This window comes from Lacrimispora sphenoides, from assembly GCF_900105215.1.
GTDB classification, from domain to species: Bacteria; Bacillota; Clostridia; order Lachnospirales; family Lachnospiraceae; genus Lacrimispora; species Lacrimispora sphenoides_A.
In genome coordinates, this window is the sequence record NZ_FOIP01000001.1 from 57,672 (window position 1) to 173,014 (window position 115,343).

The 115,343-nt window shown below is 44.4% G+C and carries 101 protein-coding genes, 2 pseudogenes and 2 riboswitches (2 of these 105 cut by a window edge); of the genes and pseudogenes, 31 read left to right on the forward strand and 72 right to left on the reverse strand.

Going from position 1 to position 115,343, the window contains the following annotated elements; translation table 11 throughout:
- On the forward strand, positions 1–122 hold the final stretch of the coding sequence (locus BMW45_RS00285) for an NAD-dependent epimerase/dehydratase family protein (RefSeq protein ID WP_092240046.1). It extends 730 nt beyond the left edge of the window; 122 of the gene's 852 nt are visible here — the last part of the coding sequence; its start codon lies off the left edge, out of view; it ends in the stop codon at positions 120–122.
- A 160-nt stretch (positions 123–282) separates the two neighbouring features.
- Here BMW45_RS00285 and BMW45_RS00290 read toward each other — a convergent pair whose 3' ends face one another.
- The gene (locus BMW45_RS00290; protein WP_092240047.1) at positions 283–834 is read right to left on the reverse strand and encodes a VanZ family protein; all 552 of its coding nucleotides are present in this window, start codon (positions 832–834) and stop codon (positions 283–285) included.
- Positions 835–927: 93 nt separating this feature from the next.
- Positions 928–1,797 (reverse strand): NAD-dependent epimerase/dehydratase family protein, encoded by an 870-nt coding sequence (locus BMW45_RS00295; RefSeq protein ID WP_092240048.1) that lies wholly within the window; start codon positions 1,795–1,797, stop codon positions 928–930.
- Between the two features lie 322 nt (positions 1,798–2,119).
- Positions 2,120–2,278, forward strand: a riboswitch (M-box (ykoK) riboswitch).
- Between the two features lie 530 nt (positions 2,279–2,808).
- Between BMW45_RS00295 and mgtA the strand changes: the two genes are divergently transcribed.
- Positions 2,809–5,526, forward strand: coding sequence for a magnesium-translocating P-type ATPase (gene mgtA, locus BMW45_RS00300; protein ID WP_092240049.1), 2,718 nt, complete (start codon positions 2,809–2,811; stop codon positions 5,524–5,526).
- Between the two features lie 121 nt (positions 5,527–5,647).
- Here mgtA and BMW45_RS00305 read toward each other — a convergent pair whose 3' ends face one another.
- The 4 genes from BMW45_RS00305 to BMW45_RS00315 form a co-directional block, all read right to left on the reverse strand.
- Entirely contained in the window at positions 5,648–7,780 is a 2,133-nt protein-coding gene (locus BMW45_RS00305; protein ID WP_166433252.1) for an EAL domain-containing protein, read from the reverse strand.
- Between the two features lie 176 nt (positions 7,781–7,956).
- Complete coding sequence (locus tag BMW45_RS28310) at positions 7,957–8,916, reverse strand: sensor histidine kinase (protein WP_242882846.1); 960 nt, start codon at positions 8,914–8,916, stop codon at positions 7,957–7,959.
- Complete coding sequence (locus tag BMW45_RS28315; protein ID WP_242882848.1) at positions 8,862–9,800, reverse strand: hypothetical protein; 939 nt, start codon at positions 9,798–9,800, stop codon at positions 8,862–8,864. The genes BMW45_RS28310 and BMW45_RS28315 overlap by 55 nt, the downstream gene beginning before the upstream one ends.
- A complete protein-coding gene (locus BMW45_RS00315; protein WP_092240051.1) occupies positions 9,797–11,359 on the reverse strand; it encodes a helix-turn-helix domain-containing protein in 1,563 nt (520 codons plus the stop codon). Before BMW45_RS00315 ends, BMW45_RS28315 begins: the two co-directional genes overlap by 4 nt.
- Before the next feature lie 193 nt (positions 11,360–11,552).
- Between BMW45_RS00315 and BMW45_RS00320 the strand changes: the two genes are divergently transcribed.
- The 4 genes from BMW45_RS00320 (at position 11,553) to BMW45_RS00335 (ending at position 16,196) form a co-directional block, all read left to right on the forward strand.
- On the forward strand, positions 11,553–13,046 hold the full coding sequence (locus BMW45_RS00320) for a sugar ABC transporter ATP-binding protein (RefSeq protein ID WP_092240052.1): 1,494 nt from the start codon (positions 11,553–11,555) through the stop codon (positions 13,044–13,046).
- The gene (locus BMW45_RS00325) at positions 13,046–14,041 is read left to right on the forward strand and encodes an ABC transporter permease (protein WP_092240053.1); all 996 of its coding nucleotides are present in this window, start codon (positions 13,046–13,048) and stop codon (positions 14,039–14,041) included. Before BMW45_RS00320 ends, BMW45_RS00325 begins: the two co-directional genes overlap by 1 nt.
- Before the next feature lie 3 nt (positions 14,042–14,044).
- Positions 14,045–15,040: an ABC transporter permease gene (locus tag BMW45_RS00330; protein WP_092240054.1), complete on the forward strand. Its 996-nt coding sequence runs from the start codon at positions 14,045–14,047 to the stop codon at positions 15,038–15,040.
- Between the two features lie 64 nt (positions 15,041–15,104).
- Positions 15,105–16,196 (forward strand): rhamnose ABC transporter substrate-binding protein, encoded by a 1,092-nt coding sequence (locus tag BMW45_RS00335; protein WP_092240055.1) that lies wholly within the window; start codon positions 15,105–15,107, stop codon positions 16,194–16,196.
- A 136-nt stretch (positions 16,197–16,332) separates the two neighbouring features.
- Here the strand turns inward: BMW45_RS00335 and BMW45_RS00340 are convergent, their stop codons facing one another.
- From BMW45_RS00340 to BMW45_RS00395, 12 genes are all read right to left on the reverse strand, one after another.
- The gene (locus tag BMW45_RS00340; RefSeq protein ID WP_092240056.1) at positions 16,333–17,382 is read right to left on the reverse strand and encodes a sensor histidine kinase; all 1,050 of its coding nucleotides are present in this window, start codon (positions 17,380–17,382) and stop codon (positions 16,333–16,335) included.
- On the reverse strand, positions 17,379–18,050 hold the full coding sequence (locus BMW45_RS00345) for a response regulator transcription factor (protein ID WP_092240057.1): 672 nt from the start codon (positions 18,048–18,050) through the stop codon (positions 17,379–17,381). Before BMW45_RS00345 ends, BMW45_RS00340 begins: the two co-directional genes overlap by 4 nt.
- A 166-nt stretch (positions 18,051–18,216) precedes the next feature.
- The gene (locus BMW45_RS00350; protein ID WP_092240058.1) at positions 18,217–19,470 is read right to left on the reverse strand and encodes an ABC transporter permease; all 1,254 of its coding nucleotides are present in this window, start codon (positions 19,468–19,470) and stop codon (positions 18,217–18,219) included.
- A gap of 4 nt (positions 19,471–19,474) precedes the next feature.
- Positions 19,475–20,191 (reverse strand): ABC transporter ATP-binding protein, encoded by a 717-nt coding sequence (locus BMW45_RS00355; protein WP_092240059.1) that lies wholly within the window; start codon positions 20,189–20,191, stop codon positions 19,475–19,477.
- Complete coding sequence (locus BMW45_RS00360) at positions 20,188–21,417, reverse strand: efflux RND transporter periplasmic adaptor subunit (protein ID WP_092240060.1); 1,230 nt, start codon at positions 21,415–21,417, stop codon at positions 20,188–20,190. Before BMW45_RS00360 ends, BMW45_RS00355 begins: the two co-directional genes overlap by 4 nt.
- A 112-nt stretch (positions 21,418–21,529) precedes the next feature.
- The gene (locus BMW45_RS00365) at positions 21,530–21,868 is read right to left on the reverse strand and encodes a hypothetical protein (RefSeq protein ID WP_092240061.1); all 339 of its coding nucleotides are present in this window, start codon (positions 21,866–21,868) and stop codon (positions 21,530–21,532) included.
- 17 nt (positions 21,869–21,885) lie between these two features.
- Complete coding sequence (locus tag BMW45_RS00370) at positions 21,886–22,230, reverse strand: DMT family transporter (protein WP_330390627.1); 345 nt, start codon at positions 22,228–22,230, stop codon at positions 21,886–21,888.
- Between the two features lie 385 nt (positions 22,231–22,615).
- The gene (locus BMW45_RS00375; protein ID WP_092240063.1) at positions 22,616–24,010 is read right to left on the reverse strand and encodes an L-cystine transporter; all 1,395 of its coding nucleotides are present in this window, start codon (positions 24,008–24,010) and stop codon (positions 22,616–22,618) included.
- A 544-nt stretch (positions 24,011–24,554) separates the two neighbouring features.
- Complete coding sequence (locus BMW45_RS27670) at positions 24,555–24,719, reverse strand: hypothetical protein (RefSeq protein ID WP_166433253.1); 165 nt, start codon at positions 24,717–24,719, stop codon at positions 24,555–24,557.
- A 47-nt stretch (positions 24,720–24,766) separates the two neighbouring features.
- On the reverse strand, positions 24,767–25,273 hold the full coding sequence (locus tag BMW45_RS00380; protein ID WP_092240064.1) for a hypothetical protein: 507 nt from the start codon (positions 25,271–25,273) through the stop codon (positions 24,767–24,769).
- Positions 25,274–25,479: 206 nt separating this feature from the next.
- Positions 25,480–25,860: an isochorismatase family protein gene (locus BMW45_RS00385; protein ID WP_092240065.1), complete on the reverse strand. Its 381-nt coding sequence runs from the start codon at positions 25,858–25,860 to the stop codon at positions 25,480–25,482.
- 288 nt (positions 25,861–26,148) lie between these two features.
- Positions 26,149–26,499: a polymer-forming cytoskeletal protein gene (locus tag BMW45_RS00395; protein WP_092240067.1), complete on the reverse strand. Its 351-nt coding sequence runs from the start codon at positions 26,497–26,499 to the stop codon at positions 26,149–26,151.
- Between the two features lie 362 nt (positions 26,500–26,861).
- Between BMW45_RS00395 and BMW45_RS00400 the strand changes: the two genes are divergently transcribed.
- The 3 genes from BMW45_RS00400 to BMW45_RS00410 are packed head-to-tail and all read left to right on the forward strand — an operon-like array spanning position 26,862 to position 29,206.
- On the forward strand, positions 26,862–28,139 hold the full coding sequence (locus tag BMW45_RS00400) for a DUF3440 domain-containing protein (protein ID WP_242882850.1): 1,278 nt from the start codon (positions 26,862–26,864) through the stop codon (positions 28,137–28,139).
- The gene (locus BMW45_RS00405; RefSeq protein ID WP_092240068.1) at positions 28,117–28,584 is read left to right on the forward strand and encodes a GNAT family N-acetyltransferase; all 468 of its coding nucleotides are present in this window, start codon (positions 28,117–28,119) and stop codon (positions 28,582–28,584) included. The genes BMW45_RS00400 and BMW45_RS00405 overlap by 23 nt, the downstream gene beginning before the upstream one ends.
- Positions 28,535–29,206, forward strand: coding sequence for an IbrB-like domain-containing protein (locus tag BMW45_RS00410; protein ID WP_092240069.1), 672 nt, complete (start codon positions 28,535–28,537; stop codon positions 29,204–29,206). The genes BMW45_RS00405 and BMW45_RS00410 overlap by 50 nt, the downstream gene beginning before the upstream one ends.
- 38 nt (positions 29,207–29,244) lie before the next feature.
- Here BMW45_RS00410 and BMW45_RS00415 read toward each other — a convergent pair whose 3' ends face one another.
- The 17 genes and pseudogenes from BMW45_RS00415 to BMW45_RS00490 all read right to left on the reverse strand — a co-directional run bounded on the left by BMW45_RS00415 (position 29,245) and on the right by BMW45_RS00490 (position 46,528).
- Positions 29,245–30,579, reverse strand: coding sequence for a sensor histidine kinase (locus tag BMW45_RS00415; RefSeq protein WP_092240070.1), 1,335 nt, complete (start codon positions 30,577–30,579; stop codon positions 29,245–29,247).
- Positions 30,580–30,588: 9 nt separating this feature from the next.
- Positions 30,589–31,332, reverse strand: coding sequence for a LytR/AlgR family response regulator transcription factor (locus BMW45_RS00420; RefSeq protein ID WP_092240071.1), 744 nt, complete (start codon positions 31,330–31,332; stop codon positions 30,589–30,591).
- Positions 31,333–31,750: 418 nt separating this feature from the next.
- On the reverse strand, positions 31,751–32,266 hold the full coding sequence (locus tag BMW45_RS00425) for a hypothetical protein (RefSeq protein WP_092240072.1): 516 nt from the start codon (positions 32,264–32,266) through the stop codon (positions 31,751–31,753).
- 26 nt (positions 32,267–32,292) lie between these two features.
- Positions 32,293–32,418, reverse strand: a complete 126-nt coding sequence (locus tag BMW45_RS28685; RefSeq protein ID WP_278320758.1) for a hypothetical protein — start codon at positions 32,416–32,418, stop codon at positions 32,293–32,295.
- A gap of 55 nt (positions 32,419–32,473) precedes the next feature.
- Complete coding sequence (locus BMW45_RS00430) at positions 32,474–33,385, reverse strand: ICP22 family protein (RefSeq protein ID WP_092240073.1); 912 nt, start codon at positions 33,383–33,385, stop codon at positions 32,474–32,476.
- 13 nt (positions 33,386–33,398) lie between these two features.
- Positions 33,399–33,821, reverse strand: a complete 423-nt coding sequence (locus tag BMW45_RS00435; protein ID WP_092240074.1) for a DivIVA domain-containing protein — start codon at positions 33,819–33,821, stop codon at positions 33,399–33,401.
- Positions 33,818–34,621, reverse strand: a complete 804-nt coding sequence (locus tag BMW45_RS00440) for a class B sortase (RefSeq protein ID WP_092240075.1) — start codon at positions 34,619–34,621, stop codon at positions 33,818–33,820. Before BMW45_RS00440 ends, BMW45_RS00435 begins: the two co-directional genes overlap by 4 nt.
- Before the next feature lie 10 nt (positions 34,622–34,631).
- Positions 34,632–35,876: a Spy0128 family protein gene (locus BMW45_RS00445; protein ID WP_092240076.1), complete on the reverse strand. Its 1,245-nt coding sequence runs from the start codon at positions 35,874–35,876 to the stop codon at positions 34,632–34,634.
- Positions 35,877–35,883: 7 nt separating this feature from the next.
- Positions 35,884–36,825, reverse strand: a complete 942-nt coding sequence (srtB, locus tag BMW45_RS00450) for a class B sortase (protein ID WP_092240077.1) — start codon at positions 36,823–36,825, stop codon at positions 35,884–35,886.
- Between the two features lie 49 nt (positions 36,826–36,874).
- Positions 36,875–38,158, reverse strand: a complete 1,284-nt coding sequence (locus BMW45_RS00455) for a DUF7601 domain-containing protein (protein WP_092240078.1) — start codon at positions 38,156–38,158, stop codon at positions 36,875–36,877.
- 132 nt (positions 38,159–38,290) lie between these two features.
- A complete protein-coding gene (lepB, locus tag BMW45_RS00460) occupies positions 38,291–38,848 on the reverse strand; it encodes a signal peptidase I (protein ID WP_092240079.1) in 558 nt (185 codons plus the stop codon).
- 1 nt (position 38,849) lies between these two features.
- Positions 38,850–42,062, reverse strand: a complete 3,213-nt coding sequence (locus tag BMW45_RS00465) for a right-handed parallel beta-helix repeat-containing protein (RefSeq protein ID WP_092240080.1) — start codon at positions 42,060–42,062, stop codon at positions 38,850–38,852.
- Positions 42,063–42,091: 29 nt separating this feature from the next.
- A complete protein-coding gene (gene lepB / locus BMW45_RS00470; RefSeq protein WP_092240081.1) occupies positions 42,092–42,634 on the reverse strand; it encodes a signal peptidase I in 543 nt (180 codons plus the stop codon).
- Between the two features lie 466 nt (positions 42,635–43,100).
- Positions 43,101–43,577: an LURP-one-related/scramblase family protein gene (locus tag BMW45_RS00475; RefSeq protein WP_092240082.1), complete on the reverse strand. Its 477-nt coding sequence runs from the start codon at positions 43,575–43,577 to the stop codon at positions 43,101–43,103.
- Positions 43,574–44,230, reverse strand: coding sequence for an endonuclease III (gene nth, locus BMW45_RS00480; RefSeq protein ID WP_092246040.1), 657 nt, complete (start codon positions 44,228–44,230; stop codon positions 43,574–43,576). The genes BMW45_RS00475 and nth overlap by 4 nt, the downstream gene beginning before the upstream one ends.
- A 76-nt stretch (positions 44,231–44,306) precedes the next feature.
- Positions 44,307–45,542 (reverse strand): annotated as a pseudogene (locus tag BMW45_RS00485) (endonuclease Q family protein); the annotation flags it as partial.
- 23 nt (positions 45,543–45,565) lie between these two features.
- Positions 45,566–46,528: a helix-turn-helix transcriptional regulator gene (locus BMW45_RS00490; RefSeq protein ID WP_092246043.1), complete on the reverse strand. Its 963-nt coding sequence runs from the start codon at positions 46,526–46,528 to the stop codon at positions 45,566–45,568.
- A gap of 141 nt (positions 46,529–46,669) precedes the next feature.
- Between BMW45_RS00490 and BMW45_RS00495 the strand changes: the two genes are divergently transcribed.
- Positions 46,670–46,897 (forward strand): hypothetical protein, encoded by a 228-nt coding sequence (locus tag BMW45_RS00495; protein ID WP_025231775.1) that lies wholly within the window; start codon positions 46,670–46,672, stop codon positions 46,895–46,897.
- 115 nt (positions 46,898–47,012) lie between these two features.
- Here BMW45_RS00495 and BMW45_RS00500 read toward each other — a convergent pair whose 3' ends face one another.
- Positions 47,013–47,669 (reverse strand): DUF1266 domain-containing protein, encoded by a 657-nt coding sequence (locus BMW45_RS00500; protein ID WP_166433254.1) that lies wholly within the window; start codon positions 47,667–47,669, stop codon positions 47,013–47,015.
- Between the two features lie 104 nt (positions 47,670–47,773).
- The gene (locus BMW45_RS00505; RefSeq protein WP_207649040.1) at positions 47,774–48,202 is read right to left on the reverse strand and encodes a DUF5684 domain-containing protein; all 429 of its coding nucleotides are present in this window, start codon (positions 48,200–48,202) and stop codon (positions 47,774–47,776) included.
- 350 nt (positions 48,203–48,552) lie between these two features.
- Here BMW45_RS00505 and BMW45_RS00510 point away from each other — a divergent pair, with 350 nt between their 5' ends.
- Positions 48,553–49,563, forward strand: coding sequence for a hypothetical protein (locus BMW45_RS00510; protein WP_092240085.1), 1,011 nt, complete (start codon positions 48,553–48,555; stop codon positions 49,561–49,563).
- Positions 49,564–49,611: 48 nt separating this feature from the next.
- On the opposite strand, the gene BMW45_RS00515 is transcribed toward BMW45_RS00510, so the two are convergent.
- The gene (locus BMW45_RS00515) at positions 49,612–50,070 is read right to left on the reverse strand and encodes a GyrI-like domain-containing protein (protein ID WP_092240086.1); all 459 of its coding nucleotides are present in this window, start codon (positions 50,068–50,070) and stop codon (positions 49,612–49,614) included.
- A 106-nt stretch (positions 50,071–50,176) separates the two neighbouring features.
- Positions 50,177–51,403: an MFS transporter gene (locus BMW45_RS00520; protein WP_092240087.1), complete on the reverse strand. Its 1,227-nt coding sequence runs from the start codon at positions 51,401–51,403 to the stop codon at positions 50,177–50,179.
- A gap of 125 nt (positions 51,404–51,528) precedes the next feature.
- Between BMW45_RS00520 and BMW45_RS00525 the strand changes: the two genes are divergently transcribed.
- From BMW45_RS00525 to BMW45_RS00540, 3 genes are all read left to right on the forward strand, one after another.
- Positions 51,529–52,422: an AraC family transcriptional regulator gene (locus BMW45_RS00525; protein ID WP_092240088.1), complete on the forward strand. Its 894-nt coding sequence runs from the start codon at positions 51,529–51,531 to the stop codon at positions 52,420–52,422.
- Between the two features lie 81 nt (positions 52,423–52,503).
- Positions 52,504–52,761: a TfoX/Sxy family protein gene (locus BMW45_RS00530; RefSeq protein ID WP_092240089.1), complete on the forward strand. Its 258-nt coding sequence runs from the start codon at positions 52,504–52,506 to the stop codon at positions 52,759–52,761.
- Positions 52,762–53,346: 585 nt separating this feature from the next.
- A complete protein-coding gene (locus BMW45_RS00540) occupies positions 53,347–54,168 on the forward strand; it encodes a class I SAM-dependent methyltransferase (protein WP_092240091.1) in 822 nt (273 codons plus the stop codon).
- 82 nt (positions 54,169–54,250) lie between these two features.
- On the opposite strand, the gene BMW45_RS00545 is transcribed toward BMW45_RS00540, so the two are convergent.
- The 18 genes from BMW45_RS00545 to ssnA form a co-directional block, all read right to left on the reverse strand.
- Positions 54,251–55,705 (reverse strand): NADP-dependent glyceraldehyde-3-phosphate dehydrogenase, encoded by a 1,455-nt coding sequence (locus BMW45_RS00545; RefSeq protein ID WP_092240092.1) that lies wholly within the window; start codon positions 55,703–55,705, stop codon positions 54,251–54,253.
- Positions 55,706–55,794: 89 nt separating this feature from the next.
- A complete protein-coding gene (locus BMW45_RS00550) occupies positions 55,795–56,700 on the reverse strand; it encodes a TDT family transporter (RefSeq protein WP_092240093.1) in 906 nt (301 codons plus the stop codon).
- On the reverse strand, positions 56,693–57,193 hold the full coding sequence (locus BMW45_RS00555; protein ID WP_092240094.1) for a C-GCAxxG-C-C family protein: 501 nt from the start codon (positions 57,191–57,193) through the stop codon (positions 56,693–56,695). Before BMW45_RS00555 ends, BMW45_RS00550 begins: the two co-directional genes overlap by 8 nt.
- A 101-nt stretch (positions 57,194–57,294) precedes the next feature.
- Positions 57,295–58,224, reverse strand: coding sequence for a tocopherol cyclase family protein (locus BMW45_RS00560; protein ID WP_092240095.1), 930 nt, complete (start codon positions 58,222–58,224; stop codon positions 57,295–57,297).
- Between the two features lie 160 nt (positions 58,225–58,384).
- Positions 58,385–60,064: an HD domain-containing phosphohydrolase gene (locus BMW45_RS00565; RefSeq protein ID WP_092240096.1), complete on the reverse strand. Its 1,680-nt coding sequence runs from the start codon at positions 60,062–60,064 to the stop codon at positions 58,385–58,387.
- 159 nt (positions 60,065–60,223) lie between these two features.
- Entirely contained in the window at positions 60,224–60,730 is a 507-nt protein-coding gene (locus tag BMW45_RS00570) for a flavin reductase family protein (protein WP_092240097.1), read from the reverse strand.
- A gap of 69 nt (positions 60,731–60,799) precedes the next feature.
- Positions 60,800–61,375: a nucleotidyltransferase family protein gene (locus BMW45_RS00575; protein WP_092240098.1), complete on the reverse strand. Its 576-nt coding sequence runs from the start codon at positions 61,373–61,375 to the stop codon at positions 60,800–60,802.
- A 22-nt stretch (positions 61,376–61,397) separates the two neighbouring features.
- On the reverse strand, positions 61,398–62,210 hold the full coding sequence (gene yqeB, locus BMW45_RS00580; RefSeq protein ID WP_092240099.1) for a selenium-dependent molybdenum cofactor biosynthesis protein YqeB: 813 nt from the start codon (positions 62,208–62,210) through the stop codon (positions 61,398–61,400).
- 22 nt (positions 62,211–62,232) lie between these two features.
- Positions 62,233–62,724 (reverse strand): MogA/MoaB family molybdenum cofactor biosynthesis protein, encoded by a 492-nt coding sequence (locus BMW45_RS00585; protein WP_092240100.1) that lies wholly within the window; start codon positions 62,722–62,724, stop codon positions 62,233–62,235.
- Positions 62,703–63,146: an MOSC domain-containing protein gene (locus BMW45_RS00590; protein ID WP_092240101.1), complete on the reverse strand. Its 444-nt coding sequence runs from the start codon at positions 63,144–63,146 to the stop codon at positions 62,703–62,705. Before BMW45_RS00590 ends, BMW45_RS00585 begins: the two co-directional genes overlap by 22 nt.
- A 4-nt stretch (positions 63,147–63,150) precedes the next feature.
- Positions 63,151–64,119 carry a GTP 3',8-cyclase MoaA gene (gene moaA, locus BMW45_RS00595; RefSeq protein ID WP_092240102.1) on the reverse strand — a complete coding sequence of 323 codons (969 nt, stop codon included), beginning with the start codon at positions 64,117–64,119 and terminating at the stop codon, positions 63,151–63,153.
- Positions 64,116–64,616 (reverse strand): cyclic pyranopterin monophosphate synthase MoaC, encoded by a 501-nt coding sequence (moaC, locus tag BMW45_RS00600; protein ID WP_092240103.1) that lies wholly within the window; start codon positions 64,614–64,616, stop codon positions 64,116–64,118. Before moaC ends, moaA begins: the two co-directional genes overlap by 4 nt.
- A gap of 31 nt (positions 64,617–64,647) precedes the next feature.
- A complete protein-coding gene (locus BMW45_RS00605) occupies positions 64,648–65,682 on the reverse strand; it encodes a molybdopterin-binding protein (RefSeq protein ID WP_092240104.1) in 1,035 nt (344 codons plus the stop codon).
- A 134-nt stretch (positions 65,683–65,816) separates the two neighbouring features.
- Entirely contained in the window at positions 65,817–66,176 is a 360-nt protein-coding gene (locus BMW45_RS00610; protein WP_092240105.1) for a winged helix-turn-helix domain-containing protein, read from the reverse strand.
- Positions 66,177–66,188: 12 nt separating this feature from the next.
- On the reverse strand, positions 66,189–66,986 hold the full coding sequence (gene yqeC / locus BMW45_RS00615) for a selenium cofactor biosynthesis protein YqeC (RefSeq protein ID WP_092240106.1): 798 nt from the start codon (positions 66,984–66,986) through the stop codon (positions 66,189–66,191).
- Complete coding sequence (gene hydA / locus BMW45_RS00620; protein WP_092240107.1) at positions 66,986–68,362, reverse strand: dihydropyrimidinase; 1,377 nt, start codon at positions 68,360–68,362, stop codon at positions 66,986–66,988. The genes yqeC and hydA overlap by 1 nt, the downstream gene beginning before the upstream one ends.
- 180 nt (positions 68,363–68,542) lie before the next feature.
- Entirely contained in the window at positions 68,543–71,533 is a 2,991-nt protein-coding gene (gene ygfK / locus BMW45_RS00625; RefSeq protein ID WP_092240108.1) for a putative selenate reductase subunit YgfK, read from the reverse strand.
- A 108-nt stretch (positions 71,534–71,641) separates the two neighbouring features.
- Positions 71,642–72,976, reverse strand: coding sequence for a putative aminohydrolase SsnA (gene ssnA / locus BMW45_RS00630; RefSeq protein WP_054791408.1), 1,335 nt, complete (start codon positions 72,974–72,976; stop codon positions 71,642–71,644).
- A 329-nt stretch (positions 72,977–73,305) separates the two neighbouring features.
- Between ssnA and BMW45_RS00635 the strand changes: the two genes are divergently transcribed.
- The 6 genes from BMW45_RS00635 to BMW45_RS00660 all read left to right on the forward strand — a co-directional run bounded on the left by BMW45_RS00635 (position 73,306) and on the right by BMW45_RS00660 (position 80,702).
- Positions 73,306–73,950: a helix-turn-helix transcriptional regulator gene (locus BMW45_RS00635; protein ID WP_029701504.1), complete on the forward strand. Its 645-nt coding sequence runs from the start codon at positions 73,306–73,308 to the stop codon at positions 73,948–73,950.
- A 34-nt stretch (positions 73,951–73,984) separates the two neighbouring features.
- A complete protein-coding gene (dpaL, locus tag BMW45_RS00640) occupies positions 73,985–75,190 on the forward strand; it encodes a diaminopropionate ammonia-lyase (protein WP_092240109.1) in 1,206 nt (401 codons plus the stop codon).
- 118 nt (positions 75,191–75,308) lie between these two features.
- Positions 75,309–76,619, forward strand: a complete 1,311-nt coding sequence (locus BMW45_RS00645; RefSeq protein WP_092240110.1) for a YgeY family selenium metabolism-linked hydrolase — start codon at positions 75,309–75,311, stop codon at positions 76,617–76,619.
- Between the two features lie 183 nt (positions 76,620–76,802).
- A complete protein-coding gene (gene ygeW / locus BMW45_RS00650) occupies positions 76,803–77,996 on the forward strand; it encodes a knotted carbamoyltransferase YgeW (RefSeq protein WP_025231746.1) in 1,194 nt (397 codons plus the stop codon).
- Between the two features lie 109 nt (positions 77,997–78,105).
- Positions 78,106–79,047, forward strand: coding sequence for a carbamate kinase (arcC, locus tag BMW45_RS00655; protein WP_092240111.1), 942 nt, complete (start codon positions 78,106–78,108; stop codon positions 79,045–79,047).
- Positions 79,048–79,241: 194 nt separating this feature from the next.
- A complete protein-coding gene (locus BMW45_RS00660; protein WP_092240112.1) occupies positions 79,242–80,702 on the forward strand; it encodes a uracil-xanthine permease family protein in 1,461 nt (486 codons plus the stop codon).
- 70 nt (positions 80,703–80,772) lie between these two features.
- Here BMW45_RS00660 and BMW45_RS00665 read toward each other — a convergent pair whose 3' ends face one another.
- Positions 80,773–83,022 carry a glycogen/starch/alpha-glucan phosphorylase gene (locus BMW45_RS00665; RefSeq protein WP_092240113.1) on the reverse strand — a complete coding sequence of 750 codons (2,250 nt, stop codon included), beginning with the start codon at positions 83,020–83,022 and terminating at the stop codon, positions 80,773–80,775.
- A gap of 140 nt (positions 83,023–83,162) precedes the next feature.
- On the opposite strand from BMW45_RS00665, the gene BMW45_RS00670 reads away from it, so the two are divergent.
- Together BMW45_RS00670 and BMW45_RS00675 are read left to right on the forward strand one after the other, a co-directional pair.
- On the forward strand, positions 83,163–84,056 hold the full coding sequence (locus BMW45_RS00670; protein ID WP_092240114.1) for an AraC family transcriptional regulator: 894 nt from the start codon (positions 83,163–83,165) through the stop codon (positions 84,054–84,056).
- Positions 84,057–84,092: 36 nt separating this feature from the next.
- Positions 84,093–84,557 (forward strand): TspO/MBR family protein, encoded by a 465-nt coding sequence (locus BMW45_RS00675; protein WP_092240115.1) that lies wholly within the window; start codon positions 84,093–84,095, stop codon positions 84,555–84,557.
- A gap of 80 nt (positions 84,558–84,637) precedes the next feature.
- Here BMW45_RS00675 and xdhC read toward each other — a convergent pair whose 3' ends face one another.
- The 11 genes and pseudogenes from xdhC to addB form a co-directional block, all read right to left on the reverse strand.
- Entirely contained in the window at positions 84,638–85,132 is a 495-nt protein-coding gene (xdhC, locus tag BMW45_RS00680) for a xanthine dehydrogenase subunit XdhC (protein ID WP_092240116.1), read from the reverse strand.
- A complete protein-coding gene (gene xdhB, locus BMW45_RS00685; RefSeq protein WP_092240117.1) occupies positions 85,132–86,013 on the reverse strand; it encodes a xanthine dehydrogenase subunit XdhB in 882 nt (293 codons plus the stop codon). The genes xdhC and xdhB overlap by 1 nt, the downstream gene beginning before the upstream one ends.
- A 34-nt stretch (positions 86,014–86,047) precedes the next feature.
- Positions 86,048–88,332, reverse strand: a pseudogene (gene xdhA, locus BMW45_RS28910) (xanthine dehydrogenase subunit XdhA).
- 188 nt (positions 88,333–88,520) lie between these two features.
- Entirely contained in the window at positions 88,521–89,915 is a 1,395-nt protein-coding gene (locus tag BMW45_RS00695) for an NCS2 family permease (RefSeq protein ID WP_092240118.1), read from the reverse strand.
- An 80-nt stretch (positions 89,916–89,995) separates the two neighbouring features.
- Positions 89,996–91,276, reverse strand: a complete 1,281-nt coding sequence (locus BMW45_RS00700; protein WP_092240119.1) for an amidohydrolase family protein — start codon at positions 91,274–91,276, stop codon at positions 89,996–89,998.
- A gap of 150 nt (positions 91,277–91,426) precedes the next feature.
- Positions 91,427–91,522, reverse strand: a riboswitch (purine riboswitch).
- A 268-nt stretch (positions 91,523–91,790) separates the two neighbouring features.
- The gene (locus BMW45_RS00705; protein ID WP_025231735.1) at positions 91,791–92,027 is read right to left on the reverse strand and encodes a putative Se/S carrier protein; all 237 of its coding nucleotides are present in this window, start codon (positions 92,025–92,027) and stop codon (positions 91,791–91,793) included.
- Between the two features lie 66 nt (positions 92,028–92,093).
- The gene (locus BMW45_RS00710; protein ID WP_092240120.1) at positions 92,094–92,999 is read right to left on the reverse strand and encodes a selenium metabolism-associated LysR family transcriptional regulator; all 906 of its coding nucleotides are present in this window, start codon (positions 92,997–92,999) and stop codon (positions 92,094–92,096) included.
- Positions 92,996–94,138: an aminotransferase class V-fold PLP-dependent enzyme gene (locus BMW45_RS00715; protein WP_092240121.1), complete on the reverse strand. Its 1,143-nt coding sequence runs from the start codon at positions 94,136–94,138 to the stop codon at positions 92,996–92,998. Before BMW45_RS00715 ends, BMW45_RS00710 begins: the two co-directional genes overlap by 4 nt.
- A 4-nt stretch (positions 94,139–94,142) precedes the next feature.
- Positions 94,143–95,189 carry a selenide, water dikinase SelD gene (gene selD / locus BMW45_RS00720; protein ID WP_092240122.1) on the reverse strand — a complete coding sequence of 349 codons (1,047 nt, stop codon included), beginning with the start codon at positions 95,187–95,189 and terminating at the stop codon, positions 94,143–94,145.
- A gap of 82 nt (positions 95,190–95,271) precedes the next feature.
- Positions 95,272–98,961: a helicase-exonuclease AddAB subunit AddA gene (gene addA, locus BMW45_RS00725; protein WP_092240123.1), complete on the reverse strand. Its 3,690-nt coding sequence runs from the start codon at positions 98,959–98,961 to the stop codon at positions 95,272–95,274.
- Positions 98,951–102,412: a helicase-exonuclease AddAB subunit AddB gene (addB, locus tag BMW45_RS00730; protein ID WP_092240124.1), complete on the reverse strand. Its 3,462-nt coding sequence runs from the start codon at positions 102,410–102,412 to the stop codon at positions 98,951–98,953. The genes addA and addB overlap by 11 nt, the downstream gene beginning before the upstream one ends.
- Positions 102,413–102,618: 206 nt before the next feature.
- Between addB and BMW45_RS00735 the strand changes: the two genes are divergently transcribed.
- Both BMW45_RS00735 and BMW45_RS00740 read left to right on the forward strand, forming a co-directional pair.
- On the forward strand, positions 102,619–103,059 hold the full coding sequence (locus BMW45_RS00735; protein WP_025231729.1) for an FMN-binding protein: 441 nt from the start codon (positions 102,619–102,621) through the stop codon (positions 103,057–103,059).
- Between the two features lie 130 nt (positions 103,060–103,189).
- Positions 103,190–104,578, forward strand: coding sequence for an MATE family efflux transporter (locus BMW45_RS00740; protein WP_092246048.1), 1,389 nt, complete (start codon positions 103,190–103,192; stop codon positions 104,576–104,578).
- 83 nt (positions 104,579–104,661) lie between these two features.
- Here the strand turns inward: BMW45_RS00740 and BMW45_RS00745 are convergent, their stop codons facing one another.
- The gene (locus tag BMW45_RS00745; protein WP_092240125.1) at positions 104,662–105,534 is read right to left on the reverse strand and encodes a YitT family protein; all 873 of its coding nucleotides are present in this window, start codon (positions 105,532–105,534) and stop codon (positions 104,662–104,664) included.
- A 427-nt stretch (positions 105,535–105,961) separates the two neighbouring features.
- Between BMW45_RS00745 and BMW45_RS00750 the strand changes: the two genes are divergently transcribed.
- The 3 genes from BMW45_RS00750 to BMW45_RS00760 all read left to right on the forward strand — a co-directional run bounded on the left by BMW45_RS00750 (position 105,962) and on the right by BMW45_RS00760 (position 109,474).
- A complete protein-coding gene (locus BMW45_RS00750; protein WP_092240126.1) occupies positions 105,962–107,371 on the forward strand; it encodes a spore germination protein in 1,410 nt (469 codons plus the stop codon).
- 340 nt (positions 107,372–107,711) lie between these two features.
- Positions 107,712–108,917 carry a PAAR-like protein gene (locus BMW45_RS00755; RefSeq protein ID WP_092240127.1) on the forward strand — a complete coding sequence of 402 codons (1,206 nt, stop codon included), beginning with the start codon at positions 107,712–107,714 and terminating at the stop codon, positions 108,915–108,917.
- Positions 108,917–109,474 (forward strand): hypothetical protein, encoded by a 558-nt coding sequence (locus BMW45_RS00760; RefSeq protein WP_092240128.1) that lies wholly within the window; start codon positions 108,917–108,919, stop codon positions 109,472–109,474. Before BMW45_RS00755 ends, BMW45_RS00760 begins: the two co-directional genes overlap by 1 nt.
- A gap of 362 nt (positions 109,475–109,836) precedes the next feature.
- Here BMW45_RS00760 and BMW45_RS00765 read toward each other — a convergent pair whose 3' ends face one another.
- A complete protein-coding gene (locus BMW45_RS00765; RefSeq protein WP_166433255.1) occupies positions 109,837–110,709 on the reverse strand; it encodes a PHP domain-containing protein in 873 nt (290 codons plus the stop codon).
- A 209-nt stretch (positions 110,710–110,918) separates the two neighbouring features.
- On the opposite strand from BMW45_RS00765, the gene BMW45_RS00770 reads away from it, so the two are divergent.
- The 4 genes from BMW45_RS00770 to BMW45_RS00785 all read left to right on the forward strand — a co-directional run bounded on the left by BMW45_RS00770 (position 110,919) and on the right by BMW45_RS00785 (position 114,698).
- Positions 110,919–111,827 (forward strand): MurR/RpiR family transcriptional regulator, encoded by a 909-nt coding sequence (locus tag BMW45_RS00770; RefSeq protein WP_092240130.1) that lies wholly within the window; start codon positions 110,919–110,921, stop codon positions 111,825–111,827.
- On the forward strand, positions 111,811–112,716 hold the full coding sequence (murQ, locus tag BMW45_RS00775; protein WP_092240131.1) for an N-acetylmuramic acid 6-phosphate etherase: 906 nt from the start codon (positions 111,811–111,813) through the stop codon (positions 112,714–112,716). The genes BMW45_RS00770 and murQ overlap by 17 nt, the downstream gene beginning before the upstream one ends.
- Before the next feature lie 38 nt (positions 112,717–112,754).
- Positions 112,755–114,191, forward strand: coding sequence for a PTS transporter subunit EIIC (locus BMW45_RS00780; RefSeq protein ID WP_092240132.1), 1,437 nt, complete (start codon positions 112,755–112,757; stop codon positions 114,189–114,191).
- A 102-nt stretch (positions 114,192–114,293) separates the two neighbouring features.
- Positions 114,294–114,698 carry a DUF3842 family protein gene (locus BMW45_RS00785; protein WP_025231721.1) on the forward strand — a complete coding sequence of 135 codons (405 nt, stop codon included), beginning with the start codon at positions 114,294–114,296 and terminating at the stop codon, positions 114,696–114,698.
- Between the two features lie 57 nt (positions 114,699–114,755).
- On the opposite strand, the gene guaB is transcribed toward BMW45_RS00785, so the two are convergent.
- Positions 114,756–115,343, reverse strand: the 3' portion of a protein-coding gene (guaB, locus tag BMW45_RS00790) for an IMP dehydrogenase (protein WP_092240133.1). 867 nt of this gene lie beyond the right edge of the window; only the last 588 of its 1,455 coding nucleotides appear in the window; its start codon lies beyond the right edge, outside the window — the gene reads right to left on this strand; it ends in the stop codon at positions 114,756–114,758.

Genomic DNA, 115,343 nt, shown 5'->3' on the forward strand with positions numbered 1-115,343 from the left:
ACGTGACTGACATTCGTACTCCAATTGATGAATATCAGACCTTATATTCCAATGAAAAAGCAAAAAAGATCCTGGGTTGGAAGCCTGTTCATTTCTGGAGAGAAAATATACCTCAAGAATAATACGTAAGCAATGGCAAAAAAAAATTTTATGGTACTATATTTATAATAAGTAAAGCTTACAAATGCTAATCTTTTTAGTATTTGCAAGCTTTCAGACTTATAACCCGTCATTCCAGACTGTTATGAAATTAGGAATTTAACCGCTTGTATTATGCTTTATTCAGAATCTCATTTTAATTACAAATAAAAAAAATAATATAACAGGTAATCCTATAATCGTAGATAGTATTGTGATTGTAGTACGTACTTTTTTCTCATCTCGTACTAGGAGTATTGAAAACTTATAGCCTAAAATACCTATCCAGCCACCCAGACAGTTTAGAATTACATCGTCAATGTCTGATGCTCCGATGCCAAAAAGCCCCTGAATGATCTCAACCAATAAACTCACTAAAAATATAAACAGCAAATTGTTCATTACTCTTTTATCATTTTTAAATAATGGTAAATATATACCAAAGGGAACAAAAATAGCTACATTGCCAACCACATTACCAAAAGCAAATCTTTTTAGATTCTCAGAACCACCAGATATATATTCCATTATACTATGAAAAGGAATGAGGTTAATTGACCTGCCTATAGTCCTTTGACTATGAAATAACTCCAAAAGCGAAACTCTTGATAGGAACAGTATTTTAATTAACAAAAGTATATAACAAATGAAAACACCATATAAAAAGACTGTTTCAATTCGCTCTCGCTTATTCATAAGACCTCCATTTTCATTTTATCCAACTCTGCTTACTCTCTGACATTCCGTTTATTAATAATCCGCAGTTTAAGTTCCCACCTTGCTCATTATCTATGCCATTGCTTCCTCAATATATTTGTCAATCAAATCATAAATCCACGATTTTAACGGAGAAAAATCGAATTCCCATTCTGATGCGAGTCTGGTATTTAAGCTGTAATCCGGTGCACCGTTGTAAGGACCGTTATCTCCCGCTTTCGATAAAGCAGCTCGTCTGCCGGTCTTTCCTTCAACATATGCAATTATCTCTCGGAGAGATATTGTTCCCGTACTGCTGCCGTTGACTGGGCCTGTACATTCTTGCTCCGCCAGGAAAGCCAGAAACCGGCCCGCTTCATTTGAACTGACAAATTCCATCTGTGCGTCAATATTGTCAATAAACATGGGAATCCCCTTAACAACATGTTCGATATAGAAATACAATCGTTTTGTATAGTCATCGGTACCAATGACAAAAGGAAATCTGACGGCTGCGCTGTTTTGTGATGGATAAGCTTGAAATAAAGCGCACTCTGCGAGCCTTTTCACCTCACCATATGGATAATCCGTTCTATTGCACCATTTTAACGGCTTTTCATGAGGATTGAAGTCGCTTTCCATTGTGTTGACATGGAGATCATCATATACAGACATGGAGGAGGTCATTACATAGCGCTTGCATTTTATAGAGTCCAGCGCATATTTTACGTCATTGGGACAATAGGCAATATTGTCGCATACCACATCAAACGTCTTGTTGCTAAATACTTCCTCCATATTTTTGGCAGAGCTGCGTTCAACAACTAATCTTCGTACGCTGTTCCCGTAAGTATCTTTTGTCATTCCCCTTGTTGCAATCGTAACATTATGTCCTTTTTTGATGAGTTCTTCAACCATATGTATGCCAAAGTATTTTGTCCCGCCCAAAACTAAAATTTCCATTTTGCTCTCCGATCCGCCATATTTTATAAATGGTCTGTACTTCAAATTCCGATTTAATAAAGTATACCATACATCGGTATAGAAATATAGCGGCGAATTCCCTTTCACTGCTTATTCATCTGTCGGATCAGGATTTCCTCCAAAGCCTGAATTTCCTAATTATAAACGTTTCTAGATAAGAATATTAAATATTATATTTTTCCGGAATTATATTGTTCTCAAACTAATTTTTCTTGTACTCAATTGAATTTATATGGATTGTAAAGAAATGGTTGACAAATTGATACCGGGGACATATACTAGAACAGGTTAATGAATAATTTGACCGTTTCGGTAGGTGAGGCTACCGCAGGGATACGGGTTGCTGCCGCAAAATAGTGGAAACACTATGAGAAGGTGAACAGTCCATGTCGAAAACAAGGCATGGAATAATGCAATTACATTGCCCTGCGAAGCTAAAGCTTGAACGATGGCGGGAAACGCTTTACATACTACAGTCAGGCGTTTTTATAGGGATGTTATCCTCTGTCGTCGTTTTAATATGACGGCAGGGGATTTTTATATTTGGAGGTGAGGACATGGACGACGGAAGTAGTAAGCGTATATACGATGGACAGGATGATACCGCTTGTGACATAAGTGCGCTTTTTTTGTGTGCTCATGCCCAAAACCAGTGCTTTAGGCAAAGGCTTTTATAGGCCACAACTCCTATTGCTGCTTTGCGTGTTGTCCATCGTTAGGTTTGAAAAAACAGACGATGGTTTTTTTATGCCCTTTTTTAACAAAAAAACTCTCCCTAATGGGGTTTATATAAATACTACTAAAACAAGCGAGGTGAACGAAATGGAAACCGGAAGTAAATGCGGCCCTGATCCTGACGGGCGAAACCGAAGGCCTGAGCCGGAATGGAACCCTTTTTCCATTTCGGCGGCCTGAATATAGACGAGGCTCATCAGTGTATGGGCTGTGCTTCCTCACATCTTACAAAAACTAAAATGGAGGTGCAGACCAATGCAAAAAGTAAAAAACAATTTAGAAACGTTAAAAGTAACCCAGGACATGGTACGCCGCGACGAGATCGCGACCAGGTTAAAATCTGCCGCCGCTGCTAAAACGGATGTACTGTTTAACAATCTCAACACGACTCCGGAAGGACTCAGTGAGGATCTTGTGGATGCTTCCCGTGAACAGTTCGGCGACAATAAAGTTACCCACGGAAAAAAAGTATCCCTGCCCAAGCGCATCGCCGAGGCGTTCATCAATCCTTTTACCGCCATCCTCATCGGGCTGACGGCGGTGTCAGCATTCACCGACATCATTCTCGCAGATCCGGGAGAAGCAGATCCGCTGACTGTTGTGATTATCATGACAATGGTGCTGATTTCCGGGATTCTGCGCTTCGTGCAGGAAACAAGAAGCGGCAACGCCGCTGATAAACTTTTAAAAATGATCAAGACGACCACAAACGTCCGGAGGTTGGAGACTGGCAACGCGGAAATACCGCTGGAAGAAGTCGTTGTGGGCGATATTGTCCACCTGGCTGCGGGAGACATGATTCCCGCCGACATGCGGATTATCCAGGCCAAAGATTTGTTTGTCAGCCAGTCGGCACTGACTGGCGAAAGTGCGGCAGTAGAAAAAATTCCAGGGGCCGTGAGTGTGGAACACGATACATTGGCAGAGTATCCGAACCTGGCCTTTATGGGAACAAACGTCATCAGCGGTAGCGCGGCAGGTGTGGTTGTTGCAACGGGTGATGACACGATATTCGGAGATATGGCAAAGAATGTCAGTGATAAACCTGTGCAGACCAACTTTGAAAAAGGCGTTAACTCTGTATCATGGCTGCTCATCCGCTTCATGCTGGTCATGGTGCCCATCGTGTTGTTCATCAACGGTTTCACCAAAGGTGACTGGATGCAGGCAACCCTGTTTGCCCTGTCAATAGCGGTAGGCCTGACGCCGGAGATGCTGCCGATGATTGTTACCACCTGCCTTGCCAAAGGCGCAGTGGCTATGTCAAAGGAAAAGACAATCATCAAGAACTTAAATTCGATCCAGAATCTTGGCTCCATCGACATTCTTTGTACTGACAAGACCGGAACCCTGACCCAGGATAAAGTGGCACTGCAATACCACTTGAATATCCACGGGGAGGAAGATGCCCGCGTATTGCGCCATGCCTTTTTAAACAGCTACTACCAGACAGGACTGAAAAATCTCATGGATGTCGCCGTCATTGAGCGCACCCTGGAAGAGCAGAAAACGGTAGCGGAACTTCGCGGCCTTACCGATCAGTTTACCAAGGTTGATGAAATCCCCTTCGACTTTGAGCGCCGCCGCATGAGCGTAGTGGTGAAAAACGGCAAGACACAGATGATCACCAAGGGCGCGGTGGAGGAAATGCTGTCGGTTTGCAGTTATGCCGAGTATGAGGGAAAGGTGATGCCGCTGACCGACGACATCAAGACATATATCCTTAAAAAGGTAAATGATTTAAATGAGGATGGAATGCGGGTTATCGCCGTTGCGCAAAAGACCAATCCCTCTCCCGTAGGCACGTTTTCCGTGGCCGACGAATCGGATATGGTGCTGATGGGATATCTTGCTTTCCTTGACCCGCCAAAGGAATCCACGGCGGAAGCACTCGCCGCCTTAAAAGAGCATGGCGTAGACGTGAAAATTCTGACCGGCGATAACGACAAGGTGACCCGCTGCGTTTGCCGGCAGGTAGGCCTCTCCGTGGACCGCATCCTATTGGGCTCTGATCTTGACAACATGTCCGATGAAGAACTTGGCAGCGCCGCCGAAAGAGTCAGCGTTTTTGCCAAGCTGTCTCCGCAGCAGAAAGCCCGTGTTATTACAATCTTACGGAATAACGGACACAGTGTAGGCTATATGGGTGACGGCATCAACGACGCGGCAGCTATGAAGGCTTCCGACGTGGGCATTTCCGTTGACACAGCGGTAGACATTGCCAAAGAGTCTGCTGATGTTATTCTTCTGGAAAAAGACTTAATGGTACTAGAAAAAGGCATTATCGAGGGCCGCAAGACTTACGCCAACATGATCAAATATATCAAGATGACAGCAAGCTCCAACTTCGGCAATATGTTCTCAGTACTTGCAGCCAGTGCTTTCCTGCCTTTCATTCCCATGCTGCCCATCCATCTGATTCTGTTGAATCTGATTTACGATTTAAGCTGTACAGCAATTCCGTGGGATAATGTAGATAAAGAGTACCTTGCTGTACCGAGGAAATGGGACGCTTCCTCCATCGGAAAATTCATGATATGGATCGGACCTACCAGCTCGGTGTTTGACATCACCACCTACCTGCTGATGTATTTCATCATCTGCCCGGCCATGACCGGCGGACTTATGTTCCATCAGCTTACTGACCCGGCTATGCAGGTATACTTTATCGCACTGTTTCAGGCCGGCTGGTTTGTAGAATCCATGTGGAGCCAGACGCTTGTCATTCATATGATTAGAACGCCTAAGATTCCTTTTATCCAGAGCCATGCTTCCCTGTCGGTGACACTGCTCACCTTCACAGGCATTGCAGCCCTGACCATCATTCCATTTACCAAACTTGGAGCATCCATCGGCCTGGCCGCCCTGCCGCCTGTATATTTCGCATGGCTGGCGCTGACCATTTTCCTATATATGGTGCTCGCTACGGTGTTCAAGAAGATTTTTATTAGAAGGTATGGTGAGTTATTATAAGAACTTTTTACCATGATCCATGCAAAAGCCTGCAGGTATTATCACAATTGTGAGATAATACCTGCAGGCTTTTATAATTGATTTCAGTTAAGTGATTATCCGTTCCCAAAGGCTCACCTTCCTAACACTCCCCGGCCTTAACTTTTTGTTTCTCCTCCTCCGCCGTACCATGCCGGCTTATATATTCCAGAAAACTATGATAATTCAAAGACCTGCTGTAATAAAAGCCCTGATAACACTCACAGCCAAGTTCATGAAGCATTTCGACCTGTTCCCTGGTTTCCACACCTTCCGCCACAGCCTTGACATGCAGCTGTTCGCAAAGAGTAAGAATTGATTTTATAATCTGCCGGCGCTGTTCGTCGCTGGTTACCAATCCTACCAGGGATGCATCTAATTTTATGACATTCGCGTAAAAATCACATATATAGAGTAGCGAACTGTGACCCATGCCAAAATCGTCAATAGAAAGATTAAGTCCCATGGCCGTAATCTGCCCTAATTTATTGCATATCGCGTCAGTCGCATCAATTGTAGCGTTTTCGGTAAGCTCCAGCTCCATATACTGAGGCTCGATGCCCAACTGATTGATGCAATCCTGCACAGATCGAACCAAGGATCCATCCTCTTTCAGCTGCCGCGGACTAAGATTTACGGAAAGGGGTACCTTAAACCCCTGTTCATGCCAGCATTTCATATCGCTGAATGACCGGTTCATAATCCATTGACCCAGTTCATTCGTCAAATTGGCCTCATCACATATATTTAATATAACAATAGGGGATACATAACCAAATACGGGATGATTCCATCGCAGAAGAGCTTCTGCTCCCACGACCTGGCCTTTATAGTTTACTTTCGGCTGATATTCCATATGAAGGGTTTGTGCCTGGCTCTTAAAGCCTTCCCTGATCTCTTCCGCCAAAGCACGGGCAAGAGAGCCTGTTTCATCGTGACGGTTGAGGATAGTTTTAGTCTGCCGTTCCTGAATATATTGAATTTCATCAGCCAGTCCTTTAAACACTTCAATGCGTGCGCACTGCTGGTGCTTTTCCTGCAGCCTGATGAAGGGAATATAAATCAGCACAGCCAACACCAGATTAACAGCTTGCATCACGGCTCCGACAAAGGATCCCGTACTGAGATAACCGGATAAGAAAATGGGAGTAGTCCATTTTACCGCCTGCGTAACCGGAGGAACCCAGCCCACGCTCACGTATATCCAGGCGTTAAGGCATAAAAAAACAGGTGCTAACACAAATGGAGCAAAAAAATACGGATTGAATATTATGGGCAAACCAAATATCATGACTTCATTGATATTAAATATACCGGGCAGTACCGAAATCTTTGCCAACCGGGTTTCGCTGCTGTTTTTTCCAACTAGGAGCAAGGCAATCAGCAGTCCAAAGGTTGCTCCTGCACCTCCTAAATAAACATAGGTGTCAAAAAATTCTTTGTTAAAAATGACCGCATCCATTGCTGACGATACTGACGAAGCAGCAACAGGCATGGCATCCATAATGACATTTCCTCCATGGATACCGAAAAACCATAAGATGTGAGTGATGAGAATAATAATTACTGCTGAATAGAAATTTTGTCCCGATAACCACATATCATGGATCTTATGTAAAAACTGGTAATTGCCAAATCCTATTAAATCAAGTATCAATTTTCCCATACTAAAGGTGAATACAGTGAGCAAAGCAGGCACTACCGTCCGAAAGGCTTCCCGTGTCAGGGGGCTGCCATGATAACTGATAAGATTTTTATGCCGGATGCAATCCTGTATTTTATAGAAGAAACAATACAAACCACATGCAAGAAATGATATGATAATGGCTCCGAACATCCCTGAAGAGCCGGCATTTTCTGTGCTTATAACAATACCATCTGAAGTCTTCATCCATATAATGAAAACGATCATTGCTACTGCCTGTAAGACAGTTGTACTGACCTCCCCGGACTTAATGAGCTCTTTTTCGCTCGCAATCGCATGGCTTACAGTAATCAACGTAATAATCGCCATAATTTGGAGTGTACCTTCATATATGAGCAAACCAATTTCCAACCAGCCTTCTCCAAAAATATAAGACATAAATGACTGGTACGCCGGTATGGGCAAATTTAGCAGCGCAAGCACAATGGAACCGATTAAAACAAACGGCATTAAGTATAGTAATCCTCTGCGGAGTACGCGGACCATCTGCTGATTTGCCAGCTTAGATATAAATATATCAAATTCTTGCATTACTTTTATGAATACCTCCATTCGTTATATGGGAACTAACGGCTGCGATATCTTAACTATAGTTTCCCACACCTTATGACAAAATTTTACACTTTATTATAGATTTTTTAATTAATTTCTTGTTGCTACGTGTAATCAATCTATATAATTTTGTTCTCAATTTCATTTTGTACCAACTAACGGACGAATGTGTCGAATGTAAAACGAGATTCCTGTTTTGTAAAAATCCTGATCTCCACCTCTGTCCCCTTTCCCTGCAGGCTGTTATAGGTCAGGCCATATCCTGGACCGTATAGGATCTCCAGGCGTCGGTGGGTATTGAATACGGCAATGTTTGTCCCATTTTTACTGGTCCCGTTTCCGGAGAGAATGCCAGAAAGCTTTCCGGTGTCCATTCCCACCCCGTCATCGGAAATCAGTATGACGGCTGTGTTGTCCTCCAGCCAGCCGGTAATGACAATGGTACCTCCCTTTGGTACCTTTTCCAAAAGCCCATGGAGGATAGAATTTTCCACCACTGGCTGAAAGGTCAGTTTTGGTATTGGCAAGTCCATCATATGATCCGGTATATCATCCACAAAGTCAATGATCTGATGGTAACGCATATTTTGAAGCCGGACATAGGTTTTTACATGTTCCAGCTCATCGGCAATGGTGCTTAAGATTCCCTTATGGCTTAAAGTCAGCTTGTAAAAACGGGAAAGATCCACGACTGCCTCCGAAACCTCTTCCGTCCGGCCCTGCTGCGCCAGCCAGTTGATCATGTCCATGGTGTTGTATAGAAAATGGGGATTGATCTGGGCCTGAAGAGAATTAAATTCAGCGGCTCGTAAGTCCTCTGCCGCTTTTGCCTGCTCCCCGATGAGCCTGTTCATCATCCTGGTCATATAATTGTAGGTGTCGATCAGGCCTCCGATCTCATCATGGTAAAGAGATGCGGGCAGAGGGGTGGGCGGCTCTGTGCGCACCTTTGCCATTTGCCCGATGACAGAGGAAATCCGGTTGGTAATGGAATGGGACAGCCGGTTTGCAATTAAAAATGAAATCAAAATGCAAAGTAAATATATGAAGAAAAAGCCGATCATAAGGAGGAAGCTTTTTTGAATGATGGCTCTGGTCGGAATGACAGCCACCATAAACCAGTCCGCTTTCCTGATATAATAGAAGCCGGCATAAACATCATGATCCAGAATATTCTTGAGGACAAAATTATTGGACGACTAAAAAAATCCCGGACCTTGTCATAGCTGAAATGGTAGATTCCCGCCAGTCCGCCATCAGAGGTGGCAACGGTGCTGTCCCGGTCATTGATGATATAGGCCACGCTGGTATCCTCTGTTAAATTGTTCTTTAAAAGTCTTGTAAACGGTGCTTTGGAGTAATAGATAGCCGTATAGCCGGTGCGATACTCACTGTTATATAAAATGGTGGTTTTGGTAATATAGGCCATATCCCCTGATTCCCTTACCTCTATAGGACTTAAATAGAATTCCGGACAAAAGAGAGAATTTAAAGACCGGTCCCCCTGGAAAATTCCGTGCCAGTAAGACCCTCTAGCCTCTCTCATTGGGCGGAAGATCCGGCTGGAAGTTTCATTGTGAAAGATTTCCTGAAATTCAGGAATATCCAGATAAATAAGAATATTCGTTATGTATTCGCCATCAATGATGGATTCTGCTGCCCCGTAAAAATCTGCTGCCTCTGAAGAATCATCAATCCAGTTGGAAGGCTGGTATCCGATCAGACGGAACAGCTTTTTATAGTATGGATGGGCTTCCAGGCTTTTCTGAGCCTCCAGACATGTTTCAATCAGCTGATCAATCTGCGGCATGGTCATGGCAGATGCGGTTTGTTCCGTCCGGATGGTATCCGCCAAAACCATGTCATAAAGCTTTCCATGGAAAAAGAAGAACATGACCAGCATGGGTATGGTGGTGATGACCAGATGGGTGATGGTAAACTTTGTCTGAAGCATCATGTTGTTGTAGAAGAACTTTCCTCTTTGTATCATATTTTTCATTTCAACATTTTCTCCCGGTAATCAGACGGCGACAAGCCAGTCATTTTTTTAAAGCTCTTGCTGAAATAATTTCCGTTGCTGTATCCTACCTTGTTTGAAATATCGGCAATCTGATAACGGGAATCAGCCAGAAGCTCTTTGGCTTTTTTCATCCGGTAATCCGTAAGGTATTGGTTAATGGTTTGTCCTGTTTCATTTTTAAAATACGTGCACACATAAGAAGCGGATAAGTAAACCTGGCCGCCAATATCCCGTACCGAAAGGGCATCGTCGTGATAATGATTGTGGATGTACTCTTTAATTAGGAAAATAGTGGTATCTTCCGACATATGGGACCGCGCTGCTTCAAAAAGCAGTTCGGTTTTTTGCGTCAGCTTTTGGTGCAGCTCCCGAAAGCTAAAGCAGCTTTCAAGAAGCTTCATGGCATTTTCCGGCTCCATGACAGGTGCCAGCCTAAGAGTCTGGCGGCAGTCCTCCAAAACCATAAAAAGCTTATAATAAAGATCCTTTGCCTCATGGGGAGAGACCTCTCTCCTCTGGTAAAAATCCACATAAAGGTGCAAAAGCAGTTCCTTTCCTTTTTTCTGATCCTTATTTAAAACTGCCTCCGATAAAAGGGTGATATAAGCAGCCTCGGCGGACTTATTCCTGCCCTGTTTATCCGTATGTACCGTCTGATTCTCTTCAGGAGTAAATAATGTTCCCGGATTAAAGAAAAAGCTGCTCTGCATGAGAGTAACCGCAGATGCATAGGAATCATAGGCCCTTGCAATGCCAGTAGAAGTTTCTCCTCTGCTGATATAGAAGGTACAGGCCGGATCAAAGCAATTCTTTAAGAAAACGCCAATCCGGTTTAAAGCTCCATAGGAAGGCAACACAGGGGATAGGATATGGAACACATGGTACTGGATATATTTTGATACATAGTAAACCTGCATATGGGAATGGGAAAGAAATACTTCCAGATCCGTAAGTACCTGATCCATAAGGTTCTGGTCTGTCTGGCTCTGTTCCAGCTTGACAACAAAAGAGGTGAAGCCTGCATGGGGGGTGAGCTTAAGGCCCAGCTCTTTTGCAAGGGCTGCGACGGTTTCCTTATTGTCCCTGTAAGGTTGGGTAAGGGCTGCTGCAAAGGAAGAGGCGGTTCCCCTGGAATAAAACAGCTCATTTTTTACAGTCCTCATATTCTGACGAACGCAGTTGTAGGCTTCCTTGATTGAGTTTTTCACCTCTGCAGGGTCCAAGGGCTTTTCCACATAGTTGATGGCCTTTAAGCGAATGGCTGCTTTTAAATATTCTTTATCCGAATAACCGCTCATAAAGATAAAGGCCGAATGAGGAAGCAGCTTCTCCAGCCGTTCCACCATCTCAATTCCATCCATTCTAGGCATCCTTACATCGCATAAAACGATTTCAGGCTTCACATCCTTTGCAATGCGAAGCCCGCTTATGCCGTCCTCAGCCTGGAACAACTGAAAGACGCCCAGAGACTCCCAGTCAATGGAATCAATCAGCCCGGTACGTGTGAGCTCTTCATCATCAACGATCAGCAATTTCATAACGGTCTCCTTCCTGCTTTTAATCCATTATTATTCTAGCAAAATAACCAAAAAACACAATATAGAAGCCTTATTATTGCTGTTATCAACGAAAAACTCAAAAATATATTACCCGTTATCAAAAGATTATACTGTTTCTTCCATATCCCGCCGATGGTAAAATGATCCCAGCTTAAGAAGGGAGGAAGCAGCCGTGTCCGAATATGTTCTGGAATTAAAGGGCGTTACAAAAATATTTCCCGGCGTGAAAGCCTTAGACCAGGTTCATTTCAGTCTGAAAAAGGGCGAGGTTCATGCACTGATGGGGGAAAACGGAGCGGGAAAATCCACATTTATCAAAGTGATAACAGGAGTTCACAGGGCCGACGAAGGAGAAATCTTTCTGGACGGGAGTAAGACAGAATTTAAAGGGCCAAAGGATGTCCAGACAGCAGGAATAGCTGCTGTTTACCAACATCCCACCTCCTACCCGGACCTTACGGTGACGGAGAATATATTTATGGGCCATGAGATCGTGAAAAACGGCATGATTCAGTGGAAGCGGATGAATCTGGAGGCGGAAAAGCTTTTAATGGAGCTGAATGCGGATTTTAAGGCCGCCGATGAAATGGGAACGCTGAGTGTGGCCCAGCAGCAGATGGTGGAAATTGCAAAGGCACTATCCACCCGGGCCAGAATCATCATTCTTGATGAACCCACAGCAGCTCTGACAAAAAATGAATCCGAAGACTTGTACCGGATCGTGGATCAGTTAAAGGCCACCGGTGTTTCTATTATCTTTATTTCCCACCGGTTTGAGGATATGTTCCGGCTGGCGGACCGGGTAACCGTTTTCCGGGATTCCCGGTACATCGGAACTTATGAATCGGGGGGAATCACCGATGGGGATCTTATTAAGGCCATGGTAGGCCGTGAGATCAAGGACCTTTACCCAAAGCCGGAGGTAAAGACCGGCCCGGAGGTCCTTAAGGTGGAAAACATGTCAAGGACCGGATATTTTAAAGACATAAACTTTACTCTGCATCAGGGGGAGATTCTGGGACTTACGGGACTTGTAGGGGCAGGGAGAACAGAGGTTGCGGAAAGTATCTGCGGCATTACAAGGCCTGATACCGGAAATGTTTATATTGAGGGAGGGCACGTCTCCATAAAACACCCGGCTGATGCCATGAGAGAAGGGCTTGTCCTTCTTCCGGAGGACCGCCAGAGAGCAGGTCTTATCCTCACCTGGGGCCTTGGACGCAATGTGACCTTGCCCATCATGGGAAAATATGCGAAATGCGGCATCACAAATGAAAAAATGGAATGTGAGACCGCAAAACAGCTTTTAGAAGAAGTGGATACAAAGGCAGTTTCCATCTTTGATCCTGCCAGCTCTTTATCCGGCGGAAACCAGCAGAAAGTGGTGGTGGCTAAGGCTTTAAGCCAGGATATGAAAGTCGTCATTATGGATGAGCCCACCAAGGGCGTGGATGTAGGAGCAAAAGCCGAGATCTATCAGATCATGGGGGATTTAGCGAAAAAAGGATACGGAATTCTTCTCATATCCTCGGAAATGCCGGAGATTTTGGGCATGAGCGACCGCATCCTGGTCATGTGCAATGGCAGACTGTCCGGTGAGTTAAACCGCGGGGAGGCGACTCAGGAAACCATTCTCCAGCATGCCATGGAAAGGAGTTCCCAATAATGGAGAAAAAATTGCTCAAGAAAATCACAAGCTCCAGAGAAGCCAGCCTATTCCTTGTTCTAGTGATCCTCTGCATGGTGATCCAGATATTCAGCCCATCATTTCTGACAGCAAAATCCATTCTGGATATGCTGAAAAACAATGCGGTCATCATGATTATGGCCCTGGGAATGCTTTGCGTCCTGCTGGTGGGAGGAATCGATATTTCCATTACCTCCACCCTGGCTCTATCCGGAATGACCGTAGGAATGCTTCTTAAATACAACATCATTCATAATACGCTCCTGCTGTTTCTCATCGCCATTTTAGTAGGCGCTTTATGTGGGGCAATCATTGGTTTTGTGGTAGCAAAAGGAAAGGTGCTTCCGATTATTGCCACCATGGGATTCATGTACATATACAGGGGACTTGCCTATCTGATTGCCAAAAGCCAGTGGGCCAGCGCAGAAAATCTGGGAGGCTTTAAGAATTTTGCGTTGGAAAAGGAACTGGGGCTTGGTATATTAAATAATGTTATTGTCATTGTCCTGGTGTGCTATATCATCTTTTTTGCAGTCATGAAATGGACCAGAACAGGGAGAAAGATTTATGCGGTAGGCAGCAACCCGGAAGCAGCTGCCGTATCCGGCATCAATACCAGGAGGATCAAGCTGTTAGTCTATACCCTTATGGGAATGCTGGCCGGTTTGTGCGGCGCCCTTGCAGTTGCTGTCTATTCCTCCGCCCAGCCTAACATGCTTTACGGAAAGGAAATGGATGTGATCGCGGCCTGTGTCATCGGGGGTGTGAGCATGTCGGGAGGCCGGGGAACGGTGGCAGGCGCTTTGTTAGGCTCTCTGATCCTGGCAGTCATCGCCAAGGCTCTTCCTCTCGTAGGGATCGATTCCATCGTACAAAACACGGTTAAGGGCTGTATTATTCTGGCTGTCATCATTTTCAACGTAGTGGCGCAGCGCATGATGCAAAAGGAAAATTTAAAAGGAAGGGAGATGTAATTCATGGCGGGAAAATCGGGAAGAACAATATCTGCGCAGGCAGAGCAAAGCTGGAAAAAAAGCCTTCTCAGCTGGGAAGGGATGCTGGTATTTCTGTTTTTTGCTGTAAACCTGTTATGCATGATCATCTCTCCAAGCTATAAGCTTACCAATGTGCTGCGGGAAATGCCAAAATATTTAACTGAGGTGTTTCTTCTGCTTCCCATGGCTTATGTCCTTATTATAGGGGAGATCGATTTATCAGTGGGCGCTACAGTCTGCTTATCGGCAACCACCGCCTGCCTGGCGGGAAATGCAGGTATTCCATTTCCGGTTGTCATTTTAACCGGCATTCTTGTTGGAACCGCCTGCGGGCTTTTTAACGGGATTGCAGTCACCCTGTTTACAGAGCTGCCATCCATGATCGTCACACTGGCTACAATGATCATATTCCGGGGAATTGCAGAAATTGCACTGGGAAGCGGAGGCTCTGTGTCCTTAAAGCATAATGAAGGCTTTCGGGCACTGGCAGGGAAAATCGGACCTATACCTTATGTCTTTTTTGCAGTCCTGTTTGCGGCAGTTATCTTCATTTTTATTTTAAACAGGACCTCCTTTGGGCGAAGGCTCTATGCCATTGGAAGCAACCGGACCACATCTTTCTATTCCGGCATCCATGTGCAGAAAATACGTCTGGCGGTTTACTCTGTTACCGGCATGATGGCAGGCATCAGCGCTATGTTTCTGGTTTCGGTCCTTTACGGTGCAAATACCACTACTGGAACAGGTTTTGAACTGGATGCCATTGCCATGGCTGTGTTCGGCGGGATTTCCACGGCAGGCGGTAAGGGGAAATTAACCGGAGCCATGATATCAGCATTTATCATTATCTGTCTCCGGATCGGCTTAGGCCAGATAAACATGAATCCCCAGGTCATTCTGGTGATTCTTGGTACCCTGTTAATTCTGGCAGTTATGATACCGGAACTATTAAAAAATATAAAACGGAAGCATGTGTGATACGTAACACCAGAAGGTGTTCAGTATAAAAAACTAAGAAATGGAAAAGGGAGGTAATTGTAACATGAGAAAACAATTGGTTTATGCAGTCCTGTGTACCGCTGCGATTTCAGGAATCCTAGCAGGCTGCAGCAGTAAAAGCAGTACGACGGAAAGTACGGCGTCCCCACAGAAAACCGAGGCTGCATCCAAAGACGGGACGGGAACCGGAGGAACTGCCGGAAAGACCTTTGCCATCGTCACAAAGGCGGCAGGCAATCCGTATAATGAAAAAATGGCACAGGGTTTTCAGAAGGTCATTGAGGCGGAGGGAGGAACCTGCATTATCAAGCATCCGGAATCTGCTACGGCAGACGCCCAGGTTTCCGTTATCCAGTCCCTGATCTCCCAGGGCGTGGATGCTCTCTGCATCGCGGGAAATGATGAAAACGCCCTTCAGGCAGCTTTGGAGGAGGCCATGACAGCCGGGATCAAGGTTTCCTGTCTGGATTCCAAGGTGAATAAAGACAGCCGACAGACCTTTGTCAACCAGGCCGGAACTACGGAAATCGGCCAGGCTTTAATGGATGCCGTCTATGATATTTCAGGCGGTGAGGGAGACTGGGCCATTCTTTCTGCCACCTCCCAGGCTACCAACCAGAATGCCTGGATCGAAGCCATGAAAGAGGTCATGAAGGAAGGTAAGTATTCAAAGCTCAATCTGGTAGAAGTTGCCTATGGAGATGATGAACCCCAGAAATCCACGGACCAGACTCAGGCGCTTTTATCCAAATACCCTGATTTAAAGGTTATCTGCGCGCCAACCACCGTTGGAATCAATGCAGCCGCAAAGGTTCTTCAGGATGAAAAATCCAAAGTCAAGCTGACAGGCCTTGGACTTCCCTCTGAAATGGCGGAATACATCGGCAATGATGACGCTCACTCCTGTCCTTATATGTACTTATGGAATCCTATTGACGTAGGTTCCTTAGGGGCTTATACTTCCATCGCCCTGGTAGACGGGTCTATCACAGGGAAAGCCGGTGACAAGTTCGCTGCCGGGGAAATGGGCGATTACGAAGTGATTGGGGCATCGGATGGCGGAACGGAGATTATTCTTGGGCCTCCATTTAAATTTGAAAGCTCCAATATTGACGAGTGGAAATCTGTTTATTAATAAAATAGGGGAAAGAAGTGGCTGTTGCAATGATGCGACAGCCACTTTTTTAAACTTATTTGTTATACAGAACAAAACTCTGGCCCGGACCTTATTTCTCCGCAAAGAATCCCTGCCTTACACGTCGCCCGTATGATTAAATCACCACCTTAACAATAAAGCATGTTCCTTCGTTTGGTCTGCTTTTTACTGATATGCTACCTCCGAAAATATCTACTACTTTTTTAGCAAGCGCCAATCCCAATCCATTTCCTTCGGTGGAGTGCGAACTGTCGCCCTGATAGAATTTATCAAAAACATGAGCCACCGTCTCCTCGCCCATGCCACAACCAGTATCGCTGATCGTCACCACTGCTAATCCATCTTCGTTCTTAAGCGAAATGACGATTTGCCCACCTTCGTTTGTGAATTTAATGGCATTGGAGATCAGATTATTCCAAACAAGCTCAAGCAGGGATCTATCGTAACGCACGGTAACCTCGTTAATATCATCACCAATCAGCGTAATATTCTTCTTACTCCAAAGCTCTTCATATGACAAAGCGCATTCACGAAGCTGTTCATCAAGCGAATACGGCTCAGATGCGGGAAAAATCTCCTGGTTTTCTAATTTATTCAGCTTCAAGATATTGGTGATTAAATCTGACAACCGCTTTGAAGCCTTGACAATGGTCTTACCGTAATCGTACCGTTCCTCTGGTGATAGGGAATCATCTTGCATAGCTGTGGCATAGCTTTGAATCACGGCCAGCGGCGATCTGATTTCATGAGATACATTGGCAATAAAATCCGTCTTTAAGGTTTCAATCGTGGCAAGTTCCTCTATCATCGTATTGAAGTCTTCCACAAGAACTTCAATCTCGTCCTTTTTCCCATCTTTCCGAAATGGCTGCAGCCTGATAGTGAAATCACCGCCAGCTACCTGCCTCGCTGCTTCGGCTATCTTCCTCATCGGTCTGCCATACATAGATCTTCTTGCAAAACCAAGCAATGCAGCAACAACAACGGTCGAAAACAGCACGTTTCCCAGCAGCATATATCCAATAGCTGCATCTTCAATATTACTTCTATGCATCGAATAGACGGTATTATAGCTTGCGTTTATACTCATTACAATAAAAAGAAGAATAAAAAACTGCTTTGCTGAGAAGAATCCGACATTGATACGTTTGTCTTTCTTCTTCATTTGATCACCACCTTGTATCCAAAGCCACGCAGGGTTACGATTTCAAAATCCTTACAACCGGAAAATTTTTCACGTAGCTTTGTAATGTAAACATCTACCGTCCGTAACCCGGATTCGCTTTCCAGTCCCCAAAACTCATCAATGAGCTGACTGCGGGTAAAGGTCTTTTTCGGATAGGAAAGCATCTTGTAGAGAATATTAAACTCCCTGACGGACAGAGGTATTTCTTCGCCATTCAATGTAGCAGACATCTCATCTTCGTTCATAACAAGACTTCCTACTGTTACCTTTCTCTCATTGGCGATATTCGCCCGACGCAGAAGAGCACCAACACGCAGGATGATCTCATCCATATCAATTGGCTTAACCATATAATCATCAATTCCTATGCGAAACCCTTTTTGCTTTGAAGAAATATCATCCAGCGAGGTCATAAACAGTATAGGAATAATCCTATTTTGACAGCGTATTGTTTCGACAAATTCAAACCCATCAATTCCCGGCATCATAATGTCGGAGATAATCATATCAAACCTTGAAGTGTAAAGCAGATCGTAGGCTTCGGTAGGATTATTACAGCCAATAGCATGGTAATTATTTTTATTCAAATACGAACAGACTATTTGATTCAGTTTCAAATCATCTTCTACAACCAGTATATTTATCATAGTATTAACTCCTGATTCGACCATTAAGGCATAGTGTTTTAATTATAAGTCACCATTGTTAAAGTAATGTTAAAGTCAACAACAATTTTTGTAGACGACGATATTATACCTCGTTGGGCCTGCTTTATCAAGAATCCGAGTATTAGTGATTTATCTACTCATAACGTTACTCATAACGTAATGCATCAATAGGATCAAGCGAAGATGCTTTGTTTGCGGGATAATATCCAAAAAAAACACCAATCAACATCGAAAACATAAAAGCTACAATGATGATAAATGGAGAAGGGAATGTCGGAAATCCAAGAATAACCGAACCTAAGTAACCCAGGCCTGTTCCGATTGCAATCCCGAGAAATCCTCCTAAACAGCAAATAATGATGGCCTCCACAATAAACTGTATCCGTATGGCGGAGCTTCTGGCTCCCAGTGCTTTCCTGGTTCCGATTTCTCTTGTTCTTTCCGTTACAGATACCAGCATGATATTCATTACGCCAACACCGCCGACAATTAAGGAAATGGCGGCTATGACCGCTACAGCCAATGAAAGGACGCTCATAATGGAGGTGGCGGATGACATTACACTTTCCATGCTTCTAGCGTTGACTTCATAAATAGGGTTCTTCACATAGTAAACATTGAAGAAATCCCCCGTTTGTTTTGACATTTTCTCTGTATCTACGCCTTTTTTAGCCATAACAGTAAGGCTTTGATAGCCTTGGCCGGATGAAGTTAGCACAGAACAGGTGGAGAGAGGGATATATAAATTGGTTCTGACGTCTTGCTCAGATACTCCGCCTCCCAAAGCCATGAGGCCGGATTCTTCATATTTGTATACGCCTATAATTGTAAAAACTTGAAAACTATCGCCAAAAGATACTCTTATTTCTTTGCCAATTGGATTTGATCCTTTATCAAACATATTTTCTACGAGTTTATCCGAAACCACAGCCGTATATCGGTTGGACTTAACATCCGCTTCCCTGATAAAACGCCCGGATATCATTTCCAGATTGTTGGCCTGGCTATATCCGTCGTTGACTCCCTGCAAAGAAATATTAGCATATTTCCGGCCTTTCTGTGCTTTTCCAGAACCTCCAGACTTGGATAAGCTGATGGTCTGAACTTGATTTGCATACATCTTTGTGTATTTATCCAACATTTCATCGGTGATTAAATCAGATTCAGAAAGAGCTGCATTCTTTGAGTCGGAATCTTTGCTCTGGAGCCGCACGGTTATGTTATTCGCACCCATGCCCTGCATGGAGTCTGAAACAAACGCTGTCAGGGAATCGCCCACCGTCATAATTGCGATAACCGAGCTTATGCCGATGATTATGCCCAGCATAGTAAGGAGCGCTCGCATTTTATTTGCTTTGAGCCCTTCAAGAGCCAGTTGTATATTTTCCTTTAAGTACACTAAATCACGCTCCCTTTGACTTACTTGGAATCTTTTCGGCTACAATCCGCCCGTCAATGATGGTCAACACCCTGTCTGTTTCTTCTGCAAGTTCATCGTTGTGGGTAATCAAGATAATCGTTTTGCCTTCCTGCTTGTGGAGCTTATGAAACAAGTCCATTACGGTACGGCCTGTTTGGGAATCCAATGCGCCGGTTGGCTCATCCGCCAAAATTATCGCTGGATCGTTTGCCATAGCTCTGGCAATCGCCACTCTTTGTTTCTGCCCGCCTGAGAGTTCGTTGGGCTGATGATTTAAACGTTCGCCCATTCCTACGAGTTCTAAAAGTTCCTTGGCCCGCTTGGTTCTTTCTAAGGCAGGGAAGCCAGCGTACAACATGGGTAATTCGACGTTCCGAAGTGCCGAGCTTCTTGGAATAAGATTAAATGTCTGAAACACAAACCCTATCTTTGCGTTACGAATATCGGAAAGGATATTATCAGTCATAGTACTCGTATCATTATTATCCAGGTAATATGTTCCAACTGTGGGTCGGTCAAGCGCTCCTATTATATTCATCAAAGTGGATTTGCCGGAACCAGATTGCCCCACGATGGATACAAATTCTCCTTTGTTTACGGTGATATTAATGCCGTTCAATATCCGAAGTTCGTTTGGCGTACCGATGTAAAAACTTTTCTCAATGCCTTTCATTTCAATAACGTTTTGACTGCTGTTCATATCTGTTCCTCCTGCCCCAATTTGATTGACATACCGTTTTGTAAGGCGGACGCTTCTTTCAAAATCTTCATACCATCCACTAACTCTTCGCCTGTAATTTCCACATAAAAATCCGTTTCCATCCCTGTGCTTACGGTTATGGCATGAGCCAGATATTTACCGCCTTTCTCTTGGGCCGCATAAATTACAGTCTCCCCATTTTCTGCAGTAGCGAGAGCATCGTACGATACGCAATATACATTTTCTATTTTATCCGTGATCACGCTCAAATTTGCGTTTGCACCAATTCTCAGATTTGAGATTTCACTTGTTACGGCCACTTTAGCGGAGAATTCCACATCAGTAGAGGCGAGAGTATCGCCATTTGTGTTTTTCACAGCGGTAGGATCGACTTCTGCGATGATACCACTATACTCACTATCTCCTGTATAATCTGTTTTGATGACAACGCTAATCCCAGGAGACACTCTCCCAATATCGTATTCTCTGAATTTTGTAGTAATTTCCAGTCGATCCGTATCTTCTATGATAAATAACAATCCAGAACCTGCTGCCCCCTCCCTGGCGTAGACGGCTGTTATTGTGCCAGAAATGGGGGCTATGATGGAGGCATCCTGAATCTGCTTCTCCAACTTTTGAATATCAATGTTTTTCCGTTCCAACTCTTTGCCAGCAGCTGTTTTCGCCTCCTCCAGTGCTCTCAGTGCATCTTGGTATTTATTTTGAGCTTGCGTATAAGCCGTTTTCGCCTGATCCAGTTCACTTTTGGACATACCCCCAGCTTCATACAGGACCTTGGTATTGTTATAGTCCGTAGTCTTTGTGTCCAAATCCAGTTTAGCGCTGTTAATATTGCTTTGGTTGTCCTGCTGCCCTTTGAGACCGCTTTGCTGTGCGGCGGTAAATTCTACGTTTTGCTGTGCGAGGTTCAGTCTTAAATCTTCCGTGTCAAGCTGACATAAAAGATCACCAGCAGATACTTTGTCGCCAACCTTTATATATACAGTTTCTATCGTTGCAGTTGCAGTGGAATATACATTCCTTTTATCTTGGCTTTCCACAATGCCTTTAGCACTGATACTATTGATTAAATCGGTTCTATAAAGCTCCGTGTAATCCATGGCAACAGACTTATCCCCCCTTACCAAAAAAAATATGGCAACTATGACCACAATCAAAACAACGCTTGTAATTCCGGCAATGATATGTACCTTTTTCTTATTCATTCTATCCACTCCATTTTTTTAGTTTTACTACTGTCTTATCGAACCTATTATTACATGTAAATATATTTTGAATATTAAACGACTGTTAAAGTAATGTTAAAGCGATAACCTGTTATGCAAGTGGAGTATACATGGCTGCAAGCAGAGATTCCGGGCGGACTTGATGCATTCTAAATACATCAACAAGGAGGTGAAAAACACCCCTGTAGATCACTACATTCAGTGCTTCATCAACTTTGCCTGCTGTTGTGATGGTTTCCGAAATATCCTTTAGCGCAAATTCATGCATGATGGACTCAAGATTATATTTTCCGCTCTCCATCATTGACATGACAACCCGGACATCCTCCAGCATATATCCGAAATTAATGATATAAAATCTACAGGCATGAAAAAGGTCGCAGTTTAAAACTGCGGCCTTTGCTTTGCTGATTGGTGCCTTTCTCCTCATTAATGATCCTCAAGGTTCTAAGCTGCTTTCTTTTGAATGCTTATTATAAACGTTGCAAAAACTACAAGTACACAACCTGCAGCTTGATACATGCTGATTGATTCTTTTAATATGGTGACAGAAAACAATGTTGAACTAATTGGAATAATACCTGAAAAGGCCGCAATGGTATAACCGCTACACCTTTTTGCCCCTGCGAACATAAACGCAAAGGCAACGATTGTAACAATACTGCCATACCATACGAAGGCAATCCAGTCGCTGATCGGCAGCGCTGCGATTGCTGCCCAGGGATGTTCCAGCAAGGCAGGAATAAGGCATAGTACCATAGCGCTAATACTTACAAATCCAGCGTGGACCAATGGGGGCTATGCAATAGCCGATAGTGGCGTAAGTATCTATCGAGCAGGGAGTTTTTATCTGAAAGAAAATAAGGAGCGTAATAATAAAATCATTTTTGGATATTCCCATTTGTCCTCTGAAGAGATCGCAGAGGGGGTTAAAATTATCAGTGACATTATTTCATAGGCGGCAGAGATATGGGTTACCGGAAACTATAAAACTTTAAATGAATAGGACAAGAGAGGGCACCCCTAAGTCATTTCATGACTTTTGGGATACCCTCTCAATTTTTCTTTTTTCAAAAAATTATATGATGGAAAGCAAAACCCCTTCCGATACTCGGCAGGACGGGCGAAAAAACAGCCCTTTTATCCTCACTTGCGTTTCAGATTCAGATAAACCATATTATAATGACATTGCCGAATACTCATCCACTGGTGTATTATACAAATCCACGTCAAGCTCTGATGTCAGCCTTGCTGTTACAAGGCCGGCCAACATAGCATCATTCACATTCAAAGCGGTCCGTCCCATGTCAATTAAAGGTTCCACTGATATTAACAGTCCGGCCAGGCCAACAGGCAGATTCATGGCGGATAAAACCATCAACGCGGCAAATGTCGCACCGCCGCCAACCCCGGCTATACCAAAGGAGCTGATTGCAACGATAATAGACAGTTTTGCAATGAAACCAATACTCATAGGGTTAATACCAACCGCAGGGGCGATCATTACAGCAAGCATTGCGGGATAAACGCCTGCGCAGCCATTCTGGCCAATAGTTGTTCCGAAAGATGCGGCAAAGTTGGCAATACTTTCAGGAATACCAAGCTTCTTAGTTTGTGTTTCAATCGTTAAGGGCAGCGTACCCGCACTGGATCTTGACGTAAACGCAATGGTAAGCGTTGGGAAGGCCTTCTTGATGTATATTGCCGGATTCAATTTCATCAACAGGATAATTAAAAAATGTATGGCAAACATGACAATTAATGCGACATAGTTTGCAATGACAAACTTAGACAGGGCAATAATGCCTGCTATGTTCGTTGTCGCAATTGTCTTTGTCATAAGTCCCAGAATACCATAAGGCGTTAATCTCAGTATAAAAGTTACCATCCGCATCACTACAGCATAAAGGGAATTAATGATTTTCTGGAAAGTTTCAGCTTCTTCCGGTTTTTTCTTTTGTATTCCCAATGCTGATATGCCAAGAAATGCAGAAAAAATAACCACTGCTATGGTAGAAGTAGCCCTGTCACCTGTCATATCCTGGAATGGATTTTGGGGGATAAAACTCAAAATCTGCTGCGGTATCGTCTGATCCTGGACGGTTGAAACTTTTCCTTCAAGATACTCGGCCCGGTCTGACTCCGCCTGGCCAACGGTTATTTCTTCCGCTGTAAGATGAAAGGTATTTGCGGTTGCTATTCCCACCAAAGCGGAAATGAACACAGTCAGCAGTAATGTTGCCAGCACATATGTACTGATTTTCCCCAAGCTTGTGTGGGACTTCAGATTAACGATGGCCGATATAATGGAGACCATAATTAGTGGAATAACAATCATTTTTAAAAGATTCACATAACCAGTACCGATAATGGATATCCAATCCAACGAAGTTTTTAGTACTGGGCTGTCAGATGCAAAAGCAAGCTGCATGATACTGCCTATAACAATTCCCATAAGCAGAGCAGAAAATACTCTCTTAGCAAACGATATATGCTTCTTCTGCATATAGTAGAGAATTCCAATAAGTACAAGAATTACAGCGATTATAACCAAAGTCCATAACAAATCCATACATTTTCCTCCTTAAAAATCACACATATTGAACACTGCAGTATCAGAAATTTGTTTGCAAAGTGACGGGGAGTTTGTGAAACTACTGAAATCTTTCATGGTACGATGATTCTACGGCGGCTTTGGAACTGTTACGGCATCAGATGTTCCTTTACCCATACGCCCCCGGATTGATAAAGTATATTCACAAGGAATAACCTTAATGATACGGTTTATTAATGATTTCAACCGATCTTTATCTATATAACATATATGTTTAGTATGTTAGCATTATGTGGTAAATTTGTCAATTTATTTTTACTTGATTTTAAACCATCGCGGAGGCGCAAAAAACTGAGTGCATCTTGCATATGCACTCAGTTCTCCTGTCAGATACCGGTATAACTTCTGCCGGGCTATCTGACATATGCTTCTAAAACCTTAACTCCTTCATGTTCACTTTTCGCAGATGGAACCATTGTGACTGAGGATATACCTGCCGGAATTAAAAAACTAAAAAAAGACGGACTACTGCCCGCCGTTCCTTCAAAGCTTTTCTTCTGCATCATAATTCTCTTGCAACAACTCCATATACACGGCGCCCGATCCGAATGATTCTTCCGGTTTCTAATTCCTCTTTAAAAAGCACCAGTGCGAAAATAAAGTATGTTAATAAGGCCATCAGTCCAATAATTGATAAAAAGTAAACCATTCCTTTATAAATGCGCATTATTCCTCCTTTTTAAAAAGTTGAGACTTACCATTCTTCATAACTTTTTATATTGTTTTTGCAGCCATTTCTTCCAACATGCGCATCAGTTCTAAAGCGCTTCGAAAACTCACATATTTTTTCTTCGTCAGCCTTCCAATCACTCTTCCCTGTATGCTGGCATTCTGGCGATACTCTATCTTGACTATCAAAGTTTCTTTAGCCAGATGCGCCCTGGAACCTAAGGTCTTACTATCCTGCAGCTGGACCTTTGCCTTTGCTGGCAGTCTGTTTTTCCCTTGGGTCCTGTATGCATATTCTTCCGCCATCTTTCTATTAAGAAACCTTGGATTCGTGGATGGTTGGGGGGTCCCAATCCAGTTGCATATTTCATCCAATTTAAGAATCAAATCGCCTGCGCTGGAAAACCAGACAGGTTCATCGATGTAGCAGTTAAGAATTTCACCATTTAAATTTCCATCTTTTTCTTCATGAAAACAAATAAGCATTGTACTGACGCGGTCTGTTTCAATCAAGCCTTGACAGACGTTTAGTATTTCTTCGCTATATATCATTCGAATCTTATCCTCTTTTATATCATAGTTTATCAAGTTTCAGACTACTATATTCTTTATATTAAAATAATAGAGGACTTTTTTGCTTTAATCTGTCCTTAACCTGCATTTTTTTGTTCCTAATTTAAAAATAATATATGCAGGCATGACAAAAGCCGCAGATTAAAACTGCGGCCTTTACTTCGTTGCTATATTATCTTTATTTATCAGTTGATAAATTCATCCGTCTTAATCACACGTGCAAAAAGACCATCTAATGAAGCCATGAAAACATTATGAACGGTTTCGGCGGATATCGTTTGCTTCTTATATATCAGGTCTTTCGTGGCACAGGCATCTTCCAGCAAAGTAACCTTTAATCCAAAGTCCATACAAGCTCTTGTAGTTGTATCAATGCACATATGACTCATCATTCCGCATATGACCAGCTCTGATATTCCCTTTTTCTGTAAAACAGAAGAAAGATTTGTATTCAGAAAGCTGTTTGGAGCATGTTTTATACTTCTTCGCCTCTTGAGATAACTTCCACAGCAAAGCCCATAATTACGGATAGAACGGCGTGTATCAATTGCTTCTTTTAATTCCATTGGTACACTCCTCTCCTGACTTTTATGATTCTTAATATAAATAATACTGTATCCAGCAATAATTGGAGCGATAATGTTATGAATGGAATAAATGTCGTAATGTATGTGGCGTTATTCTATAAATATGGCCGGTTGGTTGGGTTTTCTATTCTGTCTTCAGAACTTTATAGAAAAACGCTACTTACAATTAACAAAAATAAAAGTAAGTTTATCTTTTACAATCTGGCGCAGTCCTTTGCCATATATTACTTTTTTATTTGAATCAGGCATAAATAATAATAGCATGGCTCATATCAGATTGAAAGATAAAAAAGAGGTTCCTATGATCGTGATTTCTCCGCCGACACGGCAGCTTACCAATCCGCTTTCCGCAATAATAAAACCTTGTACATCGCTTACATCATCTGTTATGATTTTTCTGCATGTAATATCTCCTGCGACATGGGAGTGGTATAGCTGCACTTGATTTGCCCGGATATTTCCGGTAACGGTACCGCTGCAGTAAACTGTCCCTCTGCAAAAAACATCACCATTCACCTCACCTTTGATGAGCAGATCATCGCTGCTTTCAAGATATCCATATATTTCATCATTTTGCATTCCATTAAACTTTTCGGATTGAAAGTATTTATTATCCATTCCATCAATCACCTCCTTTTCACACAGAACTGATCAGGTACCTGATTTGATCAATATTATATGGTTTTTTTATCTTACCTAAGTAAATATTGTTCCTAACTGGCTTTATGTTGTACCAAACGATAATTGATAAATATTGATAACCATATTAATTAATTTGGAATATTTTGTAATTAAGAACATTATTCCGGCATTTTGGAACAAATTGTCCTATAAATATTTTAAAAGTAGTATATTTTAAGCGTGAAATTAGGCAACATGTGGTGCTCCCGCCGCTCATCCAGCCAAGCTTACCAGAACATAAAACGGAGGTGATCTGTATTCCCAAGATATATTCATCGGAAAACGTTTTAACTGCAGCAATGGAACGAATTAACATCGCATTCTCACATTTCTCCCATCTATACCTCTGCGTATCCGGCGGCAAAGATTCATCTGTTATGCTTCAGCTCTGTGCGCACGTAGCCCGGCAAAGGGGCAGGAAATTCAGCATTCAGTATATTGACCTGGAAGCACAATATCAGGCAACCATTCAGCATATTGAGGAACTACGCAGGATGACGGCAGACGTGGTAGACAGGTTTTACTGGTGCTGCCTGCCTCTGTCACTTCGTAATGCGGTTTCCGTCATACAGCCTAAATGGACTTGCTGGGACCGTAATGATCAGGATAAATGGGTACGGGATATGCCTGATTACGATTGCGTAATAAATGAAAACAACCTGCCAGAAGATTGGACATGGTTTTACAAAGGCATGGAGTTTGAGGAATATACATACCGGTTCAGTCAATGGTTTCAAAAAACCCATGGCAATACTGTTGGCGTGGGCATCGCCATCCGGAGCAATGAGAGCCTTAACCGTTTTAATACCATCATCAGTAAAAAGAAGGAGCGGTTTCAGGATTATGGCTGGACTACAAAGCTTCGTGTTTCTGATCCCGATTGCGAGATTTATCATTTCTATCCGTTATACGATTGGCGGACCGAAGACATATGGGGCGCAGTAAGCCAGCTGGATCTTGCCTTTAATGAAATTTATGAACTGATGTACAAGAACGGGCTGAGCATCCATCAGCAGCGGCTTTGCCAGCCTTATGGAGATGACCAACGCAACGGGCTGAACCAGTTCCGGGCATTGGAACCGGAAACCTGGGAGCGGGTGGTCAATCGAGTTCATGGCGTGAATTTTGGAAATATCTATGCAAGATCATCACTGCTCGGAAACATAAAATCAGAAAAGCCCGCGGAAATGACCTGGCAGCAGTATACTGTATTATTGCTTGAAAGTCTCGGTCTATATTCACCTGAGCTGAGGGATCACTACTATCGTAAAATCAATACGTATATAGAGTGGTGGGTCACACGCGGATTCCCGTTAGAGAAGATACCAGACGAAGCAGACCGGAAGCTGGAGACCAAAAAAAAGGTTCCATCCTGGCGGCGGATAGCCAGAGCTATCGAAAAGAACGATTTCTGGCTGCGCCGGCTCAGCTTTGCGCCATCGAAGTCAGACGTAAAGCTTTTGATGCAGCTTAGAAAGCAATATCAGAATTTTATTAATTTTGACGACGCCCAGGATAAGCAGATGCGTAAGATCATTACCGAGGAGGAAGACGATGGAAAAGATACAATGCTTTGAAGGGAACTATGATAAAGCGCTTTTTTATTCAAAGATGGGGCGCTTTTTCGCAGAGGAGCGATACATTCGTCAGATGCCCTACCTGCGCAATGAGCCTGACCGGGTCTGGTTCCTGATTGAAAAAGAAGGGCAGGTCGCCGCTTTTTCCTCTCTGGTAATTAAGGATGAATACATTTTATTTTCTACAGAATATGTGGAAATAAGATACCGCAGACAAGGCCTGTTCAGAGCCTTAACAGATGCCCGGTTCGAATATTGCCAGGGAATCAAAATGCCTGTGCGGACCTCTACCAGCATCGAATTGGTCAAAGATTTCTATATGCGGCGGGGATTTTCAGTATATAGAAAAACGAAAAATTACTGGTTTTTATCCGGAAGGATTCAGGAGGTTACTTATGATATACAAGAAAGAGAAAACAACAGAAACCTGCTATTCGGAGCTTGAGGCTTGTGTTGAAAAAATGACACAGCTCCTTAAAACAATGAGATTGCATGAAAAAGTGCAGGCACTAAATAAAATTCGCCGCGCGTTAAGTGAATGTTCTCCGTTTCAAGATCCCGTAGATCTCGTGGAGTGGATTCCTGCCCAAAAGGTACAGGCAAACGATTATAATCCCAATAAGGTTGCTCCGGATGAGATGGAACTGCTTTACACATCGATTCGTTTGGATGATTTTACCCAACCTATCGTATCCTACCGTATCGACAATGATCACTATGAGATCACAGATGGATTTCACCGTAACAAAATTGGCAGATATCCCGAAATTGCGAAAAAGCGCCATGGCTACCTGCCCTTAACCATCATTGATAAGCCTCTGGACGAACGCATTGGCTCTACAATCCGCCACAACCGGGCAAGAGGAACCCACCAGATCCGTTCGATGAGTGAGATTGTTGCCGGCCTGGCATCAATGGGGTGGTCAGATGCTAAAATAGAAAAAAATCTGGGCATGGAATTGGATGAAGTCATTCGGCTGAAGCAAATCAGCGGATTGAAAGAAGCCTTCCAAAACCACGAGTTTTCCAAATCCTGGATCGATTTTGAATATAAATATTACAAATAAAAAGGCATCTTCCATCTCAATGAAACCGCCGCCTCATTCTATTTTGTTTCGATTGCTTTCGAGCGGGGATTTATAGGTATGCAGCTCTTTATTTTAAATATCCCCTTTTCACTGTCCGGTTCAATAAATACCAGTCCACCCATTCCCTCAATCGTTTCTCTTATGATTTGCAACCCAAAACCATGATAATCCTTGTCTTTCTTTGTAGTCTTCGGTTCACCGCCCGCAATTAACAGCTCTCCGTCAAAGGAATTGGTTACCTCAATGATTGTCCAATCCTGAGTGCTGTTGCTTGTTACCTCAATAAAACGTTCGGAGCCGGATACCTTACTACAGGCTTCTATGGCATTGTTAATGATATTGGAAAAAACACGGACAATATCCAGCTCTGTCATTGACACGGATTCAGGAAGATGTGCATGTGCCTGGAAACGGATATTCTTTTCTTCACAGACACCAGCAGCATCCTGCAATATGGCATCCAGGACAATATTGTCGGAATAGTCTTTGTGAATCTGCACGCTCCGCTGCATCGTATCGTGAATATCATCCAGCAATTTGATTGCCTTTTTATATTCCTGGCGGCGCATTAAGGTTTTTAAAGAAGCCATCAACTTTTCATAATCATGACGAAAGGCTCGATAGCTTTCTGTATATTTACGATAGGATTGATAGTGACGCATTTGACGGGATAGCTGTTCTTGTAATTGATGAGTAAATAATTCGTATTCAAACAATTCTGATATCCTTGATGCATGATTCAGGATAACCAACAGCCACAGATTACTTATGATGCAGGAGCCCATATAGAGAGAAGAATACCAATATTGCCTGACATCATCATAGTAACGTCCATCATTAATAAGCGTGAGAAATAACCATTGAAAAAACAGATAAATGACTACAAATTTCAGCTGGCCTTGATTGTTCATTAAATACCTGGCCTTTTGTCTGGGAACGATGATATCGCGGATCATCAAAAAGTATAAAATTGCAAGAAGTACTGCTAACACAGAAATTATATCATAATACTGTTGAAGAACATTTTTAATGCTAATATGCAAAACAATAGAATAGATTGAAAAGATAATTCCCCGGCTGGAATACAAGGAAAACGTATAAATACTGCCTGCATAAAGAGTTTGAGTTGTGGTTCCACTGAATAATAATCGGAAAGATATCATAAATGATACAAACACCAAATATACAGCGAACCTTGAATCCAACAGTGTATAGGCAGCTGCTGTTGTAATAGCATTTATAGCAATTGCAATAATATAATAAATCCAATGATCCCTTTTCACCTGAAACAGCTTTTTAAAACGCAGAAGAGTAAATGTATCATATGTAATCAGCGAAACAAGACTTATCATGATATTCTCCTATCCACAATCGTGAATGTTGGTACGGCTGATATAATCGACAAAAACCTGTTTCATCTGCTTGATATAAGTTGCACCGATCGGAATCTTTTCACCTGTTTTCAAAATCAAGATATTCTGTTCAAATTGCAGAATGTAGGACATGTTTACAATATATGAACGGTGAATGCGAACGAACCCTCTATGGAGTAACTGATTCTCTATCTGCTCCATTGTTGCATAAAATTGAAAGACTTCCCCTCCATTATAGTGAACAGCTATAATTCGTTTCCAGATCTCGAAGAAGGAGATTTCCCTGAACGGAATTACTTTTCTAATATTCTTCCCGGTCTCACAAAGGAACATATCATTTTCTTTTTTTGAGGCCAAAGTAATCGCCCTGTTAAATACTTCCTCAAATTTAGCAGTAGTAATTTTTGATTTTATTAAATATTGGACAGGAGAAATATCATAAGCATCGAAGACATAATCTTCACTTGTAGTCAAAAAGATAATTTCTGAACTGCAGCCAAGTTCCCGAAGCCTCTTCGCTGTGTCCAGACCATTCAGCTTGTTCATCAATATATCCAGGTAGATGATGTCTGCCTGGTTTGGTGAATCTGCTAAAAAAAACAAAAGTTCTTCTCCGCTTTTGAAATAGGAAATGGTGATTTCCACCTTGTTTTTCTTTGCAGCCTTTTTAATCAACCCGGCATATTGAGCTCGGGCTTCCAGATCATCATCACACAAAAATATCTTCAACATGACTGTTCACCAACCTTTCTACAAGGTAATCTATCTCATCAAAGCCTTAATCCTATGTATTGGCTCTGCACCTTACTCTTCCTCCAGTTTCATGAAAATGCATTAATAGTATAACACTCTGTAACTATTTTTTCAATTATATAATATACTCCTTTGTTGGTATTATATAAGGAATTTCATTGTTGGTATTATCTAATATTTTCCTTAAAAACACGTAAAAGAAACGAATAAATGATTGACTGGTCAGATTATGAAGGCGAGCTGATACAAGTAATAGCAGAAGATGGAACAGTATATCTTACCAGTTCTTTTAGATGTGATTTAATAAAGAGTATTAAATAAAAAAGCGGCCTCAGAAATAAAATTTTTCTGGGGCCTTATTCAGCCATGAAGCACATACTGCAAAAGCTACGATTTCTTATCCTTCGTTAATTGTTTCAATTGGGAGGAGCATCAGTCCTCTTATATCTCTACATAGCACGCTTTCAATGAAATCCCTCCGTCCTACTATATGAAATCCTTGAACGCCTGCCAGAGAAAACACCTTTTTATCTCCGATTTTGGAAACATCTATGACTGCCTTTTTAATCATATTGCGATCCGTATTGAACTTGCTTTGTTCGGACAGGCAATCCACTTTATGTAACTCTGGACAGAAGTACAATTCTGCAAGTTCATTGAACGTATCCATCAAAACAATTTCCGTAAAGATGGTGTCAGGTTCATATAATGCAATAACACTTTGAATTTTCTCCGATACCAGCAAGAAAGGCTGGAATAGAATATCATTAAAAGTCGTATATGAGTTTCCATGGAAAAACAGTAATTCACGCCCCGGTAGTTTATGCGCCCGCTCCTGTTTTATATCCCAGATATCAAACCGGCTTTCTGCAATATGTATATCTGTGTCAGCCATAATTAAATAATATTCCATCCTATTCACCGCCTACTATTATGTATTTATGGTTCAGGTACATAATCTTTTCTGTTATATAAGTTGTTCTCAAATATTTCCGCAAGAGCTTTTGTTGAAAGTTCATTACCATCATTAGAAGCTATCTGATTTTGAGTAATAATATCAGACATTTTAGTCGCCTCCAAAATGTATCGTATTATAGCTTAAATAGGCAAACCCGGGTTGTCAGTCCAAAAGCAGTGCATTGATTTTATCTCTGTTTTCGTTAGAAATGAGTATTTTAAACACCTTTTTCTCAGAACCGGACATGGAATGTACATCCTCACCTGACAGCCGTGCTACGCGGATAATTGATTCTTCTTCGTTTTTGGCTCCGCTTATCCTGTTCAGGCTCCAATAGATGGATTGAAGCTCTTCAAAATCAGCTTCGCCTGTTATTTCCACCTCATACGGATAATTCCTGGTCTGATTATGTTTTATAGCATAGACGGCAAGTGCTTCGCTATAATTATCCTCACCCTCTATGAGCGTATAATCATCAGAAATATCAAGCAAACCTGCAATATAATCAATTTGATCAAGAAGAGCCGTATGTGCGGCTTCCATGGCCGCTGCAACATCAAGATTACCTTCATTTTTACCTGGAACCATTGTTTCAGCCTGGACCTGGCTTTCACCCGGAAACTTACTTTCCCTGTCTTTGCCGGCATCTGTCTGCGGCTCTTCCTCTTCCAGCCCATCGCTTTGCTCAGGCTTGGAAGCATCGGATTCATCAGAACCGCCAGAGGGTTCCTGTTCAGCTGAATCCTTGGAAGATTCTCCATCGCTTTCCTCAGGCTCTGACATAGACGTTTCCCGTTCATCGCCGCTCATGGTTTCTTCAGGATTATATGAAGCTTCTGTATTTTTTTCGTTCCCTGCACTATTCTCCTGCTCCGCGTTGTCTGCCTGTTCCGTATTATCTTCCTGTTCTACGTTATCTTCCTGTATTACGGTATCTCCCTGTTCTACGTTATCTTCCTGTTCCGATTCTTCTGCACGCACTTCCTCCTGTTGTGCATATACCTGAACAATCTTCCCAGTAATCAGGCTGGCGCAAAGTACCGCAGAAACAAGAAATATAGTATACCTTTTCATTAGATACTCCTCCTTATTTTGATATAGCCGCCTCCCTCTCAGACGCCTTTTCTGATATTGAATCTCCCAGCAGTTTTTCTAAGTCCCTTCTGATCTTCTCAATTTCCAGAATCTTATACCTTTCAAGACTGGATATCTCCTGCTGCAGCGTGATTTTCTGCTGCTGCAGCGCCGTCAGTTCGTTATCGCATTTACTCCAGGTCTGCTTAAGCATTTCCTTCGCTGTCTGCTGGGCAGCCAAAAGAGCTTCTGAAATCTGATTCTTCATCTGGTAATATTCCGCGCGGACGCTGCGAAGCTGTTCCAGTTCCTTGCACTGCCTTTCAGCTGCTTCCCCAATCTCATCAAGAAGGCTATCCACTTCCTGAGCATCATAGCATTTCCCGAACCTTTTTGTCAGCTTCACCATATCGATCGTTTCTTTCGTTAATATCATATTTCACTCCTCTCCTCTGCCTCACTGTTTCCTGATTCTGGCCGCATAACACCGATTACGATATACCGGGCGTCGTCAAATTCATAGCTGCAGGTGGAAAGCACAAGGAATCTATCGTCATCTCCATATTCTGCGGCACTTTTAAACGTCGTTTTCGTTGAAGCGTAAGCTAACAACGCATCCAAATTCACCTCATACATAAACGCCCTGTCGCGCCATTCTCCTGCACTGATGACGCAGCCATATTTAAAATCGATCCGATAATTTCCCTTCTCTGTGTATAGAAACATATAAGGATGTTCATCAAAATAATCCTGCTTCTTGTATCCTATCAGGGAACCAAACATCCTGCCGGATTTCATATGATGTCCATATATGATACTTAAACCCCCGAGAAAATCCTCTGGGCAGTTGTAATCAAGAAATAATGTCCCGTTGGCATTATCAGAGCCATCCGGGAGATGATGGAGATACCAGTCGTAATCGTATGCATGCATTACCGGATAATCTATTACAGTACCTGGACAGTACAGCCATGCGGCCGCGTCAGAATTGATCTCTTTTAACCCTTCAAAATCGATGAAGACCGGCGGTACACTGCCCGACGGCAGCTCCCCTCCGGACTCACCGCCGCTTTCCCGACGACGGACCTGCTCCTTTAGAGTCTCATAACTTTGATTCCCTGCTTCATAAATCAGCAGACTTTTTTTAAGCTTATACCCAGAAAATATGATGACGCAGATTGAGCCAATCAGAAGGAACCATACTGCTGTTGTAATGATCTTTTGCCTTTTATTCATGCTTCACCTGTCATTTTTCTGAGGTTTTTTTTCGTTTGGCAGCAAGAATGAGGTAAATCATTGAGCCAGTCGCTACAACAGAAGCAACCCAAAGCATTCCCTCATATAGTTGGTAGTTGATTTCATCACCGGTTTTGGGTACGCTTATTACGCCGGCAGCATTGCTGCCGCCTCCTGCCGCACTTCCGGGGCTGTTATCGAAGACGGTTCCGAAGTCAGGTCCGCCATTTGGTCCAAGCCCGCCAACAGGGCCGGAGCCTCCACCATTTCCTGATACTCCAGGTCCATTACTACTCACTGACACGCCGGGCCTGCCGGGTTCTCCGCTGCTTCCTGTTCCGCCGCTCCCACTGCTTCCGCCTCCACCGATATACTTATTGATAAAAATGCAGGACTCCACCTGTTTGTAAGCATCATTTGTCACTGTCCGTGTAACCACAAGCTTACCGTTTATGTCTTTTACCACATCGGTGATTGTGTATACGGAACGGTCGTAAACATATCTTGTATCCGAAAGAATCACTTCCGAGATAGTATAGAAATAGGTACCTTCCCGAGTATATATCCATGTACCGAAATCCTCTTCTCCGGATCCGTAAATAGTTATGTGCTTGATACCATCTGCGCTTCCCTCTGGCATGGGATTTGCCTTATCCTGGGCAATTAATGAAAATGTAAAACTGGAGGCAGTGAACGGGTTACCGGATACCGTTTTTTTCACCGGCGGGTCCACCATGATCTCAGGATCGCTTGAAAGGGGAGTATAAACGTTTTCAAATCGAATGCTGCCCGCTTTGCTGCCATCACTTTTTTTTACTACGATCTCAGCCGAAAGGTTCACCCCCGTCTGCTTCACATAGACAGTGACGGAATAGACCTGTGTATCATAAGAATATCCTCTTGCCGGGACTGATTGATTCCCCTTGATTTCGTAACGGTATATGCCAGTGTTGGAAAAGGTGATGGGACCAATATCTTTCACACCTGTCCCGGCGGCTGTAAAGGAATAGATGCTGTTTAAACTACCCTGCGGCATGGGATTTCCCGTATCCAGAGAAATGAGATCATACGAAAATACATGATTTACACCGGAAGCCGAACTGTTTTTTATAAAAACCTGTTCTACATATAACGTGACGGCAACCGAATCCGCTTCTGCGTAAACATTCAAGGGGAATCCTATGACCAAAAGGCAGAAGAGAAGCAGACGTAGCACAGTAATCCATTTATTCTGCACTTTATTATTTGAGTTCATATTTTCGTTACTCCTTTTCGTGATTCCTTCTTTTTCCTCTTCCTTTATAATAAACTGCAATCATAAACAGGATCAGCAGAATAACCGGAAGCACGATTTGCAGCCACCGGGGAAGGCTTTCCCATTGGCCGGCTTGACGGTCCACTGATACTGTGTTTGCATTGCTTGATTTTTCCTCATCAAATGGATTGCTATAACATTCTTTTGTAATCCTTGCCGCCAGGATATCTCTCCCATTGGTCGCATCCGTAGAACATGTAGTCAGAAGCAGAATACGATCCTCTTCCGTTACCCCAATTTCGCGGGTATATACCGCCTTATCCAACAGGGATTTTAAATACGCCTGCTGCGCCTCTTTGCCCTGGACGTTGGGTGTAAATATACTTCCGTCATAAGCATCCGTTTTAATAAAAGCAAAGAATTCCAGTCCGTGGTCTTTCCCGTCATAATACAGATTTCCATATTCATGACCTTCAAAAAAACTTTTGTCACTGAATGAGCCAAGTTCTCCAAACATAGTTTGTTTTTCCATGTGATGACCATACAAAATACTATTAAAATCCTGAAAGTCCTTGCGGTTGGTATAATCTAAAAAAATAGCTCCTGAAAGGGAATACTCTCCTAATGCATTGGTATTTACATATTTCCAGTTGTCCTTTCCCTGTGTTACCGGATAGTCGATATTCGTGCCATAAACCGTGAGCCAGCCAAACACCTCCGGATTAAGCTCCTTAAGCTGTTCAAATGACTGACCGCCTTCTGCTGTATCCGGTTTATAGACTGAGTATTGGGAAGCGGCCGCTGCCCGATATACCTTGTCAGAGTCCCATATGGAATAGACAGCTACAGCTACCAGCAGGAGAATAACAGTCAGTACCATAAAGTCCACGATACTGTTTACGATTCTTACTACAATTCTGCCTGCTTTTTTTAATGCTGTTTCGTTCATATGAGCCCTCTTTCCGGTATCTTTAAATGCTTGTTAAGATCTATAAAGTTTAAATACGGCTGTGTTTTTTACGGGATTTTACTACTATAAATGCCATGAATGACCCTGCTGCCAGAATCAAGATCATAACAAAGGGAAGGTTGTTAATGACTACGCCTGTAGGGGTAATGGTCTGGTAAGCATTGGTAAATGCCGCACTGTTTTGGTTTACTCCAATAAATTTGTTGTTAATACCTAGCTGTACATTAGCTACAGTATTGTTTGCTGACTCCGGAGTTCCCCCATTTACCACGTACTCCAATGATGCTATATAATTTAGCACTGCCGCTTCTGTCACATCATAGCTTGCACCAATATGAAGATCCGTGAATGCCAGCCTCTGTCCGTGTTTGAGATTAACAGTCATAGAGGTTCCTGCAGGAAAACTAATATAATATTTGTTATTACCATCTGTTTGCAGTGTCGCATAGTTTTCTGGTGAAGTAACAATGTTACCGGATTCATCCAAAACATATGCCATATATGTAACAGCGCCTGGTATTACGTCCGGCTTCTTCGCAACCACATCAAAAGTAAAATATTTGGTCTTATCGGCATAATCCCCGGTAACATCCTTGCTTATCGTGAGGGCCTTGTCAGTTGGATCTGTTGAGTCAACGCCGCCAGCAGTTTTGGAATAGATGTTGGTAAAGATCATTTTGCTGTAGTCGCCTTCAATGCCAGGATCACCATCCGGAGTCGGGTCCACCTTATCACCCACTACAGAGTTGCCGTTACTGCTGTCAAGCACTGCAATGCGTGAAGCAACAGCAGCCACGTACAGACCGTTTATGCCATTTTTTACATAGACTGTTAACGTATACTCTGCAGGAGAAAACATATAAGCTTCGTTAGCGGAGGGTACATAGCCTGACACCGTTTGATCCTCTGTAACCTTGTATACATATACACCCGCATGCGGGAAGTTAATGCCGGAAAACAGATTGCCTGTTTGCTTTACTATGGTCTTTGTGTTGGGATCATTGGCACCGGTATCGCTGGCATTGAATGCAATGGTCACATCGCCAAGGGCCGGCATTGTGGCTAAATCCGACGTAGTAATTCTTTCATCGACGCTTATCGGCTGAACATGGAAAGTAAACGTTGCACCAGGTGTTGGAGTACCTATGGGCATGGTTAGTTTTTTCGTAATTGCAGCCCGTGCAGGCGCAGCTTCTGTACCAAGGATCGGATCACCGGCTGCAAATGCAGATGCAGCAGTTCCCATGCACATAACTACAGCAAGCACTATAGCCGGCAGTCTCCTTCGTAATTCTTTTAATCTTTTTTTCATGGTCTTACACTCCTTTTTAATTTATTTTCTTATTTTGAATATAGATTACAAGATTTCCGGTTATTTTGCCGTCCTGTACCTAAAGATCAAACATGGCTGATTTTTTTGATTTAAATGATAAATGCCTCATATTTATATATTTCTCCGTCTGAGAACCGTCATCACTTTCCCCAGTGTGTCTTTCACCTTCACCGCTCCGTAAATGCGGCTGTCCGTGGCGTTTAACCGACTGTCTCCAAGAACGAACACTTCCCCTTCTTTCACTGTAAGGGGAAATTCTGCACCACTTTCATATCTCTGGGTAGGTGAATAGATCTCCGGTTCCTGCTGAAGTGCACCGTTGACCAGCAGCCCTTCCTCCGTAATATCCACGGTATCACCTGCTGTGGCAACCACCCGGCGTACCTGCTTCTGTCCTTTAAATTCCAGCACAAGAGTATCACGGGCTATATAGTTTTTGTCCAGACGGTAGAACATCACCAAGTCTCCGTCTTTAACGGACGGGCCCATGGAGGCATCCAGATTACGGCAAAGCCCAAACAGAAACGTGAATACCAAAAGGAAAGCAAGAATAATCCCTGCAATTTTTTCCAGAAGAAATAGAATATCCACTCCAAGGGAGAATTCTTCCGGAGATTTGTGATTTTTACCTGCTGCTTTATTTTCTTCTTGTATTTGTATTTCAGCCATATCACAAACCCCGCTTTCTGCGGGAATGAATCATACCGGCACCGGCAATCCCCATCAGCAGAAGCATGGACAGCCCCAAAAGGATAGGACCCTGAATGCTTCCTGTCAGGACACCGGCTGGTACCTCCTCATTTCTTGTATTGATGAAATCAAACCGGCTATTTATTTCAACCAAGCTGACCTGACCGGTATCCGAACTGTCTGTTACCTGACCTAAGCTGTCCACAAAAGACACCCTATAATTGGAATCGCCAGCTTCTGTCACACGGAGACTGCCCTGTGGTACCGCCATAATGGTGATCTGCTGGCCGTGTTTCAGCATGAAAGTGGCTTTTCCAGCCTCATTAAGCGTTAACGTTCCAGCGGCCGGTGCCTCTGCTTCTGATCCGGACAAGATTCCACCTGTATATTGCAATTGGGTCCCTTCGGCAAGTGGAACCCCTCCGCCGTCTAAAAAGTATATTGTAAACAGAAAGTCCCTTGTCTTGTCGGCATAATCACCGATGACCTTCTGGGATACCGTGATATTTCTCATTTCGTATGCCAGATAAATATCCGTATCGCCCACCACGTTAGCCAGCTGGACCGAGGTATTTCCTTTCCACTCTCCATTTAAGTGCTCCTTCCAATCCATGAACACATAGCCTGAGACGGACGGAATCCTTTCATCCGGGAGTGCAAATGACTCGCCCGAAACTGCGGCGTATGCAACCGGATTTAATCCGTCTATGGGGCTCCCGCCCCGGTCTATATAATAAACCTTCACGATTAGCACGTTGATATCGAAGTTGTTGAGCGGGTGGTCATAGACGCTGCTTCCGGCAGCCGATATTTGGGGGTGTCTGGTCACCATATCCGGGAGTGGTTCGGCATCTGCCCACGCTGTATTTCCACTGAATTTAACCGTATTCAAGACAGACAGTTTAGTAAGGTCGTTGGTGTAGATACCGCCGCCATTATTTACTGCTGTATTGTCAGATATTTTTCCGTTTTTAATGGTGACTGTGCTGCTATCAGCAAAAATACCGCCGCCATTGCCGCCAGAGGCTATATTGCCGGTGAAGTCGCCCCCCTCCATGATGAAGACGGTGTTGGAGGTTACATGCACACCTCCGCCGCTGTTGTTAGCCTTGTTAACTCTGATTTTACTGTCACCACTGACGGTAAGCGTGCCGCCAATGCTATAAATACCACCGCCATACTCCGCCGCCTTATTGTCAGAGATCATACTGCTATTAACGGTGACGCTGCTGCCTGAAAAGTAAATACCACCGCCTGTGATGACCGAGGAATTACCGGAGATGGTGCTGCCATCCACGGTAACCTTGCTGGCACCTCCAGCATAAATACCGCCACCATAAGAGCTTGCAGCATTGTTCATTATATTACTGTTGCTGTTCACCTTGATTACACTTTTGATATTGGCGTACATACCGCCCCCTCTGTCTGCGCGATTGTCCGAAACAACGCTGCTGCCCTTGATGGTGACCGTGCTTCCTTCCGGGGTACAAAGACCGCCACCGTTGTAGGCCGCCCTATTGCCGGATATAGTGCTGTTGTCAACGACAATTTGTGCCCCCTCCCTATAAGCCATAATCCCACCACCCAGACTTCCCCCGTTATTCTCAGAGATTGTGCTGCCCTGAACAGTTAGGGACGAACTGCCAGAGACACCTGCATAGACATACACGCCACCGCCGCAGTAGGCCGAAGCATTTTCTGAAATCATACTGCCATCTCGTACCACGGCCACGCTATCATCGACAAATATACCGCCTCCGCCTCCGTTGGGGTCGCCATTCGCCTTATTATTATTGATATTACTGCCCTCTACAGTGAGCGAACCACCATTATAGATACTGAGGCCGCCACCGTAATTTCTGGACGTATTCTCAAAAACAGCGCTGTCATTCTGTATCTTGACTACGCTATTATTCTCGGCATATAATCCGCCTCCGTAAGCGATGGTGGTACCCTCGGCCTTATTCCCGGATATTGTGCTGCCGCTAATCGTAATTTGGGAGCTTTTTCCACAGACACCGCCGCCCTTGCCCTTTGTCGCAGTATTGCTGGTGATCATACTGTCAGCAATCGTGACGCGACTGCTGTCCAGGGCATAAACAGCGCCGCCATTTTCCGCCGTGCACTTTTGTATATTTGCGTCTCTTAGCGTAAAGGCTGCTCCCGTTTTGACCTCAATCCCGCCGCCTGTACCGCCGCCGTCCAGTATGACGTTTTCAAACGTAAGCTCGGCATTGCTGCCCGAGGGAATAATGAAATGGCGCTGACTCTTGGATGTAAAGGTGACGGTTCCTAAATCCGAGGCCTTAAATGTTAGATTTTTATTAATCGTTAGTGAACTGGTAAATACAATGTTCGCACCATCAGCAATAACTATGGTGTCCCCTGACTGTACTTGGTTATAGTTAATGAGCATTTGTATCGATGAAAAATCATAGACCGTTACTTCCAAAAACGGCTTGATGCCCTCCGGCAGACGCATACCTGCGTCGATGCCGGTAACCGCCGTGTCCTCCGCAATCTCCAGCGGGTCGGTCCATGAGGCCGCGGCTTCCTCATCCATCGCAAATTTGTTGTCATTTTCAATAGTCAGTGGCAGCAGATATTCCGTTCCGCCAATGGTTTCGGCGGAAACATTTACCACATAGCTGCCGGGTTCCATGCCCTCAAACCGGTATGCACCATCCGTTTTGGTTAAGGTGGTCTGAACCTCGGTATTCAAGTCGTCCTCCGCATAGAGCGTGACGGGGTATCCGGCAATGTCGGTTTCACCCACATCCCTTATACCGTCGCCGTTTTTATCCAACCACAGCTTTCCGCTGATATGCCTGCCTGGATGAACTACTGTTACAACAGCAACAGGACGGGCTTGTGGATAAACCCAGGTCCCGATATCGGCGGTAAACAAATACGTCCCTGCGGCCTCCTGATGATACCCGTCAGCTTCCCAGATTACGGGTATGTCTGCAACAGCGTCTCCCTCCAGCGTTGCCACCAGGGTTTCAGGCAATGGAATGTCTGCGATTTTCGTACCTAATGGTACAATCAGTTCCGTTACAGGCATGTCAAAGGACACGATCACTTCTTTTTCACTGTCATTCTGCGCGATTCCTGCAACAGGCAGCAATCCCGCTAACAACAATCCTATTAGCAATAGAGAAAGGGCAATGCGCCTACTGCTTCTTTTTCTCATACTTTACCTCTTCTTTTAATTTTATATATCTATAGTCCACCACGAAAAATAAGGAACGCTTTCCCGTGAATCTGTTCTTTACTTACCGCGCCATAGTTACGGGAGTCCAGTGAATCGCTTCGGTGATCTCCCATAACAAAATACTGATTTTCAAAAAGTGCGAGCGGATAATCGACTTTCGTCTTTCCATAAGTCTTTTCATAGATAAACGATTCCTTTTGCACCTCTCCATTTACAAGAAAAAGCCCGTTATCATCATCAAATCCCATTACATCACCGGGAATACCGCAGATACGCTTAACATAATCTTCCCGCCCATGCGCCTTAATAAAAACAATATCTCCTTTTTCATATGAACTGGAATGTTTCCAGAATACAATTATGTCTTCATCATAAAGGGCCGGCTCCATCGATGTCCCTGATACAACCCCAATGCCAAACATCATATTAAAAATCAACGCAGCCGCTACCGCAATTACTGCACTTTTTATTAGCGGGAACCAGAATGACCGGTTGATATAGTCCATTGATGCAGCATGTTTCGGCTGATATTTTTTTCTTAATCTTTCCATGTTTTTGCTTGAACCTGCTTCCTCTTATCCTTAGTAATACGAGCCTTGAAAAAGCCACTCAATTCATCCCCATGTTTCTCTCCGCTTAGACGGATCTTAGATAAGCCAGAAATTTTATTATATATTATTAATATTTTTCATTTGAAAAGTCTTTTAAAATGTTCCAAAACTCGAGATTATTGTCCTGAATTTCCTCCTTTTGAGTATAAGTTTTGCTGATACATCAATAGGAGGCTTGACAAAGCTCCTGAGATATGACAAAGATCGTCTTCCTATCACGTGACCGGCATATGTGCGCATAAAAAACGGCCCCGCTTTGGATGAACTCCTCCAAGTCGGGGCCGCTTTCAGAACTTTTTAAGTAAACTACACGATAGCATAACTGGATTACGTATAAAAATAAAACAGCCACCATGCCGGTTCCAGGAATCCGTCATGGTGGCTGTTTTATTTCATGATTTTCTATTTAACCTTTGTTCTGGCTGCATTTGATCGCATCAATGGCAAGGACCACCATAAGTGCCAAAAGACTGTCCTGTCCGTCGGTCACGTCGATCAAGTAGGTATCGGTAAAATGAAAAAGCTGCTTTTCAATCCGGGCCACAACGCTGCCCGTCTGGGAAAGAATACGGTAATCCCATTCCAGGAAGCTGCCTTCCACATGCCACCCATTGCAGTCAACGGAAAAAGAGGGTTTGAAAAAAGTAAAATCCTTGGTGATAGTTCCCGCCGTTTGTCCGCCGATCTGGATGTCAAACCGGGGCAGAAAGGTCAGCACCTGCTCTCTTAAGGTGGCAAGGTGATTATCGTTGTTGTCATAAATTTCCAGCTTGTGGCCCCAGGCGGGCCTTCCGCAGACTGTATATATGGTAGCTCCATTTTCATCATAGATGTCGTAGCTGTCAAACCAGGAAAAAAATCGCTGCTTAAACATTAGCTTCATGATATTATTATATCTCCTTTTTCTTCTTTATCCATTATCTGCCCGCACCATTCCTTTAACATGCATTCCCCGCACTTTGCCTTCCTTGCCGTGCAGATTGCCCTGCCATGATATATCAGCTGAAAATTGATCCGGTTCCAGTGGTCCTTTGGCAGTATCCGTTGCAATTCCACTTCCACCTCCGCCGGATTTTTCCCGGAGGCCCAGCCCATCCGCCTGGCAATGCGAAATACATGGGTATCCACAGTGACCCCAGGAATTCCGTAAGCATCTGCCAGAAATAAGGTGGCGGTTTTTCTGCCCACTCCTGCCAGATTTAAGACCCCTTCTATATCCTTTGGGACCTCGCCTCCATATTCCTCTGCGATTTGACTGCAGCATTTTTTTAAATTCTTCGCTTTATTTTTATAAAGCCCAATGGATCGTATGGAATCCTCGATTTCTTCCAGCGGCGCTTCTGCCATCTGCTCCACGGTCTGATAACGCCAAAACAGCTGGGGAAGCACCTCTTCCACTTGTTTGTCTGTGCTTTGGGCGCTGAGCATGATAGCCGCCAGTAGCTGCCATGGCTGCTGATGGTAGAACCCTTCCTTTGTCACACCGTAAACCTGGTCCAATTTTTCAAGTATATAACTGACATCTTTCTTTTTCATACGTATTTCCCAACCTTCCGTCACTGTATAATATCTGCTTTCCTTTTCAGGTTCGGCTGCTGTTTCTCCTCTTGACAATCTCCTCCGGCTCAAACAGCCGAATGATTCCATATTCCCCATCATATCCGGGACTGCACTGAACCTTGCCCTCTCTTAACCGCTTGATTCCCTCTGATATCATATTGCCGGAAGCATGCCTGATATCCTCCAAAGGCAGCTCCCGAAGGATATGAAATTCCGGTCCTAAATCCCTTATCATGGATTCATACTGGTTTTGGACTTTCTTACTTGCGGTTGTAAATCCGATAGAAGCCGCGATCACTTCTGTAAGAGGGACCAGATTCTCAAACGGCCTCCCGCCTGGAAGGACAAATCCTTCACTGCGGTCAGCCAGCTGTTCGATCCGGTGGGACACGCCTGTGGTAAGCTTTCGGCCGCATACCGGGCACTTGCCGGAATATTGTTTCGCTTCTGACGGAGAGAGGCAGAGATTGCATTTCCGGTGGCCATCATAATGATATTTTCCCTCTTCCGGAAAAAACTCTACGGTTCCCTCTAATCCCTCTCCCTTTTGTATGGCATTCCACAGCCCGGTATAGGACAAGTCAATATCCAGAAGATTGGCTTCCCTGCCAAGCTTTGAGGGAGAATGGGCATCAGAGTTTGAAACAAGCTGAAAACGGTCCAGAGCCGACAAACGCCATATCATAGAAGGATCGGATGAAAGACCTGTCTCCAATGCATGCACATGGGGAGTTAAATCCTCAAAGCATTCCTCGATCGTATCAAAACCGGAGAATGCCCCAAACAACGAGAAATGCGGCGTCCAGATATGTGCCGGGATATAGATGGCCCTGGGGCATAATTCCAGTGATATTTCCAGAAGGTCATGACAATCCAGTCCCAATATGGGCCTGCCGTCTGAATGAAGGTTCCCAATCGTCTCCAGCTTTTTTGAAATCAGCTCTGCCTCCTTAATACCCGGAAGCAATATAACGCTGTGAACTTTTCTTACTTTCCCGTTTTTCTTATAAATGGAGCTGATCTCTCCGGAGACCACGAACCGGGGAGTCATGGCTTCTGACATAGCTCCCTTGTCTATACGGTATTCTTCTTTTAATATGTAAAGCCCTTCCTCTGCAGGAATCAGCTTTTCTTTAAATTCCTCACGCCATGCCTGGTGGGTAAAATCACCGGTCCCCAGGATGCCGATCCCTTTGCGCCTCGCCCATAAATCCAAATATTCCAGAGAACACTCCTTACTGGTCGCTCTGGAATAATGGGAATGGATGTGTAAATCTGCTATATACATAAATTTCACCTGCTTTTGTCGATTTATGTTTTATTATAGCTTTGTTTTCTATGGGTTGCAAGGAGAGGGTCCTTCCTTTTACCGGCATATTTCTCATAAATTCCCATGGTCAGCTCTGCCATGTCCCTTCTGAATTCCGCCGGTTCCGTAAGTTCAATCTGATCACCCATACTTAACAGCCAGCTAAAAAGATTCTCCTTGCTGGAAAAATCAAACTCAAATAATAGCTTTCCATCCTCCCGTTCCTTAAAACTGTTCATTCCATACTCCTCGATCAGATGCCATTTTATCTCCGGCTCACAAACCGCAGTGATATGGAATTGATTGGGATACGGATTTTCCGGAAAGTACTCAATGGGAGGTAAGGGACGCTTTTCATAATGGTCCCCGGTGTCTGAAAGCTCCTGGATCCGGTTTAGCTTGAACATGCGGAAATCTTTCCTGTCCCTGCAATATCCCCACACATACCAGGAGGACCACTGGAATACCAAAAGATAAGGGTCAATGGTTCTCTCTGTTTCACCACTTGGAGCATAATAACAGAATTTTACCGAATGGCCTGCTTCAATGGCTTTCTGGATCAGATCGATCTTAGGGGACAGGGAGGATTTATACCAGGAGGAAAGGTTGATCATGATGTGGCTTTCCGGAACCTGCACCGATGCCTGGTCTGATGACAGTTTTTTCATGAGCTGCTGGTACCGGTTCGTCCCTGCCACGCTGTCTAAGCTTCTAAGCCCTGTCAGTATAGACTGCATTTCAAAGGAGGTCAGCACGGTCCGGTCGATCCGGTAGGCCGGCATGATAGATATTCCCCCGTTCTGCCCCTGTGAAGTGGCAATGGGAATACCTGCCCTTAACAGTGCCTCCACATCCCTGTTTATGGTCCTTCTTGAAACCTCAAAGATTTCTGCGAGATAAGAGGCCGTTACCTTTTCCTCTTGAAGCAGGATAGATAAAATTCCAATAAGTCTGTCAATCTTCATAGGCGTTCCTTTCTTTGATGTCCTTATTATATCACGGCAAAAGGTCTCAGAAAAGACCGTTCTTTCCATCCTCACTCATTGACTCCCTTTTCCATTTATGCTAGGATGTGCCTAATAATCAAGAAAGAAAGGACCTGTTAAATGAATTTAATGAACTTAATGCAGTTAAAGGAATCCTGGGCTGTTTTTAAAGATAACCACCCCAAATTTCCCCTGTTCCTGAAAGCAGCCTTAAAAAGCTCTCTGAAAGAAGGAAGCGTGGTGGAAATCCATATTACGCCGCCGGAAGGAAAAACCCTTACCACTAATTTAAAGCTCAAGGCTTCTGATCTGGAGCTGTTTGAACAATGGAAAGACTCCTTAAAATAAATTGGCACTTTTCAGGACTTGCTGAGGAAGTAATTGATAGTACTTTGATCGTCTACGTAGTTTATGAGCATACAATAAAGGAATTAGCTTATGCTAATTCCTTTATTAATTAATCTTATGTCAACGGCAGATTCCAATCCAGCAGATAGGGATTGTCATTCCTTGTTTTGATATCTTCATAGACTTCCCGCCGGTCATCTCCGCTTTCATAAGACCAATATTCATACCCTCTTAAGTAACTGTCCATCATCTCATCCCATGATGAAAACCTTTTTTGAATTATCTGTGCTATTTCAAGTGACTTATCCAATGCTTCCTGTTCCGTATAAAACCCGGCAATATAATACCAGCCGCACAAGGATACAGCGCGGCAGTAATCCCAGCCGTCGATGGCCCCTGCTCCGTAATTTACGTAGTCATCATACGCGTTTACGAGATAATAAGCTTCCTCTTCGTCACCCACAATTTCACTAAGATATTTGGCCAGCTCCTCCCGTTCAAGTCCCGAAGCATCGTCCTCTTCCATCACCTGCATCAGCGATGCATAGTCGGTCCGGTGCCCTGTGTTAAGCAGCCAGTTTAAGGTTTCGTCCGCACTGGTTCTGTCCGTCACATCCCACCATTCCTCCAATGACGCAAGCTCAAGCCGTTTATTGAATTCATTCGCTTTCATGCCTCCCAGGAGCGTATAATCTCCACCGTTAAGCTCTGTTAAAACAGCATAAGTACCATTGACCCAGAGAATTTCCGGTTGTACTTTTTTCTGCTGCACACAGCCGGCACTTCCACATAAGATGAGCCCTATGATACAAAGAAGAAATGTATATTTAGTAGATTTTTGTTTGTTCATGTCTTGTTTTATCTCGCGCTTTCCTTCTATTGAGGTCCTGCGTACTCAGCGCTGCCAAGTCCCAGTATTGGGAAAAATATCAATGGCAAAAGCACTAAGCCAACTGCAAAACCGCCGCTTCTTCCAAATGCTTTAGAAAGCTTAACGCAATAAATGATATATATAACAAACGAAGCCAATCCTGCAAGGCTGCTTAAGATGCTGCTATCTAAAAATCCTCCAAAAAAAGAAACTCCCCCTGTAATCAGAACTGCAATAAAATAGCTTAAATTTCCAAATGCGATATCAGACATTATGTAAAGATTATAAAATGGTATCAATGACGCCCAGCCCGGCTTACCGGCTTTCGAAAAAATCTTCCAATTGGAAACTAAAAGCAAAATACAAACAATTAAAAGAAATACAAAAAGTAAAATACCAAATCCAGCTAAAACAGCATATAAATCATTATTCACGCTCAATTCCTCCATATGTTTTAAATTATTAAGTACCAATTATACCTGTCCCCACCTCAGCGGATTTAATCTGACGCCGCAAAAAGAGGTTTGTTCTCTAAATTACTCATAAACTCGTACATTCTGCCTTTCTCCTTTTCTTTTGTTCTTCCATATTTTACCACATTGACAAATATTCATCAATGTCGTACGGAACAAGAAATTCATTGTTGGGAACATGAGACAGCATTTTCTTGTTGTATTTACCAAATTATGGTACAATGGACAAATAAGTGCAATAACCCGGAAGCTTTGTCCAAGCCTTTCTTACCATAAGGGCGAATATAACAAGCAGGAGGAATAAAAACAGCATGAAAAAGATGATAAAATTATTTGCAGTCGCATCGCTTCTATCCATATCCATAGCATCGACCGCCCATGCAGGAGCCTGGAAGCAGGACAGCCATGGATGGTGGTGGCAGGACGGAGATAAGTCCTATCCCGCTTCCGCCTGGAAATGGATCGACTCTGACGGGGATGGAATGGCAGAATGTTACTATTTTGATGAAAATGGTTATCTCCTGACCGGGACCACTGCCCCCGACGGCAGCACGGTCAATGAATCCGGCGCATGGACCGATCAGAGCATTATCCGCCAAAAGGCCGCTAATCCTGCTGCCGCGCGGATCACAAACCAGAAGGGGATGGAACTTTACCAGGAAGCAGACCAGAAGAGTTCCGGGCTGCCCGGCCTGGATATCACTGCAGACATCCAGATGAATCTTACTTATGACTGGCTGGATATCCCGGTCTCCATGAATATGCAGCTTAAATATCATGACTTAAATACTCCAAACATGGAGTTTCTTTCCCAGACTACTATGGATATGCTGGGGATAAGTACGTCAGAGACTTCCTTCTACACCAGGGGCTGCTATTATCTAGATGCGGGAATGTATGATAAATACAAAATGAACATCGGATATGAAGATATGACAAGAAACATCACTTTGGGAGGACTGACCGGACAGTTTGGGGCATTCCTGGATAATGTACAAATTGCAGACGGTGACGCCGGTAATAAAATCCTTATGTATTCCAGCAAAGCGGAAGGCCTTGAAACATATCTCACCAATTTCTACGATGAAATTTGGCCGACTCTTTCTGATTCCAATTATAAGATCGACCGGATTGACGGGAAAGCAGTCATAAGCCCGGAAGGCTATTTTTCCAAAGAATCCATTTCCATTTACATGACCATCACCGAAGAGGAAGAGTCTTTGGGCATGCTCATGAATATGAATCTGGATTATAATAATCCTGGGAAAGCCGTTTCCATTGTATTTCCTTCCACAGAAGGATATGAAGAAATCATTTACTAATAAAACAATAGGAGGGAAAACCGCTTGCGGCTCCCTCCTTTTCTTTTCTTAATTCCTTAAACCGATATAAATATGGACCAGTGCATCTTCCATGTCCCCGTTCTGATATTCTTCAAAATCGCATACAAAAGCTCTTGGCAGATCCATCTTCCAAAGCTCCTGCCAGAATTTTGCTACTGCCTCTATCATGTTTCCCCTAACAACAAATTTGGCATACGTTCCTACCGGAATGGTCCTTGCCACCGAGCCTTCCGGGAGCTCATCCGCTGCTTCTACTTCACAGGCCACTATGACACTGTAATCATCTAATTCATTTTCTACATAATCCGTATAGATCCCCAGGGCTTTATCATTGCTCTTATTTTTAATAGCGGAATAAACCCCCTTCCCGTAAAAGCTTTCCCAAAGACCGCCGATCACATTTCCCATGTCCGGTGATGCATTGTTTGTCCGGGCCATCAGCCCCACTACTTTTTTTTCCTTAAGCTCAACCCTCTCAAAATCCATTTATCTTACCTCTTTTCCTCTTTCCTGCCTGTTTTGCAGCATAATAGGATATCTGTCAGGCATTTCATTCTATGGTAAGTGGATGATAGCATACCGAATACGACATCTATATGTCACAATTCATTTGTTCCTGATTATTTTTCATGAAACCCTCTGTTTTTCTGTCAGCTTTGTAAAAGTAGATCAGGGTGAAGACCAGAATAATTGGGAACAGGACAGCCCCTAATATTCCGATTTTTAAGTTGTTCCCAAAAAACCCGGATACAACACCTACAAAGGTAGGCCCGCCGGAACAGCCCAGGTCCCCTGCCAGAGCCAGAAATGCAAACATTGCGGTCCCTCCTCCCCGTATGGAGGCAGAAGCCATGCTAAAGGAACCGGGCCACATGATTCCTACAGACAGACCGCACAAGCCGCAGCCCAAAAGGCCCAGCGCAGGATAGGGGGAAAGAGAGATCAGAAAATAAGAACCTATGCATAGGATTCCGCTTGCAATCATCATCTTTTTTAAATTCACCTTTTCTCCGTACTTTCCATAGAGAGCCCTGGAGATTCCCATCATTGTAGCAAAAAGCATGGGACCTGCTAAGTCCCCTATGGACTTACTCACTCCAAGACCCTTCTCTGCAAAAGCGGATGCCCACTGGCTTACTGCCTGTTCGCTGGCTCCGGCACATACCATTAAAAGCATGAATACCCAGAATATCCGTTTTCTAATGAGTCCCTTTAAGGAAAGGCCTTCTTCCTCTTCCACAAGCGGTGCAATGGGTACCTTAAAAAATGAAAACATGTTGACAAAAGGAATCAGTGCCCAGAAAAGTGCCAGAAGCCTCCAGTTTTTTAGCCCGGCAATACTGAAAAATATGGTGGACACCAGGACTACTCCCACATGCCCCCAGCAATAAAAGGAATGAAGCATGCTCATGGCCTTTTCCTTATTATCCGTGGGACAGGCTTCTACGATGGGGCTGACCAGAACCTCCAAAAGGCCGCCTCCCGCTGCGTAGATGACCACTGCTGCAAAAAGACCGATCCAGGCCTCCGAAAACAATCCGGGCAGAATGGTTAAGGACACCAAACCTATTGCTGACAATATATGAGCCGTTATCATGGAAGCCCGGTAACCGACCCGGTCGACGATTCCCGCAGACAGTAAATCCACGATCAGCTGAATTCCAAAATTAAAAGTCACAAGCATGGTAATCCTGGATAAGGAAATGCCATACTCTGACTGTAACGTAAGAAATAAAAGAGGTACAAAATTGTTAATGATCGCCTGCACGATATAGCTCATGAAACAGGCATGGACGGTTTTGGTATAATCTTTATTCATTGAGAATCACCTGCTATTCATTTTTTTGTATTATACCGCATTTATTATTCTAAATCTTGTAATTTACCGCCAGTTTATGATACAATCTAGCCAATCAGCCAAACAAAGCCAAAGGAGAACGCTCTATGCAAAGCACGAAAATACTCACCGACGAATCCATGATGGAGCTTGTCTCCCACGGCTCCTCCACCTTTCCATTTCAATATTATTATGAAGATGTAGGAAAATTCGATAACAAGTGCATTGACTGGCACTGGCACAGGGAATTTGAACTGGTGTCTGTAAAAGAAGGAATCCTTCAGTGTTCCATCGGCAACATCAATTACATATTGGAAGCTGGGGATGGGATTTTCATCAATTCCGGAGTCATTCACCGTTTTCTTTCAGCCGGGACCGCAGTTATCCCCAACGTTTTGTTTGCATCTGATTTTATTGCTCCTGAAAACAGTTCTATTTATGATAAATACATGCTTCCTTTTCTCACTTCGGGTATTTCCCATATTGTCCTGAAAAGAAGTAACTCCTGGCAAAAAGATGTTCTTTCTTCTCTTTCAAGACTATATGACATATGTGAAAATCCAGGTCCTTCCTGGGAGCTGGAGGCCCATATCATCATCTGCATGGTTTGGAACAGCTTGTTTGAACACAGGCTGGAATTTGCGACCATGGAAAATACGGGGGTAAGCAGGATTTCTCAGGCCCGGTTTAAAGGCATGACCTGTTTTATTGAAGAAAACTACTGGAAAAAGATTACACTGAAAGAAATCGCCGCATCCGTTGGGGTAAGCAAGCGGGAAGCCCTCCGCTGCTTTCATTGCTCCGTTCCTTTATCGCCCATAGAATACTTGAATAAATACCGGCTTCAGCAGGCATGGAAACTGCTCCTTCAAACGGACCACTCCATAACAGACATTGCGGAGCATACCGGATTTGAGAGTACCAGCTATTTTGACCGTTTGTTTAAAAGAGAATTTCATATAACACCCAGGAAGCATCGGGACAGTGGGAAAAACTCATGAACATCACTCATGGAACTCCTTTACTCCCCTTTTTCTGTGAGTTATAATGAAAAAAAACAAGCAAACAAAAGGAGGAGTACAATGGGAGAATTATCTAACCTTCCTAATATCGGAAAAGAAGTAGAACGGCAGCTAAATGAAACCGGAATCTTTACTTATGAAGAATTAAAGGCAACAGGCACAGAAAAGGCCTGGCTGAAGATCCAGGCCATGGACTCTTCCGCCTGCATCCATCGTCTGTATGCTCTGGAAGGGGCCATTCAGGGAATAAAAAAATTACTCCTGCCTCAGGAGAGGAAAGAGGAATTAAAGGTATTTTATAATTCTCATAAATTGTAGAAAGGCAAGGCCTGCCTCCTCCGCTTAACCAGAAGCCAGGCCCAGCCCCATGAACCAGAAAATGAAGAATACCAAAAAGTACACGAGTACCGCCAATAGGCAGATTTCACCTGCCAATCGGTATTTTATTATCCGAAAGCCTTTCATCCATTGATAGAAATAATAAAAAATTAAAGCAATTCCCAAAGCTCCAATTAAGATTGGCAGCCAGGCCATTAAAAGAAAGATAAAATTCATCGCATTACTCCCCAAAACCGTCCTGTCCTTATCTTCCCCTCTTTCTTCCCTCTTATAAGCAAAGAACTGGCAGGAATTACTTTTTCACCATAATTTAGCCATACAACCTTACTTTCTTCCGATTGTCACAAAATTAAACCACGCCTAAAAGACGTTGTTTGCTCTGAGATATAAACCGCTGTTACCAGCCAGCACATAAAGATGCTGGCTTTCTCTTCGTTCAAGCGTCCTTCAAATTTTCTCTGGCAAATTACGCTCTTGTTTTCATATGCAGTATATGGTATATTTTAGTTAGTCATTACTAACTAATCAATTTAGTATCTAACTTGAAAGGTGGAGAGTATCCCAATGAAACTACGTGTTCAATTATCAGGCGTACCGGAAACCATGCTCATTCCCATGTATGCCAGGGCAATCGAGAGCAAAAAAGCTAATCCGTTCTTTTTTGACCGGTATGCGATAGAAATGACGGAAAAACTGGACTATGACTTTTCAAAATTTGACAAAGGCAAAATGAGCTTATGGGGCTGCGCCGCCAGAACAATCATTTTGGACCGGGAAGTAAAAGCATTTATCAAAAGACACCCTCATTGTACCTGTATCAATTTAGGCTGTGGACTGGACACACGGTTTCATCGAGTGGACAATGGAAGAATCCATTGGTATAATATTGATTTTCAACCAATTGCGGATCTAAGAGCACAGCTTTTACCCGTTACGCAGCGGGAAACAATGATCTCCTGTTCCGCACTGGAAAATAGTTGGATCAATGAAATTGCCCAGGATGGCAAAGTGCTCATCATTATGGAAGGTCTGATCATGTATTTTTCAGAGGATGAAATCAAAGTTCTGATGGGTATGATACGCGATGCCTTTCCGGGCTGTACACTTCTTATCGAACTGCTGTCGTCATTTACGCTTAGAAATCAGAAAAAGCACGATACGCTTAAAAAAACCAGCGCTGTGTTCCGGTGGGGCGTGAAGGAATCCAAAGAGCTTGAAATCATGTGCCCTTATGCGAAACTAAAGGATGAATGGAACTACACTCCTGTGATGAAGCGGTTTTCCCCTCTTTTTATCACATTGATTTCCCCCATGCTGACCAACGCAAACAATAGAATTGCAAAATTTGAGATTTCTGCAATAGGCTTTCCGCTCCCAACCGTCTAAAGCTATATTGCAAAAAACCCGCCCCATACATGGGGGCGGGTTTCACACTATTTCATCTGCCTGACTGACAGCCTGATTCCAGTTATTCTGTTAAATTAATGGTGATTGCTTTTGGCCTTGTCATTGCTTCTATGGAATACTTTACTCCCTGGGTTCCCATACCGGAAGCTTTTACTCCCAAAAATGGGAAGTGATCCGGGCCTCTTTCTGTTTTGTTGTTAATCTGAACAGTTCCCACTTCTAACTTTTCAGCAATACGAAAGGCTTTATTAATATCTTTGGTAAATACGGAAGATTGTAAGCCATATTCTGAGCGGTTAGCAATCTCTACCGCTTCATCCATATCTTTAACCCGGATAATAGGAAGAATGGGTGAAAACGGTTCTTTCCATGCAATCTCCATATCCACGGTTACTTTATCCAGTAATGTAGGATAGACTAAATTTCCTTCTCTCTTATTTCCAACAATAAGTTCTGCACCTTTTGCAATGGCATCCTGAATCAAGAATTCTGCAAAATCAGCAGATTTCTGATCGATCAGAGGAGTGACCACCACATTATCCCTGGGATCTCCCACCGATAGTTTTTCAATTCCTGTTTTCAGCATATCTACCAGCTGATCCGCTACCTTATCTGTGGTGATAATACGCTTCACCGCAGTACAGCGCTGGCCGGAATAAGAAAATGCACCTTCTACAATATTACTTGCCGCATATTTTAAATCGGCATCTTCCAGTACAAGAGCCGCATCCTTGCCGCCAAGTTCCAGCAACAGAGGGGTCATGCAGGATATCTTGGATAAATGCCTGCCTACCTCCGTACTTCCTGTAAAATTTATAAAATTAATATTTTCATGGGTTACGATATAGTCACCGATCTCACTGCCTTTTCCGGTAACTGTCTGCAGTACTCCCCCCGGCAGTCCGGCATCCTGCAATGCTTTTACAAGATGAAGGGCGCTGATGGCCCCCTGGGTCGCCGGTTTTAATATTACCGTATTGCCCCCCATCAGCGCCGGTGCAATCTTGGAGGCGGATAGATTAATGGGGTAATTAAAGGGTGATATGGCTAATACGGTACCTAGCGGAACCCTTCTAACATAGGATATTTTATTTCGGGAACCACCTGGAAAATTCTCCCCGCTTACTGCGATTCCTTCCAGACTTTTTCCTGCATCTGCCGTAAAACGGAGAAAATCTGCGGTCCGCTTCACTTCTGATACGGAAGATTTCCTGTCTTTTGCAATCTCCATCATCAGAATATCAGCTATCTCTTCCGACCTTTCCTCCAAAAGCTCTGCAGCATTGTACAGGATCTGTGCCTTTACAAATATCGGAACACCGGCCCACAAAGAAAGACCTTCTTTGGAATAACGGATGACCTCATCGACCTCTTCTCTGCTGACTGCCTGTATCTCACCGATAAAAGAACCGTCTGCAGGGGATGTTATGGTAATGACATTCCCTGATGCGGATTCCACCCACCTGCCATTGATTAAATTTCCATAAGTATGCTTTTCATTACATAATTCAGACATATTATCTTCTCCTTTCCATACCTTTGCAATTTCTATTTGTATGTAATATATCATGGAGACAAGAATCAAATGTCAATAACATTAGCTGCTTATCTGTTAAATAAAAACTTCATATAACGAATGAATACATAAAACACCAGACAGACTGCAATCACGGTTTCAGCAAGCACTATGACAGGTAAAATTCCTAAGGCATATCCCATTTTTGCCAGAAACGCTGTTGACATCTTCATTGCAATGGCACTGATCACCACCGGGAATGTAAAGGCAGCATAGCTTGGATAGAAAGGCAGCGCAAGAAACCTTGGCAGATAAACCAGCACAGTTATATATAATATTCCTGCCAATACCATGAGAAAGAAAACCATTGCCACGGATTTGGCTTCTACAGACTGAAGATATCCAGCCAGGCACAGGCTCACCGGAGCCGTATAGATGCAAAACAGCGGCCTTGCCGGTTCTGCAATTTCTTTGTATTTTACATACCGAGCCGTCACAAGAGCCAGTAAAATGAAGCACCAGATCAGGCCAAACCAGAAAATGCCGGTTCCTAGCTTTGTGCGACCAAATGCCGGAGCCGTCACACTGGCTGTCACAATTCCAACATAAACGATGTAATAGCTGGCAAATACGGTTTTCATATTCAGCTTGTAAAGAAAACGTGCCGTAAAATACAACATGAGCAGAACGTGCAGAGCAATTCCAAAATACCAGATATAGACTGCACTGCCTCCAATAAAGGGCTTTGCATAAGCAGATAACAGGATTACTGCCATGGAAAAGGTCCCTGATACGCTTGCCATCACCGGATTTTTCATATCCTCTTTTACCATATCAAAATGAAACACACATTTACACAAAAATAAAATCGCCAATACAGCGGAGAGGCTTCCGCATACCAGGCGGATGGATTCTGAATAGCTTTGAAGGAGATTTCCCAGGGCCGCAAACCCAAGGGAAAGCCCTGCCATGGGAATGGGAACCTTTTTAATCATGACATTCCTCCGCAGACTCTGTCTCATCGGTATTTGTAAGGCCGTATTCCCGCACCACGATCTCAGCCACTTTTTTAGCTACCATACCAGTGAAACGGATGCACTGTTCCTTGTGCTCTCCTTGTCCCATATCAAACTCTTTGGTCAGGATCCGGCAGCATAGTGCATTCTTCCCGTTGCTTTCCTTAAACCAGTCGTGAAGCTCTTTTGACACTTCTAAGTTCTTTTCCACCTTTGAATCTCCCTGCTTTGTCCGTCCAAAGAATATGCCAAGAGCCATCACTCCGCCGGAAACCGCCCCGCACAGACACTTGGAGCGTCCGATTCCAACAGGAAAGCCGGAAGCCATAGCTATGATTTCCTCCGGTAAATCCAGCTCAAAGTTAGATCTCATGGAACTTACGACTGCCTCCGAGCAAAAAAATCCCCCCCGAAACAGAGCTTCCGCATCATCTCCGATTTTCTTCACACTAACCGCCTGTTTCACATTCATCTCTTGTATCCTCCTGCATGTTTATTGATACTTATATTCTATTAAGATTTAAGGCTTACGTCCAATTCATAAACTCTATAAATAAGCCGTACTTATAGAAATTATCTATCAACATACTCGAAGCTTACATGGTCACTTGTTAAATCAAATATCAGTTCCTCCTCTTTATACAGCAAAAACCTTGCCAGCAATAAATGCTCCTCTTTTATAAAGCGCACCATCTTTCCCAGATCCGGAGCCAAAAGCCTGTGGGAAAACCCTGGTTTCTTTATCCTGTTCCGGTTCGTTAAAAATATTTTAAATGTGTATTGGCCCTGCTTTAATATGACCGCAGTTTCCCTTTTGCATACCACTTTAACTCCCAGATAGGTGGCAAGGCGGTATTCCTGTCCTTTATACTGGATGACACAGATACAGCCCTGAAAGCTGTGTCCGATAAAAGGAATGTGGGCAATGGAAACCATGACTGATGCCTCCTGTGAAAACCGGTTGCATTGAAGCCATAAATAATCCCTTGGAAAGGATCTGCCCCTGTCTCCCTCTATATATCCCTTTTCCCCGTCAAAATCCAGGACCTTTCCATTGACGGTAAGGCTTCCTTTCAGTGAGTGGGACATGCTGATGATCTCATGCCTGCATTCCATAAAGGGGATCCATTGGAAGGGACCCATGATGGTATATTCGATGGGACTTAAGGAGCCGTAACGGATCATTCCCTGAATAGAAATATCCTTTGACTGGATATCCACCTTAACGCCGGTCAGAGAAAAGATATTATTTCCAAGAATGATCCTTTTTCTCTTTCTGTCAACCAGATAATCTTCCTCTTCAAAGTCCAGAGAATAAGAGTTTTCATTCCATATGATCTGCAAAAACGGGTGCTTCACTCCCTTTTCGTCTGCACTATGGCCGGGTATAAAGGCTAAGACCGTATCTGCATTCTGATGTTTAAAATACCAGCCCTGAAAAAACGCATGTCTTAATCTGGCCATTCTGGTTTTTATGATTTTATTAAGATCTTTCATCTCCATGATGGATCTCGTCCCTTTCTTTCATCATTGCTGATTCTAAACATAGGGTTTCCAAATATCAGGAAACATAGTCAGAAAAAGTATGTTTTATATTTTATGGAACTAAACAGAAAATGGCCCGTCCATTTCCGGGACGAGCCTTCTTAAAATTCTCTTTATTCTAAACGCTGACTTTTACGTCATAAACGACCTTATCGATAAATACATGGACATATTCCCTGCAAAACTGCGTACCGGCTCCCTTAATCAGCTCACTGATCGCATATTCCTTGGGTAATGCCTGGCGGTAGCTTCTTTCACTGATCATGGCATCGTATGCATCTGCAATGGCAATGATCCTGGACTGGACCGGTATTTCATTCCCCTTAAGCCCCTTTGGATAGCCATTTCCATCCCACCGTTCATGATGTGCCAGAACGTAATCCGCCATCTCTGACAGCTCATTGACCGAGCTTAAAATGCGGTATCCGATTTCCGGGTGCTTTTTAATTTCTGCCCACTCCTGTTCCACCAGTTTTCCATTTTTATTCAATATCCCTTCTTCAATTGCCACCTTGCCGATATCATGGAGCAATCCAACTGTCTTTAACTCTTTAACTTCATCTTCCTGCAGTCCGAGGGCTGTCCCCATCTTTTCACACAACTCTGATACGCGGAAGGAATGCTGTTCTTCCCTCGGATTTTTCTCATGAAGGGCCGCCATAACCGTATATATGGTCTTTCCCCTTATTCCCGTACTTACCAGCAGCTTTTTCTTATACATATAATCCTCAGCTTTTCTGAGCACTTCTAATATGGATTCTTCCTCCCTGTATTTTACACTGTATCCAAAGGAAACGGAAAGAGTGATCTTATTAACGGCTTCATGTTTTGTCCGTTCATTGATCCTGCCGATCAATTCTTTAATTTCCACGATATCGGTATTGGGAGACAGTATGATGAATTCATCGCCTCCCAGACGGCTTATGATGTCTTTTTCCCTGAAGCCCTCTCTTAATACTTCGGCCACTTTTTGAATATAGATATCTCCCGCTGTGTGTCCAAAGGAATCGTTCATAAGCTTTAACCCATTGATATCAGCCATGGTAATAATTAACGGATAATAGCTCCGGGAATTCAACCGCAGCAGCTGTTCTTCAAAAAATCTCCGGTTGTATAATCCAGTCAGCTGATCATGATAGCTTAAATAATGCAGCCGTTCCTCCGCCTGCTTGCTTTTGGTAATGTCATTTAAGATAATGGCCACCTGGTTTTCCTTTGGGCGGGACACCAGGACCTGGTAGTAATAATATGTATTCTTCTGAAACCGTTCGTAGCTGGTTGATTCTCCTGTTTTAATGGTCCGGATCAGCTTTTCCAAGTTTTCCGGCAACACATCTTCATGTATTTCGAAAAAATATTTTCCTATTATCTCTTCTTTCTTTAATCCGGTCAGTATCTCATAGCTGTGATTAGAGTCCACCAGCCTGTACTTAAATATATCTTCGCCGGAGGCCCCCTCATACAATGCCATGCCTAACTGCATCTCGTTTATGACAGCCTTATATTTCTCTTCGCTTACCCTTAACTTTTGGTCAGCCTGTTCCACCTTCCTTAAAAGATTGGAAATTAAAAAGTAGAGAACCGAGGCGGTAAACAAAACATACACCATTCCCTTATAAGTATGAATCACCATCTTTACTGAAGGATTGTAAACGAGCCGGTTCACTATTCTGTCGGAAAAATAAACCCAGACAAAACCAAAAATCAAATACATGAAGCAGATTTTAATTCTTTCCTGTTTTAAAGGATCTCTTTTTCGCTTAAAATCACCCATTTTGCCCATTAACCATTTAATCATACTACTCCCCCTTCAAATGGTATTATACACTATTTTAATACCATAAGAAACATTTTACTACTTTTTTCATCTTAATAATGACCAGGCATAACAAAAAAAGAAGGGCAAGCGGCACCCTCCTTTTTATAGCTTTAACAGTATTTTATTTACCAAATCAGCCTATTCATCTGTCTTTAATACTTTTACAATTTCTCCTATGATCGTATCATGGTAATCTTTTTGCGGATAATTTTGCTTATCAATGGTTTGATCAAAAAAACCATTGGGATCGATCCTCTGCTTATAAAGCTTGCGGCAGATAAGGACCAGTCTTGCTTCTGAAAAATAAGGCGCCTCTGCATCAAAAACAGGAGTAAGTCCAGTCTCTTTCTCCTTATCCACGTCACGTCCGGAATGGGCGCCGCAGTAATTTAAAGCGGATCTGCAATTATCACCGAAAAAGCTAAGGGCGTAATACTCGTTCTGGTCAATAAATTCCAGGGTATATCTCTGGGGACGGAGCACAATGGTGGATACGCTCTTATTCCACATGATTCCAAGCCCTCCCCAGCTGGCTGTCATCATATTATACTTTTCCTCACTGCCGGCGGATATCAGCATCCACTCTTTTCCTATCATTGTAAATGGATCCATGGTTACTTGTTTTAGATCAACTGGTTTTAACATGTTAATACCTCCATACTTTTAATATTTGTTCATTATATTCTCATATTATATAACAAATTTATCTGAAGATCAGGATTCGGAATTTTTCCGCACATCAATATCCACCAGTTCCAGGCCATCCGGTACCTCGTGAAGGTACAAATCTTCAATATGTCTCCGGATAACCCGCTTTCCTCCCACATCTCCCTCTAATTTCAGAAGCTCCTTTAAATAGTTTCTGGAAAAGATGGCCGGGTTTCCCAAAGCACCCATGTTACACAGACATCCGATTCCCTTTCCGCTGTTTTTCCAGCCATTCACCAGATCTCTTATGGTAGCCGCCTTTAAATATGGCTGGTCGCAGACCGCAAAGCAATAATCTGTTTCTTCATTTTTAAGCACTTCCAGCGCCAGATGAATGGAATGGGAGATACCGAGGCTGCTTTCCTCGTTTACCACTATCTCATAGCCATAATTGTTCAAGCATTCCATGATTTCCTGGTACTGGGTAACAACCACTTTCCTGTCAAAGATGCCGTCCGGAAGCTTTTCCACTTCCTCTAAAATGTATTGGTACATGGGTTTCCCCTTGAATTCATGAAGCAGCTTATTGCCGTTAAATCTGCGGCTGTCACCTGCTGCCAGAAGGATTAGTGCCAGTTTCATGCCATCAAACCTCCTCTTTTTATTACTTTTCTGTTTTATCCGCCGCCCCTTTTTTCTTCTTCATGCTTAAAATCGCCTCCAGGACGCCCCCTCCGATGGAGGACGCCTTGTCTGAGATCGTGTAGCAGTTTTGGGCGTTTCCCCTGGGATCAACATCACCTGACTTCATTCCCTTTGTCACTGTTACACCATCCTGAAGCAGCCCTCTGACAACGCCTCCCACCTGTGCATATATGGGAGCATCGCCTGAATAGCCCACCAGGCCGCCTTCTTCTACCAGATCGCCGATCATGACCTGGCCTTTAAAGGTTCCGTCCGCCGTTGCACGGATAATCCGTTCTTTATCATAACCGCCGATCATTCCTGGAACTCCCGTGTTGGGAAACGCGCTTCCTTCCCAGATACAGCGGCCCAGGTTATGGCCTCTTTTTGTCTCCACCACCACATGGCAGTCAAGTCCTGCCGTAAACCCGGGGCCAACACCTACTACCACATCTGCGTCCGTTATCCTGGTTCCAAGATTCTTTTTGGCAATAATAGCATCTACCACTACATCCGGCTTCCAGGTTTCCCGGATTTTGCATTCCTCATCGACCACAACCGCAACCTGATCCCCTGCTATGGCCTCATGGATTTCCTCCAGGCTGTGACATAATACTCCGGTGACATCCTCCACCATTGCCTTTCCCTCATAGACTGCCCTTGAAAAGGCCACCGTCCGCCGCACTGTGGTGGGAACGGCGATATCCGTCATAACCAGTTCAAAGCCGCAGCGCTGCAGCCGGCATCCAATGCCTGATGCCAGATCACCGGCTCCTTTTATTAGTACCTTCATTATTATCTCCTGATCTTTTGGTTTATTTTCTGGCGCATTCTCCGCCCCTGCCCGACAGGATTTCCAGACCATGGAAAAGAGTATCCAGAATATATTCCAGACTCTCTCTCACCGCCTTAGGACTTCCCGGAAGGTTGATGATAAGGGTCGATCCCCGGATGACGCTGGCGCCCCTGCTTAACATGGCCCGCTTGGTCACAGTCATGCTGTAAGCCCGTATGGCCTCGGCAATTCCCGGTGCATTGCGGTCCGCAACAGCAAGAGTGGCCTCCGGGGTCACATCCCTGGGAGAAAAGCCGGTCCCACCGGTGGTCAGAACCAGATCGCATTCCACCTCATCGCTTAAGCGCATGAGTTCCTCTTTTAAGTCCTCTCCTTCATCGGCAAGGAGCTTATAGCTGACCACTTCAAAGCCTGCATTCTCCAATATCTCTCTTATGACTGCGCCGCTTACATCTTCCCGTTCTCCGGCAGCCCCTTTATCACTTAAGGTTACGATTCCAGCTCGGTACATACTGTGATTTCATCCCCTTCCTTCATGAGTCCTCCATGGAGAACCCTTGTAAAGATTCCGTTTGTCGGCATGATGCATTCTCCCATTTTCTTGTATATCTCACAATGGCTGTGACATTCCTTTCCTATCTGTGTCACCTCCAAAAGGATATCCCCGCACGATAACCTGGTGCCGACAGGAAGATGAATGAGGTCAATTCCCTGGACAATGACATTTTCCCCAAAGGCTCCGTTTCCGATCTCTGCGCCTCTGGCCTTAAAGTCCTCTATGGTATCAAAGGATAACAGGCTTACCTGCCGGTGCCATTTGCCTGCATGAGCATCCCCTTCTATCCCGAATTCTTCTATAAAATGCCCTTCATCCACTCTGGTTTTCTGGGTTCCCTTTTTTTCACTGATACAGACAGCCATTACCTTTCCCATCTGCTTATCCTCCTATCTGGTTCATGTTTAGGCCTGTTTCTCCCTGGTCTTCCTCAAAATGATGGCTCTCCGGTTTGTTCCGGATACTTTCATTCATTAAATCGAAAAGACCGTCATCAGAAATTCCTTCCCGTAAAGGCCCTTTTAAATCCACTCCTGCGGGACTGTCCAGGCAGAGCTTTAAAAATCCGTCAGATGTCAGTCTTACCCGGTTGCAGTTATGGCAGAATTTGTGACTGACAGCACTGATAAAACCGATAAAACCGGTTTCATCTCCCCAAGTATAATAAACGGCAGGACCGTTGCCTTTCACCTCGCGGCTTTCCTTAAGCTCTCCAAAGGCCTCTGACAGAATCCCTGCCAAGTCATCATTTTCCAGTGCTTTGTAATTTTTCCCCTGACCAATGGGCATCATTTCGATAAAACGGACCGGGATCCTGCGTTCCATGGAAAAACGTGCAAAGGCCAGTACCTCTTCCTTTGTTAAGTCCTCCATGACCGCACAGTTTATTTTTACCTTGAGCCCTGCTGCCAATGCGCTGTCAATTCCTTCCATAACGGATTCAAAACAGTCTCTTCTTGTGATCCTGGCAAACCGCCGGGGATCCAGAGTATCCAGGCTTACATTGACACTTGATAAGCCCGCAGCTTTTAGCTCTGCTGACTTTTCCTTTAACAGGCAGCCATTGGTGGTCATGGTCACATCTTCAATTCCCGGGATTTCCGCCAATTCTTTGATCAGGACTTCTATGCCCTTTCTCACCAAAGGCTCCCCACCGGTTACCTTTACCTTACGGATTCCAAGGCGGGCGCCGGCCTCACAGATTCTTACGATTTCCTGATAGGTGAGGATGTCCTCATGACGAAGAGGGGCTATCCCCTCCTCCGGCATGCAGTAGAGACACCTTAAATTGCACCGGTCTGTAACAGATATCCGTATATAATCAATGGTTCTGTTGCAGCTGTCTTTCATAATCCGCTCCCCCTGCCGCCTGAGTACTTTTCATAAAGTCCGCTTTTCCCGCCATCCTTTTTCAAAAGGCAGATATCACTGATCATCATCCCCCGGTCCATGGCTTTACACATATCATATATGGTGAGCAGCGCTATGTTCACCCCTGTCAGAGCTTCCATCTCCACGCCCGTCTTTCCCTGGGTTTTCACCGTACAAAACGCCTCTACAGAAAGCCGCTCCTCATGAAGTACAAAGTCCACCGCGCATTTTGTAAGCATCAGTCCATGACACAAAGGGATCAGTTCAGAAGTTCTTTTCGCTCCCATGATACCAGCCACCCTGGCCACTCCCAGAACATCGCCCTTTTTCGCGGTACCAAGGGAAATGGCTTCAAAAACCTCATGATTGACCGTAATAAACCCATGGGCAACGGCAATCCGGTCTGTCTCCGCCTTTTCTCCAACATCTACCATGCGGGCATTTCCCTGTTCATCAAAATGTGTCAGTCCATTCATATTTTCGTTCAACCTTTCCTTCTGTAGTGCTTTACCAGCCCTTTCCGAAGCCGCAGTTTGGATAATAGCATACGTCGCAGGAGAGACAGAGCCCTCCTTTTCCCAGCTTATCAAGGTCTTCCTTTGTTACCGGATCATCCGCCATGAGCCTTGGGAGCACCAGATCAAATACGGTCCTCTTGGAATACATGACACATCCGGGAAGTCCGGCTATGGGAATATTTTTCCCATCCTGCCTGTAGTAGGAAAGTAAGAACATGGCTCCCGGAAGCACCGGAGCGCCGTAGGATATCACCTCTGCACCTGTGTTACGGATAGCAAGCGGAGTCTTGTCATCCGGGTCAACGCTCATGCCTCCGCTAACAAGCACCATGTCAGCCCCCTGACGGATAAGGTCAAAAATTGCATCCGTCGTATGCTCCGGCTTATCATCGGTGATTGTCTGACCAAGAATCTGGCCGCCCAGTTCTTCCACCTTTGCTTTTAATACAGGTCCAAAGGAATCCTTTATTCTGCCATGGTATACTTCGCTTCCTGTGGTTACGATTCCCACCTTTTTATCCAGGTAGGGCAGCACGGCAAAGATCTTTTTACCCGCGCAAACTTCTCTGGCCTCTTCCATCTTTTCCTTATCAATGACAAGGGGAATGATCCTTGTCCCGCACAGCTTGTCCCCAGGCTCCACGGGAGTGTTAGGATGTCTGGAAGCAATCATCATATTCCCTAAGCTGTTTATTTTATCTAAAAGTCCGGTATCTATCTTTAATAAGCCCCGGACGGTTGATTTCAATTCAATTTTACCTTCCTTTACCTCACTGCGGTCCATATGGTCACCCAGGCAAAGGCTGCACAGGATTTCAGCAGCTTCATTTTCATGGTAAAGGGAATCATCCTTTTCCCAAACATAAATATGTTCTTTTCCCATAGACAGCAGCACCGGAATATCCTCCTCTGTCACCACATGCCCTTTTCTGAATCTTGCATCTTTTATAACTCCAGGTATGATCTGAGTCATATCATGGCAGAGAACCTGTCCTACCGCATCTACTGTCTTGATTTCCTTCATCTTCCCTCTCCTTTCGTTCTTGGCATAATTTACTTATTAGCGCAGGCGCAGCGCGGCTGAGCTTAGAAAATTAATGTTATTCTCAAGTAAGAATATCCATCTTTGCAGAATTTTTTTCATATCCGTTCATTATATCATCCGGGAAAATATTTGTAAAATAATTCTTCCACTGCAGCTTCTGCTTCCTTTGCAAAAGCCAGATACAGGTTTAAGAATTTTTCACCCTCATCGGTTAAAACGGTGGTTCCCCCATTTTCCCCACCTCTTCTTCCTTCCATCAATGAAAGTCCCAGATCCTCTTCTGCTTTGTTAATAATCTTCCACGCTTTCGAATATGCCATATGCAGTTCCTGGCAGGCAGCCGAAAGGGACCCCCTCTCCCTTACAAGCTTCATTAAAGCTGCCACTCCAGGACCGAAGTTGCGCTCTTCATAGTAAACGCGGAGCTTTAAATGATACTTAAGCTTTCTTTCCTCTTTTTTTATTTCTTCCATTTCAATCCTTTTCTACGATGTAAAGAAACTGGTCATCACACAGCGCCCGGCCCATTCTTCTCCCAGGCACTCCATGACACGGACCCCATCGGACAGCCTGTTTTCATTATCAGCTTTATTTAACAAAATCCGGTATTCCATGGATTCCGCTCCCTTTCTGGTTCCCTGGCTGCTTACAAGAATTCTGGCTGCCTGGGCCGGCATAATTAGCTCTTTTTCCGTCTTCCAGCCAAATACGGCCTCCGCAAGTTCCCACCGGAAGCATGTCTCTTCCCATGGGCTACCAATGGCATCCAGACCGGCGCAGCCAATCACCCCATGGGTCCCTTTTAAAAGAACAGGTTCCCCTTCCCTTGGGATCTTCAGAGGCAGACGTTTTGCTCCGTCTGCCTCTACAAGAAGCACATCGGAAAGGCCTGAAAGCTGCTCCATTTCCAGGAGATCCATGCCTTTTAATTTTCCATGAAGTGCAGTCTGCCCTGTTACCAGAACCTGGCCTGTATGGCCGGAATACCATTCTTTCCTGTCTTTTAAGTAATCTTTTACGGTTTCAGCCCGGTCCGCCAGCACTACTTCCCGGTCCTCAGGATAGAAGATATGGGTACTGGTGGTGACTATCACCCGTTTTCCCCTGGCCGCCAGTTCATCGGCCAGGGAAAACATGGTGGTCGTCTTACCGCCTCCGCCGGTTAAGCAAATGACCATATGATCCTTAAGAGGAAATCCCAGGGCTTCCCACAGGGAATCTCTTTTTACCACGGCCGTCTTTTCTCCACAGGCATTTAAGGTATAGACTTTCTTTAATCCCATTAATACAGCTCCATACGTCTCTTTCTGGGAACATAAGAGCCGGTTTTCTCCAATACCACCTGACCGTCTTTTGCAGCCAGGCGGCCATTTAAGAATACAAGCTCAGCTTTTCCCTTGACAGAGGTTCCTTCAAAAGGACAATAATCCACATTTGCCACCTGGTTTTCTACAGACATCGTCCACTGGACTTCCGGATCCCACACGACGATATCCCCATCGCTTCCGGGAGCAATGGCCCCTTTCTGGGGATAAACACCGTAAAGCTTTGCCGGATTCTCTGACAGCACACTGCACATCTGCTCCAGTTTTAAGTTATGTTCCAGCACACCGAAGCTGTAGATGAGGACAGGACGGGATTCCACTCCCGGCATTCCGTTAGGAATCTTTATAAAATCTTCTTTTCCCACCGCCTTCTGGCTGGTGGTGAAGCTGCAGTGATCTGTTGCAATAGTCTGGATATGATTCTTAAGAAGGGCATTCCACAGTCTGGTGCTGTCCTTTTCTTTCTTAATGGTAGGAGAAATCACATACTTGCTTCCCTCAAAACCGGGAAGGTCATAAACACTCTCATCAAGAAGCAGGTACTGGGGACAAGTCTCCAGATAAATCTCCTGGCCCCGTTCCCTTGCATATTTTACTTCCTGATAACCTTCACCGGAACTTAGGTGGACAATGATCACCGGAGCATCTGCAAGACCTGCGATTTTTAACAGCCTGCCAATGGCTTCTGCCTCTACTGCAGCCGGTCTGGTTTTTTTATGGGAGCTGACGGACAAATTGCCTTTTGCTTTCTCTTCTTCCACCAGTGCTTCTATGAGTCCCATATTTTCACAATGGATACCGGCAATTCCGCCGACTTCCTTCAGCCGCTTCAGTACCTGATAGATTTTCTTATCATTTAAGTACATCTCATCATAAGTCATGTATAGCTTAAAGGAGGTTACGCCGCCTGCAACAATTTCTTCCAGTTCCTTGCTGATAGAAGGGTTCCAGTCGGAGATCGCCAGGTGAAAACCATAATCACAGGATGCGTTTCCATCTGCTTTCTTATGCCAGTTTTCCAGCGCCTTTTCCAGGGTCTCTCCCTGATACTGGGTGGCAAAATCAATGATCATCGTAGTTCCGCCTGACAAAGCTGCCTTTGTTCCCGTTTCAAAATTATCTGCCGTAACGGTACCTGCCACATGAAGATCAAAATGCGTATGTGCATCGATGAAGCCCGGGAACAAAAGCTTTCCCGTTACATCAATAACCTCCGCTTCTTCAGCCTGGATACCTGCTTCCACTGCCTGGATCTTTCCCTCATCCATAAGGACATCCGCCTGGATTATGCCGCTTCCTGATACTACAGTTCCACCCTTTAATAGCGTCTTCATAAAATATCTACATCCTTTCTTTCAGCTGTATCGGCCATTCTTTTGGCCTGCTTTTCATTTTTTGTATTGGCTGCAGTCATTTTCAAAGCTTGAAAGGCGCAGGGAGAAACTCATTCTCCGACTGCGCCGATTCATTACCAATACAACTACATATTCTTTTTGCTTCTTTCGGGACTTTTTTTATCCTAAGATATAGTCATAGTCACTGCAGACAGTTTCCATAACTTTTCTAAGTCCTTCCGGAATCACGCTGTCCTTTTCACCGGCTTTCCAATTGAGAATATTGCCAAGGTAACGTACTTTGCAGGCTGCTGCTTCTTTATCTAATACAACAAAGCCCTCATTTTTGCTGTTTTCCATGTCAGCTTCATTGGCGAATAAGGTAAACTTATCCAGGTAAGGAGCACTGTCATATGGACAGAAGCTCTTACAGTTTCCGCACTCATTGCACATATAGTCCACATGGACAATCTGGTGCATGGACAGGCCTGGAATATTCAGCGCCAGGTTTGCACGGTTTGGACAGACCTCAGCACAGTTTTCGCAAACGTTGGAGCAGCCAAGGCATCTTGCATCTTCTACCTTATAATCCTTTGTTCCTTCAAGGATACCGCGCTTGTCATAAATCTTATCTAAGTTATCTACGGTGTCATCAAAGTCCACCGCAGCCTTCTTGCCTAAAATCGCTTCTGCAGCCACACGTGCATCTCTCATAGCCTCTACTACTGTAGCCGGTCCAAAGAGTCCGTCGCCTACCACATAAACTCCTGCAGCGCTGGTTTCTAACGTTTCCTCGTTTACAAGGACTTTGCCGCGGTTGCTTACGTTAATGCCGTTTGCTTCATAGAATTCTGCGGGAACCTGCTCGCCTACTGCAGCGATTACTGTATCTGCAGGAATCTCTACAGTTTCTTCTGTTTCTACAATACCTCTTCTGCCGGTAGCATCGGTATCACCAAGCTTCATCACTTTGCAGAGGAGTTTACCGTTTTTAAGCTCTACCGGAGACAGCAGTTCCTTGAATTCCACGCCGTCTTCCAGTGCCATCTCTAATTCTTCCTCATCTGCAGGCATATAGCGCTTGGTTCTACGGTAAACAAGGTAGGAGTGTTCCACGCCGTCTGTTCTCTTTACCGCTCTGGCTGTATCCATGGCAGTATTGCCGCCGCCGATGACTACTACATTTTTACCGATGTTTAATTTTCCGTCGGTCTCCTTAAACTGAGCCAGGAAATCTAAAGCATTTATGGTCTCTCCTGCTTCAAGCTTTAACACGCCTGGTTTTGACGCGCCTGTTGCAAGGATAATATAATCAAATCCTTCCTTCTTTAAGGCTTCTAAATCTGTCACTTCAGCATTGAATCTTACTTCAGCGCCATATGCCAGAGACAGGGCTGCATCCTTGTCAATCGCCTCATCCGGAATACGGAATCCAGGGATCACATGTTTTACCACGCCTCCTAAGCTGCCGCTCTTTTCAAAGATAGTTGCAGGCATTCCGTTCTTTGTCAGGAAATAAGCTGCTGCAAGACCAGCCGGGCCGCCGCCTACTACTGCTGTCTTTTTGCCCTTCAGTTCGCCTGCTTTGAGTTCCTTCATGAAGGCATCATAGCCGCCTTCTGCACAGACCAGCTTAACTCCGCGGATATTTACCGGATCTTCATAATAGTTCCTGTTACACTTGCTCATACAGTTATGGGCACAGATGGTCCCTGTTATGAATGGAAGCGGATTCTTCTCTGCGATTACCTTCATCGCATCCTCATATTTGCCTGCACCGGAAAGCTGTAAATAGGTGGTGATATCCTGATGAATGGGGCAGCCTTCCTTACATGGAGCCACATAACAGTCAATAAGGGGAACGCTCTTAGGCATCTTCCTGATAGGAAGTGGTTTTACTGCCTTTTTGTGATGAGGATCATGAATTGAATCTGCTGCCAGCTTCGCAGTCTTTTCCGGATCAACTCCTGCAAACTCCACCTGGCCGCCTTCTAACTTCTCTGCGATCTGGTAAAGTCTCTGATAGCCGCCTGGCTTTAAAAGAGTGGTTGCCACGGTTACAGGCCAGATTCCTGCATCTACTATTGCCTTGATGTTGTGGTAATCTGCACCGCCTGAGAAGGAAATTCTTAACTTTCCGTCAAATTCCTTTGCCAGTCTGGCTGCCAGAGTAATGGAAAGAGGATATAAAGACTTTCCGGACATATACATCTCTTCGCTTGGAAGCTCTTTATTTTTTACATCAACCGGGAAGGTATTGGTAATCTTAACACCGAATTCTAAGTTCTTTTTCCCAGCCAAAGCCATAAGAGTCTTTAACATGGGAATTGCATCCTCGTACTGTAAGTCATCAAGGAAGTGGAAATCGCCAAATGATACATAATCATATCCCATATCATCCATGGTCTTTCTGGCAAATTCATATCCAAGAAGAGTAGGGTTGCACTTAATGAAGGTATTCAGTCCCTTTTCCTCGATCAGGTAAGTAGCAATTCTCTGAATCTCCTGAGGAGGACATCCGTGAAGAGTGGAAAGGGTTACGGAATTGCAGATTTCGGAAGGAATGCTCTCGATATCTTCCCTGGTCACGTTCTTAAACTGATCTAAATGATCGAAAAGATATTTTATGCAATCCTTAAACATCTCTGTATCTTTTGCTTCCTTCATGTTATCGATAAAGGAGTTCACCTTCGGGGATTTAATTCCTTCAAGATCATATCCAACGCTCATGTTGAACTGGAAGCCATCCATTGCTCCAAGGCCGTATTCTTTGGCAATGATGTGAAGCAGGATCCATGCCTTGATGTATTCGTCCTGAGCCTGTGGAACATAAAGTTCTGTAGACCACTCACAGTTATAGCACTCGTCATCTGCCTTAATACATGGTTTGCTTACAGGCAGATCTTCTCCGTCTAAGAGCTGAACAGTCTTTAATTCAAAGAAACGGCTTCCGGCATAGTAGGAAGCTACAATATTCTGTGTAAGCTGGGTATGAGGGCCGGCTGCCGGTCCCATAGGTGTCTCCAAATTACGTCCGAATATTTTGCGGTTGTTTTTCTCGTCTGCTTTATAAGGTCTGTAGACACCAAAAACAGTATCATTCTTTTCTTGTTCTTTTACGATCCAGTCCACTAACTGCCCAAATGGCATCGGGGTCATTCTATCTCCCATGTTTTACCTCCTGTAACGGGGTTGTCCGCTTTATCTCCCCAGACAACCCTCAGTGAATATTCTATATTTATTTATATTACTCTTTTTTTTAATTTTATGAAAGTAATATTATCTGGAATTTATTCGGTTTGCAAGTTCAGCTGCTGCCTGTCTGCAGTCTGCCATCACCTTTTCTTCATCAATGGCTGTAAGGATACGATCCTTCATCAGCACTTTTCCGTTGCCTACTGTGGTTACCACGCTGCGTCCTGTCATTCCGAAAAGGATATGGCTGTTGCAGTTATCCCCATTCATTGGTGTTAACGGAATATAGTCGGTAACGATCACGTCTGCTGCCGCGCCCTCTTTTAATACGCCCAATGGCTTCTTAAAGTAACGTCCTGCAATCTTTGCATTTCCTTCAAACAGCATCTTCGGAACTTCGCCCCATGCTGCATTGGGATCGCATAAATGATGCTTGTGCAGAACATTGGCCACTTTATAGGATTCTGTCATGTCGTGAGTATAACCATCAGTTCCAAGACCTGTTAAGATTCCTCTGTGAACCAGTTCCATGGTTGGCGGGCATCCGCATGCATTGCCCATGTTGGATTCCGGATTGTGAACTACCATGGTATCCGTATCCTTAATCAGCTGCATCTCATGAGGATTGATATAGATGCAGTGTCCAAGTAGGGTCTTTTCTCCCAGGATATTGCAGTCCATGAGACGGTCTACGATTCGTTTGCCGTATTTCTTTAAGCAGTCATGAAGATCTTCGATCCCCTCTGCCACATGGATGTGATAACCAACACCTTCAGGCTTGTGGGAAGCTGCAAGCTCCATGGTCTCATCAGAAATGGTGAACTGGGCATGCATACCCATCATTCCTGCAATCATGTCACTGTCATCTGCCAAAGCGTGCTTAATAAATGCTTCGTTCTCAAGAACTGCTTCTTTTGCCTTCTCTTTGCCGTCTCTGTCAGAAACCTCATAGCACAGACAGGAACGGACACCGGTCTCTTTTGCAGCCTCTTCGATCTTAAACAGAGAATCTGTAATATGGCCGAAGCTTGCGTGATGGTCAAAGGTTGTCGTCACACCGTTCTTAATGGAATCGATGTAAGTCGCCATGGCGCTTAACCGTGTTTCTTCTAAAGTGAGGTTGCGGTCAATGGTCCACCACATTCCGTCAAGGATCTCTAAGAATCCGTGAGGATCATATCCATTGATGCTTAAGCCTCGGGCAAAAGAGCTGTAAATATGTTCGTGGGCATTAATAAAGGCTGGCATGATAACTCCGCCCTTTGCGTCGATGTACTCCGCATCCGGGTATGCTTTCTTCATATCTTCTGTGGTTCCAACTTTGCGGATCACGTTCCCCTCCATTGCAACTGCACCGTTCTCAAAAAACGGATTCCCGGGGTCTCTTGTAATCATTCTTCCATTACCGATAATCAGCATGTTTCCATCTCCTTTTTTCCATTTTTTAATCATAATTTAGGTTAAACCTTAAAATATTCAACTGTACAAACCTCACATAAGAACCGATCCTATGCCTGTACTCAATTTTTGCAATCTGCTTATACTCACTCCTATAATTCGACATTTTCTATACAGATTACACCATAAATCCCTCACTAGGTACAGTGTATCATTTCATATAAAGAAATGCAAGTGAAAAAACAAAAAAATTTTAGCGAACCTAAAAAATTTTTAGAAAACCACTTGTAATTTTAATTTTTTATGCTATGATGAGTGTATAAGATGTTCCGATGAGGGGAGGGCAAACGATGGATACAAAGCTTGAACTGTTAACGCAAATCGCTAGTGGAATTGCTACTCATTTTGGTAACAACTGTGAGGTAGTTATCCACGACATTAGGAAAGAAGATATAGAGAGTTCCATTGTCTATATTGAGAACGGCCAGGTAAGCAACAGAAAGCTGGGGGATGGTCCCTCTGAAATCGTTCTTGAAACATTAAAAAAGAACCCGGATCTTTTAAAAGACCGCTTATCCTATTTAACAAGAACCGATGACGGCAGGATCCTAAAATCCAGCACCATGTATATAAGAGGCAAAAATAATACCATTGATTACATTCTGGCTCTTAATTATGATATCACAGGACTTCTTACCATAGACAATTCCTTAAAATCTCTTCTCTCCACCTCGGAAACAGGAGACGATGAGAAGCAGCCAAAAAGAATCACCCATAATGTGAATGATTTACTTGACGCACTGATCGAACAGTCTGTTGCCTTGGTTGGCAAACCGGTCGCTCTTATGAGCAAAGATGACAAAGTTGCGGCAATCCAGTATTTAAATGATGCCGGTGCTTTCCTTATTACTAGATCGGGCGACAAGGTTTCCAATTATTTTGGCATATCCAAATTCACTTTATACAGTTATATGGATACAAATAAAGAAAAGTAATATATTAATGTAGAAAAAAGGAGAATGAAAAATCATGAAACCAATCCAATGGGTTGTAAACACAATGCCAAAGACCGATGATAAAAATTTACCGGTTATGGCTACTGATGAAATCAAGAAGGCAAGAGTTTTCCACGAAAGCTTTCCTCAGTACAGTAAGACTCCTCTTGTAAAGCTGGATCACATGGCAGATTTTTTAGGCCTTGGCCAGATTTACATGAAAGACGAATCTTACCGGTTCGGCTTAAATGCATTTAAGGTATTAGGCGGATCCTTTGCTATTGCAAAGTACATTGCAAAGCAGACTGGAAAAGATGTTTCCGATCTTCCCTACAGCGTCCTCACATCTGACGCATTAAGAGAAGAGTTTGGCCAGGCAACCTTCTTCACCGCTACCGACGGTAATCACGGACGTGGTGTTGCATGGGCTGCAAACCGGTTAGGCCAGAAATCCGTAGTTTATATGCCAAAGGGCTCCACGATCACCCGTTTCAACAATATTAAAGCAGAAGGCGCTACTGTTACCATTGAAGAAGTCAACTATGACGAATGTGTCCGCATGGCTGCAGATGCTGCTTCTAAAACAAAGAACGGCGTTGTGGTACAGGATACTGCCTGGGATGGTTACGAAGAGATTCCTGCCTGGATCATGCAGGGCTACGGAACCATGGCACTGGAAGCGAATGAGCAGCTTGAGGAAAACGGCTGCGACAGACCGACCCATGTATTTGTTCAGGCTGGTGTAGGTTCTCTTGCAGGAGCTGTTCAGGGATATTTTGCAAACCGCTATCCAGAGAATCCTCCTAAGGTAGTTGTTGTGGAAGCTGATGTGGCTGACTGCCTCTATAAGGGTGCAAAAGCCGGCGACGGAGATATCCGCATCGTAGACGGCGATATGCAGACCATTATGGCCGGCCTTGCCTGCGGAGAGCCAAACACGATTTCCTGGGATATTTTAAAGAATCACGTAGATACCTTTGTATCTGCTCCTGACTGGGTAGCTGCCCAGGGCATGAGAATGCTTGCCGCTCCTATCAAAGGCGATGCACCGGTAACTTCCGGCGAATCAGGCGCTGCTCCTTTCGGAGTTCTTGCCTGCATCATGCTTCTTGATGAATACAAGGAGTTAAAAGAGCATTTAGGACTTAATAAGGATTCAAAAGTTCTCCTCTTCTCTACTGAGGGTGACACCGATCCAGAGCGTTATAAAGCAATTGTCTGGGACGGAAAAGAACGTTAGGCATAATTTTCTTAGTGAAGGCAAACGCAGTGCGGACTGAACTTAGAAAATTAGCCGTTCGATGAGCAAAAGGCGAATCGAACTTCTTAAATAAATTATAAATATGGAGGACAAAAACATGGATTACAACAAAATCAAAGAAGCAGCAAAAAATTATGAAGCCGACATGACAAAATTCTTACGGGAAATCGTTAAATTCCCAGGCGAGAGCTGTGATGAAAAGGCTCACATCGACCGCATCGCAGAAGAAATGCGGAAGCTGGATTTCGACAAAGTAGAAATCGACGGCATGGGCAACGTATTAGGTTATATGGGAACCGGCAAGACTTTAATCGGTTTTGACGCTCACATTGATACCGTTGGTATAGGAAACAAGAGCAACTGGACATTTGATCCATACGAAGGCTACGAGAATGATACAGAAATCGGCGGCCGCGGCGTATCCGATCAGTGCGGTGGTATCGTATCTGCTGTTTACGGTGCAAAAATCATGAAGGACTTAGGTCTTTTAAATGACAAATACACCGTTTTAGTTACCGGTACTGTTCAGGAAGAAGACTGTGACGGTCTTTGCTGGCAGTATATCATCAACGAAGGCAAGGTTCGTCCGGAATTCGTTGTTTCCACAGAGCCAACTGACGGCGGTATCTACCGCGGACAGAGAGGCCGTATGGAAATCCGTATTGACGTAAAGGGTATCTCCTGCCATGGTTCCGCACCAGAGCGCGGTGACAACGCAATCTACAAGATGGCTGATATTCTTCAGAACGTTCGCTCTCTTAACGAGAACGATGCTGCTGATGACAAGGAAATCAAAGGCCTTGTAAAGATGCTTGACGAGAAGTACAACAAAGAGTGGAAAGAAGCAAACTTCTTAGGCCGCGGTACTGTTACTGCTTCCGAGATCTTCTTCACCTCCCCAAGCCGTTGTGCAGTTGCTGACTCCTGTTCCGTATCCTTAGACCGTCGTATGACTGCAGGCGAAACATGGGAAAGCTGTCTGGAAGAGATCCGCAATCTTCCAAACGTTAAGAAATACGGCAATGACGTTACTGTTACCATGTACGAATATGCCCGTCCTTCCTATACTGGACTTACTTATCCGATCGAGTGCTACTTCCCAACCTGGGTTATTCCAGAGGATCATGATGTTACCAAGGCACTGGAAGATGCTTACAAGAACCTTTACGGTGATGCAAGAATCGGTGCAGAAGAAACTGTTGCTATGAGAACTGCCCGTCCTCTTACCGACAAGTGGACCTTCTCTACAAACGGCGTTTCCATCATGGGCCGTAACGGAATCCCATGCATCGGCTTTGGACCTGGTGCAGAAGCTCAGGCTCATGCTCCTAACGAGAAGACCTGGAAACAGGATCTGGTTACCTGTGCAGCTGTATATGCAGCACTTCCAACCGCTTATTGCAAATAATTTAACCAAGCCATTATCAACTATTTTACCATAATTCTGGCAGCAGGCCTTTTGGGCCTGCCGCCACTCCTAACAATCATTTTTGCAATCTGCCGATCATTCCTTCCCCAATCAATGCCTGGCAGACTGCATGAAGGATAGATAACAATAAAACAAGATAATATTCAGGAGGCTAACTACAATATGAAAACCTTACAGGATTACATTGACAAACTGAATTCCTTAAACTTTAAGGAGATGTATGAGAATGACTTCTTCTTAACATGGGAAAAGAGCGACGACGAGCTGGAAGCTGTCTGGACCGTTGCTGATGCTCTCCGCTTTATGAGAGAAAACAACATTTCCACAAAAGTATTCGAGAGCGGCCTTGGAATTTCTTTATTCCGCGACAACTCTACACGTACCCGTTTCTCCTTCGCTTCCGCATGTAACTTACTTGGTCTGGAAGTTCAGGATTTAGACGAGGGCAAATCTCAGGTAGCTCACGGCGAGACCGTTCGTGAAACAGCTAACATGGTTTCCTTCATGGCAGATGTTATCGGTATCCGCGATGATATGTATATCGGCAAAGGAAATACCTATATGCATGAATTTATGGACGCTGTTACCCAGGGTAATAAAGACGGCATCTTAGAGCAGAGACCAACCTTAGTAAACTTACAGTGCGACATTGACCATCCAACTCAGAGTATGGCTGATATGCTTCACATTATCCATGAGATGGGCGGCATCGAGAACTTAAAGGGCAAAAAGCTGGCTATGACATGGGCTTACTCTCCTTCCTACGGAAAGCCATTATCCGTTCCTCAGGGAATCATCGGCTTAATGACACGTATGGGTATGGAAGTTGTTTTAGCTCATCCGGAAGGCTATGAAGTTATGCCTGAAGTTGTTGAAGTTGCAAAGAAGAACGCTGAGAAATCCGGCGGTACCTTCCGTGTATCCAACGATATGGCTGACGCATTCAAGGATGCTGACGTTGTATATCCAAAGAGCTGGGCTCCATTCGCAGCTATGGAAAAGAGAACCAACCTTTATGGTGAAGGCGATACAGACGGCATCAAGGCTCTTGAGAAAGAATTACTGGCTCAGAACGCTAGCCACAAAGACTGGTGCTGTACAGAAGAGCTTATGAAGACCACAAAAGATGGCAAGGCTCTTTACATGCACTGCTTACCAGCTGACATCAACGATGTAAGCTGCAAGGACGGTGAAGTTGTAGCTTCCGTATTCGATCGTTACCGCGATCCATTATACAAAGAAGCAAGCTACAAGCCATATGTAATCGCAGCTATGATCTTCTTAAGCAAATTTGAGAATCCACAGGAAATCTTAAAGAAGCTGGAATCTGGCAAAACACCAAGAATTTTCGAATAATTTCACATCGGGGCAGCTGCCCCATATTTAAGAATATTAGGCGCACCTGCAGCCTACCAATGGATACGGGTGTGCCTTTTAAATAATTCTTAACTAAGAGGATAACTAAATGGAAAAGAAGAAAAGAATTGTTATTGCGTTAGGCGGCAATGCTTTAGGTAATACTTTATCAGAGCAGATGGCTGCAGTAAAGATCACGTCAAAAGCAATCGTTGATTTGATCGAAGAAGGCTGTGAAGTAGTGGTGGTTCACGGCAACGGCCCACAGGTGGGTATGATTAACAACGCAATGAGCGCTTTAACACGGGAAGATCCCAAACAGCCAAACACTCCTCTTTCCGTCTGTGTAGCCATGAGCCAGGCCTATATCGGCTATGACTTACAGAATGCTTTAAGAGAAGAGCTGGTAAACAGGAACATCAGTAACATTCCTGTAACCACCATGATCACACAGGTTCGTGTGGATGAAAACGATCCTGCTTTCAACTCTCCCAGCAAGCCAATCGGTCACTTTATGACTGCAGAAGAAGCGAAACTGGCTGAGGAAAAGTACGGATACATCACAAAAGAAGATGCCGGACGTGGATACCGTCGTGTGGTAGCTTCTCCAAGCCCTTCAGAAATTATTGAAATCGGCGCAATCCGCTCCCTTGTGGAAGCAGGACAGCTGGTTATTGCCTGCGGCGGCGGCATTCCCGTTACCCTTCAGGGAAATCATTTAAAAGGCGCAAGCGCAGTTATTGACAAAGATTTTGCAAGTGAATTGCTGGCAGAGGAACTGGATGCAGACTTCTTAATCATCCTCACAGCAGTTGAGAAAGTAGCAATAAACTTCGGTAAACCGGAAGAGAAATGGTTGGACGATATCACAACAGACGATGCCCGCAAGTATATTGGAGAAGGACACTTCGCTCCTGGCTCCATGCTGCCAAAGGTTCAGGCTGCCGTGAAATTTGCAGATTCCAAGGAAGGGCGTAAAGCGCTCATTACCTTGCTTGAGAAAGCAAAAGATGGAATCTTAGAGAAGACCGGAACTCACATTCATAAGTAAAATTATGAATTTTTTTATTATAATAGAATATTTACATTAGGTAAAATACCAAGATTCAAAGTCGTCGACTATCATAGAAGACATGATTAGTCATTACAAAAGGGGTTTTGTAAGGGGGACTGGGGACTGTCAAATTACTTCTAAACAGTCCCCTATAAGACTTTGAAAATCTATAGTAAAGAGAGGGACTATCTTTGAATAAGCAAAACGACAAAGAACTGATCTATCAACTGGAAGGCAGACCAAGTTTTAAAACTGCATTCCCACTAGGTTTGCAGCACATACTGGCCATGTTTACGGGCAACTTAGCTCCCATACTTATCATTGCCAGTATCTGTGGGTTAGAGCCAGCGGATAAGACCGTTATGTTATCTTCCGCAATGATTGTATCCGGTATAACCACCTTATTTCAGCTGTATCCGCTCAAGCTCGGGAAGAGCTACCGCATAGGAGCGAATCTACCCATAGTCATGGGTACATCCTTTGCATTTGTTTCCGTGGCTGCCATAGTTGCCACTCAAATTGCACCTTCCATGGGGCTGACCGATCCACGTGATATATACGCGCTGGTTCTTGGCTGTTCACTTGTTGGTGGTCTTGTTGAAGTATTTATGGGGTTCTTCTATAAGAGACTTGCCAATCTGTTTTCACCGATCGTGGTTGGAACAACGCTTATTGCCATTGGATTAAACTTATTAAGCGCGGGAGCACGTTACTTTAACGGCGGTTCAGGCGCGGCAGCTAATTTGGCGGCATATAACGAGAATCCGGCTAAATATCAATTTACAGGCGTGTTTGGTTCGATGAAAAATGTAGGCATGGCGTTCTTTGTGTTTGTCCTTGTGTTATTGCTCCAAAAGTATGGCAAAGGTATTGTGAAGAATTCCGCTTTACTTTTTGGACTGGCTATCGGATATGTGGTGTCTATTGCTTTAGGTATGGTGAATTTTGCGCCGATTACAGCTGCTAAAGTCGTTTCCGTACCAGTGCCGTTTTATTTCGGCCTCAAATTCTCCTTAGCTGGTATCTTAAACTTTGCCCTGTTTTATGTTATTTCCGGACTGGAAACCATCGGTAACACCGGCGGTATCACCATTGCAGCGTTTGACAGGGAACCTACCTCCGAAGAAACAGCCGGTGCCATCCTTGCAGATGCGGGTGGATCCATGTTAGCTGCTGTATTTAACGCACTGCCAAACACCGCGTTTGGACAGAATGCGGGCATTATCTCCATGACAAGAATCGTGAACAAATGGTGCGTTGCCGTAGGAGCTATATTTTTGGCTTTGTGCGGACTCATTCCGAAATTGGCAGCTCTTTTCCAAACCATCCCGGATGCAGTTTTGGGCGGCGCTATTATTTCTGTGTTTGCCATGATTACATTAAATGGTATTAAGATGATTGCCAAGGCAGGTTTCTCCGAGAGAAACGTAACCATTATCGGTATTACACTGTCATTTGGTATTGGACTTACCTCCATGAGTCTGGCCGTGGAAACCTTCCCAGCGTTCATTCAGCCTTTATTAGAAGCCATTGCGCCATTAACAAGTGCACCGGCTGCCGTGTGCTGTATCGTATCAATCTGCGCAAGCCTTTGCTTCCCAATGAGTAAAGAAGATAAAGAGATGGCAAAAGCTGCTATGCAGGATGCGTAATTAAAAAAAACTTTAACAAAATGCCCTTCCGCTTTAAGCCAAAGCTTTCAGCGGAAGGGCATTTATTATTTTACAGCTTCCAAATATCCCGGTTATACTCAAGAATGGTCCTGTCCGAAGAGAAATACCCTGCCTTACTGATATTAATTAACATCTTTTTCGCCCATACAAAAGAATCCTCATAATCCTTATAAATTCTTTCCCTGGCAGCCGAATAAGCTTTGTAATCTAACAGGGTCATGAACCAGTCTTTCTTTAATATCTCATCATAGAGCCTTTTTAAGCTCTCCTTATGGCCGATAGCAGTCATCTCCGCTCCTACCATAAAGTCCAGAGCTTCCCGGATCTCCCCATCCGTTTCGTAATATTCCTTAGACACATAATCCGCTTTTTCATAATGCTGAATCACCGTTTCACTGGATTCTCCGAATATATAAATATTGTCCTTTCCCACCAGCTCTGCGATCTCCACATTGGCACCATCCATCGTTCCAAGAGTCACTGCCCCGTTTAACATGAACTTCATGTTTCCGGTCCCGCTGGCCTCCTTGGATGCCAGGGAAATCTGCTGAGAGATATCACAGGCAGGAATCAGCTTTTCTGCTTTGGATACATTATAGTTTTCCACCATCACCACCTTCAAGTAGGGGCTTACCTGGGGATCATTGTTTATCAGCTCCTGGAGACACAGGATCAAGTGAATGATATCCTTTGCAATCACATAGGCAGGGGCTGCCTTGGCACCGAAAATCACGGTGACCGGGGTGGACGGTAAGTTTCCTTTTTTTATCTCCAGATACTTGTGAATCACATAAAGGGCATTCATCTGCTGCCTCTTATATTCATGGAGGCGCTTGACCTGAATATCATAAATGGAGTTTTCATTGATATCCACACCCTGGGTTGACATAAGATATTCCTTTAACGCTGTCTTATTCTGCTTTTTAATATCCAGGATTGCTTTTAAGGTTGCTTCATCATCAAATGCAGCCAGCTTTTCTAGCTCCATGGCGTTTTTCTTATACCCCTCTCCGATTCTGGAGGTAATCAGCTGTGTAAGCAAAGGATTGCAATGGAGAAGCCACCTGCGGAAGGTGATCCCGTTTGTTTTATTGGAAAATTTCTCTGGATAAATATCATAAAATTTCTTCAATTCACTTTTTTTCAGAATCTCTGTATGAAGGTACGCCACTCCATTGACGCTGAAGCCATAATGGATATCCATATGGGCCATGTGCACCAGATCCTTTTCATCAATGATCGCTACAGAAGGATCCTGATGAACGTCGCGGGCTTGTTTATCCAGCTTCTTTATGACAGGCACCAGTTGGGGCACAGCCTCCTCTAAATATTCCATAGGCCACTTTTCAAGGGCTTCTGCAAGAATGGTATGATTGGTGTAAGCACAGGTCCTGCTGACAATCTCCGCTGCCTCTTCAAAGGAAATCCCTCGCAGGGTTAAAAGACGTACCAGTTCCGGGATCACCATGGAGGGGTGGGTATCATTGATCTGGATCACCGCATAATCTGGTAAATCATAAAGTTTGCAGCCCTTTTTGGCACACTCATCAAGAATATACTGGGCAGCGCTGCTGACCATAAAATACTGCTGGTAAATGCGAAGCTTCCTTCCGGCCTCGTCACTGTCATCCGGGTAGAGGAACAGGGTCAAATTCTTTTTAATGTTCTCTTTATCAAAGGAAATTCCATCTTGTATGATCTCCTCATCAATGGTTTCTAGGTCAAACAGATGAAGTTGGTTAGTCCGTCCCTGATAGCCAGTCACTCCTATATTATACATTCTGGAACGAACGCTCAGCCCTCCAAAGGTCACTGGATAACTGACTTCTGTCCGGGTAAGCCAGCCATTCTGCTCTATCCAGGGATTGGGATCCTCCACCTGAAGATGGTCCTCAAAGCTTTGCTTAAATAAACCAAAATGATAATTAAGACCAATGCCGTCTCCGTTTAGGCCAAGGGTTGCCATAGAATCCAGAAAACAAGCGGCAAGACGTCCCAGTCCGCCGTTTCCAAGAGAAGGCTCTGGCTCCATTTCCTCGATCTCGCAAATATTTTTGCCATTTTTCATAAGAACCTGACGGACCTCCTCATACATTCCAAGGTTGATCAGATTATTGGAAAGAAGTTTTCCGATTAAGAATTCCGCAGATATATAATATACCTTTTTCTTTCCTTCCTCCTGCCGTCTTTTTTCCGCTTCCTCCTGGACGATTTTCAGCAATGCAGAATATATCTCCTTATTAGAACACTGATTTACCGCTTTACCGTATATTTCAATAATCCGTTGCTCAAGATTCATAAAATCCACTCCTTTTTTGCATTCTATACCACTACTCTTGTATTATAGTATCCCAGGCAGTGTTTATCTTGCAGCATTCTGGCATATTATGATACAATACTATCATCAACCACTTAACTTTTACGAAAAACAGGTGTTTTATGAATATCATACAGTACGAAAACTATCAGGAAAAGCGGGAACAGGACCCTTCCGGTTTTCCTTACCTGACTTACCCCTGCACCATACCCCTGGATTTTAGCAAGGTTCCACTGCACTGGCACGATGAGATGGAATTCATCTACATTAAGAAAGGGACCGGACTGGTATCGGTGGATTTTGTTCCCTATGAGGTCCATGGGGGTGACATCATCGTCGTCAGCCCTGGTAAGCTTCATACCATTGAAAAGTGGAAGCAGGAATCCATGGAGTATGAGAATATCATCTTTGACTTAAATCTGCTGCGCTCCAGGCATCCGGATGTCTGCTGGGAATCCTATCTCTCCCCCATCAGCCGTGGACAGAAAAATCTTCCGGTGCACATGACAAAAGACATTCCCTTTTACAGTGGAATCGCTTATTGCTTAGACCAGATCGATCAGGTCCGTGAGACATTCCCTGAGGGCTATGAGCTGTTAATCAAAGGGAAATTATTGGAACTGTTTTTTCTTTTCTGGAGCAATGAAGCAGCATCTTCCTCTCCTCCCCGCCCCAAAAAAGAGCTGGAGCGGACCAGGCAGATCCTTAAATATTTGGAACAGCATTACAACAGGCCGCTTTCCATAGAAGAAGTATCCGACGCCTGCGGCATGAGCCAGTCTCATTTTATGAGATTTTTTAAGAACACGATGGGAATGCCTTTTACCGCTTACTTGAATGATTACCGTTTGACCATGGCCTCCAGGCTGCTCTTATCCTCTGAGGATTCGGTACTAACCATTGCAGGGGATACGGGGTTTAACAATCTGTCCTATTTTAACCGGATCTTCAAGGAAAAATTCGGGATAACCCCCAGGGAATTCAGACGGCATATGGATATTCCACCCTCCAGCTGAATAAGATAGTAACAAATCATAGACAGGTGAAGCCATATGGATAAAAATCAGATAAAATTATCCGCTTTTACCGCTATTCCCTTAGGAGTTGGGGCTTTGACAGCATTTTTGACGAGAAACGGCTTGTCCATATATAAAACCTTAAATCACCCTGCCCTTTCTCCCCCAATATGGCTCCTTCCGATCATATGGACTGCATTATATATCCTCATGGGGTTCGGCTCCTATCTTGCCGTCTCCTCGCCGTCTCACAGAAAGGGAGAGGCTCTCCGGCTATATGGAATCCAACTGCTGTTGAACTTTCTCCGGAGCCTGGTGTTTTTTAACTTAAAAAACTATCTGCTGGCATTTTTGATTCTCCTTTTCCTTTGGTACTCTGTTGTAAAAATGATATCTGCCTTCTGGACTGTCAATCCGGATGCAGCAGTTTTGCAAGTTCCTTATTTACTTTGGATCACATTTACCGGGTACTTAAACCTGGGGATTATGTTTCTTAATTGAATGAAGAAAGGAGCAAGGCTACGGCAACGTTTCTGTTGCTTTGGCCTTGCTCCTTTTCAACTGTTCCTTTTTAGCTGCATTTAGGATGGTAATTTTCCTAATCTGCGGAGCATGGTTTTCTCTACCGCATTCAGGATATTCTCATAGCCCGTGCACCGGCATAAATGGCCGGACATCAGTTTTCTAAGCTCATCTCTGGTATACTCTTTTCCGCTTTCTAAAATTTCTACCGCTGACATGATAAATCCCGGCGTGCAGAATCCGCACTGGACCGCTGCCTCGTCGATAAATGCCTGCTGGATGTCGGAAAGCTCTCCATTTGGACCCATAAGGCTTTCCAGGGTTGTGATACTTTTTCCATCTGCCCAAACAGCCAGATAGATGCAGGAATTGAAGCATTCATGATCTATGATCACGTTACAGGCTCCGCATTCCCCTACCTCACAGCCTTTTTTTACGGAAGTCAGGCGGTAATCATCCCTCAGCATATCGGTAAGGGAAGCCCGTACATCCACCATTGTTTCTGTGTATTTTCCATTGATGGTACATTTTACTAATTTATATTGTGCCGGCATTAGATCTCACCTCCTGAAAGTTTCACTGACTCTATGAAACAACGGGTTGCCATTTCCACGGCGATGTGCTTACGGAAATCCTTTGAGGCCCGCCAGCTATCACGAGGATTGATATCTTCAAGAATTTCTTTTCCGAAGGCTTCTGCCAGTTCTTTCGATACCGGCTGTCCCTTTGCCAGTCGTTCTGCGCTTTTCGTGCGCATGGGAATCGGACCTGCTACTCCAAAAGCGATCCTGATGTCTTCTACTGTCTTTTTATCCTCTGACAGCTTGACATTTACGGAACATCCTGTGGTGGCAATATCCATGGCGTTTCTGTTGGCGTATTTGATATAATGGCCCTTATATCCTTCATAGCTATTCTTTGGTATGATCACCGCCGTCTGAAGTTCTCCCTCTCTAATATCCACGGTTCCCGCTTTAATATAGAAATCGCTGATAGGGATCCGACGAATGCCTACCGGGCCGGTCAGCTCGATCACTGCATCCCATGCAAAAAGCGTAGATGCCGAATCCGCTGATGTAACACCGTTGCAGGTGTTTCCTCCGATTGTTGCAATGTTTCTTATCTGGGGACCACCAACCATATCTACTGCTTCTCCAAGAACGTTGATGTATTCCTGGATGATCGGATCCTTCGTAATATGGGAAAAACTGGTGAGAGAGCCTATGCGTATGGCCTCTTCCTCGTCAAGTTTCACGCCTCTCATTTCATCGATCATATAAATACTGATCAATTCCTTACCGGCACGTTTTCCTTCTCGCATCTGTATTAAAACATCGCTGCCGCCAGCTATGATCTGTGCTTCCGGATGTTCCGTACGCAGCTTTACCGCCTCTTCTACGGTATTTGCTTCATATAATGCTTTCATATCATACATAGAGCATTCCTCCTTGCTATCAAGTTGTTACAGTTCAGAAAAGTTCCTCTTCCTTGAACCGTTTAAATAAAGCCTGGGATGTCATTGGTATCTGGTACATGCTCACGCCTGTTGCATTTAAAATGGCATTACGGATTGCCGGAGCCACCGGACAGGCCGGAGGTTCACCCAGAGACTTTGTTCCAAATGCACTGGTAGGTTCATAATTTTCCACGAACTGGGCCTCCAGATGAGGGTGGTCCATGGTAGTAGACAATTTATAATCCAGCAGATTGTCATTTAAAGTTTTTCCAGTTTTTGCGTCAATAAGAAGCTGTTCTGAAAGGGCATAGCCGATTCCCATACTCATTCCTCCATGGACCTGAGCCTCAGCAAGGGCCGGGTTGATCAGCTGGCCGCAGTCATGGACATTGATGATATCAACCAGTTTCACTTTACACATGGGAATATCCACTTCTACCTCGGCAAAGCAGCATCCAAAGGAATAGGCATTGGATTTTATCTGATAAGTACTCTCAGAGGTCAAATGCTCGCTGTGAGACAGGCTATAAAGAGCCTCCGTGGATAGTTCACCCAAGGTCATAAGTTCTCTTCCATCTGTGGTCCGCACGATCTTTCCATCTCTGATATCCAGGTTAAAGGACGGCATCCGGGTCAGCTCATAAGCATATTTTAATATCCGCTCTTTTAATAAGAGCGCCGTCTGCTTTATGGCAAAGCCTCCTACATAGGTCTGCCTTGAGGCATAGGAACCGGTACCAAAGGGAGTGATATCCGTATCCTGGCAAGAAATTACGTGAACCATTTCAAAAGGAATTCCCAGGGAAGCTGCTGTCATCTGGGCAAATGCCGTATCAGCACCCTGACCGATCTCCGTCTCCGCCAGCTGCACCTGTACCGATCCATCCTGATTGAGAACCATACGGCAGGAAGCGGATTCCAGACTGATAGGCCATACCGCCGTGTTATACCAGAATACTGAGCAGCCAACACCCTTGCGTACGGGACCGGTCTGGTTTTCGTATTCCTTCCTTTTCCGGTCAAAATCTATATATGCCTTTCCCTTTTCCAAACATTGGTTAAAGGTGTCATAGAAGTTTTCGTTTTTAGAAAAACCATCCACATAGCCTACGGGCATCAGATTTTTACGGCGGAATTCCACCGGATCCATGCCGATAGCCAAAGCAATGTCATCGGGGTCTGGCTTTCTACTGGGAACATAGCCTGAGGGATTCCGTAGCCACGCATGGCGCCTGCCACAGGCATATTGGTGAATACTGTATATGCATCGCATTCTATATTTTCGCAGGGATATAACTGTGGGAAGGCATTCATGCCCTTTGCTGCAATTCCATGTCCGTGAGAAGCATAGGCTCCCTGATTGGAAAAGCACTCCAGTTTACGTGCGGCAAATGTACCGTCAGGGCGCACCCAGCTGATGATATGGCTGCGGATCGCGTGTCTTGTACGATTGCTTACAAATGTTTCCTCCCGGGTTACATCAAGCTTGACCAGCCGTCCTCCCACGACCTTTGAAAGATAGGCGCAAAGAGGCTCATACAACGCATCCTGCTTATTTCCAAAACCGCCTCCTATATAAGGTTTGATGATGCGGACGCTTCCCCATGGGATACCAAGGGCCTGCCCCACTACTCTACGGACGATATGAGGAATCTGGGTAGAAGATACTACCGTTATTTTTCCGTTTTCCATACTGGCAAAACAAATATGGTTTTCAATATGGCAGTGCTGAACAACGGGAGTGTCATACCACTGGTCAATTTTGGTCAGCCCCGGTTCTTTAATGGCCTCTTCCAGATTCCCTCTTCTGATGCTGGAATGTCCCAATACGTTACCCGGGTATTTCTCATGAAGACAGGGAGCTCCATCTGCCATAGCCTCTTGGACGTCAAGAACAAAGGGATATTCCTCGTATTCCACCTTTAAAGCCGCGATTGCCTGCTTTGCAGCTATTTCATTTTCTGCGATTACTGCTGCCACGTCATCGCCGCAAAAACGAACCCGGTCCGTTAAAAGAAGCCGGTCCGCCACATCCTGGTGACTAGGATCTGTTGACCATGGATGGCCTGCTGTTGGGAAATAGATCTTAGGTACATCGAAACAAGTCACTACCTTGACCACTCCCGGTATTTTTTCTGCTTCTGAGGTATCAATGGAGGTTACAACCCCATTGGCTTTGGTTGAGTGATAAATCTTAGCTATCAAAGCATTTCTCTCACAAAGATCATCGGTGTACTTGGATCTTCCCGTGACCTTATCAAGCGCGTCGACACGGGTAACACTTTTTCCGATTATCATAGTTACTCCTCCTATTTTTAATTCTGATAGTAAGCAGCTTCCCGGTCTTTCCCTTATGAAAAGGACTGACGGAGACGAGACTTTTTCAAAGCGTAAAATGCTTATCAAAGTGATGTCGCCGCCAGTCCCTGTGTCTGTTGACCGGTTATTCTGATTTTAATCAGACTGCTTTATTGGTTAATTTTTTTTTATATTAATATATATTTCAGCACAAATAATACCGCTAAAACATACATAAGGGTACTGATTTTCTTTTCTTTTGCTTTGCCTGTTATCACATTAATAACGACATAAGAGATAACTCCCAGGGAGATTCCCTCGGAAATGCTGTACATAAAAGGCATAGCAATAATTGCGATATAGCATGGAATTGCCTCTGTAAAATCAACAAAATCAACCTTTGTGACGGAAGTCAGCATCAGGAATCCCACCACTACAAGAGCCGGAGCCGTAGCAAAGGACGGAATGGCTAAGAAAATCGGGGATAAGAACAGGGACAAGCCAAACAGGAGGGCTGAAACCACTGCAGTTAATCCGGTTCTGCCGCCTTCTGCAACACCGGCAGCACTTTCTACAAAGGTAGTGATAGTAGAGGTACCGCATAATGCGCCTGCGGTCGTTCCAATGGCATCTGCCAATAATGCACCCTTGATCTGTGGAAGTTTTCCATCTTTATCCAGCATATCTGCTTTGGAGGCCACACCGATTAAGGTTCCCAGAGTATCAAATACGTCTACAAACAAGAATGCAAACATTACTACAAGGAAATCAAGAGAAATGATTTTGGTAAAATCAAGTTTGAAAAAGGTTGGGGACATATCCGGAATTCCAAAACCGCCTGAAAAATCAGGGAATACACTGAACATTCCCAGCTCCGGATTCGGTGTGTACAAACCGACAGCCTGGCAGATCATACCCAGAATCCATGTAATAATAATTCCCCACAATATATTGCCTTTTACATTTTTTACTACCAGAACGGCTGTAACCAAAATGCCGATAATTGCTAATAATACTGTAATACCAACGGTAGTAAAGGAACCATCCGCAAGGGCGCCCTTGAAAGAATACATGGTAACGAGAGTTGCGCCATCTACAACAATCTTTGCATTCTGCAGTCCGATGAATGCGATAAACAAACCGATACCAACGGATACGGCATGCTTTAAATTCATAGGAATTGCATTAAAAATTGCCTCTCGCACATTCGTCAGAGAAAGAATGATGAAAATAATACCTTCGACGAATACGGCGGTCAATGCGATCTGCCAGGTATAGCCCATGTTAAGGACTACGGTATATGCGAAATATGCATTAAGTCCCATACCTGGTGCCAGTACAAAAGGATAATTTGCAAGTCCTGCCATTAAAAGGGTGGCAAACAGTGATCCAAGTGCAGTAGCCGTAAATACAGCTCCACTGTCCATTCCCGCGGCACTTAAGATGCTTGGGTTGACTGCCAAAATATAAGCCATGGTCATAAATGTGGTAATACCGGCTACGATTTCGGTCCTTGCATCTGTATGATTCTCAGATAAGTGAAATACCCGTTCTAAGAATCCCCCGCTTTTTTGTGTTTCCATACTTTACCTCCTTGATAGTTAGAATATTTTCTTTGCTGTATTAAGATCTGCCCCATGCAGTTCTTTTTAAATTAATAAAGCTAAAAAATTCTATTTCCCCCCGTATATTTCCCCTTTATATGCCTGTCATCGGACAGATAGATGAACCGTTCCAGTCTCTCCCTTAAGTTAAGTTCCTGAGGATGAGGCAAACCGCTGTCATCCAAAATCAAAGCATCAAATTCATAGCCTTCCAGGAAGCTACCCACCTTTCCAAAGAAAGAGCCTCCGCCTAAGGTTCCTAAATAAAATGCTTCTTCCACGGTAAGTGGCTTTAAGCTTTCATCTTTTAGCCTCCATCTAAGCTTTGACACCTGAATAGCATCTGCCATAGCGCGGAAAATGGATTCCCCGCTTCCTCCTGCCACGTCAGTTCCAAGCCCAACATTAAGCTTTCGGTCCAGATAAGTTCTGACCGGAGCGATCCCTGATGATAAGTTGGTATTAGACTGAGGGCAATGAGCGATATAAACCCCACGCTCTTTTATTAATTCAATTTCCTCTTCGGAAGAAGAAACACAATGAGCCATAACGGTTTTCCCGTTTTCTCCGAACAGGCCGAACTGATCATAAGCATCTCCGTAAAATTCTGAAGCCGGGCAAAGTTCTTTTACCCATGCAACCTCTCCCTGGTTTTCCGATAAATGGGACTGAACCGGGAGTCCTTGCTCCTTCTGCAGCCTTCCCAGCCGTTCCAGCAAATCATCGGTACAGGACGGAATAAACCGGGGTGTTAGGATAGGCTTTACGTTCTCATATTTGGATCCGGTTTCTTTCAGCCAGAGGAGAGTTTCCTGCTCCGACTCTTCTGCTCCCTGTTCCCGTAAGTAATCCGGCGAATTCCGATCCATATTGACCTTTCCGATCATGGTCTTTAAACCGGTTTCCTCCATCAGGTCCATTAAAAGCTCTGTGGCCGGCCTGTGAATGGTTCCAAAGATACAGGCCCTTGTAGTAGCACTTTTTTTCATGGATTCTGCAAATATTCCATATGCCTTTTTTGCATATTCCAGATCGGCATACTTGGCTTCCTCCGGAAATGTATTGGTGTTCAGCCAATCCAAAAGCTCCAGATCCATTCCCAAACCGCGAAAGGCAAACTGAGGCGCATGGATATGAAGATCAACAAGTCCGGGTACAATGAGCATATCTCCAAAGTCTTCCAGAGGATAATCCGCAAACTGCACCGGAAGCTCTTTGTAAACTCCTGCTGACTTCCCATCCTGACAAACCAGGTACCCCTGCACCACCGTCTTTAACGAGTGGACATCTTCACTGTAACAAACGTTCCCTTTTAAAACAAAATTTTTACCACCAGTCATAGAACCTCCTATTCCGTACCAGAAAAATTAAAAATACGGCAGCCATAATTGCGGCGTTCCATTCATTCTGAAAATTATACGCAATAAAAAACTACCGCTATTTCCATTGTTCACACGCACATCATAAATATACGGCAAAAAAGCCGGACTTATTATGGCGTGGAAACTTATAGGCAACTATTACGGTAGTTGGTAGAGACGCTCAACCAATTATGAGCATATATAAGTTCCTTACTGATACTAAAAAATCCTGTAATTTGTGACAGGTTGACTATATCATATTGTACAACTATTTGTCAATACACATTTTATTTTTGTACATTTTTTATAATTAGTAGTATTCTTCCCAACTTAACCAATAATTGTCGGTAAATAATTCATAGATTTTTTCTATAAATAACTTTTATTCCTGCATGCATAAAAAAAAAGAATCATAAAGAAGCAACCGCAGCCCTTCTCCTCTGACTCTTTTTGTTTAAATCCGTTAAAATTTTCACGTACTCTATTGAAACGATCAGATCAAATATTCCCCGCACTTCTCAAATCGGAGTCCCCTCGTCTCCATCCATTTTTCTATCTCTCCGTCCCAGTTAACTGGCATAGCCCAGGAAAGTCCGCAGCCGGAAGAAATCTGTCTGGGAACCGGAATGAGCCGTCCCGGTATCCCCTCCTTCTGGCATTGGGACTCCATGGCAATGGCCTCTGCCGTTGTTCGAAACGTAATCACAATTTTTTGTTCTTTTTTTCTCATAATCTCTTACCTGCGCTGCGTTAATAATACCTGTTTCATAGGTTATTCCAACCTTATAGGAAGCCTCTATAAATAAGCATACAGTTCCCGGACAAAACGTATAAATAATCTGGCTGCCTTACCAGGCTTGTGATTTTTGCTCCAAACCATGTACAATTTCCGGTAAACCTCCTCGGCCCCCAGCGGAAACCGAAGCAGGGAGCCCTGCTCTACATAATCATCCACAGCTGCTCCGGATATGATGGAAATCCCCATTGCCGCTTCCACCGACTTTTTAATGGTTTCCTGATTGCTGATGGTCGCTACAATCTCCAGACGGTTTAAATCGACTCCCATATCCTGTAAATAACGTTCCGCTTCTTTTCTCGTTCCGGAGCCTTCTTCCCGGACGATCCACCGCTCCTCATAAAACTGTTCTATGGGAAACCCGGTTTTCTCATATTGGCGGTATTTGTCATTATTGGGAGTAATAATCACCAGACGGTCATGATAAAAAGGTTCAAATACACAGGTGGGATCAGAGCCTGTGGTTCCTGTAAAACCAATTTCCACCTGTCCATCCTGAACCATACGGACCACTTCCATGCTGTCCGCTTCCCTTAACTCCAGCTGATTTCCCGGATAGGTTCTGGAAAACAGGGAAAGGATCTGAGGCAGAATATACTGACCGGGCACTGTAGAAGCGCCCACTATGATTTTATTGGCCGCTTTTGAATCCTTCTGAGTGAAATCCCTCAGAATATTTTTTTCCAGCTGCAGCATCCGCCTTGCATTATCATAAAGCAGCTCTCCCTCACTGGACAGCTCCACCTCCTTCGTCGTGCGGACAAACAGCCTGACTCCCAATTCCTTTTCCAAAGAGCTGATATGGGCGCTTACCGTAGGCTGGGTTAAATATAGTTTCTTGGCAGCCGCAGAAAAGCTTTTTCCTTCCGCTACGCATACAAACGCTTCCAATTGTTTTAAATTCATAGGCTCAGTTCCCTCACAGCAAGAATGGCTTCGTCAATCTCTTCTTCCTTATTATAGTGGGACATGGAAAAACGCACTGCCCCCTGCTCCACAGTTCCAAGAGCCTGGTGCATAAGAGGGGCACAGTGGGCTCCCGCCCTGGTATAGATCCCATAGGAGCAGGCCAGCTCGTCAGCTACTTCTCCGGAATCGTAATCCCCTATGTTGAGAGCCACCACCGGAGCACGGCAAAGAAGGGCTTTTTCTGAAAAGTCTCCATAAACTTTCACTCCCGGAATATCCTTAACCCCTTCATAGAACCGTCTCATAAGAAGAAGCTCTCTCTCCCGGATGGTTTCGATTCCAGTTTTCTCAAGATACAAAAGAGCCGCATGAAGGCCTGCAATCCCATGTCCGTTTAAGGTTCCCGCTTCCAAAGCCTCCGGCATCTCCTCCGGCTGAGTCTTTAAGTAGCTTTTCACTCCGCTTCCTCCCACCATAAAAGGGCGTATGGCAACTCCCTGACGGACACAGATTCCTCCGGTCCCCTGAGGTCCTAAAAGTCCCTTATGTCCTGTGAAACATAGAACGTGGATCCCCATTTTTTCCATATCAATATCAAACACTCCGGCTGTCTGGGAAGCATCCACCACCAGAAGAAGTCCGTTCTTTTTGCAGATTCTTCCAAAAATTTCTAAGTCGTTTATATTTCCAGTTAAGTTGGAGGCATGGGTACAGACCACTGCCTTTGTATTTTGCTTTATTTTCTTCTCAATATCCTCATACCGGATCCTACCCTTTTTATCTGCGGGAAGGATGGAAAGCTCTAGCCCCTGCTCTTCCATACGGTACAAAGGACGCAGCACGGAATTGTGCTCCATCATGGTGGTGATTACATGATCACCCGGTTTAAACAGGCCCTGGATGGCCATGTTTAAGCTGACTGTGGAATTGGCTGTAAAGGCCACCCGGGAAGGATCTCCTGCATGAAAAAGCTCTGCAATGAGCCTCCGGGTATCGAAAATCAGGCGGGACGCATCAAGAGACGCCCCGTGGGCACCCCGGCCGGAATTCCCAAGAGAGCCCATGGCGTCTGCTACCGCCTTTATCACTTCCTCCGGCTTCTGGCAGGAGGTTGCCGCATTATCCAGATAAATCATGGCCTTACCTCAACTTTACTGATTTTCCTTCTTGTTCCACAACCCGCCCGATGATGCCATAGGCTGTCTCCATTTGTGCCGCTTTTAAATCCTTCATAATGTTTTTTGCATCCTCTGGAGAAACACTGATCAATAGTCCTCCTGAAGTCTGGGGATCACAAAAAATATCACGGATATATTCCTCTGTCTCTCCAAAATCCAGCTTATCCTCTGTATAGGAACGGTTCCGGTAAGCCCCTTCCGGAATAAGTCCCATCTGGGCAAGACTTTTCGCCTCTTTCTGTATGGGTAGATCTTTCACGGAAATCTCAATCGTGACCCCGCTGCCCTCCGCCATCTCGACTGCATGGCCTGCCAGGCCAAAGCCTGTGATATCGGTGCAGCTATGAACTTCATAATGCTCGATCACCTGCTTTGCCTTCCTGTTTAAAGAGGTCATGACACGGATCACTTCCTGCTTCGCCTCTTCTGATGCCATATCCGCCTTGACTGCCGTGTTAACAATCCCGGTTCCCAAAGGCTTTGTCAGAATGAGAACATCTCCTGGTCTGGCTTCACAGTTTTTAAAAACCTTATCCGGATGAACAAACCCGGTGACACTTAAGCCGTATTTTGGTTCGTTATCCTGAATGGAATGACCGCCTGCCAGAACGGCTCCTGCCTCAAGAACCTTTGATGCCCCGCCTTCTAAAATCTTTCCCAAAAGAGCGGGATTTACGCAGTTTGGCCAAGCCACAATATTAAGGGCCACTTTTGGTTCTCCACCCATGGCGTAAATATCGCTCAGTGCATTGGCGGCCGCAATCTGGCCAAAGGTATAAGGGTCATCCACCACAGGGGTGAAAAAATCAAGGGTCTGGATCAATGCGGTCTCCTCGTTCACCTTGTAAATGGCACCGTCATCAGAGGTTTCAATCCCCACCAGCAGATTTGGATCCTCAAATTTGGGCAGGTTCTCTAAAATCCCGGCAAGGGTTCCAGGACCGATTTTAGCGGCACAGCCAGCAGTTTTCGTCATTTGGGTAAGTCTCACTTCTTGATCTGGTATCATACCTGTTCTTCTCCTTGTATTTATAGATATTTTCTATCATTATTTTAACATATTGTCGTTTTTTAGCAACCCTTCAAAGCATTTAAGCCAAGGGGATTTCCTTTTTCAAAGTCATGGAGTAAATAATTTTTTCCTTTACCCTTTTCCCTGTCATCTGTTCCAGCGCCCGCTCATAATAATCCATCTGCATCTGATACCGCCCTACCAGCACGTTCTCTTCTCCCGGGCCGATATGATCCGTCTTATAATCCACCAGAACCAGGCCTCCCTCTTCTTCCATATAGGCATCTATGATTCCCTGGATGAGGATCCGTTCATCGGAATCCCCTGCCTCCATATCCCGGGCAGGAATTCCCACTACAAACTGCTGTTCCTTTTTTAAACGTCCTGACAACTGGGCTGCAGCCAGCCGGTTTCCCAGAGAAGAATTTAAAAAGGCCAGAAGCATATCCTCTGATAAAAGGGAAAGACTTTCTTCATCCATCCGCTGATCCCTGCGGAATCCGTCCAGGGCATGATGAAGGTCTTCTCTTGTTCTTACCTTTCCAAAGTCCAAAAGCTCCAGAGCCCTGTGATAGGCAGTTCCCCGGAATGCACCTTTCGGGCGATCTTCCTTACCCTCGTCCTTAAGGAATGAAGGAATCGTGGGAAGAAACCCGCTTTCCTCTTCATCCGTAAACTGTCCCTGCTTTTTTAACTCGGATACGGTCATCTTGGTATGAAGTCTGGTATCCGCCTCATAGGGATAACGGTAATCAAAAGCAGCTCTTAGGTCTTTCGCAAACTCCTGATCATAAACCCTGACCGTATCAAGGGAAAGGAGAGCGTTCATTGTCAGTTTTTTTTCAGCCTGCCGTTCAATCTCTTCTCCTACCAGACCAGAAACCGACAATTCCTTTAAAATCAGATTCCCGGTGTCTGCCCCTTCCTCCCTCAGGATTTGGGAAGGAGAATATTTTCCCGACAGGCTCATGAGCATCCAGTCCAGGTAGGAATCCGCGGAACCGAGAATGGTAAAGGGGATCTGGCCCTCTACTCTTATGATATCCGCAAAACGTTCCAGCTTTTTGTCCAGATACCGGTCAAGTCCGGTCATGATAAGCTTTTCTTTTGCCCTTGTCATAGCCACGTAGAGCACGCGAAGCTCCTCCCCCATGGCTCCAAGATCCATTTTTCTCCGCAGGACATGTTTTTTTAAGGTAGGTGCTTTGACACGCCGTTCAAGGTCCAGATGGTCAGTTCCTATCCCTAAGTCCGGATCAATGAGGATCTTTCCATAGGAATCCTGCTTATTAAACTTTTTCCCCATACCAGCAAGAAATACCACCGGAAATTCCAGTCCCTTGCTCTTATGGATGCTCATAACCCGGACCGTATTCTCCTCTCCGGCAAGGGAAGCCTCCCCGAAATCCGTATCGTATTTTTTCAGATTTTCTATATAGCGGATAAAATGGAACAGTCCGGAATAACTGGTCCTCTCATAGGCAGACGCCTTTTCCACCAGCATGGCAAGGTTGGCCCTCCGGACTTCTCCTGCCGGCATGGCGGAAATATAATCATAATATCCGGTTCCTTCATACAGATCATAAAGCAGTTCATGAATGGAAAGATAGGTTGACTTTTCCCTGTAAAGGGAAAGCAATTCAGAAAAAGTCTCCAGCTTATGAAACAGTTCCGGATATTCCGGATCATCTATCTCCCCATATTCTTTTCTGTAATGCTGCCATGCTCCATATAATCCCCTGTCCTGGCCTTTTTTAGCCGTCTTTTTCCAGACAGCCATCAAATGGGCCATTTCTTCATCCGTCACCCTGCCAATGGAGGACTTTAATACTGCAGCCAGAGGGATGTCCTGCATGGGATTGTCAATGATATTTAACATGGAAAGAATGGTTTCCACCTCAGGAGCGGTAAAATATCCGGTTTTCCGTTCCGCATAGGCCGGAATCCCTTCATTCATCAAGACGTTCACAAAGTCTTCCGCCCAGCCGCTTAAAGATCTTAGCAGGATCACCACATCTCCATATCCTGCGATGCGGTAGCCTCCCTTTCCTCCGAACCTTTTATCCCAGATCAAAAGACCGTTTACCGGATCCGTAAGCTCTTTGATCTTCCCTGCAATGACCTTTGCCTCCATCTCCCGGCTGGTATAATCGACGGCATCGTCATCAAGCTGCTTTAATAAGTTCCCTGACCCATGGATCATAAGGAATTCTGTTTTCTCTCCCGCGCGGCCCTCTTCCTCAGGAAATTCTGCTCCCGGATGGAGTGCTGCATCCTTTGTATACTGTATATTCCCCAAATTCTTTGTCATGATCTGGTAGAATACCTCATTAATGCTTCTAAGGACTTCATCCCTGCTTCGGAAATTCTGGTGCAGTTCGATTTTCTGGTATTTTCCTTCCTCTTTCAAGTAGGAGTCATACTTCTCTAAAAACAGCTGGGGCCTTGCCAGACGGAACTGGTAGATGCTCTGCTTCACATCGCCAACCATAAATACGTTGGGAGTTCCAAACCGTTCTCTGGAAATACTGCCGATCAGGGCTTCCTGTACATCATTGCTGTCCTGGTATTCGTCCACCAGGATTTCCTCGAACTGCCTGCTGAGCTCATCTGCCACCTCAGTGGCCACAGTGTTGCCCTCTTCCCTGGTCAACAGTATCTCCAAAGCATAATGCTCCAAGTCATTAAAATCCACCAGGTTCTTTTCTCGTTTCTTTTCCTGATACCTTCGGGCATATTCTCCTGCCAGATGAAGCAGGGTCGTCACCGCGTCCCTGGTTCCCCTGATATCGGAAAGGACCTCCTCCGGCGATTCAAAGCAGTATAAATCAAGAAGCTTTCCAACCGCCTTTTTCACCCGGTCACGGATTCCCGTTACAAACGCTTTCTTCTCTGCATCAATATCCTTGCTCCGAATGGAAGCCAGACGGTCAAAGGAGGCCTTTTTTAACTGCTCATTAAACGCCTCATAATCCTCGGCAAGGCTTAAGCGATCCAGCAGCTGGAGGTCATTAGCCAGCATGGGCAGATAGGCCTCCGGCCCGTTCTCTTCCTCGCAGACCTCCATGGCCTTTTCCACCTGAAATTTTAATTCCGAAAGCTGAAGCCCGGCATCCTTCATTAGAAATTTCATCCAGCCCGTATCCATGATCTGATCCATATCAGAAGTTTCAAGCTCTTTCCTGCACCGGTCAAGCCACTGGGAGGGCCAGGGATTGCTCTGGGAAAAGGTAAACACCTGCATGATATAATCTTCAATTCCCCTGTCAGACTTTCCCGTGGCATAGGTTTCCACAAATTTCTCAAATAAGGGATCTGCTTTCTCGTAATACTCCTCCAGCATCTCCTTCATCACATCAGCCCGTAAAAGGATAAGCTCTCCCTCATCCCCCACCCGGAAGGCAGGGTCAATATCCAGCTTATTATAATGATCTTTAATAAGTCCCAGGCAGAAACTGTCAATGGTGGTGATCTGGGCATAGGGAATCATGGCTGCCTGCATCTGTAAATGGGAGCTGTCCGGATTCTCCATAAGCTTTTCATCTACGGCCTTTAACACCCGTTCCCGCATTTCATCGGCAGCCGCCTTTGTAAAGGTCATGACCAGAAGCTGATCGATCCTTAAAGGAGCTTCTCCTTCCGTGATCATACGGATAATCCGTTCTACCAATACGGCCGTCTTACCGCTTCCTGCTGCCGCCGATACCAAGAGATTTCTGTTTCTGCTCTCAATAACGGCCTTTTGTTCCTCTGTCCAGCTAATCGCCATTTGACTCTCCTTCCTCTTCTTCTCCTTCAATGACCGGCCATATTTCTTCGGATTTTAAGGCTTTAAATTTCCGGAAACCATATCCGGTCGTCTTTAAGTCAAATCCGCAGACCGCATGGTAAGGGCAGTAATCGCAGGCGCAGCGGTTCCCCTGCTTATAGGGATTTACATCAATGGCACCCTCAAGGATCTCTTTTCCTTCTGACGTTAATTTTTCCCGCACAAACTGCCTGAGTGCAGAAAAACGATTGCCGCCTGCAACCGATGACCTGGCTTCCTGAATGATCCCATTTTTCATGGCAACAGGAATCACGTCGGATTCCGTCTCGATCTCATGATCCAGGTGAGAGATGGCATCTAAATCACTGTTGACCAGGCCGTTCATGCGAAGCTGTTTCAATATCTTCCCGTTTATCTCCTCATCTGTCATTTCGCCTTCTCTTTCGATAACAGGGTCGTTGATGTTATAATAAAAGATCCCGGCAGGAACCACAGGCTTGTCCGGTTTTTTCCGCTCCTCCATCTCCAAGGCCGCATCCATATAGACGACCAATTGAAGCTGAAGGCCGTAATACAGGGCCGTTAAGTCAAATGCTGTGCTTCCTGACTTGTAATCAATGATCTTCACATAGACTGCTTCTTCATCCTCACATAAATCCATGCGGTCGATCCTGCCTCTTAAATGAATGGCTTCCTCCTTTGAGAGAGGAATCCTCATGGCATTTAACTGATCGGCAGCAGAAAAGGAAACCTCAAATCCCACCGGAACAAAATCTCCTTTTTTTAACTGCTCGGAAAGAGCCCACACCGTCCGGTCCGTAATCCGCTCCACCTTGCCTGCCAGATAGGCATTTCTTGCAGAGCTTTTTAAAATGGTATTGCCATATTCCTCCGTCACCTTGGTCACGCATTCATGGACCAGGCGTTTCCTCTCTTCCTCAGTCAGGGTTTTAAAATCCCTTCCTTCTTCTTTCATGCGCTGAAACCATAAGTCAATGGAATCGTGAAACAGGTTTCCGATATCCATGGCAGCCAGCTCATATTCCTGCCTCTCCATTAACTCCAGCCCGTAATTTAAGAAATGGGCATAGGCGCAGGAGGCATACTGCTCCATTCTCGTAACACTTCCGCTTATGACGGAACCGTAGAGAGCCTTTGCCGCCGCTTTTCCGATTCCCCTCTGTTCATAGGCATAGAAAGCAGCCTCTGCCAGTCTCTTTCCTTCCTCCCTATGGTCCTCCGATAAAAGAAATGCCTTAAAAAGTTCCAAAAGCTTTCTGTCTTCCCCGGTTTTTCCGAACTCGCGGAGTCCGGTCGCCAGCCGGTCCTTTGCCTCTCTCATAGACAGAGGAACTGCCGTCCTTAAAGGGGAGACTTCCGAAAGTCCAGGAAACAGTCTTTTCAGTTCGCCCACCAGAGTGGAAGGACGCAGGCTTTTCCCGCTGCCATCCATGGCTGCATAGGATAAAACCAGCCGTTTCTCCGGTTTTGTAAGGGCCAGATAAAGATAAAATCTTTGCCGGAATCCCTCTTCCCTGGCAGTAGGAGCCAGCTCCATATCATGAGTTCCCAGAAATTCTCTTTCCCGGTCCGTAAACAGGCTGCTTTTTTCCTTTTTTACCGGCACGATCCCGTCATTGACCCCTACAAAAAACAATACCTTAATATGATCCAGCCTGGTTCTGGTGATATCACCCACCACTACTCGGTCCACGGTGGCTGGAATCAGGCCCACCTGGATCTCCGAAAATCCGGCGTCCAGAATTTCCCCATACTCTCTGCGGCTTACATGCTCTTCTCCTAAAAGCCCTGCCAGGCGGTCAAATAAGTCCATGACCAGCCCATAAACCTGGCTGTATTCCATGGCAAGGGTGAAATCTCCCATTTCCCGGAACTTTTCTTCAAAGATCAGCATCTTTTCTTCGATCCCTGTCTCCATAAGAAGGGCTGTAACGGCCGCGGTCATGGAAGCCACCGTGGATTCCGGGTTTCTAAAGGCCTCCCGTAAGCTTCTTAAAGGGGTAATAAGCGCTTCCCGGAATTCATTTAGTTCTTCCAGATTAAGCTCCTTGCCTCCACGGTACCAACCTTCCCACTGGGCATCCCATCTTTTAAATCCCCGGATTCCCATGGCAATGACATAATTCTCTAAGCGGTCTATTTTCTCCTCAGCCTCTTTGGCCGCAATGAGGCCGGTTCTCAAATAACGAAAAACAGATTCATAGGAAAAATCTTTTTGAATGATCTCCATGGCAGCGCGGATTAACTCCACCATTGGATTTTTTAATATGCTTTTTTTATTGTCCAGGAAATAAGGGATTCCATTTAACTGAAACTGATGAATGATTTCGTTGGAATAGCCCTGGATATCTCCGGTGATGACCGCCATATCCCGGTAACGAAGTCCCTGATCCCGGATCTCCTCTTCCATGGAGCGGATCACAAAGGCGATTTCCTCCATTGGATTTAAAGCCTTGACCAGACGTATGGAACCGGAACCTTCCCGGCAGGACTTTCCTCTATAGCGGTATAGGTTTTGTTCCAGAAAATCCAGGGCATTTTCCCCGCAGCCCTGTCCTTCCCGGTTCTCTCCACCGGCGTCTCCCAGGTAACGGACAGCCGGATGGTCTTTAAGAAGAATATCCTTCTCTTTCCCGGCCCCTGTCTCTTTTGCCAGCTCATTTAATTTACGGATCATCTGGCGGCTCATGTGAAATAACTCCTGAACACCGGATTTTCTGCTCATGTTTTCGGCAGGGTCTATGGTCACTGTGACGATGACCCGTTTGCTGTAGCGGAGAAACAGCTCCAGGATCCGGTACTGGACTGGGGTAAAACCGGTATAGCCATCAAGGGTGATCACGCTGTTTTTAATCAGCTCTGACCGTGGAAGGATCCTGCACAGCACATCTAGAATCTCCTCCGTGGTAATATATTTATCCTTTATGTAGTCCTTAAAACCCTGATAAATGACAGAAATATCGGAAAGCTTCTGTCGAAGCATAGGACTAATGGTATCAGGTATCTCCTCATTTAACATCTCCGGTGTTATGCCGTACTGGTAAAGCTCTGACAGCATGGACTTTAGCTGGGAGATAAACCCTGACTTTGATAAATGTTCTTTATAAAGGACCAGGTCCTTTTTCTTATTGGCAGCTACCTTCCGCAGCACCATGGATTTTCCCATATCGTCAAGAACCTGGGGACTTGAAATGGCAAGCTCCTCAAATACCCGGTAGGCAAGACGTTTGAAGCTTACGATATCAATATTCATGACCCCGTGGTTTGGATGAAGGGAAACGATTTCCTTCTGGGTCTGCATGGTAAACTGTTCCGGTACAATGGCGAAGTACCGGGTATCCGGTTGTTCTATGGACTGACGGATCAATTCCGTATAAAGGCGGAAGGTCTTACCGGAACCAGAACCGCCCAATATCAATTGAAGGGACATAACTTTTTCGTCTCCTTTCTTGTAATTTGCCCATGTTCTCTGGGCATAAAGGGATACCCGCAGGGTGTTTCCTCTATTTGCAAAACCAAAACTCGTGTTCGTTTATCATCTTAACACAGATTTCCTTCTCCAACAATGAAATCTTAGGTATGAAACCCCCGGACTCATTCATACATTATAACAAAACTGTACGGAGGGCCTTTTTTATGAGCTCTAAAACAAAAATAGTTGTTTTACGAATGAAAGAAATCATCTATACTGCAATCTTCGTTGGCCTTGGAATTCTACTCATCACTTTGTTTTTAGTCATGTTCCGCCCGAAGAAGGATGCTGTTCCGACTTCCGGCGATCCTGTGCACTATGTTCCGGGAGTGTATTCCTCTGTCATTACGTTGAACAGTCAGGATATCAATGTGGAGGTTACGGTTGACTCCAAAAAAATCACTTCCGTTACCCTGGTTCCTTTGAGCGAAGCCGTCACCACCATGTATCCCCTGATGCAGCCGGCCATGGATAACTTATCACAGCAGATTATTAATAATCAGTCCACAAAGAATGTATCCTATGCAACCGAATCCCGCTATACTTCGGGCGTGCTTCTAAAAGCCGTGGATCAGGCCATTGCGAAAGCGCAGATAACGGAGTAAGGCGAGGATTGTATTTTTCCATTTTTGACAGTATAATGGAAAAAAAGAATACATAATTACTTGAATGAGGAAACACCCGGCGGGTATACCTCCATGTCCAGAAGTCATGGGCAGGAAAGAGGAAACGGAGATGAACCAGAATACGGTCAAAACAGATGCACTTAAGCAGAATCAGATTACAGAGGGAGTGATTTGGAAACAGCTTCTTCTGTTTTTCTTTCCCATTTTATTTGGAACTTTTTTTCAGCAGCTTTATAATACCGCTGATGCAGTCATTGTCGGGCGGTTTGTAGGAAAGGAAGCACTGGCAGCCGTTGGAGGCCCTACGGGACCCCTTATCAATCTTTTGATCGGGTTCTTCATAGGGCTTTCTTCCGGTGCCGGGGTCATTATTTCCCAGTTTTACGGTGCCAGGCAGGAGGAACAGGTGAACAAGGCGGTCCACACCGCAATTGCCTTCTCCATCCTATGCGGAGTGATCGTGATGGCAGTTGGCATCCTGACAGCGCCTTATGCCTTAATGGCCATGGGAACGCCTGACGAGATCTTATATTACGCAGTCCTGTACATACGGATCTATTTTGTGGGAGTAATCCCAAATCTTGTTTATAATATGGGTGCGGGAATCCTGCGAGCCATTGGGGATTCCAAACGCCCCCTTTATTTTTTGATTGCAAGCTGCTTCACAAATATCATTCTGGATATTATATTTGTGGTTTACTGGCACATGGGCGTCATGGGAGCGGCTCTTGCCACCATCATTTCCCAGTTGGTCAGTGCCGTTCTTGTGATGTTGGTTTTAATAAGGTCAAAAGAGGCTTACCGGCTGGTGCCAAAAGCCATTGGAATTGACCGGGACATGCTGAGGCGCATCATAAGGATCGGATTTCCTGCGGGACTTCAATCCGTTATGTACTCCTCTTCCAACATCATCATCCAGTCCAGCGTTAATACTCTGGGGACCGACACCATTGCCGCATGGACAGCTTATGGAAAGATAGACAGCGTGTTTTGGATGATCATCAGCGCCTTCGGCATCTCCATCACTACCTTTGTGGGGCAGAACTACGGAGCCGGAAAAAAAGACCGGGTCTACAAAGGGATCCGGGTCTGCATGGTCATGAGTTTTACTGCAGCCATCGCCCTCAGCGTTCTCCTTTATACCTTTGGAAATTACGTTTATCTGCTGTTTACCACCGATGCGGCCGTAATTGAAAAAGGAACGGAAATACTCCGTTACCTTGCTCCCACATTTTTTACATACGTCTGCATCGAGATTTACTCCGGTTCCCTTCGTGGAGCCGGTGACTGCTGGATTCCCATGATTATCACCAGCCTTGGAGTCTGTGCCCTTCGCGTTATTTGGATCTGCGTGGCAGTTCCCCTGCGTCCCACCATAGAGACCGTGATTTTCAGTTACCCAATGACCTGGGCTGTTACCTCGATATTGTTTATCATATACTTTAACTGGTTTGGCAAATTAAAGAGAAAACGGCTCCCCGCTTTTTTAAAAAAATAATAATTATAAAACCTTACCTGGCGAGACATTTACTGCATTTTTAAGCAGTAAGTGTCTCGCTTCCGGTTTAAGGAACTCCGGGATCATTCCATGGGCGCCCTGTAAAAAGTCCCGTAAAACTGCTGGGTTTTAAACATATTTACGATCACATGCTCATCCACCTCATGAAACAGCGCCAAAATGTCGGCCACCTCATAGGAAGACACTACGGTATGGAGAAGGTACATCTTCTTCTTGCTGTAGCCTCCCACTGCATCCACGCAGGATATTCCATGATGGAATGCCTCTACGTATTTAGCCGCAAGCTTTGGGCCCTGGGCTGTGGTGATCTGAAGGGTAACTCTTTCGTATCTGTGATGAAAGGTGGAGATAACTTTCGTTCCTACAAACTGGAACAAGATGGAATACCCCGCATAATCCCACCCGAAGATTCCTCCGAAAATACAAAGCAGAATCACATTTCCTATAAAAACCTCGGTCCAGATGGAATTGCCCGTCTTATTGGAAACATACAAGGCGATGAAATCCGTTCCCCCGCTGGAAGCATTGCCGCGAAGAGCAAGAACAATGCCAAACCCATAGAGGACACCGCCGTAAATAACATTTAAAATTCTGTCATCAAATATAGGTGAAAAATTAAATATCCTTAAAAATGCACTGGCTAAAAAAACCTGCATCAAGGAAAAAAAAGTGAACCGTTTGCTGATATTCCTGCTGCAGGCCCATGCAACCGGAATGTTCAAAACGATCATGCCCAGGGAAGTAGAAAAATTAAACCCATACAGGGACGTCACCCGGTCAACTAAAATTGCAATGCCCGTAAATCCTCCTGACAGAAGACCTGCAGGCTGGATAAACGCCTGGATAACATAGGTCTGTAAAAGTGCGGAGAATACAACTGCCATGGTCGTCATCGCATTGCGGACACGCTTATCTCTCCTAAGATTCTTCCACATAAAATTCCTCCTCATCATTACATGATATTATATGTAAATCCTTCTCTTGTATCAAATTTTTTTAAATTAATAGAGGATTGCCCTTCCCCCACAGAAGGCAATCCCCCGTCACGATCTGAACCGTCACATTATTCAGTTCTGCTACCTGGCATCCCCATGCCAAAATCACGCACACAAGGAATTCCTTTGTGCTTCTCACATGGACGATAATACCATCTATTGCCTAAAAAGTCAACGTTTTTAGTACATTTTACTAAAAGACTTTTTGTAAAAAAGGGCCATTTTAATATCTTTTCATACAAGATCAAGTCGAAAGTCCTCGGAATACGTACAGAATTTATAAAACATAATTTCATGGAAAATGCACATACTTATTTTATTACCGCCCTCACTATGGACACTTTTTATTTGCAAGGAGATAATTGCCATGGAATTTTCCAACAGCCTTTCCAATAATATGAACTACTTAAACACAAAGATTGATGTAGCCGGAAACTATGACATCGTTTACCGGACCTTTTATATCGGGGAACAGGAAGCCTGCCTTTACTTCATTGAAGGGTTTACCCAGAGTGATGCGTGGCAGAAGATCCTGGACAACTTATTATCCATTCCGGCTGAGGATATGCCGCCGGATGCCCATGAATTTTCCAAAAGGTTTCTCCCTTATGGTCAGGTGGGTCTTGTAAAAGACGATGAAACCATGATCAAACAGCTTTTGACCGGAGTATCCTGTTTGTTCGTTAACGGATACGACAAATGCCTGACCGTGGACTGCCGCAGTTATCCAGCCAGAAGCGTCTCAGAGCCGGAAAAAGACAAAGTTCTAAGAGGATCAAGAGATGGATTTGTGGAAACCCTGGTTTTTAATACCGCTCTTATCCGCCGCAGGATCCGTGATCCCAAGCTTACCATAGAAGTCATGAATGCCGGAGAAAGCTCCCACACGGATATCGCCATCTGCTACTTCAAGGGGCGGAATGATGAAAATCTTTTAACCATGATAAAGGACCGGATCAGCAAGCTTAAAGTCGATGCCCTTACCATGAACCAGGAAAGCCTTGCGGAGTGCATATATCCCCATAAATGGTTTAACCCTTTCCCCAAATTCAAATATTCCGAGCGGCCGGATACTGCCGCTGCTTCCATACTGGAAGGAAACATTATCATCCTGGTGGACAACTCTCCCTCAGCCATGATTTTACCTTCCTCTGTCTTTGATATCATCGAGGAAGCCGATGACTATTATTTTCCTCCTGTGACCGGGACTTACCTTAGGCTGTCCCGCTTGGTCATTTCCATTCTAACCCTGTATTTAACACCTACGTGGCTGCTTTTTATGCAAAATCCGGAAATGATCCCTTCCTGGCTGCAATTTATCCGCTTATCTGAACAGCCCCAGGTTCCCCTGCTTTTTCAGCTCCTGATTCTGGAATTTGCCATTGACGGTCTGAGGCTTGCAGCTGTCAATACTCCCAGTATGCTGACTACTCCCCTCAGTGTGATCGCCGGTATTGTACTGGGTGAATATTCAGTAAAATCCGGCTGGTTTAACAGTGAGACCATGCTTTATATGGCCTTTGTGACTATTGCCAACTATTCCCAGTCAAGCTTTGAGCTGGGTTATGCCTTTAAATTTATGCGTCTGATCATGCTGATCACCACAGCCCTGCTGAATTTCTGGGGATTCGTAGGAGGCGTTGCGCTTTCCATAGGCGCAATTGTGTTTAATAAAACCATAGCCGGAAAAAGTTATATCTATCCCCTGGTTCCATTCCACCTTTCAGAACTGAAAAAACGGTTCTTCCGGGGAAGGCTTCCTCACAGGGAGAAGTAACCAGATAATAAGTGTGTAGAATTAATGACACATGACTTAAACTGCAGACAAAGTATATTGAGGTTCGTAGAAAACCATTCTTTCGCTTCAAGTCCCTGAAAAAAAGACGAAGAAACTGTCTTTTCTACTTCTTTACTTACGCGGAAAATAGATTTTCTACGAACCGTCAAGTTTATCAACAGGCTAGGACATTGCTGATATAGAGTATTTTTTGAGCTACAGCAGCTATGCCTACCGAATTCGGAAAGTTAGTGACCAAATTCAGCTATCATATTGGATATCATGAAATGGTGTGATATTCTGGGAAAAATATAAAAAAGTATATTAAGGAGGTAATAGTATGGCAAATGAATCGGTAAAGGCTGGAGTTAAAATTACCCACGATGCTGCGTTTATTGGAGATTTTAAGTTTAACTTTCAGGGCAATCTCATTGGTAAATATATTGAAATGAAAGATGCTGGCAACCTGGAGAAGTATGAAAAGGAAGTCATGGAGCTGATGGTTAAACATTATGCATTTTATGAGCAATTACAAAAAGAAAAAGAATATATAACAAGGGGATCGATTCTACGGTGCAGCGGAGGGAATAAAATGATTACATTCGATATCCTGAATGATCACGGGGTGGAAAAGGCTGGTTCCCCCTTAGGAATATGCACTGATTGTAAAGCGAATGAAAACATACATACGTTTGGAGAATGTAAAATACCTACGCCCGAAGGATACCCGGAAAGACCTATTGTGATTCCAACTCTAAAGTCCAAATTCCCGTTTATCATGCATAAATGTATTCCTATGTTAGATGGAAGTTGGAGTAGGACCAAGAGTTCTAAAGTAAAAGTATGGGATGAGTCGGTAGGAAGGTATGTTGATGCCATTACTACAGGAGATTTTTTAGTGTGCCTTTATGGAGGGATAATAGAGGTTGTAGAAGTTCCAACAGTAAATGGAACTAGGAGGGCGGGAAAAGTAACTACTCTCAACTCGACAGGTTATAATATGATAGCTAATATGGAACGAAATTTAAGCCTGATTGGATATGATAAGAAAACCGGATTAATAATAAGCATTCCTACAACATCTACAGATGTTGGTTATGGCCATGACTATATTAAAAACCCTTTACCTACTGTTCCTACATCAATGACTGCGTCTAAAGCTTATGAACTTCTAAAAAAAGATCTTAGTGGCATAGGTCCCGATGGTAAGGTAGACAAGATTAAAGACTACATAGGAGCAATTGCTGATATTGATGCTTGCTTTACACAAGACCACTTCAATGCTTTAGTCGGATTGAGATATAATATAGGGAGTTTAGGCGTAGTTGATGGATTATTGCCATATCTTGAAAATGGCGCATATAAAAGAAGTGAGCTAAAAAAAATAGTAAATTCTTACTATGATGCGATTATTAAAAAAAATCCTGCAAATGAATTATATAGAGATGGATGGTATAATAGAACTGAAAAGATGCTTGATATATTTTTTGACGGCAATTATGGTTATATGCCTATTGATGCTGTGAATGGGAAGGTGGTTTTATAATGATTAAGCTCCATTCCTTATTAATCATTGTTATACTGTTTATTAGTTTAACGGGCTGCACTAATACTTTTCAGTCAACTAGTGAAAAAAAGGAACAAAATCAAACATTAGAATATATGACTCAGCAGCCCCACATTACAGATAACACAGACAAAAATATACCTACAGCCTTATCTGATGAAGATTTTATTGTGAAAAATAAAGATACCTTTATCGAATTGAGGAGTAGTTATGAAAACTTAATTACAAATGAGGAAATTTCATATATTAGTTATCTTAACGAGGACCATGTTTTCGATACTTATGTGTACGAAAATTTTATTGTATCAGTTTCACCGGCTAATAATACGGTATTCTCTATCAATTTGGTGACTCCTGAACTTAAAACTTCTAGGGGAATCGGCGTAGGCAATTCTATATCAGATATTGCTGAAAAATATGGTTTAGATGATGAAACTTATGATCGTACACTTGTGTACCATTACGATTTTAAAATGCTAATATTTTATGTTGATAAAGACGGAATCATAACAAACATTGTATTAGAAATGATTTGATTGTGCTGCCGAAATGAATAAAGGGTTGCATATAGAGCTGTATTTAAATAGCAGACAAATCCCAAAACATTCGGTCAAATCGGTTGCTAACACAGCACCGATTTTTATTTCACAGCACCTTGTATCGTTTTCTACGAACCGGTAAGATTATCGACATGCCAGGACACTGCTGATTCAGTGTCTTTTTTTTGGGTCGTGGCCCTATTAAGCACGCATAGGTGCGAAATATAAACCACCCTCTATGTTGAACTATCACACAAAAATATACAAGAAGCAACCTGCACACATGATAAACCATTTGAAGAATGAATTGAATTCAATAAAAAACTGGGTGATACAGGTATACCGCCCAGTTTTTATGATTAGAAGAAGGTTGAATCAAATGAATTTGCTCTTTTACTTAATAATAGATGCTTCAATCCTTCCGCTAGTTCTTCCGGCAGCTCCTCAGCCCCCGGAAGAGCTGGCTTCTTCATGTAAATACCGTGGTAATCACTGCCGCCGGTAACCATTAAATGCCGGTTTTCTGCCACAGCCAATAATTCTGCCCGGACCTCCTCCGGGTTATCATGATGGTACACTTCAACACCATCCAGACATTCTTCTCTTAAAAGGGTATCATAAAGCTGTATGTTCTTTCTCTTTATTTTCCCGGGGTGAGCCAAAACCACATTTCCCCCAGCCTCCTTTATCATCCTACATATCTTATAGAAACTTCTATAAGAAAAACGATCCTCTTCCTCATAGGGAGCTCCTTTTCCAAAATAGAGGGGCAGGCTCTTCATAATATCTTCTCTTCTAAGGAGTCCATGGTCAGCCAGAACTCCTAATAGCTTTGCCCTGTAAAGCGGTCCGCCTCCAGCCTTTTCGAAAAACTCTTTTTCTTCAATCTCTATTCCAGACTGCTGCATCTTTAAGATCTGATGCCTTGATCGTTCATTCATCTGTTCCAGAAAGCTGATGGAATACCTACGCAGCTCCGGATTCTCCGGATCGATCCCATATCCCAGCACATGAAATTTCATTCCATTCTCTGCCGCCGTAAACTCTGCAGCCGGTATAAAAGGAATACAATACTTTTTTGACGCCTTTTCTTCTTCTTTAAGGCCCAATACCGTATCATGATCCGTTATGGCTGCTGCCCTAAGGCCCTGCTCCTTTGCCAGGGAGTAAATTTGCATTATACTTTCACTTCCGTCAGAAAAACATGAATGCATATGAAAGTCCGCTTTCATCAATGACCTCCTTAAACGTAAGGGTTCTAATAGTCTCATTATAGACTTATCTTATATATAGGTCAACAAATTGCCCAATTTTTGGCATAGGACAAGACAAAAACCAGACATTTCCTCCAATATATGGTATAAAGTTTCATAAGAAGCCTAATGTCTTGAACTATTAATCCAAGCTGCATATACTAATACCACAACAAGGGGAAATAAAAATGAAAAGTGTACTGGTTCGTTTGCGAGAATATCAAAAAGAGATGAGTGTTGCGGAGACCGGCGTCGTACGGTACCTGTTAGACACGCCAGAACAGGCGGTGAAGCTTTCCGTCCACGCTCTGGCAGAAAAAGGGTTTTCTTCCTCTTCCACCGTTATCCGGCTATGTCATGAACTTGGTTTCTCCGGGTACAAGGAAATGAAGGCTGCCCTGATCTGTGAACTGGCCATCCGGCAGGAAAATACCAGGGAAAAAATGGAGGAGATTACAGAGAACGATACTCTGGAACAGATCGTCGACAAAATTACATATAAAAACATCGCCTCCTTAGAGGATACCAGAAATTTAACCGATTTATCCGCCCTTAAAAACTGCATTGACCTCTTATGCCAATGCCGAACCATCTGTTTATTCGGAATCGGTTCTTCCCTTCTGGTGGCCCGGGATGCCTATTTAAAATTCCTCCGGATCAATAAGCCCTGCATCTTAAATGATGACTGGCATTCCCAGCTTTTGCAGGCCCGTAACATGAACCGGGATGATTTAGGACTGATGATCTCCTATTCTGGCAGGACCATGGAGATGATCGAGTGCGCCAGGACCATACAGCAGGTAGGGGCAAAATTTATCCTGATCACCCGTTTTGCCGTATCACCCCTTTCGGAAATGGCGGATTACAACCTTTATGTGGCTGCCAATGAATCCATCTTCAGGAGCGGAGCCATGGGAAGCAGGATCAGCCAGTTAAACATCATTGATATTCTGTATACTGCATACGCCAACCACAACAGCCAATATTCCCTGTCGCAGTGGCGCAAAACGCACATTTCCAAGAAAAATCCGTCGTATTTTGAACCTTTCGACGAAGTGTATAATGAGGAGGAAATCAATCATGGTAGATTTAAGTAAGATGACAACAGAAAGCCGCAATCCTGATACCATGGATTTAGACACCATGACACCTTTCGAACTGGTGACGGCCATGAACCAGGAAGACCGGAAGGTGGCGGAGGCTGTGGAAAAAGTCCTGCCACAGACTGCCAAAGCAGTGGAATGGGTCTGTGAAGCTTTTGAGGCCGGAGGCCGGCTCATCTACATGGGAGCAGGGACCAGCGGGAGACTCGGTATCTTAGACAGTTCCGAATGCCCTCCCACCTTTGGGGTTGACCCGGGTATGGTCATCGGCCTGATTGCCGGCGGGGACAGGGCCATCAGGCAGTCAGTGGAAGGAGCCGAGGACTCTGAGTCCCTTGGCATTGAAGATTTAAAAACCCTACCATTATCCCCAAAAGATGTGGTGGTGGGTATTGCGGCCAGCGGAAGGACGCCCTATGTATCGGCTGCCTTAAGCTATGCAAAAAGCATAGGCTGCCGGACCGTATCCATAGCCTGCAATGAGGGAAGCCTCATTGGAACTTATGCAGACCTGGCCATCGAACCGGTAGTGGGACCGGAGGTTTTGACCGGCAGCACCCGGTTAAAAGCCGGGACCGCCCAGAAGATGATACTTAACATGATCAGCACCGGAGCCATGGTGGGCATCGGAAAAGCATACCAGAACCTGATGGTAGATGTGGTGCAGAGCAATGAGAAGCTGCGATCCAGGGCAGAAAACATCCTGATGGCTGCCACAGAAATAACACGTGATGAAGCCAGAAGACTGTTAGAGGAAGCAGGAGGGAGCGTGAAGTTAGCCATAGCAATGAAACGAACAGGCGCAGGGCCAAAAGAAGCAGAAAAGAAATTAAAGGAATCCCGTGGGCATATCCGTGCATGCATGAAAAGGGATTCTGATTAACTATCAATTTATTCATTTCAACTTTGGAGGTGTCTATTATGACAAATGAAGTATTGCTTCAAAAGATCCTGGAATTATCGGGAGGGAAAGAAAATGTTGCAGCCGCGGCCAGCTGCATGACACGCCTTCGTTTAAAGGTAAAGAATCCTGATCTGGTGCAGGAGAAGGAACTGAAAGAGATTTCCGGAGTTCTTGGCCTAGTTGCAAACGGAATTGATGTTCAGGTGGTCGTTGGACCTGGAAAGGCCAGAAAGCTCATGGATATCTGCCTCGGCTTAGGAATCCCTAGTGAGCTTGGCGGCAAAGGGCTCTCCACCAATGCTTCCTGGCAGCAAAACAAAGAAGCAGTAAAGGCCGGCCAGAAAGGAAACGGGTTAAAGAGCAGCATACGGGTTATCTCCGATATCTTTATTCCGATGATTCCTGCTATCGTTGCAGCCGGTTTATGCAACGGTGTGGCCAATATCATCGGCCAGGGCGTGGAAGCGCAGATATTGGGAGGCAGCTTCTGGACTCTTCTTGTCACCATGCTAAAGCTGTTCGGCGGTGCATTTCTCGGTTATTTTTCAATTTTTACCGGTGTCAATGCAGCAAAAAGCTTTGGAGCGACGCCTGCCCTGGGCGGCATGATCGGTTCTATGAGCATTATGTCACAGATCACGGATATATCAAAGTTCTTTGGTCTTTACAATGAACAGATCCCAAACAGCTCAACCTTAATTAGCGGCAAGGGCGGGATCATCGGCGTGATCATCGGTGTCTGGGTCCTCTCCAAAGTAGAGCGCTGGGTGCGCAAACATGTTCCCGATGTCCTTGATATCATGCTGACCGGATTCTTAAGCATTTTAATCACAGGAACCTTGTTTGTACTGGTGCTGATGCCGGCTGCCGGCTTTTTATCTGACGGGCTGGTCTGGGCATTATCCCTCCTTGTAAATTCCGCAAATCCGGTCGTCAGCGTTTTATCCGGTTACATTATGTCAGCCGTATTTCTTCCCCTGGTCCTTTTGGGACTGCATCATGGGCTGGTTCCCATCTATGCGGTTCAGCTGGAACAAATGGGCGGAGTCTCCTTATTCCCGGTCCTGGCCATGGCAGGTGCAGGGCAGGTAGGTGCAGCCATTGCCATCTATTTTAAAGCAAAACGAAGCGGAAACAAACGCTTAAAGAGCGTCATCATCGGTGCACTGCCTTCCGGATTCTTAGGCATCGGTGAACCGCTTATTTATGGAGTCACTCTTCCGCTTGGTAAACCTTTCATAACTGCAGGATTGGGAGCCGGATTCGGCGGTGCCTATGTGATGCTCATGCATGTAAGGAGCATTGCCTGGAGCCCTTCGGGCCTGTTAGCCATTCCCATCATGAGCAGCCCTGTTAATATGCTCAATTATTTTATGGGCCTGGTGATTGCTTACATTGCCGGATTTATCATTACCAGCCTGTTTATTAAGGAAGATGAAGTTGCAAAAGCTTAAGCTTTCCGGCTGAATAGGAGCCCTTATCAGACTGCCCCCTGGCCTTTCACTTGATTTCTGTCCTTCCCTATAATACAATAGAGGGATAAGGAGGACGAAGACATGAAAATCGTTATCATTGACGGGCAGGGCGGCAAAATGGGGCAGTCCGTCATCGCTCAGTTAAAAAAGTCCTTTCCCAGTCTTTCAGTCATTGCCATCGGGACCAATTCCATTGCTACTTCTGCCATGTTAAAGGCAGGAGCCGATGCAGGAGCAACCGGTGAGAATCCGGTCCTTGTGGCCAGCCGGGATGCAGATATTATCATCGGTCCTATTGGGATCGTCATTGCCGATTCTCTCCTGGGAGAGATCACTCCAGCCATGGCTGAGGCCATCGGAAAAAGCCGTGCATATAAGATCCTTATTCCGGTGAACAAATGCAATCATTATGTAGTGGGCTGTGAAAACTTGACTTTAACGGAATCCATTGCCCTGGTAATCAAAGAGGTGGAGAATCATTTATGATCTCCACCTCTTTGTTTATGATATGTTAGATTTACCTTCGGTTCATCAAGCAGCTATTTATTCATCAATGCTATAGTTTGGTGCTTCCTTTGTGATATGGATGTCATGAGGATGACTTTCTTTAAGGGAAGCTGCCGTAATCTTTATGAATCTTCCGGTTTCCTGCATGGTCTTAATATTCATTGCTCCGCAGTATCCCATACCGGACCTTAAGCCGCCAAGCATCTGGAATACGGTATCTTCTACCAATCCTTTGTAAGCCACTCGGCCTTCCACTCCTTCCGGAACCAGCTTTTTGGCATCCGTCTGGAAGTAGCGGTCTTTGCTTCCGTTTTCCATGGCAGCAATGGAACCCATACCACGGTATACCTTGTATTTTCTGCCCTGATACAGTTCAAAGGTTCCCGGGCTTTCGTCGCATCCGGCAAACATGCTTCCCATCATACATACGCTTCCGCCGGCTGCAATGGCCTTTGTTAAATCTCCGGAATACTTGATTCCGCCGTCAGCAATGACTGGTACGCCGTATTCCTTAGCAACTGCATAGCAGTTCATAACAGCCGTGATCTGGGGAACTCCGATGCCGGCTACCACACGGGTAGTACAGATAGATCCAGGACCGATTCCTACCTTCACTGCATCAGC

Coding starts and splice junctions, on each gene's coding strand:
- BMW45_RS00325 (WP_092240053.1), top strand. CDS start 13,046: ATGGAGAAAAAATTGCTCAAGAAAATCACAAGCTCCAGAGAAGCCAGC.
- BMW45_RS00385 (WP_092240065.1), bottom strand. CDS start 25,860: ATGGAATTAAAAGAAGCAATTGATACACGCCGTTCTATCCGTAATTAT.
- BMW45_RS00565 (WP_092240096.1), bottom strand. CDS start 60,064: ATGATTAAATGGTTAATGGGCAAAATGGGTGATTTTAAGCGAAAAAGA.
- BMW45_RS00745 (WP_092240125.1), bottom strand. CDS start 105,534: ATGTGGAAGAATCTTAGGAGAGATAAGCGTGTCCGCAATGCGATGACG.
- BMW45_RS00375 (WP_092240063.1), bottom strand. CDS start 24,010: ATGGATTTGTTATGGACTTTGGTTATAATCGCTGTAATTCTTGTACTT.
- BMW45_RS00305 (WP_166433252.1), bottom strand. CDS start 7,780: ATGCAAGAATTTGATATATTTATATCTAAGCTGGCAAATCAGCAGATG.
- addA (WP_092240123.1), bottom strand. CDS start 98,961: ATGGCGATTAGCTGGACAGAGGAACAAAAGGCCGTTATTGAGAGCAGA.
- yqeB (WP_092240099.1), bottom strand. CDS start 62,210: ATGAAGGTACTAATAAAAGGAGCCGGTGATCTGGCATCAGGCATTGGA.
- BMW45_RS00380 (WP_092240064.1), bottom strand. CDS start 25,273: ATGATATATAGCGAAGAAATACTAAACGTCTGTCAAGGCTTGATTGAA.
- BMW45_RS00545 (WP_092240092.1), bottom strand. CDS start 55,705: ATGTCTGAATTATGTAATGAAAAGCATACTTATGGAAATTTAATCAAT.
- BMW45_RS00590 (WP_092240101.1), bottom strand. CDS start 63,146: ATGGGAAAGGTAATGGCTGTCTGTATCAGTGAAAAAAAGGGAACCCAG.
- BMW45_RS00765 (WP_166433255.1), bottom strand. CDS start 110,709: ATGAAAGCGGACTTTCATATGCATTCATGTTTTTCTGACGGAAGTGAA.
- xdhC (WP_092240116.1), bottom strand. CDS start 85,132: ATGCCGGCACAATATAAATTAGTAAAATGTACCATCAATGGAAAATAC.
- BMW45_RS00750 (WP_092240126.1), top strand. CDS start 105,962: ATGGAATTTTCCAACAGCCTTTCCAATAATATGAACTACTTAAACACA.
- BMW45_RS00445 (WP_092240076.1), bottom strand. CDS start 35,876: ATGAACTCAAATAATAAAGTGCAGAATAAATGGATTACTGTGCTACGT.
- hydA (WP_092240107.1), bottom strand. CDS start 68,362: ATGAAGACGCTATTAAAGGGTGGAACTGTAGTATCAGGAAGCGGCATA.
- BMW45_RS00340 (WP_092240056.1), bottom strand. CDS start 17,382: ATGAAGAAGAAAGACAAACGTATCAATGTCGGATTCTTCTCAGCAAAG.
- BMW45_RS00740 (WP_092246048.1), top strand. CDS start 103,190: ATGAACCAGAATACGGTCAAAACAGATGCACTTAAGCAGAATCAGATT.
- BMW45_RS00645 (WP_092240110.1), top strand. CDS start 75,309: ATGGATTACAACAAAATCAAAGAAGCAGCAAAAAATTATGAAGCCGAC.
- BMW45_RS00635 (WP_029701504.1), top strand. CDS start 73,306: ATGGATACAAAGCTTGAACTGTTAACGCAAATCGCTAGTGGAATTGCT.
- selD (WP_092240122.1), bottom strand. CDS start 95,189: ATGATACCAGATCAAGAAGTGAGACTTACCCAAATGACGAAAACTGCT.
- BMW45_RS00515 (WP_092240086.1), bottom strand. CDS start 50,070: ATGGATTTTGAGAGGGTTGAGCTTAAGGAAAAAAAAGTAGTGGGGCTG.
- BMW45_RS00710 (WP_092240120.1), bottom strand. CDS start 92,999: ATGAATTTAAAACAATTGGAAGCGTTTGTATGCGTAGCGGAAGGAAAA.
- BMW45_RS00510 (WP_092240085.1), top strand. CDS start 48,553: ATGAAAAAGATGATAAAATTATTTGCAGTCGCATCGCTTCTATCCATA.
- BMW45_RS28310 (WP_242882846.1), bottom strand. CDS start 8,916: ATGGTGGCTGTCATTCCGACCAGAGCCATCATTCAAAAAAGCTTCCTC.
- BMW45_RS00530 (WP_092240089.1), top strand. CDS start 52,504: ATGGGAGAATTATCTAACCTTCCTAATATCGGAAAAGAAGTAGAACGG.
- BMW45_RS00400 (WP_242882850.1), top strand. CDS start 26,862: ATGGAACGAATTAACATCGCATTCTCACATTTCTCCCATCTATACCTC.
- BMW45_RS00525 (WP_092240088.1), top strand. CDS start 51,529: ATGCAAAGCACGAAAATACTCACCGACGAATCCATGATGGAGCTTGTC.
- BMW45_RS00780 (WP_092240132.1), top strand. CDS start 112,755: ATGACAAATGAAGTATTGCTTCAAAAGATCCTGGAATTATCGGGAGGG.
- BMW45_RS00605 (WP_092240104.1), bottom strand. CDS start 65,682: ATGAAGGAAATCAAGACAGTAGATGCGGTAGGACAGGTTCTCTGCCAT.
- lepB (WP_092240081.1), bottom strand. CDS start 42,634: ATGGAAAGATTAAGAAAAAAATATCAGCCGAAACATGCTGCATCAATG.
- BMW45_RS00410 (WP_092240069.1), top strand. CDS start 28,535: ATGATATACAAGAAAGAGAAAACAACAGAAACCTGCTATTCGGAGCTT.
- BMW45_RS27670 (WP_166433253.1), bottom strand. CDS start 24,719: ATGCGCATTTATAAAGGAATGGTTTACTTTTTATCAATTATTGGACTG.
- addB (WP_092240124.1), bottom strand. CDS start 102,412: ATGTCCCTTCAATTGATATTGGGCGGTTCTGGTTCCGGTAAGACCTTC.
- BMW45_RS00415 (WP_092240070.1), bottom strand. CDS start 30,579: ATGATAAGTCTTGTTTCGCTGATTACATATGATACATTTACTCTTCTG.
- BMW45_RS00490 (WP_092246043.1), bottom strand. CDS start 46,528: ATGAAGATTGACAGACTTATTGGAATTTTATCTATCCTGCTTCAAGAG.
- lepB (WP_092240079.1), bottom strand. CDS start 38,848: ATGGCTGAAATACAAATACAAGAAGAAAATAAAGCAGCAGGTAAAAAT.
- BMW45_RS00550 (WP_092240093.1), bottom strand. CDS start 56,700: ATGATTAAAAAGGTTCCCATTCCCATGGCAGGGCTTTCCCTTGGGTTT.
- xdhB (WP_092240117.1), bottom strand. CDS start 86,013: ATGTATGATATGAAAGCATTATATGAAGCAAATACCGTAGAAGAGGCG.
- yqeC (WP_092240106.1), bottom strand. CDS start 66,986: ATGGGATTAAAGAAAGTCTATACCTTAAATGCCTGTGGAGAAAAGACG.
- nth (WP_092246040.1), bottom strand. CDS start 44,230: ATGAAAAAGAAAGATGTCAGTTATATACTTGAAAAATTGGACCAGGTT.
- BMW45_RS00555 (WP_092240094.1), bottom strand. CDS start 57,193: ATGAATGTGAAACAGGCGGTTAGTGTGAAGAAAATCGGAGATGATGCG.
- BMW45_RS00695 (WP_092240118.1), bottom strand. CDS start 89,915: ATGGAAACACAAAAAAGCGGGGGATTCTTAGAACGGGTATTTCACTTA.
- BMW45_RS00610 (WP_092240105.1), bottom strand. CDS start 66,176: ATGGAAGAAATAAAAAAAGAGGAAAGAAAGCTTAAGTATCATTTAAAG.
- BMW45_RS00395 (WP_092240067.1), bottom strand. CDS start 26,499: ATGGATAATAAATACTTTCAATCCGAAAAGTTTAATGGAATGCAAAAT.
- BMW45_RS00540 (WP_092240091.1), top strand. CDS start 53,347: ATGAAACTACGTGTTCAATTATCAGGCGTACCGGAAACCATGCTCATT.
- BMW45_RS00575 (WP_092240098.1), bottom strand. CDS start 61,375: ATGAAACTGGCACTAATCCTTCTGGCAGCAGGTGACAGCCGCAGATTT.
- BMW45_RS00560 (WP_092240095.1), bottom strand. CDS start 58,224: ATGGAGATGAAAGATCTTAATAAAATCATAAAAACCAGAATGGCCAGA.
- BMW45_RS28685 (WP_278320758.1), bottom strand. CDS start 32,418: ATGTCTGATATTATTACTCAAAATCAGATAGCTTCTAATGATGGTAAT.
- BMW45_RS00675 (WP_092240115.1), top strand. CDS start 84,093: ATGGATAAAAATCAGATAAAATTATCCGCTTTTACCGCTATTCCCTTA.
- BMW45_RS00430 (WP_092240073.1), bottom strand. CDS start 33,385: ATGAAAAGGTATACTATATTTCTTGTTTCTGCGGTACTTTGCGCCAGC.
- BMW45_RS00455 (WP_092240078.1), bottom strand. CDS start 38,158: ATGAAAAAAAGATTAAAAGAATTACGAAGGAGACTGCCGGCTATAGTG.
- srtB (WP_092240077.1), bottom strand. CDS start 36,825: ATGAACGAAACAGCATTAAAAAAAGCAGGCAGAATTGTAGTAAGAATC.
- BMW45_RS00295 (WP_092240048.1), bottom strand. CDS start 1,797: ATGGAAATTTTAGTTTTGGGCGGGACAAAATACTTTGGCATACATATG.
- BMW45_RS00670 (WP_092240114.1), top strand. CDS start 83,163: ATGAATATCATACAGTACGAAAACTATCAGGAAAAGCGGGAACAGGAC.
- ssnA (WP_054791408.1), bottom strand. CDS start 72,976: ATGCTGATTATCGGTAATGGAAGAATGATTACAAGAGACCCCGGGAAT.
- BMW45_RS00290 (WP_092240047.1), bottom strand. CDS start 834: ATGAATAAGCGAGAGCGAATTGAAACAGTCTTTTTATATGGTGTTTTC.
- BMW45_RS00365 (WP_092240061.1), bottom strand. CDS start 21,868: ATGAGGAGAAAGGCACCAATCAGCAAAGCAAAGGCCGCAGTTTTAAAC.
- BMW45_RS00700 (WP_092240119.1), bottom strand. CDS start 91,276: ATGACTGGTGGTAAAAATTTTGTTTTAAAAGGGAACGTTTGTTACAGT.
- ygeW (WP_025231746.1), top strand. CDS start 76,803: ATGAAAACCTTACAGGATTACATTGACAAACTGAATTCCTTAAACTTT.
- murQ (WP_092240131.1), top strand. CDS start 111,811: ATGGTAGATTTAAGTAAGATGACAACAGAAAGCCGCAATCCTGATACC.
- mgtA (WP_092240049.1), top strand. CDS start 2,809: ATGCAAAAAGTAAAAAACAATTTAGAAACGTTAAAAGTAACCCAGGAC.
- BMW45_RS00360 (WP_092240060.1), bottom strand. CDS start 21,417: ATGAATAAGAAAAAGGTACATATCATTGCCGGAATTACAAGCGTTGTT.
- BMW45_RS00570 (WP_092240097.1), bottom strand. CDS start 60,730: ATGTTAAAACCAGTTGATCTAAAACAAGTAACCATGGATCCATTTACA.
- BMW45_RS00705 (WP_025231735.1), bottom strand. CDS start 92,027: ATGAGAAAAAAAGAACAAAAAATTGTGATTACGTTTCGAACAACGGCA.
- BMW45_RS00465 (WP_092240080.1), bottom strand. CDS start 42,062: ATGAGAAAAAGAAGCAGTAGGCGCATTGCCCTTTCTCTATTGCTAATA.
- BMW45_RS00355 (WP_092240059.1), bottom strand. CDS start 20,191: ATGAACAGCAGTCAAAACGTTATTGAAATGAAAGGCATTGAGAAAAGT.
- BMW45_RS00330 (WP_092240054.1), top strand. CDS start 14,045: ATGGCGGGAAAATCGGGAAGAACAATATCTGCGCAGGCAGAGCAAAGC.
- BMW45_RS00425 (WP_092240072.1), bottom strand. CDS start 32,266: ATGGAATATTATTTAATTATGGCTGACACAGATATACATATTGCAGAA.
- BMW45_RS00785 (WP_025231721.1), top strand. CDS start 114,294: ATGAAAATCGTTATCATTGACGGGCAGGGCGGCAAAATGGGGCAGTCC.
- BMW45_RS00345 (WP_092240057.1), bottom strand. CDS start 18,050: ATGATAAATATACTGGTTGTAGAAGATGATTTGAAACTGAATCAAATA.
- ygfK (WP_092240108.1), bottom strand. CDS start 71,533: ATGGGAGATAGAATGACCCCGATGCCATTTGGGCAGTTAGTGGACTGG.
- BMW45_RS00405 (WP_092240068.1), top strand. CDS start 28,117: ATGGAAAAGATACAATGCTTTGAAGGGAACTATGATAAAGCGCTTTTT.
- BMW45_RS00755 (WP_092240127.1), top strand. CDS start 107,712: ATGGCAAATGAATCGGTAAAGGCTGGAGTTAAAATTACCCACGATGCT.
- arcC (WP_092240111.1), top strand. CDS start 78,106: ATGGAAAAGAAGAAAAGAATTGTTATTGCGTTAGGCGGCAATGCTTTA.
- BMW45_RS00735 (WP_025231729.1), top strand. CDS start 102,619: ATGAGCTCTAAAACAAAAATAGTTGTTTTACGAATGAAAGAAATCATC.
- dpaL (WP_092240109.1), top strand. CDS start 73,985: ATGAAACCAATCCAATGGGTTGTAAACACAATGCCAAAGACCGATGAT.
- BMW45_RS00420 (WP_092240071.1), bottom strand. CDS start 31,332: ATGTTGAAGATATTTTTGTGTGATGATGATCTGGAAGCCCGAGCTCAA.
- moaC (WP_092240103.1), bottom strand. CDS start 64,616: ATGAATGGACTGACACATTTTGATGAACAGGGAAATGCCCGCATGGTA.
- BMW45_RS00715 (WP_092240121.1), bottom strand. CDS start 94,138: ATGATTTATCTGGATAATGCGGCAACCTCCTGCCAGAAGCCGGAGGAA.
- BMW45_RS00435 (WP_092240074.1), bottom strand. CDS start 33,821: ATGATATTAACGAAAGAAACGATCGATATGGTGAAGCTGACAAAAAGG.
- BMW45_RS00520 (WP_092240087.1), bottom strand. CDS start 51,403: ATGAATAAAGATTATACCAAAACCGTCCATGCCTGTTTCATGAGCTAT.
- BMW45_RS00475 (WP_092240082.1), bottom strand. CDS start 43,577: ATGAAGCTAATGTTTAAGCAGCGATTTTTTTCCTGGTTTGACAGCTAC.
- BMW45_RS00495 (WP_025231775.1), top strand. CDS start 46,670: ATGAATTTAATGAACTTAATGCAGTTAAAGGAATCCTGGGCTGTTTTT.
- BMW45_RS00760 (WP_092240128.1), top strand. CDS start 108,917: ATGATTAAGCTCCATTCCTTATTAATCATTGTTATACTGTTTATTAGT.
- BMW45_RS00440 (WP_092240075.1), bottom strand. CDS start 34,621: ATGAATAAAAGGCAAAAGATCATTACAACAGCAGTATGGTTCCTTCTG.
- BMW45_RS28315 (WP_242882848.1), bottom strand. CDS start 9,800: ATGAAAAATATGATACAAAGAGGAAAGTTCTTCTACAACAACATGATG.
- BMW45_RS00315 (WP_092240051.1), bottom strand. CDS start 11,359: ATGAAATTGCTGATCGTTGATGATGAAGAGCTCACACGTACCGGGCTG.
- BMW45_RS00335 (WP_092240055.1), top strand. CDS start 15,105: ATGAGAAAACAATTGGTTTATGCAGTCCTGTGTACCGCTGCGATTTCA.
- moaA (WP_092240102.1), bottom strand. CDS start 64,119: ATGAAAGACAGCTGCAACAGAACCATTGATTATATACGGATATCTGTT.
- BMW45_RS00770 (WP_092240130.1), top strand. CDS start 110,919: ATGAAAAGTGTACTGGTTCGTTTGCGAGAATATCAAAAAGAGATGAGT.
- BMW45_RS00665 (WP_092240113.1), bottom strand. CDS start 83,022: ATGAATCTTGAGCAACGGATTATTGAAATATACGGTAAAGCGGTAAAT.
- BMW45_RS00585 (WP_092240100.1), bottom strand. CDS start 62,724: ATGTACCGAGCTGGAATCGTAACCTTAAGTGATAAAGGGGCTGCCGGA.